84 protein-coding genes and 1 riboswitch (1 of these 85 running past the window's edge) are annotated in these 115,343 nt (G+C 52.0%); of the genes, 63 read left to right on the forward strand and 21 right to left on the reverse strand.

Going from position 1 to position 115,343, the window contains the following annotated elements:
• The 5 genes from WFJ73_RS29070 to WFJ73_RS29090 form a co-directional block, all read left to right on the forward strand.
• A partial coding sequence (locus WFJ73_RS29070; protein ID WP_336776388.1) for an S-layer homology domain-containing protein occupies positions 1-3,199 on the forward strand: 3,199 nt, incomplete at its 5' end.
• A gap of 131 nt (positions 3,200-3,330) precedes the next feature.
• Positions 3,331-4,701 carry a spore germination protein gene (locus WFJ73_RS29075; protein ID WP_336776389.1) on the forward strand — a complete coding sequence of 457 codons (1,371 nt, stop codon included), beginning with the start codon at positions 3,331-3,333 and terminating at the stop codon, positions 4,699-4,701.
• A gap of 38 nt (positions 4,702-4,739) precedes the next feature.
• Complete coding sequence (locus WFJ73_RS29080) at positions 4,740-5,843, forward strand: GerAB/ArcD/ProY family transporter (protein WP_336776390.1); 1,104 nt, start codon at positions 4,740-4,742, stop codon at positions 5,841-5,843.
• Positions 5,840-6,931: a Ger(x)C family spore germination protein gene (locus WFJ73_RS29085; protein WP_336776391.1), complete on the forward strand. Its 1,092-nt coding sequence runs from the start codon at positions 5,840-5,842 to the stop codon at positions 6,929-6,931. The genes WFJ73_RS29080 and WFJ73_RS29085 overlap by 4 nt, the downstream gene beginning before the upstream one ends.
• Positions 6,932-7,326: 395 nt before the next feature.
• The gene (locus WFJ73_RS29090) at positions 7,327-9,402 is read left to right on the forward strand and encodes a peptidase M6 (protein WP_336776392.1); all 2,076 of its coding nucleotides are present in this window, start codon (positions 7,327-7,329) and stop codon (positions 9,400-9,402) included.
• A 56-nt stretch (positions 9,403-9,458) separates the two neighbouring features.
• Here the strand turns inward: WFJ73_RS29090 and WFJ73_RS29095 are convergent, their stop codons facing one another.
• From WFJ73_RS29095 to WFJ73_RS29110, 4 genes are all read right to left on the reverse strand, one after another.
• Positions 9,459-11,111 carry a glycoside hydrolase family 43 protein gene (locus tag WFJ73_RS29095; RefSeq protein WP_336776393.1) on the reverse strand — a complete coding sequence of 551 codons (1,653 nt, stop codon included), beginning with the start codon at positions 11,109-11,111 and terminating at the stop codon, positions 9,459-9,461.
• Positions 11,112-11,129: 18 nt separating this feature from the next.
• On the reverse strand, positions 11,130-11,954 hold the full coding sequence (locus WFJ73_RS29100) for a carbohydrate ABC transporter permease (protein WP_336776394.1): 825 nt from the start codon (positions 11,952-11,954) through the stop codon (positions 11,130-11,132).
• 13 nt (positions 11,955-11,967) lie between these two features.
• Positions 11,968-12,858: a carbohydrate ABC transporter permease gene (locus WFJ73_RS29105; protein ID WP_336776395.1), complete on the reverse strand. Its 891-nt coding sequence runs from the start codon at positions 12,856-12,858 to the stop codon at positions 11,968-11,970.
• A gap of 72 nt (positions 12,859-12,930) precedes the next feature.
• Positions 12,931-14,271: an ABC transporter substrate-binding protein gene (locus tag WFJ73_RS29110; RefSeq protein WP_336776396.1), complete on the reverse strand. Its 1,341-nt coding sequence runs from the start codon at positions 14,269-14,271 to the stop codon at positions 12,931-12,933.
• A gap of 200 nt (positions 14,272-14,471) precedes the next feature.
• Between WFJ73_RS29110 and WFJ73_RS29115 the strand changes: the two genes are divergently transcribed.
• Genes WFJ73_RS29115 through WFJ73_RS29125 form a run of 3 tightly spaced genes read left to right on the forward strand, consistent with a single transcriptional unit; the run spans position 14,472 to position 19,912 of the window.
• Positions 14,472-16,307, forward strand: coding sequence for a cache domain-containing sensor histidine kinase (locus tag WFJ73_RS29115; protein ID WP_336776397.1), 1,836 nt, complete (start codon positions 14,472-14,474; stop codon positions 16,305-16,307).
• A complete protein-coding gene (locus WFJ73_RS29120) occupies positions 16,282-17,880 on the forward strand; it encodes a response regulator (protein WP_336776398.1) in 1,599 nt (532 codons plus the stop codon). The genes WFJ73_RS29115 and WFJ73_RS29120 overlap by 26 nt, the downstream gene beginning before the upstream one ends.
• Positions 17,881-17,905: 25 nt before the next feature.
• Entirely contained in the window at positions 17,906-19,912 is a 2,007-nt protein-coding gene (locus WFJ73_RS29125; RefSeq protein ID WP_336776399.1) for a beta-galactosidase, read from the forward strand.
• 83 nt (positions 19,913-19,995) lie between these two features.
• Here WFJ73_RS29125 and WFJ73_RS29130 read toward each other — a convergent pair whose 3' ends face one another.
• Together WFJ73_RS29130 and WFJ73_RS29135 are read right to left on the reverse strand one after the other, a co-directional pair.
• Complete coding sequence (locus WFJ73_RS29130) at positions 19,996-20,634, reverse strand: cyclodeaminase/cyclohydrolase family protein (protein WP_336776400.1); 639 nt, start codon at positions 20,632-20,634, stop codon at positions 19,996-19,998.
• Positions 20,635-21,489, reverse strand: a complete 855-nt coding sequence (locus WFJ73_RS29135; protein ID WP_336776401.1) for a bifunctional 5,10-methylenetetrahydrofolate dehydrogenase/5,10-methenyltetrahydrofolate cyclohydrolase — start codon at positions 21,487-21,489, stop codon at positions 20,635-20,637.
• Positions 21,490-21,572: 83 nt separating this feature from the next.
• Positions 21,573-21,657: riboswitch (ZMP/ZTP riboswitch) on the reverse strand.
• A gap of 133 nt (positions 21,658-21,790) precedes the next feature.
• On the opposite strand from WFJ73_RS29135, the gene WFJ73_RS29140 reads away from it, so the two are divergent.
• Together WFJ73_RS29140 and WFJ73_RS29145 are read left to right on the forward strand one after the other, a co-directional pair.
• Positions 21,791-22,849, forward strand: a complete 1,059-nt coding sequence (locus WFJ73_RS29140; protein ID WP_336776402.1) for a CapA family protein — start codon at positions 21,791-21,793, stop codon at positions 22,847-22,849.
• A gap of 73 nt (positions 22,850-22,922) precedes the next feature.
• Positions 22,923-23,336 (forward strand): hypothetical protein, encoded by a 414-nt coding sequence (locus WFJ73_RS29145; RefSeq protein ID WP_336776403.1) that lies wholly within the window; start codon positions 22,923-22,925, stop codon positions 23,334-23,336.
• A 59-nt stretch (positions 23,337-23,395) separates the two neighbouring features.
• On the opposite strand, the gene WFJ73_RS29150 is transcribed toward WFJ73_RS29145, so the two are convergent.
• Both WFJ73_RS29150 and WFJ73_RS29155 read right to left on the reverse strand, forming a co-directional pair.
• Positions 23,396-25,174: an ABC transporter ATP-binding protein gene (locus WFJ73_RS29150; RefSeq protein WP_336776404.1), complete on the reverse strand. Its 1,779-nt coding sequence runs from the start codon at positions 25,172-25,174 to the stop codon at positions 23,396-23,398.
• Entirely contained in the window at positions 25,161-26,936 is a 1,776-nt protein-coding gene (locus tag WFJ73_RS29155; RefSeq protein ID WP_336776405.1) for an ABC transporter ATP-binding protein, read from the reverse strand. Before WFJ73_RS29155 ends, WFJ73_RS29150 begins: the two co-directional genes overlap by 14 nt.
• Positions 26,937-27,185: 249 nt before the next feature.
• Between WFJ73_RS29155 and WFJ73_RS29160 the strand changes: the two genes are divergently transcribed.
• The 11 genes from WFJ73_RS29160 (at position 27,186) to WFJ73_RS29210 (ending at position 48,178) form a co-directional block, all read left to right on the forward strand.
• Positions 27,186-27,971: an aminoglycoside adenylyltransferase domain-containing protein gene (locus WFJ73_RS29160; protein ID WP_336776406.1), complete on the forward strand. Its 786-nt coding sequence runs from the start codon at positions 27,186-27,188 to the stop codon at positions 27,969-27,971.
• A gap of 164 nt (positions 27,972-28,135) precedes the next feature.
• Positions 28,136-29,662, forward strand: a complete 1,527-nt coding sequence (locus WFJ73_RS29165) for a family 43 glycosylhydrolase (protein ID WP_336776407.1) — start codon at positions 28,136-28,138, stop codon at positions 29,660-29,662.
• A gap of 215 nt (positions 29,663-29,877) precedes the next feature.
• A complete protein-coding gene (locus WFJ73_RS29170) occupies positions 29,878-31,479 on the forward strand; it encodes a response regulator (RefSeq protein ID WP_336776408.1) in 1,602 nt (533 codons plus the stop codon).
• Positions 31,476-33,284, forward strand: coding sequence for a cache domain-containing sensor histidine kinase (locus WFJ73_RS29175; RefSeq protein ID WP_336776409.1), 1,809 nt, complete (start codon positions 31,476-31,478; stop codon positions 33,282-33,284). Before WFJ73_RS29170 ends, WFJ73_RS29175 begins: the two co-directional genes overlap by 4 nt.
• Positions 33,281-34,849 (forward strand): extracellular solute-binding protein, encoded by a 1,569-nt coding sequence (locus tag WFJ73_RS29180; protein WP_336776410.1) that lies wholly within the window; start codon positions 33,281-33,283, stop codon positions 34,847-34,849. Before WFJ73_RS29175 ends, WFJ73_RS29180 begins: the two co-directional genes overlap by 4 nt.
• A 291-nt stretch (positions 34,850-35,140) precedes the next feature.
• Positions 35,141-36,043, forward strand: a complete 903-nt coding sequence (locus WFJ73_RS29185) for an ABC transporter permease (protein ID WP_336776411.1) — start codon at positions 35,141-35,143, stop codon at positions 36,041-36,043.
• Between the two features lie 44 nt (positions 36,044-36,087).
• Positions 36,088-36,984: a carbohydrate ABC transporter permease gene (locus WFJ73_RS29190; protein WP_336776412.1), complete on the forward strand. Its 897-nt coding sequence runs from the start codon at positions 36,088-36,090 to the stop codon at positions 36,982-36,984.
• A 73-nt stretch (positions 36,985-37,057) separates the two neighbouring features.
• Positions 37,058-38,695, forward strand: coding sequence for a DUF3502 domain-containing protein (locus WFJ73_RS29195; RefSeq protein ID WP_336776413.1), 1,638 nt, complete (start codon positions 37,058-37,060; stop codon positions 38,693-38,695).
• A gap of 459 nt (positions 38,696-39,154) precedes the next feature.
• Complete coding sequence (locus WFJ73_RS29200; protein ID WP_336776414.1) at positions 39,155-42,277, forward strand: hybrid sensor histidine kinase/response regulator; 3,123 nt, start codon at positions 39,155-39,157, stop codon at positions 42,275-42,277.
• Positions 42,271-43,365: a response regulator gene (locus WFJ73_RS29205; protein ID WP_336776415.1), complete on the forward strand. Its 1,095-nt coding sequence runs from the start codon at positions 42,271-42,273 to the stop codon at positions 43,363-43,365. The genes WFJ73_RS29200 and WFJ73_RS29205 overlap by 7 nt, the downstream gene beginning before the upstream one ends.
• A gap of 130 nt (positions 43,366-43,495) precedes the next feature.
• A complete protein-coding gene (locus tag WFJ73_RS29210) occupies positions 43,496-48,178 on the forward strand; it encodes an S-layer homology domain-containing protein (RefSeq protein ID WP_336776416.1) in 4,683 nt (1,560 codons plus the stop codon).
• A 70-nt stretch (positions 48,179-48,248) separates the two neighbouring features.
• Here the strand turns inward: WFJ73_RS29210 and WFJ73_RS29215 are convergent, their stop codons facing one another.
• Positions 48,249-49,250, reverse strand: coding sequence for an aminoglycoside phosphotransferase family protein (locus WFJ73_RS29215; RefSeq protein WP_336776417.1), 1,002 nt, complete (start codon positions 49,248-49,250; stop codon positions 48,249-48,251).
• A gap of 264 nt (positions 49,251-49,514) precedes the next feature.
• Here WFJ73_RS29215 and WFJ73_RS29220 point away from each other — a divergent pair, with 264 nt between their 5' ends.
• The 6 genes from WFJ73_RS29220 (at position 49,515) to WFJ73_RS29245 (ending at position 54,661) form a co-directional block, all read left to right on the forward strand.
• Entirely contained in the window at positions 49,515-50,060 is a 546-nt protein-coding gene (locus WFJ73_RS29220; RefSeq protein ID WP_336776418.1) for a histidine phosphatase family protein, read from the forward strand.
• A gap of 84 nt (positions 50,061-50,144) precedes the next feature.
• Entirely contained in the window at positions 50,145-51,260 is a 1,116-nt protein-coding gene (locus tag WFJ73_RS29225) for an AI-2E family transporter (RefSeq protein WP_336776419.1), read from the forward strand.
• A gap of 138 nt (positions 51,261-51,398) precedes the next feature.
• Positions 51,399-52,436, forward strand: a complete 1,038-nt coding sequence (locus WFJ73_RS29230) for a GerAB/ArcD/ProY family transporter (protein WP_336776420.1) — start codon at positions 51,399-51,401, stop codon at positions 52,434-52,436.
• Positions 52,433-52,618: a hypothetical protein gene (locus tag WFJ73_RS29235; RefSeq protein WP_336776421.1), complete on the forward strand. Its 186-nt coding sequence runs from the start codon at positions 52,433-52,435 to the stop codon at positions 52,616-52,618. The genes WFJ73_RS29230 and WFJ73_RS29235 overlap by 4 nt, the downstream gene beginning before the upstream one ends.
• Before the next feature lie 20 nt (positions 52,619-52,638).
• Positions 52,639-53,430, forward strand: a complete 792-nt coding sequence (locus tag WFJ73_RS29240; protein ID WP_336776422.1) for a Ger(x)C family spore germination C-terminal domain-containing protein — start codon at positions 52,639-52,641, stop codon at positions 53,428-53,430.
• 232 nt (positions 53,431-53,662) lie between these two features.
• Complete coding sequence (locus WFJ73_RS29245) at positions 53,663-54,661, forward strand: LysM peptidoglycan-binding domain-containing protein (RefSeq protein WP_336776423.1); 999 nt, start codon at positions 53,663-53,665, stop codon at positions 54,659-54,661.
• 495 nt (positions 54,662-55,156) lie between these two features.
• On the opposite strand, the gene WFJ73_RS29250 is transcribed toward WFJ73_RS29245, so the two are convergent.
• Positions 55,157-56,374 (reverse strand): MFS transporter, encoded by a 1,218-nt coding sequence (locus WFJ73_RS29250; RefSeq protein ID WP_336776424.1) that lies wholly within the window; start codon positions 56,372-56,374, stop codon positions 55,157-55,159.
• A gap of 115 nt (positions 56,375-56,489) precedes the next feature.
• Between WFJ73_RS29250 and WFJ73_RS29255 the strand changes: the two genes are divergently transcribed.
• The 4 genes from WFJ73_RS29255 to WFJ73_RS29270 all read left to right on the forward strand — a co-directional run bounded on the left by WFJ73_RS29255 (position 56,490) and on the right by WFJ73_RS29270 (position 58,739).
• A complete protein-coding gene (locus WFJ73_RS29255; protein ID WP_336776425.1) occupies positions 56,490-57,290 on the forward strand; it encodes an AraC family transcriptional regulator in 801 nt (266 codons plus the stop codon).
• Positions 57,291-57,412: 122 nt separating this feature from the next.
• Positions 57,413-57,778: a MerR family transcriptional regulator gene (locus WFJ73_RS29260; RefSeq protein ID WP_336776426.1), complete on the forward strand. Its 366-nt coding sequence runs from the start codon at positions 57,413-57,415 to the stop codon at positions 57,776-57,778.
• A gap of 2 nt (positions 57,779-57,780) precedes the next feature.
• Positions 57,781-58,098 carry a thioredoxin family protein gene (locus tag WFJ73_RS29265; protein WP_336776427.1) on the forward strand — a complete coding sequence of 106 codons (318 nt, stop codon included), beginning with the start codon at positions 57,781-57,783 and terminating at the stop codon, positions 58,096-58,098.
• 119 nt (positions 58,099-58,217) lie between these two features.
• Positions 58,218-58,739, forward strand: a complete 522-nt coding sequence (locus WFJ73_RS29270; protein WP_336776428.1) for an ankyrin repeat domain-containing protein — start codon at positions 58,218-58,220, stop codon at positions 58,737-58,739.
• Between the two features lie 291 nt (positions 58,740-59,030).
• On the opposite strand, the gene WFJ73_RS29275 is transcribed toward WFJ73_RS29270, so the two are convergent.
• The 4 genes from WFJ73_RS29275 to WFJ73_RS29290 form a co-directional block, all read right to left on the reverse strand.
• Positions 59,031-60,593: an ABC transporter substrate-binding protein gene (locus WFJ73_RS29275; RefSeq protein ID WP_336776429.1), complete on the reverse strand. Its 1,563-nt coding sequence runs from the start codon at positions 60,591-60,593 to the stop codon at positions 59,031-59,033.
• A 150-nt stretch (positions 60,594-60,743) separates the two neighbouring features.
• Positions 60,744-61,622 (reverse strand): carbohydrate ABC transporter permease, encoded by an 879-nt coding sequence (locus tag WFJ73_RS29280; RefSeq protein WP_336776430.1) that lies wholly within the window; start codon positions 61,620-61,622, stop codon positions 60,744-60,746.
• A gap of 20 nt (positions 61,623-61,642) precedes the next feature.
• Positions 61,643-62,635, reverse strand: coding sequence for an ABC transporter permease (locus WFJ73_RS29285; RefSeq protein WP_336776431.1), 993 nt, complete (start codon positions 62,633-62,635; stop codon positions 61,643-61,645).
• Between the two features lie 178 nt (positions 62,636-62,813).
• Positions 62,814-65,141, reverse strand: coding sequence for a helix-turn-helix domain-containing protein (locus WFJ73_RS29290; protein ID WP_336776432.1), 2,328 nt, complete (start codon positions 65,139-65,141; stop codon positions 62,814-62,816).
• 171 nt (positions 65,142-65,312) lie between these two features.
• Between WFJ73_RS29290 and WFJ73_RS29295 the strand changes: the two genes are divergently transcribed.
• Positions 65,313-67,250: a right-handed parallel beta-helix repeat-containing protein gene (locus tag WFJ73_RS29295; protein WP_336776433.1), complete on the forward strand. Its 1,938-nt coding sequence runs from the start codon at positions 65,313-65,315 to the stop codon at positions 67,248-67,250.
• A gap of 181 nt (positions 67,251-67,431) precedes the next feature.
• On the opposite strand, the gene WFJ73_RS29300 is transcribed toward WFJ73_RS29295, so the two are convergent.
• The 3 genes from WFJ73_RS29300 to WFJ73_RS29310 are packed head-to-tail and all read right to left on the reverse strand — an operon-like array spanning position 67,432 to position 70,270.
• Positions 67,432-67,998, reverse strand: coding sequence for an NAD(P)H-dependent oxidoreductase (locus WFJ73_RS29300; RefSeq protein ID WP_336776434.1), 567 nt, complete (start codon positions 67,996-67,998; stop codon positions 67,432-67,434).
• Between the two features lie 40 nt (positions 67,999-68,038).
• Positions 68,039-69,826 (reverse strand): DHA2 family efflux MFS transporter permease subunit, encoded by a 1,788-nt coding sequence (locus tag WFJ73_RS29305; protein WP_336776435.1) that lies wholly within the window; start codon positions 69,824-69,826, stop codon positions 68,039-68,041.
• Between the two features lie 3 nt (positions 69,827-69,829).
• The gene (locus WFJ73_RS29310) at positions 69,830-70,270 is read right to left on the reverse strand and encodes a MarR family winged helix-turn-helix transcriptional regulator (RefSeq protein WP_336776436.1); all 441 of its coding nucleotides are present in this window, start codon (positions 70,268-70,270) and stop codon (positions 69,830-69,832) included.
• Positions 70,271-70,738: 468 nt separating this feature from the next.
• On the opposite strand from WFJ73_RS29310, the gene WFJ73_RS29315 reads away from it, so the two are divergent.
• Positions 70,739-72,022 (forward strand): histidine--tRNA ligase, encoded by a 1,284-nt coding sequence (locus tag WFJ73_RS29315; protein ID WP_336776437.1) that lies wholly within the window; start codon positions 70,739-70,741, stop codon positions 72,020-72,022.
• Positions 72,023-72,090: 68 nt separating this feature from the next.
• Here WFJ73_RS29315 and WFJ73_RS29320 read toward each other — a convergent pair whose 3' ends face one another.
• Positions 72,091-72,909 carry a methyltransferase domain-containing protein gene (locus WFJ73_RS29320; RefSeq protein WP_336776438.1) on the reverse strand — a complete coding sequence of 273 codons (819 nt, stop codon included), beginning with the start codon at positions 72,907-72,909 and terminating at the stop codon, positions 72,091-72,093.
• A gap of 173 nt (positions 72,910-73,082) precedes the next feature.
• On the opposite strand from WFJ73_RS29320, the gene WFJ73_RS29325 reads away from it, so the two are divergent.
• From WFJ73_RS29325 to bshB2, 3 genes are all read left to right on the forward strand, one after another.
• Positions 73,083-73,640, forward strand: a complete 558-nt coding sequence (locus WFJ73_RS29325) for a GNAT family N-acetyltransferase (RefSeq protein ID WP_336776439.1) — start codon at positions 73,083-73,085, stop codon at positions 73,638-73,640.
• Positions 73,641-73,724: 84 nt separating this feature from the next.
• Positions 73,725-74,069, forward strand: a complete 345-nt coding sequence (locus WFJ73_RS29330; RefSeq protein WP_116394239.1) for a YojF family protein — start codon at positions 73,725-73,727, stop codon at positions 74,067-74,069.
• A gap of 300 nt (positions 74,070-74,369) precedes the next feature.
• The gene (gene bshB2, locus WFJ73_RS29335; protein ID WP_336776440.1) at positions 74,370-75,032 is read left to right on the forward strand and encodes a bacillithiol biosynthesis deacetylase BshB2; all 663 of its coding nucleotides are present in this window, start codon (positions 74,370-74,372) and stop codon (positions 75,030-75,032) included.
• A 61-nt stretch (positions 75,033-75,093) separates the two neighbouring features.
• Here bshB2 and WFJ73_RS29340 read toward each other — a convergent pair whose 3' ends face one another.
• Entirely contained in the window at positions 75,094-75,702 is a 609-nt protein-coding gene (locus WFJ73_RS29340) for a transglutaminase-like domain-containing protein (protein ID WP_336776441.1), read from the reverse strand.
• 132 nt (positions 75,703-75,834) lie between these two features.
• Between WFJ73_RS29340 and WFJ73_RS29345 the strand changes: the two genes are divergently transcribed.
• The 10 genes from WFJ73_RS29345 to WFJ73_RS29390 all read left to right on the forward strand — a co-directional run bounded on the left by WFJ73_RS29345 (position 75,835) and on the right by WFJ73_RS29390 (position 82,900).
• Positions 75,835-76,179 carry a DUF1801 domain-containing protein gene (locus WFJ73_RS29345; protein WP_336776442.1) on the forward strand — a complete coding sequence of 115 codons (345 nt, stop codon included), beginning with the start codon at positions 75,835-75,837 and terminating at the stop codon, positions 76,177-76,179.
• A gap of 174 nt (positions 76,180-76,353) precedes the next feature.
• Positions 76,354-77,457: an amidohydrolase/deacetylase family metallohydrolase gene (locus tag WFJ73_RS29350; RefSeq protein ID WP_336776443.1), complete on the forward strand. Its 1,104-nt coding sequence runs from the start codon at positions 76,354-76,356 to the stop codon at positions 77,455-77,457.
• Complete coding sequence (locus WFJ73_RS29355; RefSeq protein ID WP_336776444.1) at positions 77,435-78,547, forward strand: DgaE family pyridoxal phosphate-dependent ammonia lyase; 1,113 nt, start codon at positions 77,435-77,437, stop codon at positions 78,545-78,547. The genes WFJ73_RS29350 and WFJ73_RS29355 overlap by 23 nt, the downstream gene beginning before the upstream one ends.
• A complete protein-coding gene (gene dagF / locus WFJ73_RS29360) occupies positions 78,540-79,298 on the forward strand; it encodes a 2-dehydro-3-deoxy-phosphogluconate aldolase (protein ID WP_336776445.1) in 759 nt (252 codons plus the stop codon). Before WFJ73_RS29355 ends, dagF begins: the two co-directional genes overlap by 8 nt.
• Positions 79,288-80,307, forward strand: coding sequence for a sugar kinase (locus WFJ73_RS29365; RefSeq protein WP_336776446.1), 1,020 nt, complete (start codon positions 79,288-79,290; stop codon positions 80,305-80,307). The genes dagF and WFJ73_RS29365 overlap by 11 nt, the downstream gene beginning before the upstream one ends.
• Before the next feature lie 11 nt (positions 80,308-80,318).
• The gene (locus WFJ73_RS29370; RefSeq protein WP_336776447.1) at positions 80,319-81,032 is read left to right on the forward strand and encodes a GntR family transcriptional regulator; all 714 of its coding nucleotides are present in this window, start codon (positions 80,319-80,321) and stop codon (positions 81,030-81,032) included.
• 17 nt (positions 81,033-81,049) lie between these two features.
• Complete coding sequence (locus WFJ73_RS29375; RefSeq protein ID WP_336776448.1) at positions 81,050-81,421, forward strand: iron chaperone; 372 nt, start codon at positions 81,050-81,052, stop codon at positions 81,419-81,421.
• A gap of 1 nt (position 81,422) precedes the next feature.
• A complete protein-coding gene (locus tag WFJ73_RS29380) occupies positions 81,423-81,941 on the forward strand; it encodes a GNAT family N-acetyltransferase (RefSeq protein ID WP_336776449.1) in 519 nt (172 codons plus the stop codon).
• A 34-nt stretch (positions 81,942-81,975) separates the two neighbouring features.
• Positions 81,976-82,458 carry a DinB family protein gene (locus tag WFJ73_RS29385; RefSeq protein WP_336776450.1) on the forward strand — a complete coding sequence of 161 codons (483 nt, stop codon included), beginning with the start codon at positions 81,976-81,978 and terminating at the stop codon, positions 82,456-82,458.
• Positions 82,459-82,585: 127 nt separating this feature from the next.
• A complete protein-coding gene (locus WFJ73_RS29390; RefSeq protein ID WP_336776451.1) occupies positions 82,586-82,900 on the forward strand; it encodes a hypothetical protein in 315 nt (104 codons plus the stop codon).
• A 489-nt stretch (positions 82,901-83,389) separates the two neighbouring features.
• Here WFJ73_RS29390 and WFJ73_RS29395 read toward each other — a convergent pair whose 3' ends face one another.
• Entirely contained in the window at positions 83,390-85,012 is a 1,623-nt protein-coding gene (locus WFJ73_RS29395) for a response regulator (protein ID WP_336776452.1), read from the reverse strand.
• A gap of 10 nt (positions 85,013-85,022) precedes the next feature.
• The gene (locus tag WFJ73_RS29400) at positions 85,023-86,735 is read right to left on the reverse strand and encodes a sensor histidine kinase (protein WP_336776453.1); all 1,713 of its coding nucleotides are present in this window, start codon (positions 86,733-86,735) and stop codon (positions 85,023-85,025) included.
• A gap of 219 nt (positions 86,736-86,954) precedes the next feature.
• On the opposite strand from WFJ73_RS29400, the gene WFJ73_RS29405 reads away from it, so the two are divergent.
• The 17 genes from WFJ73_RS29405 to WFJ73_RS29485 all read left to right on the forward strand — a co-directional run.
• Complete coding sequence (locus tag WFJ73_RS29405; protein WP_336776454.1) at positions 86,955-87,839, forward strand: ABC transporter permease; 885 nt, start codon at positions 86,955-86,957, stop codon at positions 87,837-87,839.
• Positions 87,840-87,852: 13 nt separating this feature from the next.
• Complete coding sequence (locus WFJ73_RS29410) at positions 87,853-88,731, forward strand: carbohydrate ABC transporter permease (RefSeq protein WP_336776455.1); 879 nt, start codon at positions 87,853-87,855, stop codon at positions 88,729-88,731.
• A 65-nt stretch (positions 88,732-88,796) separates the two neighbouring features.
• The gene (locus WFJ73_RS29415; protein ID WP_336776456.1) at positions 88,797-93,098 is read left to right on the forward strand and encodes a carbohydrate binding domain-containing protein; all 4,302 of its coding nucleotides are present in this window, start codon (positions 88,797-88,799) and stop codon (positions 93,096-93,098) included.
• Positions 93,099-93,191: 93 nt separating this feature from the next.
• Positions 93,192-93,905 (forward strand): beta-glucanase, encoded by a 714-nt coding sequence (gene bglS / locus WFJ73_RS29420; protein ID WP_442956002.1) that lies wholly within the window; start codon positions 93,192-93,194, stop codon positions 93,903-93,905.
• Positions 93,906-94,112: 207 nt separating this feature from the next.
• Positions 94,113-95,843 (forward strand): extracellular solute-binding protein, encoded by a 1,731-nt coding sequence (locus WFJ73_RS29425; RefSeq protein WP_336776457.1) that lies wholly within the window; start codon positions 94,113-94,115, stop codon positions 95,841-95,843.
• Positions 95,844-95,992: 149 nt separating this feature from the next.
• Positions 95,993-96,277: a hypothetical protein gene (locus WFJ73_RS29430; RefSeq protein ID WP_336776458.1), complete on the forward strand. Its 285-nt coding sequence runs from the start codon at positions 95,993-95,995 to the stop codon at positions 96,275-96,277.
• Positions 96,234-98,039, forward strand: coding sequence for a cache domain-containing sensor histidine kinase (locus tag WFJ73_RS29435; RefSeq protein ID WP_336776459.1), 1,806 nt, complete (start codon positions 96,234-96,236; stop codon positions 98,037-98,039). Before WFJ73_RS29430 ends, WFJ73_RS29435 begins: the two co-directional genes overlap by 44 nt.
• On the forward strand, positions 98,036-99,655 hold the full coding sequence (locus tag WFJ73_RS29440) for a response regulator transcription factor (protein WP_336776460.1): 1,620 nt from the start codon (positions 98,036-98,038) through the stop codon (positions 99,653-99,655). Before WFJ73_RS29435 ends, WFJ73_RS29440 begins: the two co-directional genes overlap by 4 nt.
• Before the next feature lie 225 nt (positions 99,656-99,880).
• Complete coding sequence (locus WFJ73_RS29445) at positions 99,881-101,191, forward strand: ABC transporter substrate-binding protein (RefSeq protein ID WP_336776461.1); 1,311 nt, start codon at positions 99,881-99,883, stop codon at positions 101,189-101,191.
• Positions 101,192-101,290: 99 nt separating this feature from the next.
• On the forward strand, positions 101,291-102,223 hold the full coding sequence (locus WFJ73_RS29450; RefSeq protein ID WP_336776462.1) for a carbohydrate ABC transporter permease: 933 nt from the start codon (positions 101,291-101,293) through the stop codon (positions 102,221-102,223).
• Between the two features lie 14 nt (positions 102,224-102,237).
• A complete protein-coding gene (locus tag WFJ73_RS29455; protein ID WP_336776463.1) occupies positions 102,238-103,098 on the forward strand; it encodes a carbohydrate ABC transporter permease in 861 nt (286 codons plus the stop codon).
• Between the two features lie 11 nt (positions 103,099-103,109).
• Positions 103,110-104,585 (forward strand): sulfatase, encoded by a 1,476-nt coding sequence (locus tag WFJ73_RS29460; protein ID WP_336776464.1) that lies wholly within the window; start codon positions 103,110-103,112, stop codon positions 104,583-104,585.
• Positions 104,586-104,734: 149 nt separating this feature from the next.
• The gene (locus tag WFJ73_RS29465) at positions 104,735-105,736 is read left to right on the forward strand and encodes a formylglycine-generating enzyme family protein (RefSeq protein WP_336776465.1); all 1,002 of its coding nucleotides are present in this window, start codon (positions 104,735-104,737) and stop codon (positions 105,734-105,736) included.
• Positions 105,737-106,292: 556 nt separating this feature from the next.
• Positions 106,293-107,642, forward strand: coding sequence for an extracellular solute-binding protein (locus WFJ73_RS29470; RefSeq protein WP_336776466.1), 1,350 nt, complete (start codon positions 106,293-106,295; stop codon positions 107,640-107,642).
• 98 nt (positions 107,643-107,740) lie between these two features.
• Positions 107,741-109,045 (forward strand): carbohydrate ABC transporter permease, encoded by a 1,305-nt coding sequence (locus WFJ73_RS29475; RefSeq protein WP_336776467.1) that lies wholly within the window; start codon positions 107,741-107,743, stop codon positions 109,043-109,045.
• Position 109,046: 1 nt separating this feature from the next.
• Positions 109,047-109,889 (forward strand): sugar ABC transporter permease, encoded by an 843-nt coding sequence (locus tag WFJ73_RS29480; RefSeq protein WP_336776468.1) that lies wholly within the window; start codon positions 109,047-109,049, stop codon positions 109,887-109,889.
• Between the two features lie 100 nt (positions 109,890-109,989).
• Positions 109,990-115,343: the 5' portion of an S-layer homology domain-containing protein gene (locus WFJ73_RS29485; RefSeq protein WP_336776469.1), read on the forward strand. Its footprint extends 982 nt past the window's final position; the window shows 5,354 of its 6,336 coding nt (coding positions 1-5,354); the start codon lies at positions 109,990-109,992; its stop codon lies off the right edge, out of view.

Here is a 115,343-nt window from a genome sequence, read left to right on the forward strand (position 1 = left end):
AAGCGTGGTGCAAGGCAGCAGCAAGCAGCTCGCGGCAACGGTAGATGTAGTTGGCGGCGCAGCGACAACAGTTACGTGGTCGAGTAGTGACGCCAGCAACAAAGTGGCGGTGGACGGCACAGGTAAAGTGACGGTCGCATCGGATGCCGCGCCGGGAGATTATACAATCACGGCAACGTCAATGGCAGATAGCAGTAAAAAAGGAACCGCAACTATAACGGTCACCACTGCACCGGCGGTTAACAGCGTGAGCGTTAGTCCGAACAGCGCAAGCGTAGAGCAAGGAAGCAGCAAACAGCTCACGGCAACGGTAGATGTAGTTGGCGGCGCAGCGACAACGGTAACGTGGACAAGCAGTGACGCTAGCAGCAAAGTAGCGGTGGACGGTACGGGTAAAGTGACGGTCGAATCGGATGCCGCGCCGGGAGATTATACGATCACGGCAACGTCAACGGTGGATAGCAGCAAAAAAGGAACTGCAACAATTACCGTAACGGCAACGCCAGCAGTCATCGGCGTGAGCGTTAGCCCGAATAGCGCAAGCGTAGAGCAAGGCAGCAGCAAGCAGTTCACGGCAACGGTAGATGTAGTTGGCGGCGCAGCGACAACCGTCACATGGACGAGTAGTGACGCCAGCAAGGTAGCTGTCGACGGTACAGGGAAAGTGACCGTCGCATCGGATGCCGCGCCGGGAGATTATACGATCACGGCAACATCAACGGTGGATAGCAGCAAAAAAGGAACGGCGACGGTTACGGTTACTGCAGCGCCAGCAGTCATCGGCGTGAGCGTTAGCCCGAACAGTGCAAGCGTGGTGCAAGGCAGCAGCAAGCAGTTCACGGCAACGGTAGATGTAGTTGGCGGCGCAGCGACAACCGTCACATGGACGAGTAGTGACGCCAGCAAGGTAGCTGTCGACGGTACAGGGAAAGTGACCGTCGCATCGGATGCCGCGCCGGGAGATTATACGATCACGGCAACGTCAACGGTGGATAGCAGCAAAAAAGGAACTGCAACAATTACTGTCACCGCAGCACCTGTCTACACGATTGCCGATCTACCAAATCAAACCTTAACCGCACTAACTCAGGGGTACGCAACAGGTACCCAAGACGTCAAAACCATCCCCGTCACGAATACGGGCACGGGTCAGTTGACGAGCCTATCGGTAACGATTAGCGGGACGAATGCTAACGACTTTACGATCACGCAACCAGCTTCTTCCTTGAACAGCAGTGAATCAACAAGCTTTACGATTCAGGCAAAAGACGGCTTGGCAGCAGGTACTTATACGGCAACGGTTACCGTATCGGCCGATCACATGACGCCTGTAACATTTACCGTCACGCAATCCGTCAACCTGCCGGATGCTCCTGCCAATCCGCAAGGTCTGGATGCTGTTGGAGGAAATCGTCAAGTTACTCTAAATTGGGATACGGTAGTGGGATCGACGTATTACAACATTTATATGGCGACGGCTTCAGGCCAATATTCGGATGACGAGGTTGCGACCGTTACTTCTTCTACTTACAACGTTGAGAATCTAGTAAACGGAACAACCTATTACTTCGTCGTAAAGGCCGGCAATGCAGGCGGTTTAGGCGCGAAGTCGAATGAGGCAAGTGCGACTCCGGCAATCGCTCCGGCAGAACCTACAAATGTGACAGCGATAGCGGGGGACGGACAAGCTACCGTTATCTTCACGGCACCAACTGACGACGGCGGAAGTCCGATTACGCGATATGAAGTAACGGTAGTTCCAGGAAATGTGGTTGTATCCGGAACATCAAGCACGTTTGTCGTTACTGGTCTAAGCAACGGTACAAGCTACACCTTTACGGTAAAGGCCATTAATGCAGCGGGAGTTAGTATATCCTCTGCGGAGTCCAATTCCGTCGTTCCGAAATCCTCAACACCTACTGTCCCAACGACATCGAATACAGCCAATAATGGTGTAGACGTACTTATTAACGGGAAAGTAGAAAATGCGGGAACGGCCACAACAAGCAAGCGAAACGACCAGAGCGTTATAACGATTTCAGTAGACCGGAAAAAAATGGAGGATAAACTAGCGGCAGAAGGGCAAGGCGCCGTAGTAACGATTCCGGTCAATTCGAAGTCAGATATCGTCATTAGCGAACTCAACGGTCAAATGGTTAAAAGCATGGAAAACAAGCAAGCTGTTGTAGTAATCAAAACGGACCAAGCGACGTATACGATTCCCGCGCAGCAATTTCAAATCGGCGCTATAGCGGATAAATGGGGTAATTCGGTCTCCCTGCAAGACATCAAAATGCAAATCGAAATCGCCGCGCCAACTGTTGATACATTGAAGGTTGTAGAGAACGCGGCAGCGAATGGCACATTTACGCTTGTGGTTCCACCGGTGGACTTTACGATCAGAGCCACATATGGAAATACAAGCATTGAAATATCGAAATTCAACGTCTATGTAGAAAGGACCATCCCTATCCCGGCTGGAGTTGATCCGAGCAAAATTACGACAGGCGTCGTTGTTGAAATGGATGGAACGGTTCGTCACGTACCGACTAAGATCGTTCTCATCGATGGCAAGTATTACGCTCAGATCAACAGCTTAACCAATAGCACATACTCTATTGTCTGGCATCCGCTCGAATTCCTTGATGTTGCGAATCACTGGGCGAAAGCCGCTATTAACGATATGGGATCACGAATGGTTATTGACGGTACGGGGAATGGTCTTTTTAGTCCCGATCGAGATATCACCCGGGCCGAGTTTGCAGCCATCCTTGTACGCGGATTGGGGCTAAAACCGGAGAACAGTTCAGCAGCGTTTTCTGACGTAAAAGCTTCCGATTGGTTCAGCGGCGCAATCAACACGGCATATGCGTATCAACTGATTACAGGATTTGAGGACGGCACCTTCCGGCCGAACGACAAGATTACTCGGGAAGAGGCTATGACGATTCTCTCCCGAGCGATGACTCTTACCGGACTGAAGGCAAAGCTGTCCGCTCAATCCGAAGACGTAACACTTCACCCGTTTGGAGATGCGTCAAATGTATCCGGCTGGGCGCTGAGAAACGTTGCAGACTGCGTACAGGCCGGTCTTGTATCCGGCAGAAGCGCAACCGAGCTTGCACCGAAGGCATACATCACCAGGGCTGAGGTTGCAACCATAATTCAAAGACTTTTGCAAGCATCGGAACTGATTTAAGTTTTTCTTACAAGTGGGCGTCCAAACCGGACGCTCTCTTTTTTATTCATTTTGAAGCGATACATGCTTCGGATTAATTTGGAAAGAATAATCGATGACTCCATAATCAGGAATCTAAGGAGGAATTCCTAATGCCCGATATTCTTGCTTCCGTCTATGGCTTGAACGAAAAAGCTGATTCGGTACCCTTGCTGGAGCTGTTAAAAGAAACCTTTGAGGATTCCGTAGATTTCCGAATGGAGCTAATGGGCACGGTTGAGAATGACGAGTTGTATCTGTGCTATTTCCAATCGCTATGCTCTTCGCAAAAGCTGGATTTTCTGCTCGGAGAGGATAGCGGTGGGAACTTAACAGCCCGGCTTGCGCGTTATAGCGGAATTGGCCTGACCGAGGGAGAATTCCAGCGCTGCGAGGCCGCCATTTGCAATGGTTATGCTATTTTGTGCAAACGGCAATCATCGACAGGCTTGATCCTGCAATTATCGGAGAATCAGCAGAGAGGCATCGGATCTCCTATAACCGAGAATGTCCTTCAAGGTCCGATGAATGCCTTTATCGAAAACCTCGACGTAAATACCGCCTTGATCAGGCAGCAAATTCATTCTTCCAAGCTGAAATTGTGGGAGACTGTAGTGGGAACAGCCAGCTATACCCGCGTCGCGCTGTTCTATTATGCGGATGCCATTGACGCAGATCTGCTAACACAGCTTAAAGAGAAGATTTCCAGCATTAAGACGGATGCTGTTCAGGACAGCGTTCAATTTCTTCGTCTGCTGATATCCCGCAAACGAATGCAATTATTCCCTTTGGCAATTTCCACCGAAAGACCCGATCGGGTCTCCATGGACCTGCTCCAAGGCAAGGCTGTTATTATGGTTGACGGATCTCCGTTCGCGTTAAGCGTGCCCTCCGTTTATACCGATTTTTGGCATTCACCGGAAGATAGTTATGTCAATCCGTTTGTAACCCAATTTCTTCTTATCTTGCGTTTTCTGGCGATGTTCATCAATTTGTTTCTACCGGCTTTGTATGTGGCGCTAACCTCAATAAACGTGGACGTCAACCGTCTCGAGATTAGTCTGGCAGCTGCGGCAAGCCGGGAAGGCGTGCCCTATCCCGTTTTTATAGAAACGCTTCTGATGCTTGTCATGATTGATTTTATTACCGAAGCCGGCTTGCGGCTGCCCAAGACCATAAGCTCGACCGTTACGATGGTCGGGGGCGTCGTGCTTGGACAAGCGATTATCCAGGCGAATATCGTCAGCAATCTGCTCATTATTGTTGTGGCAGCTACGGCTATTACGAATTTTATAGTCATCGACTACCAGATGGGATTGGTTCAGCGGATTTTGAAGTATTTCATTGTAGCGGGAGCATCGATCGCCGGACTTCTGGGTATCGTCTTCTGCTTTGCTTGTCTTGTGTTTTATCTCAGCTGCCTGGAAACGTTTGGAGCCCCCTATCTTACGTCCTTATGGTCCAAAAGGAATAAGATCTCCTAGCCCAAACCACCGTCCATTTGCGCCAAAAGGAGTGTCTCATGAAGCGTCAATCGACTATCTTCGGGTATGAACTGTTTGCCATTCAAATGTTATACTCCGGTGCCTCGGCCGGTTTTATTTACCCTAGCTTTATCGTTCGAAGCACGGAAGGAGCCTATTGGATCCCCATAACGATCTGGGCTGCCTGCGCGATTGCCAGCTCGTGGATATACAGCCGGCTGCTCACTCAATTAAACGGAGAAAAGCTGTTTCGCCGCATACATACTTCCGTAGGCGTAATCTGGACATGCATCATTTGTCTTCCCGTTCTTCTGTTCTTATTTACCGCGCTCGTTATTATGCTGAGGGCTTACACGGAGGTCATTACGATGACCATGCTACCCACCACCCCTATCTCCTTCCTGAACGGTATGCTTCTTGCTCCTGCCGCACTGGCATTGGCAGGGATGATGCCGATCGTACGGGCTGCCAGAGTTTTTTTTCTGCTAACCCTGCTGTTATCGCTTGTCTTGTTAATTGTTGGTCTAAGCGATGTGCATTGGACGCTGGGCTCTCCCTGGATCCGAACAAACGGCGATTTCTTCTTTGATAAACGCTTCTATGCCGGATCGTTTATGTGGATGGGGTTTGTCATCACATCGTTTATTGGACCCTATACACCGCGGTCGGCAAGAAGGGCCTGGGGCAGCTATATCGCAGCAATTGTGTGTACGCTTCCTTTAATCGCCGGATATATCTATTTGCCGATACTGACATTTGGAAGAGACTTAAGCAAACGTCTGACCGTCCCTTTCATCTCCAAGATGGATACTGTATCCCATTATTGGATTTTGTTCGAAAATTTGACGGCTTTCTTTGTCTCCGTAACGATGCTCTACATCTTAGTGATCATGGCCCTGAAGATGCACGCCATAGGAGAAATGTTTAGCACTTTATGGCCCCGTGCCAATAGACCCGTCATATACGCAGGAGCGTTATTGGCCGTATATGCGGCGGCAACGCTTGTAACCTCGTGGAGGGAGATCGAAAGCATTGTTTTAATAACAATCGGCCTCAGGTTCTATGTTATGTTTGTTTTTCCATTGCTCGGGATTCTGGCAGTAGCTTACGGCCGGAGAGTTGGAAAGGAGGAAGAAATATGAGGAGAAGAAGGCATCGATGGCCCCTTGTTATCCTACTCTGTCTGTTTATGCTTATAACCCCCGGGTGCTGGGACTCCAAAGACGTGGATAACCGCCTTATGGTTGGCGTAATAGGGCTGCAGAAATCTTCCGATTCCTCATTGAAGGTATGGTTCCGCTTTCCGCTGCCTAAAGGAACGCAAGAAAACAAGAAAAATGATTTTTTTACGCTAAGCCAGTATGGGGAGACCGTATCGGATGCGATGAATAGAGTGAAATACAAGCTGCCTAAGGCGCTTGATCCTTCCTCTACCCGTGCGGTTTTGCTGGATGAGTCGTTAGCCCACGCGGGACTTGATCCTTATTTGGAGTTTGCGATAAGGGAGCGCTCCGTTCCTCTGGATGCTGTGGTGGCTGTCATTAGAGGCGATATGGAGCGCATATTTACGAACACGAATCCGACGGGAGAGCTCACGGGCATTTACACCAAGCTGTTTTTCGAGCCCTACGCCGGGGGCATCCCAAGAAAAAACAAAATGATGCTATGGGAAGTATACTCTAAATTATACAGTCCCTTTCATGCCAATCTGATCCCTTTATTAACCGAGGGGAAGCAGAACTCCTTTGTTCTCGCAGGCAATGCGATTTTTGTAAAAGACAAGATCGTTGGAGAGTTAAACAAGGATGAATCCCTTTTATATGAAATATTCACACACCGGTTTCACGATTCCGAGGTTGAACTGATGAGCAAATCGGATGTCCGGATTGTGCATAACCGTACCCGCCTAAAGACCGCTCTGAAGAATGGAAAACCGGTTATTCAAATTGATTGCTCGCTTGTTACAACGCTTATTGACAGCTCCCGTTCCCGGAAGCAGAATGCTTCCGAAGTTGTTGCCGAACTAGAAAAGAGTCTAAACGCTCATGCCAAATCGATGTTCGAAAAAACGCAGCGGGCAGGAGCCGATATTTTTGGCTTTGGCAATCGGTTCCGCAGCCGTCTTCAGCCATCGGAATATGAGAAATGGCCGGAAATGTTCAAGCATGCGGAGATCAGTTACACGTTCCGCATCGATTTGAGAAATACGGGATTGGAGTTTCTCGACTGAAGCACCCCCGCGAATGGGAAGCGGCTGACCGGTTCGGCTGGGACATCCACCCCGGGAAGCATGAGATTAGCGGCAGGATATCATCCAGCAGGCTCTATGAAAGATTAATTGAACAGGAAACCGACCGAATATGACAAAAGCTAGGGCGATAGTTATGCGGCACAAGTCTTCCTTGCTCTGACACGTATGGTAACAGCGGCACTTTCGTATATTTTCCTCCTTGTTATGATAGTTGACATAGCCTTTCATGCGGCTAGACCTATCGGTAAGCAGATGCTTACGGCGTAAGAATCATCGCAATCAGCCTATACCGGGCTGCTTGTATGATCATTCTTTAAGTTTATGCTTACGCAGCAAGTTTTGCTTCGCAAAACTTTTGAGGAGGAGTGTATGTGGTGAAACGCAATCTTTTTGGTCTATTATCGTCGTTTATTCTGGTTGGCGGCCTTCTGGCGCCGGCTGCGGCAACGGCAGCGCCAACAAAGCAGCAAAGCTATAACGCAAATCCCAGCGTACTGGACGTAGGCTCGAAGCTTAGGGCCGACACCCTGGAAAGCGTCGAAGCCGAGGGACGGCTCGATCTGACGGGAAGTGCGGCTTCGGAGAATGCAGGCCCGTCGTCAGAGTCGGCCGGGTTGACGGAAGCGGATGTGGGCACTGTCAAACCGTGGCTCACGAATAACGATGTAAACGGCCAATATTATTTGACGAACTTTACTCTTCGGGCCGTCGGGAAGAGCGGCGAGGTATGGGTAGCGAACAACCTCAAATTCCCGGATGGCGATCCTCGGAACGGCTCCGTTCAAATTACGGACGAGCAGGTACAATACCTGCTGAACGAATTCGAAACGCGTATTTATCCGAAAGAAACCGAATACTTTGCGCCGCCGGCGGAACGCAAAGGAGAAGAGGGGTATAACGGCTTGTACAAGGATGACAGCGGGCGCGTTGTTATTCTGATCGACAACATTAAGGATCAAAGCTACTATAACCCTAACTATCCGAGCTATATTGCCGGTTACTTCTCCCCGACGATCAGCGATTTTGCCGACCGCAACGTGATGACGATAGACAGCCTGGATTGGCTTAACAGAACCGGGCCAACCGCAGCAAAGCCGTATCTCTATGAAGGCGTATTTGCCCATGAGTTTCAGCATTTGCTGCACCGGGATACCGATCCGGCTGAAGAAAGCTTCATCAATGAGGGCTTGTCCGATTTCGCCCAGTACATGGTCGGATACGGCCATTCCACGGACCACGTAAACGAATTTTTGTCCAATCTCCGCAACTCTCTTACTTTATGGGGCGATCAGTCCGATCTCCAGATTCTTTCCGATTACGGCAACGCGTATCTGTTCCAGCTGTATCTCTATGATCATTACGGTGAGTCGTTTATTCGAACCTTGTTCCATAACCCTAATACCGGTATTAGCGGTGTGGAAGCTGCGCTGACCGAAGCGGGAATCAATAAGTCGTTCGCCGACTTATATTCCGACTACATGACGGCCGTTGTGCTCGACAGCGGTTATAAGGGGGATTCCTCCACCTACAAGTTTAATTCCATTGATCTGACTCCCGACTTTGCTTCCTCGGTTAAGGCGGACAATGTTACGCCTGCATGGGGAACAGACTTTAAGGTGCTTAAGCCGGATTCGAAAATCGATCATCTGTACTTCCAGGGACTCGACTTCCTGCGCACCAACTGGATACCTGTAGAGGATCCCGAAAGAGGGACGGTTCTATGGGGAAATCAAGGCGACCAAGCGGACAATTTCCTCATCAGGGAACTTGATCTGACCGGTCAGACAACACCCGAGCTCAGCTTCGATACCAGCTATAATATCGAGGAACAATGGGATTTCGGCGTGGTGCAAATATCGGAGGACGGAGGAAAGACCTGGACCTCGCTATCCAACGGGGATACGCGGAGCGATCTGGTCGAAGGAGGCTATCCGAAGACGGCAGCTAATCTGCCGGGCTTCACGGGCAGCTCCGAAGGCTGGAAGACGGAGAGCTTTGATCTGTCCGCTTATGCCGGCAAGAAGGTGCTGCTTGGGCTCCGCTACCTGACGGACTGGGGCTACAACGAAGCAGGCTGGTACCTGTCCAATCTGCGGCTGAACGGGACCGTCATTGATCCGATGTCCGATATCTCCGGCTTCAAGAGCCTAGAGCAGACGATTGGCCAATACGTGAATTATCAGGTTGAGTTCATCGGCCTTATGAAAAATTATGACAAGCAGAAGGACAAGGAACAGGGCAACCAGGTTAAGGTTATCCGGGTGCCGGATCCGATCAACATGTCGGAGTCGAGCCGCATTGAGCTTGCCGACATGCTCCACAGCTCCAAGTACGACCGCATCATTATGATGACGACGTACGCCGCGCCTGAAGGCACCGTGAGCAGCGTGCCTTACGATTACGATGTAGTCTTAAAGTCTAACGGGAAAAAAGGCAAGCCGTCTAAATAAAAAAGAAGAAGACGCCGGGATTCTCCTGTGCGTCTTCTTCTTTATCTCTAATCTCTCTACTCCGCATCTGTTTCTCTATATTCGAAATAATCGAAGTCCGCGTATTTCCGTTTCCGGTAGGAATCCTGGCAGCAGACGCCAACGAAAGCGCCGGTAAAGTGGCCGTACTTCGAGTACTCGTCCGAGCATTTGCTGGCATCTAATACGGGACCGATCTGCGACCATGCCTCGCCGTCCGGGGAGCCGTAGAAGCGAAGCTCCTCGCCTCCGATAACTGCTCTTAAATAAACTCTGTCCCAACCGGCAATCGGCATCCGGGACTCTCGAAGCTCTACCTTAACGCCGTTGTCGGCATACAGAATGCCAAGGCATTTGCTGTTCAGGCTTTCGCTATAGTAGATTCTTAAATAATAGAACATGTTCTGGTCGTAAAATAACGTCAGTCCCGCCGTCTCGTGGAAATTATCGGGTTCAAACTCTACGCAGGTCTCGGCCACCGCATGAACGGATTGCAGGCGGCGGGCAATAAGGCTTTGCTCATGAAGGGAGAACAAGGAATCTCTGCCTTTTAGCCGCATATAACCGGGCCGTGCTTTCAGGCTTACCCACGATTCGTTCAACGGCACACGAAGCGAGTTCAGATGCACATTCCATTCGCTGCGGTCGAAATGTTCTCTGACAGGCTCCTTCTCCCATGGGGCAGGCGTCAGCCCCGGAGGCTGAACCGTAAGCTCAGCCGTCTGCCTTCCGGAGGCAAGGCGGAGCCAGCCGTCCTTCGTCCACTCGCAGCGCTGGATGGCGGTTTCCCGGCCCAGCATGCTTCGTTGATTCGAAGCGAGCGGCCTCGCCGTAAGATGCGCGATGTACGGCACGCCATCCTGCGTCTCCACGAGAGAACCGTGTCCGCTCTTCTGCAGAACGGAATCGGGGTTGTACTGATAAGGCTTCAAGTAATCGTCAACGCCGCGCCGGTTCAGGTTAATCTCCTTCGCCGAAGTAATGATCGGGTTGCAAGGATCGGATTCATAAGGACCAAACAAGGATTTGGAGCGGGCAATCGTGACGCCGTGGCCAAAGCCGGTGCCGCCTTCCGCCGCCATCATGTAATAGTAGCCGTTCCGCTTGTAGATATGCGGCGCCTCGAGACAGCCCATGTCGGTTGCCCCGCGGAAAATGCTGACAGGCTTGCCGAGCAGCTCGCGGCTTTCCGGATCGTATTCCTGGATAACGATAGAGCCGGGATGCTCGTAACCAAGCCGATTATCCCATTCGAGATTCAGCAGCCATTTGCGGCCGTCGTCATCGTGGAACAAGGAAGGATCGAACCCGGAGCTGTTCAGGTACGTCCGCTCCGACCATGGCCCCGTAATGCTGCTTGCCGTGACGACGTAATTGTCCAGATCAAAGAAGTTGCCGGTTGTGCTGCGCATAATGGTATAGATCAGATAGAACAGCTTGGCATCCTCATCGTAGCTGAGGCAAGGCGCCCATACGCCGCCCGATGCCTCGATGCCTTTGAGATCAAGCTGCGATTCGCGGTCCAGCGCGTAACCGATCACATGCCAGTTCACCAGATCCTTGGAATGGTGAATCTGTACGCCGGGATACCATTCGAACGTTGAAGTCGCGATATAATAGTCGTCTCCCACCCGAAGAATGGAAGGATCGGGGTTAAAGCCCTTCAGAATAGGATTCTGAATCATGGTCATGACGCTATTCTCCTCCTATTAGCCTTTAACGGCGCCTGCCGTTACGCCCTTCGTAATCTGCTCGTTAAACACCGCGTAGATGATAATCGCCGGGATTGATGTCAGCACCATAACCGCGAATTGGGAGCCGTAATCCGAAGAGTACTGGCCGGTAAAGTTCATGACCGAGAACGGAAGCGTCTTAAGCGCATCCTTGCTAAGGAAAGTCGAAGCCATAATGAATTCATTCCAGCAGTTCAGGAAGGTCGTAACAATAACCGTAACAAGCGCAGGCTTAAGCAGCGGCGCGATGATCTGGAATACGATACGGTAGATGCTGCAGCCGTCCATGACAGCCGATTCTTCCAGCTCTTTCGGGATGCTTCTCAGGAAGCCGCTGAGCATAAACGTTCCAAGAGGAACGGATACCGCCGTATAAGGAAGAATAAGTCCCAGATAGGAATCCGTTAAGCCAAGCTCTTTGAAGATCGCGAAGTTAGGCAGCAGGGTTGCGTGAATAGGAATCATAATGCCAAGAAGCAGGATCGTGTACAGCAGGGTCCGCAGCTTCCATTGCATGCGGATAAACGCGTAAGACAACGTGAGCGATAAACCGACAGTCAGCAGGATCGTCACGATGGAGATAAACAAGCTGTTAAACAAATATTTTAAAAATTTCCCATCCACCCAGGCATTTACGTAGTTTTGCCACTGCGGCGAGCTAGGCCATTTCAGTATGCTATCGGAATAAAAGTCGGCACTCGAATTAAAGGAGAAGTCGACAAGCCAGATGAGAGGAAATAGTTGTCCTGCGGCGACGATCAGGAAGAAAATCCAGATTGCCGTTTTTTTGCGTGCTATCATGTGTGTCGCCCTCCTAGAAGTCTGTCGCATCGCTGCGAGTAAGACGGTTGCTCAAATAAGTTGCAAGTAGACATACAATGACGAACAGAATCGAAATCGCGTTGGCGTAGCCGTATTGGCTGGCCGAGAAAGCCTTGTTATACAGGTATACGGCAAGGAATTGCGTAGAGTCGCCGGGTCCGCCGTTTGTTGTCAGGAACACAGTCTCCATCTGTTTCAATGCGGTAATGATGGCAAGCGTAAATTGAACGGCAATAACCGGTTTGAGGAGCGGAACGGTAATTTTCAGATGCATCCGGAAGCCGGAAGCGCCGTCGAGCTGCGCAGCTTCGTACAGGTCCTCGGAAATTCCTTTAACGCCCGCGTAGTAGAACAGGAGACCCCAGCCAAAGCCGGCCCAGATCAGAATAAAGAGCATGGAGCCAAGAGCCGTGCTGCTCTCGCCAAGCCAAGCATGCTTCAAGGCATCGAGGCCAATAAGATCCAGCAGCTTGTTCAGCATGCCGAAGGTCGGATCAAGAAGGGAAAGCCACATTTTCGAAATAACGACAACCGAGATTACGCATGGGATAAAAAAGATCGTGCGGAAAATCTTCTCGGCCTTGCCTCCAAGACGGTCGAGGAGGATTGCGAAGAAAATACAAATCGGATGCTGCAGCACGATAAAGCCGATCCCGAGAAGAAGGGCGTTGCGAAGAGCGAGCCAGAACTTCCCGTCATGGAAGAGAAGGTTCGTGTAATTGTCGAAGCCAACCATCTTTACGGGGGTTCCCGGAGCAAGCGTATCGGTGAAGGAATAATAGCCGCTGACCAGAATCGGAGCCAGGAAGGTAAGCGCGAACAGCAGCATACCGGGAGCCACGAATAGAAAAATCGCCGTTTTGTTTCTAAACACTCGATGCATGATAATCTCTCCATCCTTTAGAAAGGGATAAAGACAGGAGCGCCCTGTCCTTATCCGAATCCTTTTATGCGTCTATTGGGTGTCCACCGCTGTCTGGAGCGCTTTAAGCAGTTCCTCTGGTGTCTGTTTGCTGGAGAAGAACTTGCCAAACGCGTTCTGGGAATCATCCTTGAACTTTGGCGTGCCATAGTCGATGGCGGAAGCGCCGGATGTCGAAGCCGCGTTTACCAGAATATCAGTCAGCGTCTTCTGAATTTCGCTCTCGCTGCCCGTCAGTTCATATTTTTGGGCAGGAACGGCTGCGCCGGTATCCCAAGCTGTCTTCGCCCATTGGTTAGCGCTCATCAGGTAATCGAAGAATTTCTTCGCTTCTTCCGGATGCTTCGAGCTGCTTACGAGTGCATAACCGCCGCCGTTCCAAGCGAGCAGATCGTCCACTGTCCCTTTGCCGCCATCGGCAACAGGGAATTTCACGACGCCAAGATTTTGACGGAATTGTTCAGGCAAAGTCTCGTTCGTTGCCATGCCCGCTTCCCACGAGCCCATGTACCACATAGCCGCTTTACCCTGGGAGAACAGGTTCTGGGATGCGCCGTAATCCGCTGTCATGAAGGAATCCTGGAACATCTTCGCATCGCGCACATCGGCGAGGTATTGAGCGGCTTTCAGGAAGTTCTCGTCGTCCGCGAATTTGGTTTTCTTATCGATGGCGTCCAGAATCAGATTCTGGTTGCCGCTGTATCGAAGAACCACGTTCTGGAACATCTCGCCAAAGCTCCACAGGTCTTTGCCGTTGATCGACATTGGCGCGATGCCTTTGTCGCGGAAAGCTTTTGCCGCATCAATCAGCTCGGTCATTGTTGCAGGAACTTTTACGCCGTTGTCTTCAAATAGCTTTTTGTTGTAGTAGATCACTTCATAGTCACTGTTGCGCGGCAGGCCGTACAGCTTATCGCCAAACGTAAACGATTTGTACACGCCCGGCAGGAAGTTGAACTGCTCGCCTTCGTAAGCTTTAGGATCCAACTCTTTTACGTAACCTGCTTGCACCAGCGTATTAAGCTCGGCCCCGCCGTGAACCATGGTAATATCAAGCGGTTCATTGGAAGACATATAAGCCTTCAGCTTGCTCTTGAAAGGCTCCTCCGCAAGCGTCTCCACATCGATCTTGACGTTCGGATTTTCTTTCATGTAGTTATCGATAACCGTTTGTTCCGCAAGCCCTTGTCCGGATTTGCGGTCCGGCAGGTTGGAGAAGAAGCGCAGGGTTACCTTGCTGGCGCCGCCGCCGTTGCCGCTTGTGCTGTCCGCCGTATTCGAGCTGTTGTTGCTGCCGCATGCGGCAAGCGAAGCAACGGATGCAACAGCTAAAGTCAATATGGACGCACGCGCCCAGTTGGAGTATCTCTTCATCGTAAATCCCCCTGATCTGTGATTAGGAATGCCGGCAATCTCTATTGCCTGCACCGATCATAACAAGCGGAATGATGGCTGGTCAGTAGAGAAAAAAAGACGAAGGTAGACGTTTGTCGAAACCTTTGCCAAAGTCATTGTGATTGCCGCATAGGAAGATTAGAATAACAAAAAAGCAAAGAAAAGGCTTGTGATCGTTCATGCTGCGCGCTTATTTCAACTTAAGCCTGAAGTTCAAAATCATTATCCCGTTCGCGCTGCTCATGACAGTTTTTTCCGCTCTGCTTGGGTATTATGCGATTCAAACCTCAAAAACTCAAATCGTAAACAAGGTCAGCTCAACGAATCTCGGAGTTGTCCGGGTTGTGGAAAATAACATGCAGTCGATGCAAAAGGCAATATCGAATTGGGTGACGGTCTTTGCGATGGACCCTTATATTCAGTCGACGCTCCAGATGGAGGTGCGTCCGCAAGAGGGGACGCTGGATCCTACCTTGTACAATGGGTCAACAACAACGCTAATGAATCAGATGCTATTGACGGGCAATTTCGATTATGTCGCCTTGTATGGGAAGGAAGGACCGCCGCTGTTCCAGGTTGCAACCGACGATAGCAGCGGTTCGGGCACGATTCAGGAAATCCAGGCCAATCTGATCTATAAAGAGACGGCTGCTTTACGCGGAGCGCCTCTATGGTTTCCTTTAACCTCGGATAACGTGTTTATTCAGAACAACCGCAAGGACAAGATCGGGATGACCCGGATTGTCCGGAACATCAATAACGGTTATACCATCGGTTTTATTTTTGTAGGCGTAAATCAGGAGACCATCAAAGCGCAGTATCTGGCGAATCTGTACGACAAGGATCACGGCATCGTTATTCTGGATTCGACCGGGGAGCCGCTGCTGGAGGCGGGAAAACCTTTTTTCAAGGATGGACAGTCCGAACTCGATGCTATTCGTACGGCTATTCCCGAATCGGGGTCCAAGGTAATGAAGCTGGATGGAGAGAGCTTGCTTCTAACTTACAGCAAAGGGGAAAACGGCTGGCAGTACCTCTACGCCGTACCGCTCAGCACGCTTACCAAGGAGCTGAATTCGATTAAGCAGTTCGTCATGCTGCTTATCGCGGTGTGGCTCGTCATGAGTATTCCGGTTATGCTGCTGCTTACGATGTTCCTGACCGCCCCGATTAAAAATTTGCTTCTGTCGATGCGCCGTTTCCAGAACGGTCAATTCGACGAGAAGGTGGACGTCAAATACGGAGACGAGATCGGGTATCTGACTCAGGGGTACAACAGTATGGTAGAGAGCATCAAGGCGCTTGTTGATGATGCGTATGTACTTAGGCTCAGGGAGCAAGAAGCCGAGCTTAAAGCGCTGCAGGCACAGATTAATCCTCATTTCCTGTACAACATGCTGGACACGATATTCTGGGAGGCGGAATCCGCCGGCCAGGAGAAAATCAGCGAGATGATCATTAATCTGTCGCGCTTGTTCCGTTTAAGTCTTAACCGCGGCAAAAGCTTCACAAGCGTGGCGAAGGAGCGCGAGCTTCTCGAGCTGTATCTTTCCCTGCAAAAAATGCGTTTCCGCGATGTGCTCGAATACGAAGTCGATATCTCTCCTGAACTTGGCGAGTATGTCATTCTGAAGCTGCTGCTTCAGCCGTTTGTCGAGAACGCCATTGTACACGGCATTGAACGGAAGCGGGGCGGCGGGTTTGTTCGGGTAACGGGCACCCGGGAAGGAGACCGCCTGAAGTTCGTGATCGAGGACAACGGGTCCGGCATGGGAGAAGCAGAGCTGGCGAAGCTGATCGAGCTGCCGAAGGAAAGCGACATCAACGTCGCGCAGGATACAAGCGGTTATGCCGTCCGCAATGTTCATGAACGGCTGAAGCATTATTACAAGGATGATTTCGAATTGACATACGATAGCAAGCCAGGACAAGGCACGCGGGTGCAGCTCATTATACCTGCGGTTCTATCGATGGGGGGAAGCGACGACAATGTATCGACTGCTTATCGTGGATGATGAGGAGAGAGCGCGCACGGGCATAAAAATGCTGATCGATTGGGGGGCTCACCGGATCGAGATCGTTGGTGAGGCGCGGGATGGCGCGGAGGCGCTTGAGATCATGGAGGGCACGAACGTCGATATTCTGCTGACGGATATCCGAATGCCGGTGATGGACGGCTTGGAGCTGATCCAGCAGGTCTCGAAACAGTATCCCGCGGTCAAATGCATCATTATGAGCGGACACGACGAATTCGCCTACGCCCAGAAGGCGATGGCTTCCGGCGTTGCGCATTATCTGCTTAAGCCAAGCCGCAGGCAGGAAATTCTGGATCTGGTTGTCAAGCTGACGGAGGAGATCGCGGAAGAAAGGCTGGAAAGCGAGAAGCTGGAGGGGCTCCGCAGCGGCTTCCGGGAAAGCTTCCCTTTCCTCAAGGAATATGCGCTCAGTCGACTCGCCCTGACCGAGAATCCTCCGTACGATCGGCTGCTTAACAATCTGAAACTTAGCGATATTTCCTTCCCTCTGCCGTTTTTTGGCGCGTTAATCGTGCAAATCGACAACCTGCATCTCGTTCAACAAAGGTACGGCAGCGTAGATATCGAATTGTTCAAATACGCCCTCAAAAATATTGCCGAGGAGACGTTTGCGCCGTTATGCCGCTGCGCCGCCTTCGAACATAACGACGACGTAGTGCTGCTGATGAACGCGGAGGAATGGCTCGACACAAAGCTGCTCCTGCCTTACGCGGAAGCCGTTCAGCATAATGCGGAAGGTTATCTCAAGTTTACCGTTTCGGTGGGGATTGGTAGCTTTGACCGGCAGATCCGGCATTTCCGCCCTTCGTTCCAAGAAGCGGAGAAGGCGTTAAACGCGAAATTTTATGAGGGCAACGCAAAGATCACCGATTATCTGGAAGCCACGGAGGAGGAGGATTTCACGCATGCCTCTTATCCGCTCGAGAGCGAGAAGGCCGTCCTTCAGGCGATTGTAAAAGGGGAGGAAACGCTGATTCGCAGCAGCCTGCAGGACTTCCTCGCTTCCCTGCAGCCGGAGAGCTCTTCGAAGGAGAATGTCAGCAATTCGATCTATGCGCTTTACTTCGCTCTCTACCGGGATTGCATTGAACGCAATGTCAATGTGATGGAGGTGTTCGGCAACGGATTGGATGAAATCCCCCGCATGATGGCCCGTTCCGGCCTGGAGCATATTATGGCAACGCTGACGGATACGGCGCTCAAAATCGCGGATCAGCTGTCCGCGCGCAAAAACGGCAACAAGCTGTTCGAGTCCATACTCGCTTACGTGCACGAGCATTTCCGCCTCGATATCAGCCGGGAATCGGTTGCCCGCGAGGTGTACGTAACGCCTGGTTATATCAGTTATTTATTCAAGCAGCAGCTGCAGACAAGCTTTATCGAATATCTTCATCGCATTCGCATCGAGTATGCTTCCCGTCTGCTTAAGGATCCAAGCCTAAGAATCTCGGATATCGCTCACGAATCCGGGTACCAGGACGAGAAATACTTTTTCCAGGTGTTCAAGAAGCATACCGGCATGACGCCGAACCAATACCGCAACAACTTATAAAACTTTTGACAGGGGAGAGATGACATTGAGCAAGCTGTTATATGGAGTAGCCTATTACGACGAGTATATGCCTTACGAAAGATTAAGCACGGATATTGAGATGATGAAGGAAGCGGGCATTAATCTGGTCCGTATCGCGGAATCGACCTGGAGCACGCATGAGCCGCAAAACGGCGTATTTGATTTCTCCAGCGTGGACCGCGTGCTGGACGCCATGCATGAAGCGGGTATTCATGTGATTGTCGGAACGCCAACCTACGCGGTGCCGACCTGGATGGTGAAGGAGCATCCGGACGTACTGGCGGAGACGCCGGACGGACCGGGCCGCTACGGGGCGCGGCAGATTATGGACATTACGAACCCTTCCTATTTGTTTTATTCCGAGCGTATTATCCGCAAGCTGATCAGCCGGGTATGCGATCATCCCGCCGTTATCGGTTATCAGGTGGATAACGAAACGAAGCATTACCGGACAAGCGGTCCTAACGTGCAGCTTCGCTTCGTGAAATATATGAGGGAGAAGTTCGGTACGGTAGAGCGGCTGAACGAGGAATTCGGCCTCGATTACTGGAGCAACCGGATTAACAGCTGGGAGGACTTCCCGTCGGCTGTCGGTACGATTAACGGCAGCCTTGGAGCGGAGTTCGCAAGATTCCAACGGCAGCTTGTGACCGATTTCCTCGCGTGGCAGGCATCCATTGTGAATGAGTATAAACGTCCGGGTCAATTCGTTACGCATAACTTTGATTTTGAATGGCGGGGTTATTCCTTTGGCGTTCAGCCGGATGTGGACCATTTCGAAGCGGCGAAGGCGCTCGACATTGCGGGGGTTGATATTTATCATCCTTCGCAGGATGATCTCACCGGGAAGGAAATTTCCTTCGGCGGAGACTCGACCCGATCGCTGAAAGGGACGAACTATTTCGTGCTGGAGACGCAAGCCCAAGCGTTCCCGAACTGGACGCCTTATCCGGGCCAGCTGCTGCAGCAGGCATTCAGCCATTTGGCTTCCGGCGCTAATATGGTTGAGTATTGGCATTGGCATTCCATTCATAACTCTTTCGAAACGTATTGGAAAGGCCTGCTCAGCCATGACTTGGGGCCAAATCCGACTTATAACGAAGCGAAGCTTGTTGGACGCCAGTTCGCCCGTTTGTCGGACAAGCTGGTTAACCTGAAGAAGACGAACCGCGCTGCCGTTCTTGTGAGCAACGAAGCGTTGACGTCTCTGGACTGGTTCAAGCTGCCTGGCGGGGAGGTCCGTTATAATGATATCGTTCGCCTCATGTACGACCGGCTGTACGAGATGAATATCGGCTGCGATATTTTGCATCCGGGGTCTATCGAGCTGCTAGGCAATTATGAGCTAATCGTTGTGCCGGCGTTGTATGCCGCATCGGACGAGCTTCTTAATGCTTTGAACCGCTATGTCGCGAACGGCGGGCATGTCGTATATACGTTCAAGAGCGGTTTTGCGAACGAGCATATTAAGGTGCGGACGGGCGCTCAGCCAGGCCTCATCGAAAAAGCATGCGGCATTCGTTATTCGCAATTTGTGGAGCCTAAAAAGGTGTTGCTCAAAGGGAATCCGTTTGGCGTTGGCGAGTCTGACAATAACGTAGAGGTATGGATGGAGCTGCTTACGCCAACTACGGCGGAAGTATTGGCTTGGTACGATCACCCGCATTGGGGACAATACGCGGCGATCACGACCAACCGGCATGGCGAAGGCGTCGCAACCTATATCGGCTGCCTGCCAAGCGAAGCGGTTGCCCGCAAAGTGCTGGAAGGAGCATGCCGCGAAGCAGGGATTTGGGGAGTCGATCAAGAGCTCCAGTTCCCGATTATCGTGAAGACGGGTACTAACGAGTCCGGCAAAACAATCCGCTATTATTTCAATTATTCGGATGAATCGCAATCCCTCGTCTATCCTCATGGAGACGGCGCCGAGCTGCTCGCGGACCGCGAGCTCCGCTCGGGTGACACGATTGAGCTTGAGCGTTGGGGCGTAGCGATTGTAGAGGAAGCTTAAGTAAAAAGGCTGTTCCTATAAGTCATTAAGATGACTAAGGACAGCCTTTTTCTATTCAGCTACATTGGATTTCGTATGGAAAACTAATTAAAGATGCGATTGCGCGTGATTTGCAGGGAGCTGCTTTTCAGATCCTGAATCTCGTTCATTAGCGAAGCTACCTTGTCCGAATAGAGCTGCTTCAGCTCCGCGTCCTTTAACGAGGCCAGGTTGATCTCGATCGTCAGCAGTGCAGACTGGGCCGCAGCTTCGAACAAAATCGCTCCAATCCCCAGATCGGAGATGACGTTTTTGTTAGAAGATTCCGCAATGCGATGGGTAAAGGTTAGACCCTCCCTGCACACCTCAATGAGACGTAGAGGAACATCAATCGCTTGAATCGTAGCTTCGTGAAGCGCGTTTTTGCGTATACGTTTCTCTTCATCCGAGCTCTTAGGGAGCTTTAGCGCATCCATGTATTTATTAAAAGAAGAACTATCCGCCTGAAGCAGCCCTTCGCATTCTGCCGTTGATCGACGCATCTTATCTAAAACTTCAGCAATAGTGGATTGAATATCGGCGAATTTTTCTCCCTGAGTCAAGTTCCCAACCATTGAAGTCATCGAAGCTCCAAGCGCAGCAATCAATGCGGCTACGCTTCCTCCACCCGGCGTAGGATTGGAACTGCCGGCTTGCTGCAGAAAATGACGGATAGAAACATCCCACGTTATTGTTGTAGTCATTTATTTGCCCTCCCCGAGCTGAAGGTCAATAGCCTTTATCAGATTCTCGAACAGGATAGCCGTTGTTAACGTTCCTACCCCGCCAGGTACAGGGGACACCGCCGCTGCGCTTGATTGAACGTCGATTGCAACATCGCCAACCATTTTACCCTCCGGCGTTTCGTTAATTCCGGCATCAATAATGACGAGATTGGGATGAACCATATCTGGCGTAACGACGTTTGGACGGCCGACCGCGACAAAGGCGATTTCGGCATGGCTCAGATGAGAAGCGATATCCGGCGTGCGCGAATGACAGACGGTTACGGTGGCGTTCTCGCGCTGAAGCATATGGAACAGCGGGAGTCCGACGGTCTGGCCGCGTCCCACGAGCGTTATATTCTTGCCTTCAAGCGTATAACCGTAATGCTTCAGAAGCCGGATGCAGGATTGGGGAGTGGCCGGGTAGAGACCGGTGTCACCCGTTACCGTAGCAAGCTTGTTATCGGGCGTAACTCCATCCACGTCTTTCAGCGGGGAGATTGCCTTCTCAATGGTGCTCGCCGACAGATGCCGGGGCAGGGGCAGCTCCAACATAATGCCATGAACGGATGAATCGTTATTCAGCCGGTGAACGAGCTGAAGGATCTCCTCTTCCGCAACCTCTGCCGTGAACGCGTGGAGAGTAAAAGCTACGCCTAGCTTCTCGGCAATTTTTTGCTTGGCCCCGGCATAATAAGCCGATGCGGGATCTCCTTCGACCAGAATGGTCGCCATATGAGGCTGGACCCCGTTCCGCTTCCACTCTTCGACCTTCGTCCGGATTCCTTCGTATACCTGATCTGCTGCTTCCTTCGCTTTCAAGAGCTTTGTCATTCCAATCCCTCCATGCCATTTTGTTCATGAACGAAAAAAAGCACCTGCGGAAGGCTCGCGAAAAAACGCAAGTCTGTCCTCAGATACTTTTCCCAGGCGAACGGAACGTCCAAGCTGCATGCTCCCTCGTGGTTGATTCCACTTTTTTCGCCAGTCGCATGCAACGTTATTTTTCTTACTGTATCAAAAGTTTGAGCGAAAGAAAAGTCTTTCCCTTCTAGTAATCTATTTCTTCCAACCGGCATACACATTAGTAGTCTTGGCTGGAAGATACATAGATTCCATGGAGGGTACGATGCGAATGAGCGTGCTTAAATACGTAATGGCTTTGCTTCTTTTTCTGGGCTTTAATCTGGAGGCGGCGGGCAATGTGACGGCGGTAGCCTCTTCTGCTTCGGCAAAGCCGGCTGCCACAGAGGATAAGCCGATCGAGATCAGCTTTGCAGGGGATATTTTGCTGGACGGGAAGGTTGCGGCGAATATGGAAAAGTATGGCGTGAATTACCCGTTTGAAAAGGTGCGAGGCCTGTTATCCGGCTCCGACATCAGCTTCGCCAATCTCGAGACTCCGATCTCGACACGCGGGCAAAAGGCGATTAAAACGTACACCTTCCGTTCCGCTCCCAAAACGCTGCAAGCGATCGTTAACTCCGGGATCGACGGAGTATCCGTTGCGAATAACCACACGCTCGACTACGGGGTGGACGCGCTGAACGACACGATAGATTATCTGAACGAATACAAGATCGGCCATGCCGGTGCCGGCAGCAATATCGACGAGGCATTCACTGCTTATACCAAGAAGGTCAACGGGAAAAAGGTAGCAATCGTTGGCATCAGCCGGGTGCTCTCCGGCCCAAGCTGGTATGCAGGGGATAACAAGGCAGGCATCGCCTCGGGTTACGATTTTGATACGATGATGCGTTACGTCAAGAACGCGGTTAAATATTCGGACATTGCAGTCATCTATATTCACTGGAATAACGAATACCAGGATTACCCGGAGGACTATGCGAGAACGTATGCGAAGGCTTTTATCGACGCGGGGGTAGATGCCGTAATAGGAAGCCATAGCCATTGCTTGCAGGGCATTGAGACGTATAAGGGCAAACCGATTTTTTATTCCCTCGGCAACTTTGTGTTCACTCCAACGCAGCGCTCGAACAAAGCGTACGACTCCATGATTGCTACTCTGACGTTCGACGGGGACAAGGTGAGCAGTAAAATCACGCCGGTAAAAATCGATAATACAAGACCGATTCTGCGGGAGCAGGCTTATAACGAAACGACGTACTCGAAGCTGAACAAGATTTCATTCAACGTGAAGGTCAACAAGGATGGGACGGTTTCGGCAAAATAACCGGAAGAAAAGGGATTAAAAACCCCCTGGCGAATTATTGTCCGACGGACAAAAATGCCAGGGGGTTATGATTTTGAGAATCGTTAAATCCAAATTCAGATTTTGGATCTTTTTAGCCTTGATCATTATTACGGTGGTTGTCGTTAATGTCGCGTCCAAATATGCCGATGGAACCAATTTAGCCGTCTCAACCGTCAAAACGGAGATCAACGGCAAGCTGAGTTTGAAGATCGGCTCGCTGAAGGGGACTTACAAGGTAGACGATTTCTCCGTCGCGGAAGCGGGTTCGGTAAGCATCCCGTATGAGGCGTCCTCGGAAGAGGGAACGTTTATCCTCAAGGTCAGCCATGATGACGAGACCGTCTGGGAGAAAACCGTAACTTCCAAGGAGACTGGCAGCATTGATTTTGAAGCAGTAAAAGAGCGTTACAAAATCACGGTCGAAACCGAATCGGCGAAAAAGCTTGTTATCAAGCTGTCGCGATAAGCTTAATAGAAAAGGCCCCTGATCCATTCCGATCGGGGGCCTTGCTTTGCGTTGCGTTGTTACATGGCTTCCATCTTCTGAGCCGTGTACAGCTTGTAGTACCGGCCGCGCTGAGCCATCAGCTCGTCATGCGAACCGGCTTCCGCGATGCCTTTGTCGGCTACGTACATAATCCGGTCGCAGTTCTTAACCGTGGATAGACGGTGCGCGATAATAAACGAAGTCCTTCCCTTAAGCAATTCGTTGAGACCCTTCTGGAGCAGGCGCTCGGTCTGGGCATCAATCGACGAAGTAGCTTCATCGAGAATGAGGATGCGCGGATTCGCGAGCAGCGTGCGGGCGAACGAGATGAGCTGGCGCTGGCCCTGGGAAAGCTTCGAACCGCGTTCGTTCACCTCGGTCATATAGCCATGCTCGAACTCGCGGATGAAATCGTCGGCGCATACGGTTTTGGCTGCGGCAATAATCTCTTCTTCCGTCGCGTCCAGCTTGCCGTAGCGGATATTGTCCATAATCGTGCCGGAGAAGATAAAGCTGTCCTGAAGCATAATGCCCATCTGGCTGCGCAGCGACTTAAGCGTCACGTCCGCAATGTCATTCCCGTCGATCAGAATCCGCCCTTCGGTGACATTGTAGAAGCGCGAGATCAGATTGACGACGGTTGTTTTGCCCGCGCCGGTAGGACCTACAAGCGCGATGCTCTCGCCGGCCTTCACGTCAAATTTCAGGTTCTGAAGGACGTTGACGCCCGGATCGTAAGCGAAGGTCACATCGTCGAAGGTTACCCGGCCTTTGATAGCCGGCAGCTCGCGCGCGTTAGGCACATCGCTAACCGTAACCGGTTCGTCCAGCGTCTCGAAGATCCGTTCCAGATAAGCGACAGCGTTGATAAAGCTGTTATACAAGTTGGAAATGTTAAGGATCGGCTGCCAGAAGCGCGCCGCATAGCTGCTCATCGCCAGAATGACGCCAAAGGTGACTTCTGCCGGGCTTAACGCCAGGAGACCTACGAAATAAATGGAAGTCGTTACGAGCGTCGTCAAGTTATCTACCGAAAACGGTACAAGGAAGTTGAAATACATGGCTCTCATCCACACGCTGCGATAGTTGACCGACAAGCGGGTGAAGGTGCCCTCGTTATGTTTTTCCCGGGTAAAGATTTGCGTAACGCGAATGCCGCTGATGCTCTCCTGCAGATAAGCGTTCATATTGGAGCTTTTATTCGAAACCGCCTGCCATGCGCGGCGCTGCTTCGTCTTGATCAGCAGCATGATGCCGATGAAGATCGGCAGACCGCCCAAGATAAGAAGAGACAATCTGGCGTCAACCGCGAACATAAACGCCGCGATAAAGATCAGGTTGAGAATCTCCAGAATCAAGTTGATGATACCGTTGGACAACACATCGGATACCGAGTTGACGTAGTTGACAACGCGGATCAGAATTTTGCCTTGCGGGCGGTCGTCGTAATATTGGAACGGCAGCTCCTGCAAATGCTTGAACAGATCGGAACGGATATCGAAGATAATATCCTGCCCGACGCGGGTCATAATGCGGGAGCGGATCGTCGCTAGAATAACGCTGACCACAATGGTGCCGAGCATTAACAGCGACAGCCAGACAAGCCCGCTTTTATCCTTGGCCGGAATCGTTACGTCAACCACATGCTGCATGATCAGAGGGGCGGAGAGCGCGATACCCGCTGACAGGGCGCTCAGCACGAAAGCGATAATCATCGGTTTCTTCTGGCGCTTGATATAGACGAGAGCACGCTTGAAGTGCTTAATATTAAAGGGCGACTCCAGATTCTCGTCGATGTCGAATTTATTCCTTGCCATGAGCCGTCACCTCTCTCTCGATGCCTTCGTTCTGCAGCATAAATACTCCGTAATAATACCCGCGCTTCGCGAGAAGCTCGGCGTGAGTTCCTTCTTCAATAACACGGCCGTTCTCCAAAATGAGAATCCGGTCGGCTTGCGACGTTGTCGACACGCGCTGCGCGATAATAATTTTGGTGCAGGAAAATTCCAGCTCCTTCAGACTCCGCTGAATATGCTCCTCCGTCTCGTTGTCGACGGCCGAGGTGGTATCGTCCAGAATGAGAATCGGAGGCTGCACGGCCATCGCGCGCGCCAAAGCGATACGCTGCTTTTGACCGCCCGACAGACCCACCCCGCGTTCGCCTACGACCGTGTCATAACCTTCCGGCATTTTGCGGATAAAGTCATGGGCTGCGGCAAGCTTTGCGAACTTCGTGACTTCCTCCTCCGGCATATCCGGATTGCCGTAAGCGATATTGCCGTCAATCGTATCGGAGAAGAGCAGGACGTCCTGCGTCGCTACCCCGATATTGCCGCGAAGCTCATCAAGCTCAAGCTTGCGCACATCCTTGCCGTCCACGAGAACGCGGCCCTTCGTGACATCGTAGAAGCGCGGAATCATATTGATCAGCGTTGTTTTGCCGGAGCCCGTGGCGCCCATGATGGCAACGGTTTCACCCGGTTCAATTTTAAAGCTGATGTTTTCGAGTACCGTAGCGCTGTCGTATTTGAAGCTGACGTTGTCGAATTCGATGCTGCCCTTATAGCGGTGCTTCACAACCGGATTATGCTCATTGACGATTTGAGGCTGGGCATAGTACACATCGATGATTTTGGTAAGGCTCGCAAAAAACCGTTGAATATCATTAATAATAATGCCGATGTTGCGCATCGGGTTGGATAGACCCCAGATGAGCGCAGAGAACGCGGAGAACTCGCCAAAGGTAATCCGGCCGTCCATCACGAGCAGACCGCCCGCAATCATAAGAATGACGTTAAAGGCCTGGGACAAGGTCTCCAGATAAGGGAAATAATCAAGCCATACCAATGCAGCCTTCTTGTTGGCCGTGGAGTAATTGACGTTCTTGTCGGTAAACTTCTGAATCTCGAACTCCTCGCGCGCGAAGGCCTTGACGACCCGGTTGCCCGCGATATTTTCCTGCGTTGTTGTATTCAGCTGCGACAGGCGCTCCCGGAGATCCACATACATCGGGCGTACGCGTCTGGCGAAGATAAAAGCGACGATTAGGATGGGCGGCGACAGAATAAGCAGCCATAGCGTAAGCGAGACGTCAATAAAGAAGAAGTAGACAACCGCTGCCAAGAAGATCGTAAGAGACTCGATAATCGTCTTGATGATCCACGCGAGCGAGTGACGCACCATCTCGAGATCGCCCGTCATCTTGGTCATCAGATCCCCGGTACGGTTGCGGTCATAGTATTGCATGTCTTGCCCTTGAATTTTGTTGTACAGGTAAATCCTTACGCGGAACAGCATGTTCTGCGATGCGCGTTCGTAGAGCAGGGTAGTGAAGTAAGCGAGCCCCGTGCGAAGCAGGGAGAAGCCGATCATGCCAAAGCATAAGCCGATCAGCAGGGATCGTTCATCGGTCAGGTTTTTTACGGCATTGTCGCTTGCGATGAAGGTATCGACAATGCGTTGACCAATGTACGGGTTGATAATCGTGAGCGATGAGCCAATCACGGACAGACATAGGGCGATTATGTACCTTGCCCGATCACCATTCAGATTGTGCCAAAGCCACTTGAATTGAAACATGTGATCACCGATTTCTGTGTTAGTGTAAATGCTTTATTGGTAAAAAACTATGGAGATTATATCACAAATAAACCATTATCCAATGGGTTTTTATAAGTTTAGCTGAATAAAAATAAAAGGCCCAAGGACTGTCTTAATCTTGGAGGAAGTATGTCCGAATATTGGAGTTTGCGATCTTTGCCGTAGACATAGAATTTTATTTTGGATAATAATGGGGTAATGAGTGGAATTCAGGGGGAGGTCGTATATTTGAAGGCGGACAGGGTGGGTATCGATGCCTTTTTGCAAAAAGCGGTAAGCACCTTCGAGTCGATATTATCAGACAATTTAGCAGGCATCTATTTGCATGGTTCATTAGCTATGGGCTGTTTCAACCCGCGGAAAAGCGATATCGATCTTATCCTTGTCGTAAAGAATAAGCTTTCCAAGGAAGAGCTGCAGCTGATGACGAGGCATGTTTTACTTCTGGATCATGACTTGCGCGGCAGCAATGGAATAGAGCTAAGCATAATATTGGAGTCTTATGCAAGGAATTTTGTATACCCGACGCCATTCGAATATCATTACTCGGAGTATCATCGCGAGCGTTATCAATCAGAACCCGGCTACCTGTGCGGAGGATTCGAAGACCCGGATCTAGCCGCGCATCTTACCGTTATTTATTACAGGGGCAAGACTTTGTGGGGCGTTCCGATCCCGGAACTATTGGGGCCCGTTGAGAGCATCTATTACATACAGTCTATTCTTGGCGATATAAGCGAAGCTTCCAAAGAGATTATCGATTTACCGGTCTATTATTCCTTAAATCTATGCAGGGTTTTGTTCTACTTGCGGGAAGGCAAAGTGTCCTCCAAGCAAGAGGGCGGGGAATGGGGACTGCGGGTATTGCCGAGTAAGTATCATACCATGTTAAGGGCCTGCTTGGATGACTACATTGGACAAGGAAACCTGCTGGAGCGGGATGAGAGACAACTCATTGAGTTCGCCGAATATATGCAGGCTGAAATAAAGAAGGCAATGAAAGGAAGCGGATAAGAGCCGCTTCTTTTTTGTTATGCAAACGTAGGTTAATCAAGATAATCGTAACTTCTTCGTCTGTTTTTTCTATTGTAAGCGCTATAAAATGAACAACGACAAACGCGGAGAGGAGGAATAGAAGGAGGATTAAGGACCAATACCGTAAAGAGAGGATGCTGAAAATGAGGATTCAGTTAAAGTGGCTGTCAGCCATGCAAAGCCTAGTTCTGTTCGCTGCGCTGGTGCTGGCCTTTGCTCTGCCGCAGACGGCGCACGCGGCAAGCCAGACAATTAACAATGACGTATTCTGGAAGGACACCTCGGGCAATCCCATCTACTCGCAAGGCGGCAATATTTTAAAGGTTGGCAGCACGTATTACTGGTATGGCGTCAAATATAACGGAGCGGTAACCTACTATAATAATCCGACGTCCAAGAACAGCGACACCAGCTTTGCGGCTGTCACCTGTTATTCGTCTACGGACCTCGTGAACTGGACCTTCCGGGGCAATGTCATTACGGGGGCAACGGACGGTTCCACCTGGGACGCCGATTGGCTGGGTCGTCTTGGCGTCGTGTATAACGCAAATACGCAGAAATATGTCCTGATTACGCAATATTCGGGACCGGCAGGCAGCGGGATTGCGTTTGCAACCAGCAGCACGCCGACGGGGACGTTCGCCTTCGATCATGTGCAGTCCACGATTACGAATGTCGTGAACAATATGTCAGGCGACCAATCTACCTTCATCGACGACAACGGGAAGGCGTATCTCGTGTTCAGCAACGCCAGCGGCAGATCGCATCTGTATGTGTCCGAGCTTCGGGCATCCGATTACTTGAACGTAGAACCGGCAGTTAACGTGTATAACAGCAGCGCAGGCGGCCGCGAAGGCAATGCGATGTTCAAGTATAACGGCGTCTATTATTTATGCTCCTCCGACCTGCACGGCTGGAACGCTTCCCATACTTATTGCGTTACTTCAACCAATATTACCGGTACTTACTCGAGTGAGTTTGTGATGAACGGAACGGATGCCGACTTCTCGCATGTGTCCCAGACCTCGATGTTTATTCCCGTGCAAGGCACTTCTCAGACAACCATTCTCTTTGGCGGCGACCGCTGGAGCGACTTCGCGGGCAACGGCATCGGCTATAACCAGTGGATGCCGATCTCATTCAGCGGAACCACTCCTACGCTGAATTCCCTCAGCCAGTTCAATCTGGATGCGGCAGCGGGAACATGGAGCGTAGGAAGCGGCAATAACTATGTCATGAATCCAAGTTATGAGGCCGACCGGGTATCGCAGATCGACCTGGCGGGCTGGAGTACGTGGTTTAACACGGCCGCGGACCCTAACTCGAATATTGAAGGCGGCGCGCATTCGGGAAGATGGTCGGGCAACCAATACGCAGGAGCGGCCTACAGCGCAAGCCGGTACCAGAATATAACCGGTCTTCCGAATGGAACGTATACCTTGAAAGTATGGGTGAAGAGCAGCGGCGGGCAATCCACGGCGCAAATTTACGTGAAGAACTATGGAGGCTCGGAGCTGGATGCGGCTATCAACACCTCTATTAGCAGCTGGACGCAAATCACGATCCCTAATATCCAGGTAACAAGCGGCAAGGCGCAGATTGGTCTATATTCGGTAGCTAACGCGGGCAATTGGGTCAGAGTAGACGATTGGTCGCTGGTCAAAAATTAATCGTAACCACAGTGGGCAGCAAGTCAGGGAAGCTTTTCCCCGGCTTGCTGCTTTTTGTGTCTCTATTAAAATGTACGGCAAAAGTGAACGGCTTCAATAATCAAAGGTAATCGTAGGTTTTTCCCGTATGCAGGCCGTAGACTACCTTCTATAATGGAAAGACGAAAGTCGTGTCTGCAGCAAGCCATACACATCGCCATTCAGGAGGGATTCTCTTGAAGTTATTAATTATTGACGACGAGACCCGGACAAGAGAATTGTTGAAAGATTATATTCCGTGGGACACGGTAGGAATCGACGAGGTAGAGACGGCGCGCAACGGACTTCAAGCGCTGGAGCTTGCGATGGAACGGAAGCCGGATATTATACTTTGCGATATAAGGATGCCTAAGATGAGCGGAATCGAATTCGCTACCGCGTACAGGAATGCGGATCCCGATTGCCCGATTATTTTCCTCAGCGGCTTCTCCGATAAGGAGTACCTCAAGTCCGCGATTCAGCTTAAGGTGTTTACGTATATCGAGAAGCCCGTAAATTTGAACGAAGTGCGCGACGTGGTGGAGGCGGCCATCCGGCAACGCAAGGAGGAGCGGAAGCGCAAGGAGGAAGAGCGCAAGCTGCAGGAGGGCTTTGACCATAGCTTGCCTTATCTTAGACAGGAAATGGTCCGCAAGCTGGTATCGAATCCGGACTCTCCGCATGTCGTTCCGGCATTGGACAGCCGGGAGACGTTCCTGCTTCCAAGTGAAGGTTCCTATACGGTAGCCGTCTCCAGCCTTTACTGGAGTCCGCTTGATTTGCCGGAGGATCCCGGCGTAACGCAGTTGCGCATACTGGAAGCGATCTCTAGCCGTGCCTGCTTTTATGATATGAAAGCGCTTGCTGGGTTTGATTCGAGCCATCATCTGGTGCTTATTCTGCCCGGCGAGTACGGAAGCTCCTACCGGGAAGGCAGAGAGAAGATAGAGGAGATTTTTGCCGGGCTCCGCGAGATTGCGGGGCCGGCCATCGACCTTCGGATTGGAATCGGGCAGCCGGCAGCCTCCTATCGGGAGATCCCCGAATCCTACCGTCTGGCTTCCCTTGCTTGCGCCTATCAATATTACGGCAACGGATCAAAGCCTGTCTTCTCGGACGTGCTTGCGTCGCATGCTCCCGTTGCAACGAACTGGGAAGAAGTGCGGCTGATGCGAGACCAGCTCCGCAAAGGCCATGTGGAGGAAGCTAAGCAAATCGTCCGGGAATGGACGGCTTATGTCCGGAAGCAGATGGATCTCGATATTATGCGATTAAAAGATACGTATTTCCAATTCCTCATCGCGATTATGGAAACGGCTATCCAGCTTGGGCTGGCGGAGGTATCGAAGGATACCGAACGGAGGTACATGTGGAAGGAAATCGACCGTATACCGTGTCTCGGAGATTTGGAGCAATATGTGATATCGTTCCTGGAGGCAATGGCTGAGCCTAGCGAGGATGAGGCGGGAGCGGGGAGCGGAAAGATGAGGGAGATTCACCGTTATATCCATGCCCATTTCCATGAGAAAGGCTTCACGATCCGCGCCATAGCCGATCATGTACAGTTAAGCGAGACTTATCTATGCGCTTATTTCAAGAAGCATAGCCGTCAGACGATCAAGGAATACATTACGGATACAAGAATGAACAAGGCGAAGGAGCTGCTCTGCGACCAGAATGTAAAAATGATCGAGGTAGCGCTCCTGATCGGCATGACCGATGCGAATTACTTCACCACCTTCTTCAAACGGAACGCGGGCTGTACCCCTTCCGAATTCAGGGAGCGTGCCGTTCGATGAAAAGAAGATTGAAGCGGCCTTTCTTCTTCAGCATCCGTTACAAGCTGTTTGCGACTTACGTGCTGGTGATCATGATCCCTTTCCTGCTCCTCTTGTTTATTCATATCAGCACGACGCAGCAGGAGAATAAGGAAGCGGCGATTTATGCCTCGCGCAAAATGCTGGACGAGACGAAGGCTTATCTCGAATACAAATCAGAAGCGATTACGGAGGTTCTAAATTTTATCGCCTTCAACGAGCTTGTGCAGACGGCGGTCAATGCCGATTCCAAGCCGTATGAGGATATTGACGTGTGGCATATGGCTTCGCTGCAGCTGTCGAGGCTTATCAATCAATTCCGTTATAATGACGACATTGATTCCATTCAGATTTATATGAGACAAGGGCTTGCCGGCGCTACGGAAAATGCCGATTTTCTCGATATGAAGAAAGCGGAGGCGGAGCCCTGGTACACCCGATTTGCTTCGGCCAAAGCCTTTGTCGCCTGGCTTCCTTCGACAGCGGTTGATTCCAATGCCGACAGCCGGGAATTAACGGTATTGCGTAAAATTCCGAATGAGCATGACATTCAGCGGTTCGACGGCATTGTACGCGCGCGCGTAAAGCCCGCCGCCATGGATTCGGTGCTTAACCATGCGATTCTGACGCCTCATGCGGCGGCTTTTCTGTTCAACGACGAAGGCGAGCTGTTAGGCAAGTCCGACCGGTTTATTTATTCGAATGAGCTCGCAATGGAAGTCAGCGCCCTTTATCGTCATTCCGACGAGGTAGACAATTACTACAATAATAATTATCCGATCGACGGAAGCCGGCATCTGCTTGGGGTGCAGGCGATTCCCCATACCGACATGAAGGTTGCGCTTGTCGTGCCGTATACCGATATTTTGCAATCCAGCGTGAAGGCGAGGAACCGGATCATATCGGTTTTCCTGATTGTCGTACCGTTTATGCTGCCTTTCTCTTTCTTTGTCGCTGCATCGGCAACCAAGAGGATAAGAAGGCTTATTATCCATGTCCGGAAGGTAAAGCATGGCCATTTCCAGCTGGCGCCTCTTCCGGCAAGCGATGACGAGATTGGCGAGCTGACGCATAACTTCAACACGATGGTCCAGAATATCTCGGGTTTAATCGAAGAAAAGTCGTCGCTTGGGCGAGAGGTGAAGAACAAGGAGCTGAAAGCTCTGCAGGCGCAGATTAATCCTCACTTCCTGTACAATACGCTGGATCTGATTAATGCGATGGCGATAGAGTCTAACGCGAATGACATCAAGCGGGTTGTGGACGAACTGGCCGTTTTTTATAAGCTAAGCTTGTCGAACGGCAAGGAGTATGTCTCGCTTGAGAGCGAGCTGAAGCATATCGAGGCGTATGTGCGGATTCAGAACATGCGCTTTGGCGACAGCGTCCGTCTGGAATTTGAAGTGCCAAGGGATCTGTACGACTGCCGGTTGCCGAAAATATTGCTTCAGCCGCTTGTCGAGAACGCGATTCTGCACGGCATTATGGAGAAGGACAGCGAAGAAGGCGAAATCCGGATTTCCGCCTGGACGGACAAGGGAGATCTGCTCATCGAAGTATGCGATGACGGCGTAGGGATGAATGCGGAGCAGCTGAGCGCCATTCTGCAGGCTCCTTCGGGAGAAGGCGAGCGTGGCGGCTACGGCGTCCGCAATATCGAGGAACGTCTGCAGCTGTCCTACGGTCTTCAGTATGGACTGAAGTTCGACAGCTCGGAGGGTGAAGGAACGCGCGTCTTGCTGCGGCTGCCTGAACGAAGACTGGATGAACGGGGGAGAGCGCAATGAGACGGGGAATAAGAGGGCGGCTATGGCTGGGTGCGGCTCTGCTGTGCATGTTAACCGTGCTGGGATTAACCGCCTGTTCCGGGAATGCAGATAAGCAGAATGTTGCTGCAGCTGGTTCCGGCCATGAGAAGGAAGTAAAGCTTATCGGTTATCTGATTGGCGAGGCGCCAAAGGGGATGCCGCAAGTGCTTCAGGCGATTAACGACAAGCTGAAGAAAGATATTAACGCAACGATTGAGCTGAATTATATCGGATGGAATGATGTCGCGTCCAAGTATCCGCTTGTTATGGCGAGCGGCCAGGACGTGGATTTTATATTTGCGGCAGATTGGAACTTCTATGTGGCGGAGGCGACTAAGGGAGCCTTCTATCCGCTCAGCCAATCCATGCTGGAGCAATATATGCCGCGGCATATGGCGGCGATGGCGCCGGAAGCGCTTCGCGCAGCCGATGTGAACGGGACGCCTTATATGGTTCCGACGTCCTCTCCCGACCGGAAGGTGAATGTGGCCTTGTTCCGCAAGGACGTGATGGAGAAGGCCGGCATGACGCGGATTACGAAGTTCTCGGAGATCGAGCCGTACCTGGCGGAGATTAAACGCGACTATCCGGGCATGATTCCGCTTAATCTGGACTCCCAATACGATCTTCCAACTCCGTTTGCTTATCTCATGCTGGAGAAGTTCGCCTGGTTTACGGCTCCGTTTGATTCAGGAGATCCCCTGGCTCAAGGCATAACGGCGGATATGGAGGACCCCGCGGCCGTGATGTACAGTATGGCGGAAGAACCGATTCTGGGCTGGCAGAAGGAAGCCGCGTATATCATGAAGGACTGGTATGACAAGGGCTATATTAACAAAAATCCTTACGCCAACAACATCCGTTCCAAGGATAATTTCTGCAACGGCAAATCGGGCATAGCATTTGGCAATTCCATCGACATGATGAATGTCTTTATGTCCTGCAAGGAGCAGGGGATAGACGTCTATCCGTTCCCGATGCTGTATCCGTCAGGGAAGGCTGCGGAATCCAGCTGGTTGAACAACGGGGTAGCGATTGCCGCCTCCTCCAAAAATCCGGAACGGACGCTGGAAGCACTTGATTTGATTATGGAGGATCCTTCGTACGCCTATTTGGCTTATTACGGGATCGAAGGGGTTAACTACACGATTACGCCTGACGGTACGGTTGGCCTGCCGGAAGGCGTAACCTCCGAGTCCAATACGTATCCTCCCGATGCCGCCGGCTTCTGGTTCGTGAACAAAAGCCTGTTTAAGCCCGTTGCCAATTCGACCGAGTCGTATAAAGAGCTGCAGGACCGGATTCAGCCGCTGCTGGAGCCAACGCCTCTGGTAGGGTTCCTGTTTAATTCCGATCAGGTGAAATCGGAGATTGCCAATCTTAAAAGCGTCTCGACGCAATATGCGCAGCCGATCTATATCGGTGCGGTTAGTGATGTGGAGGCGGCCTTCGATACCCTGGTGCAGCATTTGAAGAAAGCAGGGATTAATAAGGTGAAGGCAGAGGTGCAGAAGCAGGCGGCGGAATATATCGCCAGCCGCTAATAGAGACGTTAGAGCCATGCCCGGCTATAAAGCCGGGCGGGCTTTTTTTTTTACCACATAAGAATTTGTAAGTTTCCGAGCAAGTCGGAAGAACAAATTCTTATTGGCGATAAAGCCTACCTCTAAACGCGGTCGCCCTTCTTCGAAAGGCCTCGATAGAGGTTTTCTCATATAACAGAGCGTTGGTTTTCAAAGATGATCGTAGGTTTACCCCGTGTGAGGCCATAGCCGCATTCGATAACATAGAAACAGATAGAGATAGCTGGAGAGAATGTTACGGAGGTTGCTCGCATGAAGGATATTCGAAAGAATTGGCTGTTGTATCTAATGTTTTTACCGGTTGCCGTTTACTTTGTTGTATTCGCTTACATCCCGATGGGCGGCGTCGTGATGGCCTTCGAATCTTATTCCAGGAAAGGCGGCATGTTCCTGAGCGAATGGGTAGGCTTTGACAATTTCCATTATTTCTTCGCTTCGGGCAAGGCATGGCTTGTTACCCGCAATACGATGGTGTACAACGTGATGTTCCTCGGGTGCTACACCTTGTTCTCCATTGTGGCTGCCGTATTCCTGTCGGAGCTCCGGCGCAAATCGTTCAAGAAGCTAAGTCAGACGCTGATGTTCCTTCCGTATTTTATTTCCTGGGTAACGGTGTCGGCCTTTGTCTATAACTTCCTCAATTACGAGTACGGCATCGTAAACAAGCTTCTTCATTACATGGACGTGCAGGCGCTTGATATTTATTCGAACACCAACTATTGGTACTTCCTGCTTCCTTTCTTGTATGTGTGGAAATGGGTAGGCTACGGCAGCATTCTGTATCTGGCCGCTATTGTTGGCATCGATCAGGAAATCTACGAGGCAGCCACGATCGACGGGGCAACCCGGCTTCAACGGATTACGAGAATTACCTTGCCTCTGCTCAAGCCAACGATGATTATTTTGCTGCTGCTGGGACTCGGGCGGATTATGAGAGGCGAGTTCGATATGTTCTATCAGCTGATCGGCAACAACGGTCTGCTGATGGACGCGACGGATATTATCGATACGCTGGCCTTCAGGTCCTTAATGGGATCAGCCGATTTCGGCATGGCCTCTTCGGTCGGGCTGTATCAGTCGGTGCTGACCCTCATTATTATTCTCACCGCCAATTGGCTGGTGCGCCGGTATGACAGAGAACAAGCGCTGTTCTAACCGCAAGCTTCCTATTCCACTTACGCGAGAAAGCAGGTGTTACGATGAGCAGTCCAACTTCCAGCCGGAAGCTGAATTCCGCTCCGATTTTTACAACGATCTCTTATACGGTCGTATCCATCATTGCTCTTCTATGTCTGCTGCCCTTTATCGTTCTTCTGGCAGGCGCATTCTCCTCTGAGAGCTCCGTGCTTGCGGAGGGGTACTGGTTCTGGCCGCGCGAGGTATCCCTTGAAGCGTTTAAGTATATTTTCCGCTATCCAAGCGATGTGCTCTCAGCCTACAAGGTATCGATTATCGTGACGGTGGTGGGTACGGTATTGTCGCTGTTCATCTCAACGATGGCGGCTTATGTGCTGGGGAGAAAAGAGCTGAAGCACCGCAATAAGCTGGCGTTCTTCCTCTTCTTCACCACGCTGTTTAACGGCGGACTTGCTCCTTACTATATTTGGCTCAGCCGCAATCTGCATCTGACGAACACTTACGCGGTGCTGATTCTGGGTCCGATGTTCAACGTCATGTACATTCTTATTCTTCGGAGCTTTATAAAAAGCTCCGTTCCCGAGCCGCTGATTGAATCGGCGAGGATTGACGGAGCGGGCGAGATGAGGATTTTCCTGCAGATGGTTCTGCCGCTCAGCAAGCCTGCGCTCGCTTCGATTGGGGTGTTTACCGCGCTGGCTTACTGGAATGACTGGTGGACGGCGATGATGTTTACGACGAAGGACTCGCTCATTCCGCTGCAATATCTGCTCTATAAAATGCTGTCCTCCATCAATCTGTCCTCCGCTATGGCGCAGCATGTGACAAGCTTGGATGCTCCGAAGGAGACCTTTAAGCTGGCGATGACCGTGATTGCAACGGGACCTATTCTTCTCGTCTTCCCGTTTGCGCAGAAGTATTTCGTCAGCGGCGTAACGATTGGCGCCGTTAAGGGATGATATAGATTCCGCTGAACTTGGAATTTATATAGATGCTTTATTTGCTTGGCCATTATAAGGGGAGGGATTTATTTTGATAAGAAAAACAAAAAGCCCGTTTACGATGCTGGCCCTGATCGCGATGATCGCGCTTTTACTGGCCGCCTGCAGCAGCAACAATAGTAGCAATACGCCGGCATCTTCCAAGGCTTCTGAAGAGCCTTCGGCTTCCGCTTCGCCGGCAGAGGGCAGCAAGGAAACGGCGGCCGCAGATACCGGCAATGATCACTCGGAAGAAGTGAAGCTGGTCGGCTATTTACTGGGCGAAGCGCCAAAGGGCATGCCCGACGTCATGGCAGCCCTTAACGAGAAGCTGAAGAAGGACATCAATGCAACGCTTGAGATCAACTATATCGGGTGGGGAGATATCGCCGCGAAATACCCGCTCATTCTGGCTTCCGGTGAAGACGTCGACTTCGTGTTCACGGCGGACTGGAACTTCTATGTGCCCGAAGCCAATAAAGGCTCCTTCAAGGAATTGACGCAGGATATGTTCCAGAAGTATATGCCGAAATATGCGGCGAAGCAGGATCCGGCTGCCTATAAAGCCGCCCTGGTAAACGGCAAGCAATACATGATCCCGACTACAACGCCGGACCGCAAGGTTGGCGTGATCGTCCTCCGCAAGGACGTTATGGAGAAAGCGGGTCTGACGAATCCGACCAAGATCTCCGAGCTGGGGCCTTATTTTGCCGAGATTAAGAAAGACTACCCGAACATGATTCCGCTGAATCTGGACTCCCAATATGACCTTCCGGCACCGTTTGGCGCTTTGGTTCAAGAGAAGTTCGCTTACGCTGGCGCTCCGCTTGATTCCGGTGACCCGTCCGGTGTGGGCAATTATACCGACCAGGAGGACGCAACCGGTAAAATTCTGAGCATAACCGACGAGCCGGTTCAAGGAGCGTTCAAATATGCGGCCGGCATTATGAAGCAGTGGTACGATGCGGGGTATGTGAACAAGAACCCTTATTCCAACAAGATCCGTTCGAAGGATAACTTCTGCGACGGGAAATCCGGCGTAGCGTTCGGCAACTCCATCGATATTCAAGCTACCCTGTCGTCTTGCCAGGACAAGAACATCGACACCTACATTATGCCGGTACTGTCGCCGACAGGCCATGCGCCATCCAACAGCTGGCTGAACAACGGTGTGGCGATCGCCGCAAGCTCCAAGCATCCTGAACGCGCGATGGAAGCACTTGATCTTATCATGGAGAATCAGGATTATGTATTTAATGCTTACTATGGAATCGAAGGCAAGAACTACGTGCTTACGGCGGACGATAAGCTGGCCTTGCCGGACGGCGTAACCGCTGCCGACAATACGTATCCGCCGGATGCGGCGGGCTTCTGGTTTGTCGATAAGGATTATTTCAAGCCAAGCGCAAGCTGGACGGATTCCTACATCGAGCTGAACAACAAGATCAAGGACTTCCTGCAGCCGATCCCGTATCTGGGCTTCACGTTTAATACGGACAATGTGAAGACCCAGATTGCGAATCTGAAAAACGTATCCACGCAATACTTCATGCCGCTTGCGATCGGGGCTGTGAAGGATGTCGACAAGCAATTCGATTCGCTGAATTCCAAGATGCAAGCAGCGGGCGTCGACAAAGTGAAGACCGAGCTGGAGACGCAGGCTTCTGCGTTCCTTGCAGCCAAGGGCTGATGAGATGCAAGGGCGGTTCCCTAGGGACCGCCCTCTTTGTTTGTTGGGGGTTGCGCGCCTACGTTGGATTGAAGTTCCGACGCTCTCTTTGGCTGCACATCGTACAGCATAAAGGAATATTCGAGCGCAGTAATCACGGATATCCTGCATGGAATGCATGATATCCGGGCTAGATAGTCGTTTATCACTAGTTTCGGCGAAATATACTGTATTCCGTGCAACATATCTCGTCTGCCCCACCATTCAGAGCCCATATACTGCATTTCGTGCAATGTGAGTCAGTAGGCAGCTGAATTCGTAGTCGTAGAGGTCAAGCATTCGCCTTTGAAATACGCGACGTCATTCGGGAGGAATCTGGCACAATTTGTCGAATATTGCATCATATTCGTCAATACCCTTGACCAGCCAGACCCCGTTCTTTTCGGAACGGGATTTCTACACCATGAGAGGAATTGTGGCTTGCTTAAAAGATCTCTAATCGTTTGCCTGCTCGGCTTAGTTGCGTTCTCTCTGATTCCGTTGTCGATTATGATGAATCATCGTGATCAAACCGGCGATCTGCGAGTCCGGAAGGGGGTCTTGGACCTCTCTTCCTGGAATTACAAGCGGGATACGAGAATCAGACTAGACGGCGAATGGGAATTTTTCTGGAACCGGCTGTTGACCCCTGCCGATTTCCGCGAAAACGCAACCGTAAACGCCTCCTACATGAAGGTGCCTTCCCGATGGAACGGCAAAATCGTCGACGGCCGATCCTTGCCTGTATTCGGCTATGCTACCTACCGGATGGTGTTGAAAAACATACCTTCTGGTGGTGTTTTCGCGCTGAAAAAAAACAATATCCGTTTTTCAAGCGTCATCTTCGTGAACGGACGGAAGCTTCTCGAAGACGGGACGCCATCGCGGGAAGCAGCGGGATATCGGCCGGGCAACACGCCGCAGTTCGGGCTTGTTTCGCTTGAAAAGGGGGATGCGGAAATCATCGTCCAAGTCGCCAATTACGATTACCTCAATGCGGGCATTCCGGCCTCCCTCTACTTCGGCGAGCAGGCTGGGATGGTTAAGCATGAGATGAAGAACTCGATGCGCGAATTCAGCACGCTTGCGATCCTCGGCGCGTTGGCGTTGATTTATTTGATTTGTTTCGCGGCGGCGGCTGTGTACCGCAACAAAGATTATTCGCTGCTTATATTTGCGCTCATCTGCGCGTTATACGCCGTTTATCACGGTTTGATTGACGAGCGGTCCCTCTTATTGTTTTTACCTGACGTTACATTCGAAACGATGTACAGGGCGAAGGATATCGTGTCTATTGCCACCCTGATCGTGCTCGCCGCTTTTTTTTATAAGATGCAGGAAAACATAATTTCCTTAAAGGTACTGCATGCGATATGGATTGTGCTGGGCGTGTTCCTTGTCTTTGTCGGCATTGCTCCGATTCGATTGTACACAAACATTCAGGTATATGTCATTGTCACGTATGAAGCCATGCTGATTTGGATGCTTTGGAAAGCCGCGGTCCTCTTTATCAGGAGCAGGCATCACAGCCGGCTCAAAGCTTTGCTGCTGTTTATGGCGATTCTCGCCATTAATCTGTACTCCCTGGACATCATTTTATTTGCCTTGACCTTAAAAGAAAATCTCTGGCTTTCGCAGTTTTATATCGTCGTATTTAACGTCGTTGTCATCTTCCTGATCGTTCTCCGGTTTTTCGAAGCCTATCATACGGTTGATGAAATGAAAAATCGGCTGCTTCAGGCAGACAAGATCAAAGACGATTTCCTCTCGAATACTTCTCACGAACTAAAGACGCCGCTGAACGCCATCGTTGGCATAACCGATACGCTGATCAAAGGAATCGAGGGGCCGGTCACGGATAAACAGGCGCAAAATTTGGCGATCATTCTGGGGAGTGGCAGAAGGCTCGCCCAACTGGTCAACGAATTGCTCGATTATACTAAAATGAAGCATGGCGATATCGTGTTGCAGAAGAGCCATATCGAATTGAAGGCGGTTGTCGATTCGGTTATCCGGATCCATTCGTTTCTGCTCGGCGGCAAGCCTATTGCGCTGGTTAACGGCATACCGGCAGACTTTCCCGTCGTGCAAGCGGACGGCAACCGGCTCATTCAAATCCTGCATAACCTGATGGGCAATGCCATCAAGTTCACCGACCGAGGCGAGGTGACCGTAAGCGCCAGGGTTGTCGGCGATGCGACGGAGATCCGGGTAAGCGATACTGGGATCGGGATCGAGCCGACCATGGGGCAGCGCATCTTTGACGCCTTCGAACAGGCGGATCCTTCCGAAACGCGAAATTATGAAGGAACCGGTCTCGGTTTAAGCATAACCAAGAAGCTGGTCGAGCTTCACGGGGGAGAAATCGGGGTGGAATCCACTCCTGGGCAAGGCTCTGTATTTACGTTCACCCTTCCGCGATCGGAAGGGTATTCGGAAGTCGCCGCCGGTTACTTGGAAGAAGAGGGGGCATCTTATTCGGATGCCGCCTTCCCGAATTTGGAATTTCCTGTCTATATCCAGGGGGAGATCAACGAGCCGATTCTGGTGGCGGACGACGATTCTTCCAATCTGCAGGCGATGATCAACCTGCTTCGGCTCGAAGGCTATTCCGTCGTAGCGGTTAACCGCGGACAAATGGCGCTCGATCAGCTTTCTCTGAAAGCGGATTTTTCCTTGGTGATTCTGGACATTATGATGCCCGACCTTTCCGGTTACGAAGTGCTGCAGAAAATCAGAGAACGGTTCTCCGCCTTCGAACTGCCGGTGTTGATGTTGACGGCGCGAAGCAGGGAGTACGATGTACGGTCTGCGTTGGAAATCGGGGCCAACGACTTTGTCGGGAAGCCGTTCCAAGCGGAAGAATTGACGGCTCGTGTCCGAAGCTTGACCCGATTAAAGGCTTCTGTACGAAACGCCGCGAACGCGGAGATCGCTTTTCTGCGTTCGCAGATCAATCCTCATTTTCTCTATAATGCCTTGAACGCGATTGCCGAATTATGCATAATCGAGCCCCTGAAGGCCGAGGAATTGACGCTGACTCTTTCGCAATATTTAAGAAGCAGCTTCGATTTCAAGCAATTAAGCTCGTTGACAACGCTGCACAGCGAGATGGAGCTCGTGGAAGCGTATGTGCATATCGAACGGGCGCGCTTCGGGAATCGGCTGGAGGTCGAGTATGAAGTGGAGGCGGAGCTGAACATCCGGATTCCTCCGCTGATCCTGCAGCCGCTCGTGGAGAACGCGATCCGGCATGGTTTGCTGTCTACTTACGACCGGGGAAAAGTGTCCATATCCGTGAAAAAGGAAGCGATAGGCGGGGTTCGATTTATCGTGGCAGATAATGGATGCGGGATGAGCGAGCGCAGAAAAGAAGAGGTGCTGCGCATGATCTCGGATTCGAATTCGGACAAAAAAGGAGTCGGAATGTGGAATATCGGCAGAAGGCTTAAGCTTCTGTACGATACGGTTATTTGCGTAGAAAGCGAAGAAGGGATCGGGACGACGGTGTCTTTTGTCATTCCGGCGTATCCGGTGGAAAGGCTGGGGGATAATCCATGTTAACGGCATTGATCGTGGATGATGAGGATTTGTCGGTGAAACGGCTGAAGAGGCTTCTGCTCGAGAGCGGTGAGTTCGGCGTATGCCACACTTTCCTGAATCCGACGGAGGCCTATGAGTTCGCGAAAACAAACCCGATCGATATCGCTTTTCTGGATATTGCCATGCCGAAGATGGACGGAATGACTTTGTCCGCCAAACTTCGGGAGATTGACGATTCGGTCCAGTTGGTGTTTGCGACCGGTTATGGAGACTACGCCGTTCAAGCGTTCGATATAAGCGCCTTGGATTATCTGATGAAGCCGGTCACGGCAGCGCGATTGAACCAGACATTGGGCAAGATCGACAAGACGCGCCATCGCAATCCTTCCTTATACATTCAGCTGCTGAACGGATTGAAAATATACGGCCAGGGCCGGCAGGACACGCCGATCAAGCTGCGAAGCCCGAAAACCGAAGAACTTTTCGCTTTTCTCGTATGCAAGCGAATGGTGAGCCGGGAGGAAATCGTCGAAACGTTATGGGGCGACCTGGAGACGGAGAAGGCATTGAAAAACTTAAATTCGATGATTTATTACATCCGTCAAGCAATCGATGCGGACAAGTTCGGGAACGTCATTCACACGGGGAGAACGGAAATTCGCGTGGAAGATAACGGTGTCTATTGCGACTTGTATGAATTCGAAAGGCTGCTGAAGGAAATCCGAGCGGTTCCGGAACGGGCCGACAAGCTGCTCAAGCAAGCGGAGGCATTGTATACAGGGGAGCTGCTGAGTGGCAAAGCGTTCGAATGGGCCATCCCGATCAGACGCCGGCTCGAGCAACAGTACATCGATCTGCTAGAGGCGGCCGGTAGACGCTGTCTGGCGAACAACCGGCCGCTTGATTCTCTGCATGATTTCGGCGTTATCCTGCAGCTTGATCCCTTGAGAGAAGATATCCATCACGAGGTGATACGTTTACACATCGAATTGGGGAATAAGAATGAGGCGCTCCGCCAATACCGGTTGCTGGAGGAGCTGCTGCAGCAGGAACTGGGCATGAAGCCCGACACACGCATGAAAGAATATGTCAGGAGAATGACGCGTTAGCTCCAAATAAAGGCGAAGGCCGCGGAATCGACAGATTCCGTGGCTTTTCTTGTTTATTCTACGTTTATTGCCATTCTGTATGATGGTACGGAAAGACTCGGTGATTATACATGATAAAGGTGGGGGTTAGATGAAGAATCAGAATGGAGCGAAGAGCGTCATGGATTTCTCAGGCAGGAAGCTTCTGATCATGCTGACCGGCATGCTGCTGGTTTTGTCGCTTTTCTCGCCGATGGCGGGCAATGTGGCTTATGCGGGTTTGGCGGGGCTAACGGGCGATGGGACCGAATCCAATCCATGGCAGATAGGGAACGCGAACGAATTGGCTTCAATCGGGAAAGGGCCTTATACGTTAAGCGGCAACTACAAGTTGAAGAGTAACATCGTGCTGGATGGCCTTTGGGGTCCGATCGGCAATGGGAATAGCTTCACCGGAAACTTAGATGGCAACGGCAAAACCATCAGCGGCCTGGAAATTGATATGCCGACTACGGATAATGTCGGGTTGTTCGCCGCAACGGAAAACGCCCGTATTTATAACTTGACGGTCGAGCTTGGCTCGGGAGGCATTGTGGGCCACGATAACGTCGGCATCCTAGCCGGGGCAGTCCGACAAACGGGCTCGGATAAAGCGGGCTTCATGTTCGTGACCGTTAAGGGAACGGTAACGGGCAATAAGAACGTAGGCGGGTTGGCAGGCAAGGTCACAGGCGAAGACAATTCGCGCTTGCTGTTCGCGTACGACCGAGTCGGACCGGGTACCGTGACGGGCGCAAATGCAGTCGGAGGATTAGTAGGTTATTGGAAGAACGGATTCGTCTATAACTCCCATGCCGAAGCGACGGTCGCCAAGGGAGCCAGAATGGGAGGGCTGCTTGGGTATGCGGCCGATTCGAGAGTATTCCGGAGCTATGCAGTCGGGGACGTCGGGACGGATACGGATCGCAAGGATGAGGTTGGCGGTCTGATCGGCTCGGCGATGTTCAATCAACTCTATGCCTCCTATGCCACGGGTCGAGTAGCCGGCGGCAATTATGTCGGCGGGTTGATCGGCAATTCGGGCTATGATTCGATCACGCAAAGTTACGCGGCAGGCGGGCTGGACGCAACGGGTGTCGACGCGGGCGGGTTGATCGGTGCCAATGAAGAAACGGTCGTCATGGCATCCTACTGGGACAAGGAGACGTCGGGCAAGGATGGCGAAGATCAGCCCGTTCCCCATCTATACGGCAGCGGTCGCAGCACGGCGGAGTTGCAGGACGCGGCAACCTTCACGTCCGATACGCTAGCCGAGAACAACTGGGATTTCGATCATGTATGGTATGCGGAAGACGGCCAATACCCGCGGCTCTACGCGGGTATGGATTTTAATTTCTATGTCCAGCCGAGTTACGTATCCGATCAGTACGAACATGCGCATGATCTGACAATCGGAATGTTCTCCGACTGGTTATGGTACGGTCATCGAATTGGCGTCTATCAAGCTTCCGACGACGCGATGGTAGCCGTAATCGAGGGCGGATCGGAGACGTCGGTGCGGGTCTCGGCCGATACGACGGGTCTGATCGATGGCAATTATAACTTAGGCGGCTATTACTTCAAGGACCAGTACGGCAATCGTACGAGCGTCTTCTATCCTAGCATGACGGTAGACAACACGTCGCCGACTTGGCCGGAGGGCGACGTCATCACCGAAAGCGAGTGGTACGACAGCAGCTCCGTGGCGATATCTTTTAACGCCGCCACTGACGGTTCCGGAAGCGGAATTGACTATTATAATCTGTATGTCAATGGCGTAGGTTATTACAATAATCGCGCTACGACGATCATTATGGCTGCTCCTTCGTCTCCCGCTTATTACGAGGTGGAGGCGGTAGACAAGGCGGGAAATAAAAGCATCCGGCTGACGAAAGGCACGCAAGGAACGCCGTCGACGACATTCCTCGGCGGTTCGAAAAATGTCGTTATCGGTCAACAGATCCCCTCTTTCTATACCGCGTCCGTAACGGGCGCTCCGTCCCACTCGGTAGGGATTTTTAATCCCGTCTCTTATGGGGGAACGATGACATTCTACGTTGACGGCGTGCAGCAGGGTGAAAGTATGGCGTTAACTTCACCCATAGGACCTATGCCAACCGCTATGTTCATTTTGAATACGAACGATTTGTCGGAAGGCGCTCATACTATTAAAGCCGTATATTCCGGTTATGCGGGCGACTTCTACGGAAATGATTTCAATGTGAAAGCAAGCGAAGCGACATACGAGATCACGGTAAGCGGTCTGAACGTTGCGTCGAGCGACCCGAGCGGCGCGGCGAATAACGGCAAGACGAAGCTGACGGTAACGCCGGACGCATCGGCGGGCCACAAGCTGATGTACCGGAACTTTGGAGCCGACGCCGCCGCCATGCCGAACATAGGTGATGTGCTAACAGCGACGGGCTACGCCGATCTGCCTGCCGACGGTCTAATTCCGGCGGCAACCGGCGATAAGATCGGAGTCGTGGAGATTGAAACCGAGACGGGCAAGGTGGTTCACTTCGGACAAGCGATGGCCTTGGCGATAGACGATCAGCCCGGTCCGGTTGAGGCAACGGGGCTGACGGTAACGTCGGTCGATCCAAGCGGCTCGGCGAACGACGGCAAGACGAAGCTGACGGTGACGCCGGACGCATCCGAGGGCAACAAGCTGGTGTACCGCAACTTCGGCAGCGGCAGCGTGACCGTGCCGAACGTAGGCGTTGTGCTGACTGAAACAGAATACACCGATCTGCCAGCCGATGGCCTGATTGCTGCATCGGGCGGCGATAAGATCGGGGTTGCGGAGATAGAAACCGAGACGGGCAAGGTGGTACGCTTCGGTCAAGCGACGGCTGTCGTTACGGACGAGCCTGCGGAACCGGGTGCGGCAACGGGGCTGACGGTAACGTCGGTCGATCCAAGCGGCTCGGCGAGTGACGGCAAGACAAAGCTGACGGTGACGCCGGACGCATCCGAGGGCAACAAGCTGGTGTACCTCAACTTCGGTAGCGGCAGCGTGACCGTGCCGAACGTAGATGATGTGCTGACAGAAACAGATTACACCGATCTGCCTGCCGACGGTCTGATTGCGGCATCGAGCGGCGATAAGATCGGGGTTGCGGAGATTCAAACGGTGACGGGCAAGGTGGTACGCTTCGGTCAAGCGACGGCTGTCGTGACGGACGAGCCTGCGGGACCTGGTGCGGCAACGGGCCTGACGGTAACGGCGAGCGACCCAAGCGGCTCGGCGAATGACGGCAAGACAAAGCTGACGGTGACGCCGGACGTATCGGAAGGTCATAAGCTCGTTTATCGTAACTTCGCCAGCAGTGACGTGATTGTGCCAAACGTAGACGAAGTACTAACCGGTTATACCGATCTGCCAGCCGACGGCCTGATTCCGGCAATGAACGGCGATAAAATCGGAGTTGGAGAGATCGACACGGCGACGGGCACAGTCGTTCACTTCGGCAAGACAATAGCGATCGTGTCAGCGGATACGCCAAATCCGGGACCTTCAACATCCGTATCTAGCGCTGCGGATAACGTGGACGTTCTCGTAAATGGCAAGGTCGAAAATATGGGCAAGTCGAAGATGTCCGAAACCGGTGGCGTGAAGACGTTAACGGTTACCGTCGATCCTGCCAAGCTGCAAGCGAAGTTGGATGCGGAAGGAAGCCATGCGGTTGTGACCATACCGGTCAAATCGGCAGCGGATTTGATCATCGGCGAGTTGAATGGACAGATTGTCAAAAACATGGAGAACGCATCGGCTACGCTTGTTCTTCAAACGGACAAAGCCGCCTACACGCTTCCGGCGCAGCAAATCAACATCGACGCGATTTCCGGAAAATTGGGGAAATCTGTGGCTTTGGAAGACATCAAGATCCAGGTTGAAATTGCCGTTCCGGCTGCGGATAAGGTCAAATTAGTGGAGAATGCGGCAGAGAAAGGCACATTCACTCTTGTCGCTCCGCCGGTTGAATTTACGGTACGCGGGACCTATGGGGATCAGACCGTTCAGGTCACCCAATTCAACGCATACGTAGAGCGTACGATCGCGATTCCGGACGGAGTCGACCCAAGCAAAATAACGACGGGCGTGGTCGTCGATCCGGACGGAACGGTACGCCATGTACCGACGAAGCTCGTTGTCATCAACGGCAAGCATTACGTGAAAATCAACAGCTTAACCAACAGTACGTACTCCGTCGTCTGGCACCCGCTCGAATTTGCCGACATGACGAAGCATTGGGCGAAGGACGCGGTCAACGATATGGGATCGCGGATGGTCATCGAGGGGACGGGCAATGGCCTGTTCAGTCCCGACCGTACGATCACGCGTGCCGAGTTCGTCGCGATTGTTGTTCGCGGCCTTGGGCTGAAGCTGGAGAGCGGAGAGGTTGCTTTCCCGGATGTGAAGGCATCGGATTGGTACTTCGGCGCTGTGAACACCGCGGTCAAGTATGGATTGATAAATGGCTTCGCAGATGGCGCATTCCGCCCGGACGAGCGGATTACGAGGGAACAAGCCATGACGATCCTCGCCAAGGCGATGAAGGTTACCGGCTTGAAAGGCAAGCTTCCAGCGCAATCGACAGACGCGGCGCTTCGTTCGTTCGCAGACGCGGCTGAGGCATCCAGCTGGGCGAAGACCGGTATTTCCGACTGCGTGCAAGCCGGCATCGTATCCGGCAGAGGTGAAGCCACACTGGCGCCGAATGCCTACGTTTCGCGGGCCGAGGTTGCGATGATGGTTCGGAACCTGCTTCAAAAGTCCGATTTGATCTAATCTTCCAGTAGCAAGAGCCTTCGAACCGATAGAGTTCGAAGGCTCTTGTTTAATTATTGGATCGCCGCCCTTACTGATTTGACCATTCATCCAATAAATCCATTGCTTTCAATCGGTCAGCCCATGTTCGTTCCATAATGCTCAGCGTTTCACGGCTTATAGGGCGATTAGGGAACAGAGTGGCTTGCCAAGCTTCCCGGGGCAAACGGTATATCGAAGAAATCAATTTGCGTTCGGTCCGGTTCAAAGGATACAGTTCTTCATACCCGTTTAACAAAGAACGTATAAAATCGGGATTAAATTGACACGTGTTCATGAGGGCTTTTGCCAACTCGACATAGATGGAGCCAACCTTAATGCTGTCCCAATCGATGATGAAAAGCGGGCCTTCATCAGAAATAATGACATTAGGCGAAGTGATATCATTGTGTATCAATGCGGGACGTACCGGTTCCCGATCTAAGAGATCTTTAATCTCAGGACTCCTCAATTCGGTCCAGGCTAGATTGGAGAGTTTGTTGCATTGTTCTCCATAAATATCGTACCATCTGCGGATCCGGTTGTTTTTGCGGACTGTTTTCGCCATTCGTCTGCGAAAGAGACGGTCTAGGAATTCCCAGTATTGGATTTGCGTTCGTGCGGATGCCCCTTTCGTCTGCAGAAAACCATTGGATATCGTATGCAGCGTGACAAGGGCCCGGCCAAGCTCTATGAAATCTTCTTGTTTCTCTAAATTCCTGCCCTTTATCCACGCGGTCACATAAAAAGGCCTTCCTTGATCTAACGTCCATAAGTTTTCAGATTTGCTCTCGAGCCATGCAGGCATGTAGCCGAAGCCGTTATTCATCAAAAGTTGAATATAGCGCGTGGTTGTTCGGATTTGATGAATTGTACTTGTTCGGATGAACTTATTCCGAAAATAGGGTTTTATCGCGTATGTCCCACTTCGCGTATTAACTTTGAGGACGGCGTTTTTTCGGTAAAACGAAGAGACCGAGTTCGAAGTGAGCGGGGACAACCCGAATCGGCGGACAATTTTATGAATTCGGGCTTTTGTATAGGAATTTGCCATCAGGTGACCTCAATTCATTTAAGGTTAGGGGAACCAACGTTATGAATGGTTATTGAATGAGGATGGTTTAGATAGGTTATTCACTGAGGAGGAGTTACGCATGGTTAATCGTCAGGAGGGCCATAAAACTTGCTTAAGGCAACGGTATTGACCTGCAAGTTGGCTGGCTGCGTCTTCATAGGAAGCGGGAGTGCTATAGGATATTAGCGTAATGCCAAGATATGGTATGATTTAATTAAAGAAACAATGTAAGGAGGCAACGTAATGAAACAAGTGTATATCGTGCGTCATTGCAAAGCTGCCGGGCAGGAGCCGGATGCGCCATTAACGGAGGTGGGCGTTCGGCAGGCCGAGGAGCTTGCCGATTTCTTTTCCTGCAGGGCAGTTGATGTCATCCTATCAAGTCCGTTCGAAAGAGCTTGTCGCAGCATTGCCCCGTTGGCTGATAGACTAGCGGTAGACATTGTTATGGATGATCGGTTAACAGAGAGAATCCTGTCCGGTGCCAATCATGCGGATTGGTATGAGATGCTGCGACTAACCTACGAAGATCTGGATGTGCTTTACGAGGGAGGGGAGTCCAGCAACGCGGCAATGAGTCGCGCGGTAAGCGTCGTTACGGAAGCTCTCGGCAGCGGTAAGAACAATATTGTTATCGTCTCGCACGGGAATCTGATTTCTCTCCTGCTTAAGCATTTTGACAACCGGATCGGTTTTAAAGAATGGGAGGCTATGTCTAATCCCGATGTATTTCAGCTTACCTTCTCATCGAAGGATAAGCCTAGCATTCAGCGAATCTGGGAGGAATAATTGCATCTGCTAGGTTTATTTTCGCCCGTTTTGCGTTAATTCTAGTAATAGGGAAAAAATATCGTTAAAAGGAGTTTTGTCCGTATGCCGCAAGGCAAGTGGTTTCGCATAGGTTATGGTATTATCGTTGTCTTATTGATCGCCTATCTCGCGTCTAAAGTAGATTTCGTGTTTAATCCGATCGGCAAGGTGCTCGCCGCGTTATTCGTGCCGCTCTTGATCTCTGGCGTGTTCTATTACTTGTTCCGGCCGTTTGTAAGGCTGCTTTCTATGAAGCTGCCCAAGGTGGTCGCTATTCTGCTCGTTTACATAGGCGCAATCGGCATCTGTTATTTGTTCTTCTGGATGATCTGGCCTCCAATCCGGGACCAGTCCATTAATTTGGTGAACAACTTTCCGCAGATCGTCGCTTCCGTCCAGTCATGGCTCGAGTCTATGCAGCAGCATGAGTGGGTGAAGGAAATCGGGCAGAAGGATGCCCTTTCAACGGAAAATCTGACGAACAAGCTGACCGGATCGCTGGATGAATTGCTTAATTCCGTCATCGGCAGCGTACGCGGCATTTTTAACGTGATTATGAACTTCTTTTTCCTGCTTGGTCTCGTACCGTTTATGATTTATTACTTGCTGAGCGAGGGAGATAAGCTGCCTGGCCATATCCTGCGGATGTTGCCGGAACGTTTTCACAAGGAAGCAAGCGGGGCGCTTAAGGAGATCGATGCATCGATCGGTTCGTTTATTCTGAGTAAGGTGCTTACTTCGCTGCTTATCGGCGTGCTGACCTTTGTCGGTTACCTGCTGATCCATATGCCTTATCCGTTGTTGCTTGGCTTAATTGCCGCCATTACGAATTTCATTCCTTATATCGGACCGTTAATCGCCTTTATTCCGACGGCAGTAGTCGCGCTTACCGTCTCTCCGATGACGGTGCTTCTGGTTGGCGTCGTGCTTATCGTCTCGAACCAAATCGAATCGAATCTGATCGGACCGCGGATCATCGGCAAGCAAATGAACGTCCATCCGTTCACCGTCATGCTTCTCGTCATCGGCGCAAGCTCCATTATCGGCGCGTTTGGAATGATTATCGTAGTTCCCGTCTACGCGATAATCAAGATTATCGCAATCCGGGTTTACGCTTTCCGCAAGCATAACCGCATCCCTCCAATAGATCCGCTCGCGGAGGTTATCGAACGGAAATAGTTAAGAAGCTGTCCACCCGGACAGCTTCTTTTATTTCCCTATCCGGTTCCCGCTTCCTCACTATGAATTATTTTCCATTCCGCTGGGCATGATAAGAAATGCAAATTTGGGCACATCGCGGACGGGAGGGGATTAGTCATGGTGACGCTGAGACAGCTGGCTACGATGGTCATCCTGTTTTTAATCGGCAGCTCCTCTTTATTTCTGCTTGGCGGCACCGCGGAGCGGGACGCGTGGTTATCGGTGGCTGTTGGGGTGCTGGCCGGCTTTGTGGTCATCAGTCTCGTGACGCTGCAGATTCAGAGGCTTGAGCCTGACCGAAACCTGATTGAAATATTCATGCTATATTTCGGCAAAGTGATCGGCTTTGTGTTTGGACTCGTCTATGTCGTTTATTTCTGTTACAAATGCACCCGCAATGTCCGTGAGTTCGCAGACCTGTCCATCATGTTCTTGTTATCGGATACGCCGCTTTCCGTCATCATGCTCATCATTTGCATTATTGGCGGTTATGCCGTCATGGGTGGTCCGGGAGTGTTCTTCCGAATGGCAGAGGTGCTGCTGCCGATCCTTATTCTGATCTATGCCGCAATCTATTTTCTGCTGATTATGACAGGGACCATCGATCTTGCCAGACTGCTTCCGATACTGGAAAAGGGCTTCAAGCCGGTCTGGGATGCCGCTATTCCGGAGATTATCTCCTTTCCTTTTGGCGAGATGGTGTTATTTCTCATGTTCTGGCGTTATATCGACAAAAGCAGCTTTGGCCAGGTGATACGAATAACGTTGAAGAGCTACTTGTTTGCCGGGTTGTTCATTACTGTCATGAATGTGGTTATTATTGGGAGCCTTGGCTCCTTAGCCGGATGGAGCACAGCAACCATGCTAATTGATAAGACTTCCCCAATTGCAATGTTATGCTTCTCTGGTCCGGCATTTTTTTTTGGCTCGTTTTGGTTTAAGAGCTATTCGGAAAGCCCCCGCAAGCTTTTTTTTGCGCACAATCGTGTTGTTGTAATCGGAGAAAAAGCGCTGCAGCGAGGCGTAAATGAGCTGATAGATGCCTATTTCCGTAATTCGAGCAGCCGGGAGACCGTAAGCGTGCTTGCAACTCCGGGCACGGCGCGCCGGATTTTGGAGCAATTCATGCAGCTGCAGGTTCGGGGGCAGGTATGAAGGAGATCATTTTATCCGAAATGAAAAATACCTCCATTTTGCCTAATATTCCGGTCTATCAGCTGGCCATGGAAGTGACCGGGGATGCGAAGAGCGCCGTTGTTCCCGAGATTTCGTATCCGGGACGCAGGATACGTCTTCCCTGGATTCCTTCGGAAGCACCTCCATTCCTTCCAAGCTGAAGCTGGGGCGTCTCGCTGTATTGAAGGATGACAAAATGATCGGCTGGATGAGCCGGAAGGAATCATTAGGCGCATCCTATTTGCGGGATAGCGTGAAGCAGTCCTATGTGGTAGTTCCTTGCGAGGACGATAAAGGGAAGAAAGGCTTTGACACCATTCAAGTTTTGAAGTCCTCTACCAAGGTTATTCCCAAGCTCAAGAACAATAAGCTTTCATTTACGGCAGAAGTAGACGTTACCGGATCGTTATTGGAATCCGATTGCGCGCAGGATTTATACAAGCCCGGAGTTATTCAGTCCCTGGAACAAGGAGGGGGACCGGAAGTGAGTTCCCTGCTGCAAGAAGCGTGGAAGAAGGGGCAGCTGCTGAATGTCGATATATTTGGAGCGGCGGAGAAGACGCATCGCAAATATCCGAAGCTGTGGAAGGTATGGAGCAAGAACTGGGACGAGGTATTTAAGCAGTCCCCGCTTGAGTCGAAGGTCAAATTCCGGATGGCCCGGATGGGATTAAGCAACAAATCGTTTGATTACATCATGGAAAAGAAGGAGGTCATGTATTACGTTGCTATTGTGGCCGTGCTGGCGTACATCGTCCTGTTGATCATTGGGGGAAAGCCGCTTATCCGGAAGAAATGGTATAAGGATTTCGTCGTATACCTAGTTCTTCTGACCTGGAGTGCCGTGATCGCGGTTGGATTTATTCTCGATTGGTCCGGTGCGGAAACAGGGACAACGGTAGCGCTTATCAACATGGGAATGAAACCTATCCGAACAATTATGGTAAGCATAATTGGCTGGGGGATGAATTGAGGGTTAGGTCTTGAATCCTTGTTCGAAATAGGCATATTGGGAAAAAGCAGTTCTGGGAGAACCCGCTTGAGCGGGTTCTTTTTGCGTTTCATTCCTACGTTCGCATCAATTGTTGCCGTAGGCTGCCGAATAAGAAGGAATCCTGCGAAATGACAGCGAATCTGATGAGCCGCAATTATTCCTTCAGAAGGTGTGATCATCGTTGAACAAGCAGTCGAAGTGGGTCCTTTGTATGATTATGGTTATGATGGCATTGGTGAGCTATCCCGGGAATCTGGGGGCAGAGGCGGAGAAGGCTGCCGGCATTACCGTTCCGTACACCGTTAAGCCGGGGGATACGTTATTTGGTATCTCGAAGAAATACTATCTGACAGGCGATTACGAGCAAGTAGCGAAAGTTAACGGTTTGAATCCGGAAGGTTCATTAAAAGCCGGATCAGTGATAAAGCTGAAAAGCCCTCTTGTTCTGGACTACTACGAGGTATTGCCGGGAGATACCTTATTTGCGATTACGAAAAGCTATTTTAACCGCAGCAACTATATGGACACGTTAATGACCTACAACGGGATAACCGATCCCAATACCGAGCTGCAAATCGGGATGACGCTTCGCATTCCGCTGCCGTCGGGAGAAGGGAGGCATTATGTTATAAAAGGCGATACCCTGTACAGCTTATCGGTCAAATATTTCAAATCGCAGGATTATCAGAAGGCGGTTGCCCAGACGAACGGGGTAGGCACGGCCACAAGCATGATTCAAGCGGGGCAAGAGCTGCAAATTCCGAATCCGTATTATATGGCGGCGGCGAAGTCCGGGAGCACGGTTGCCGCTGCGACGACCTCGACCAAGCTTTCCATAGAAATCGATATTACGAAGAATAAGCTGTACGTAAAATCCGGAGGGACAATTAAGAAGACATTCGATATCGCCAGCGGGAAAAAAGCGGGTTTAACGCCAACCGGAACCTTCGAGATTCTAACAAAGATCGAGAACCCTTGGTACTCCGCCAAAGGAATTCCCGGGGGCGATCCGAAGAACCCGCTCGGCAGCCGCTGGCTGGGATTAAGCGTCCCGAATACCCAAGGAACGAAGTATGGCATTCACGGGACCAACGCCCCTTCATCCATCGGCACGAACGCAAGCGCAGGCTGCATCCGCATGTTGAATGAGGATGTAGAGTGGTTATATAATTCGGTGCCTACGGGTACGAAGGTTACGATACATAAATAATTTCTTTTTAGGGTTGGAAAAGAGAGTTAAGGTTCCTAAGGGACCTTAACGCTCGGAACGCAGCGGCGATTTGTCTGGTTAAGGTCCTCTAGGGACCTTAAGGATGCGGAATTAGGACGAGAGTCGGCAAAATAAGGGGAAATCCCGTTTTAAGGTCCTTGAGGGACCTTAAGACGGGGAGTGGCACACTCATTTTTGTGCTTAAGGCCCCTAAGGGGCATTAACGATCGTGTTTTGAATGAGTGAATAGAATAGTGCGAATAAAACCCTGGCAGGGTCTTATTGTGCTCAAGTAGAGTGAATAAGCAGCAAATAAGACCCCGACAGGGTCTTATTTTGTTATGTAATGCATGGATGTGGCGTTTTTAGTGTGCAAAGGTAAGGGGTAAGACCCTGCTGGGGTCTTATCGCATTCGAGCAGAGGTAGCGTCAATAAACGAAATAAGACCCTCGCAGGGTCTTATTCGTAAGAGCTATCAACTTTTCGTAATTCGCCTACGCTTTCCCCATCAGCTTCGAGTCCCTTGGCAGCAGGAATGCGCAAATTCCAAGCAGGGGGAGGAAGGAGCACAGCTCAATCGTAAAAGCGACGTCCTTCACATCGGTCAGCCAGCCGAGCAGAACGGAGCCCAGTCCGCCCATGCCGAATGCGAGCCCGAAGAACAAGCCGGATACGGTGCCGATATGCCTTGGCATCAGCTCCTGCGCGTAGACGATGATAACGGAGAAGCCGGACATCAGAATCAGGCCAATCGCGCAGCACAAGACAAGGGCAACTGCCGGGCTTGCGTAAGGGAGCAGCAGCGAGAATGGCGCTGTTCCGGCGATGGAGATCCATATCATTGTCTTGCGGCCAAACTTGTCGGCAAGCGGTCCGCCAAGCAGCGTGCCCACCATGCCCGCGAATTGCAGCGCGAACAAGCAAATTTGCGCGCGCGAGAACGACAACCCGTAATGATCGATGAAATAGAACGAATAATAACCGGTCATGCCCGCTATATACACAAACTTGGAGAACAGCAGGATAATGAGGAGCGCCATCGTGCCGGCCACGAACATCGTGGAATGGGGCGATTGCTGATTCAGCATTCGGTTAGCCGCTTTTTTAATTGATGCGGCAGCTGCTAATTGACCGGCATACCAGCGGCTGATGATCTGTTGAATCACGATGCCGGCGACGGCAAAAATCGTAAACCACAGGAAGCCTCTTTGGCCATGCGGCATTAACAGAAAAGCAACCAGCAGCGGCGCCAGTGCCTGGCCGGTATTGCCGCCTACCTGGAATACCGATTGCGCCATCCCTTTCCCGCCGGAGGCAGCCATCCGGGCTACCCTGGAGGATTCCGGGTGCAGGACGGACGAGCCCACCCCGATAAGAGCGGAAGAGACAAGCAGCATCCAGAAGCTGTCCGCGTAAGCGAAGCCAACTACGCCGGCCAGCGAGAAGACCATGCCAAGCGGCAGCAGGAACGGCATTGGCCTGCGGTCGGAGACGTATCCGATAAACGGCTGGAGCAGGGATGCGGTAATGTTGAGCATAAAGGCTACCCAGCCGATTTTGGTGAAGCTCAGATGCATCTCGGATTGGAACAGCGGGAAAGCGGAAGGCACGGCGGTCTGCATCGCGTCATTCAGCAGATGGGCGAAGCTGACGCCAAACAGCATCCAGATCGCCGGGTTGCGCTGCGCCTGTAAAGCAGCGGTCGTATTCATGGAACGGTTCCCCCTTTTCATTTGTTTCAGTATAGCGGGGGAAGCGGGAAACGGTCGTTGCGAAAAGTGCTGCAAATAGAGCAACTTTTGCTATAATGGTGGCAGGTGAAGAGACATGGAGATGAAAGTAGAAACCAACTGGATCGAGCTGTGGCAAGGAAGCCATGGCTTCAAGAATGTTCCCCACAAGCATGAGGACTGGATGCAGGTTACGCTTCCGATCAAAGGCACGGTGCATTTTACGCAGGAAGAGCGGAGCTATGGCCTGAAGCAAGGCAACGGGCTGCTCCAGCCGCCGGGGACCGAGCATCATTTTTATGTGGGCGAGCAATCATCCGTAATCATTATAAAAGTCCGCGAACGCGGAGTCGGCGGGATGGATTCCCTTCAACCGCATTTTATGGCTGGAGCGGGGCAGGACATCCGGCAGGAATTTCATACCGGAGACATGTTGGGCCGGTTCCGCCAATGGATGATAGCGCTGATGGAAGGGCAGGCCTTGGCCGATCCGATTGCGGTGCAGGAGGTGGAGCAGGATGTGGTCGCCTATTTGGGCGGCATGCTTAAGCTTGGCCAGAAAGAGCTGCTGCCGCCGGGCATTAACGATCCGCATATTAGGCGGGCTTTGACCTATCTCCATGACTGCTACGATCATACGATTAATATCGAGGAGCTTGCCGGAATCGCGCTTCAAAGCCGGTATCATTTTATCCGTTCCTTCCGCGAAGCAACCGGTACAACGCCGTATCAATATTTACTGAGGTTGCGCATTACGGAGGCTATGAACAGGCTGCGCCGCTCGGACGCTACGATCGGACAGATCAGCGTGGAGCTCGGCTTCTCGAGCACCAGCCAATTTCACCGCGCTTTCCTTAAAATGACCGGCGTTACTCCCCAGGCATACCGCCAGCAATAATAGAAGCTTGACCCTTCCGACCGAGGAAGGGTTTTTGTCTACTTTAGCCGTTTCACCTTGACCCTTACATTAATGTGAGGGTATATAATCGATTCGAATCGACGATTCAGGAGGCGTTAAGGATGAAAATCGGAGAGCTTGCGACGCGTACGGGAGTTAGTCTGCGGTCGCTTCGTTACTATGAGGAGCAGGGATTGCTTACTCCCATCCGGCTGGAGAACGGGTACCGGGAATATTCGCCGCTTGCCGAGGAGCAGGTGCGGACGATTCAGCTGTATCTCCAGCTTGGCTTATCGACGGAGCAAATCGCCGGTTTCCTGCACTGCGTCTTGAAGAATAAAGAGGCGTTCTGCAAGGAGGTGCTGCCGATATACCGCGAGAAGCTGGGGGAGATCGAGACGCAGATTCAGCTCCTGAGCAGCATTAAACGCAATCTGGAGGAACGCATTCAGTCGATTCTGGAAGAGCAGAAGGAAACGGAGGAATGAAGATGAGCGTTAGAAAAATAGACGGAGAGTCTTTCCATCAGGCTGTTCGCTCAAATGGAGCAACTTTAGTCGAATTCGGGGCCGCATGGTGCCCGCCGTGCAAGGTGCTGCTGCCGATCCTCGATGAGCTTCAGCAGGAGGAAGGCGAGCGTGTTTCCATCCTTCAAGTGGACTGCGACGAGTCGCCGGAGATTGCTTCGGAGTACGGCGTGATGTCGATGCCAACCGTCATCGTCTTCCATAACGGCGAGCCGGTCGACAAATATATCGGGCTCCGTCCGAAGGACGTCTACCAGCAAGCAATTGCCCGGTATGCGTAAGGTGAAAGGGACAAAGCCGGTCACGTATGTGGCCGGTTTTTTTAATAAACGGCAGGAATTGGAAGGCCCTTGGGAGAAGATCAAATAGGCTCATTATCTTCCAAATGGAGGTTATACAAATGGAGTTACAGTCTTACATAAATGATTTGTTCCAGGCGGCTCAGAACGGCGATGCCGCTAAAGCGAAGGCGCTTATTGAGGCTCATCCGCAGCTGGCCAATACCGAGAATCAGGACGGCCTTACGCCGCTTGGTTATGCCTCGCATTTTGGCAACGCGGAGGTTGTGCGGGTATTGCTGGAGCTAGGCGCAGACGTGAATGCCGTCTCTCACTCCAGCATTTCGTTTATTCCTTCGAATACGGCTCTGCATGCGGCGATTGCCGGGGAACGGAGCCTAGAAGTCATTAAGCTGCTGCTCGCAAAAGGAGCAGACACAACGATCCTGGACAGCAACGGACATACCTGCCTGCATTCCGCGGCTTTCCATGACGACAACCTGGAGATGATCCGCCTGATAATGGAGCATGGAGCGAATGTAAATGCCTCGGCGGATGGCGGGGATACGCCCTTGTCGCTGGCTGTTCAACAGGGACACGAGAACGTGGCGAGCCTTCTTCGGGAATATGGCGCGTCAGCTTAGCATAATGTGAGAACCAACTGTAAAAATACATGTACTTCGCGGCATTCCAGCTTAAGCGGGCGATTCTACTGCGAGAATACAGTTAAATGGCATGATCGGGTGCTTCACACCCTAATTTCGGGCAACTAACCTGTACTTTTGCAGCAGGATGGCATCGTTAGTCGGGCTCGATAGAAATGTAACTGCACTTTTGCAACTAAAAGAGAATCACAGCACAGCGCAAAACAGGATTCGACAGCCCGCTTGACCCGAAAAGCAGTCCCCCGGCTTCGCCGAGGGACTGCTTTTCGCTTATTTCAAGCCTTTTTGCGTAAGGAAGGCATCCCACTGCTTCTGCACTTCCGCGTCTACCTTCTCTGCGCCGGATGCCTTCAGCTTCGAGATATATTCCGGCAGCACTTTGTTTGGATCAACGGCGCCGGTTTCCAGCGCGGTTTCGTATTCGTTCTTCACCGCGTTGATGTTCGCAACCTCCGCTTTGAAATTCTCCTCGTTCACCGTAAAACCGCTGCTTGCCAGAACGACGGCGTTGTCGTTCAGCTCGATGGTCTTCTGCCATGTATCGGCCGCCATCCCCGGCTTCAGATAAGCGTTAAACTGGTTGCCGAATACCCAGTCGCCGTTCGGCGCGTAACCGGAGCCTTCGATTGGCTCGATGTACTGGTCATCGACTTTTTTGTAATGCTTGCCTTCAATCCCGTTGCAAATGAGGTTATACAAGTATTTATCCGTATTCAGCAGGTTGATGAGCATAAGGGCGCGTTCCGGATTTTTCGAGTTTTTGTTGATGACGTGCATCGCGCTTGCGATACCCGTGAAATAGCTGTCAGAGATCGGAACATAGACGACATCGTTGCCGCCGTTGATCGCTTTTTCGCCAATCTCGCCGCCCGGCTTCGAAGTGAACTCGATCGATACCGCAACGCTGCCTTTTGCCTTCAGATCGTTAATGTTCTGGAGGACGGGAGCATCCTGGTTGATATAGCCTTTCTCATACCATTCATGCAGCTTCTGGAAGTAAGGAAGACGGTCGTTTGCCGTATTCAGGAACGTTGACAGCGTGTAGGACGTATCGTCTTTTTTATAGTAAACAGGGGAACCGTCCGTGCCGGCAACCGCTCTGTCGATATACATGCCTCTGGAGTTTTGCGCTAGACCAAGCGGCACAACGTCAGGTTCGTTTTCCTTCAAGGTTTGGAGGAACGGCTCGATATCGCTGTAGGTATGAATGCTGGAGACGTCTAGGTTGTATTTGTCGATAAAACGTTTCTGGATAATCAAGCTCTTCTGCTTCGCCGCCACTTGATAGATCGGGAAGCCGTAGACCTTGCCGTCTGCGGCAAGCATATCCGGCCAGAATTTATCCGGAATATTCGCGCGTGCCTCGGGAGCATACTTGGCAATCATATCATCCGTAATCTCATGATAAGCGCCGCGGTCGATATAAGGCTGATAGTTACCGAGCCAGCCCTTGGAGCTCCAGGCAATGTCGAAGTTCTCGTTCGCCGCGAGCATGGCGTTCAGCTTAGGCTCGTATTCGTCGAAGGTGAGCGGCTTCAGCTCGACGGTGGCGTTGATCTTTTCCTTCAAGTATTTGTTGATCTCGTCGTTCACGAGCTTTTGGTCCGGACCGGGATCGGCCGCAACCGGATAAAGGAACGTAAGCTTAACAGGGTCCAGAGCCGGCTCCGTTGACTCGGCAGGCGTATCGCTGGCCGCGGTTGACGGTTCCGCTGAAGGTGTTGGAGTTGCATTGTTATTGCCATTATTGTTGCTGGAACAGGCCGCGAGAATGCCACACAATAAGATGACGGACAGCAGCGTTGCGAACAATCTTTTTTTGTTGTTGTTCACCGTAAACCCTCCAATTATCGTTCCTGTTTTATTATTACTACACGTCGTGAAGCAGACCTGCTTAAGCCGCGCAAAAGAGTGCGGATCACCTCCTAAAAAGAATTGACACACGCTTTTTGTGGCAACTCTTGCTTCGAAAGCATGGGCGCATCAACCCTTCAAAGAACCAACCGTTAACCCTTTGACGAAATACTTCTGGAAAAAGGGGAAGATCACCAGCATCGGCCCGCTGGCTACGATAGCCATCGCCATCCGGACGGTCAGCGTCGGGAACTGAGCGAATTTGAGCTTATCGGCTACCTCGGCCATCGGAGAGTTTGCCAGAAACTCCGCTTGCGATAAGATCCGGACGAGCAGCAGCTGAAGCGGTACGTATTTGTCGTTGTCGATGAAGAGCAGGGCGTTAAACCATTCATTCCAATACCCGAAAGCGATGAACAAGCCAAGCGTCGCCAAGGCGGGCGTGGAGAGCGGCAAAATGATGATGAAGAAGATCCGGTACTCCTTTGCCCCGTCTACCTTCGCGGATTCGATGATTTCTCTCGAGATCTTGTCGAGGAAGCCTTTCATAATCATGATGTTGAACGGGCTCATCACGGCGGGAATGATCAGGGCGGCCAACGTGTTTTTTAGATGCAGATATTGCGTCATCAGGATATAGAACGGAATAAGTCCGCCGTTGAACAGCATCGTGAAGAAGACGTAGAACGTGAGCGGCCGCTGATAGCGGAAGTCGCTGCGCGAAATCGGATAAGCCATCAAGGCGGTCATGAAGAGCGACAGCACGGTGCCGATGACGGTGATCGCAATCGTCACTCCGTACCCTCTAAGCAAAGGTTCGGGTTTCTCGAACACAATCCGGTAGGCCTCGAGGCTCCATTCCTTGGGCAGGAATTGATAGCCGAACTCGTGCAGGCTGTTCTCGGAGCTGAACGAAATGGAGATGACGAGAACAAAAGGCATGGCAATAAGCAGACAAACGATAAGGAAATACAGGTTAATGACGATATCGGCGAATTTGATTTTCATGGGCTGGCAGGCCTCCTCGGTCAGAAAAGCGCATTGTCTTTGTCAATGCGGCGGACGATCAGGTTAGCGGTTACGACGGTCACAAGCCCAACGACGGATTGCAGGAATCCGACTGCAGCGGCGGAGTTAATATCTCCCAGCTTCGTTAAGGCGCGGTAGACGTAGGTATCGATAATGTCCGTTGTAGGGAAGTTAGGTCCGACGTTATTCGGAACAAAGTAATGAAGCCCGAAATCTCCTCTGAAAATATTGCCGAGTCCTAAAATAAACAAAATGATAACAAGCGGCTTCAGAAGCGGCAGCGTAATCCGGGTCATCATCTGCACGCGGGAAGCTCCGTCCAGCCGGGCCGCTTCATAATAGTCGGTGCTGATTCCCGTGATACCGGCGAAGTAAACAAGCGTCGAGAAGCCGACTCCTTTCCATAGGGCAACAAGCGGAAGAATAAAGATCCAAGGCGTTGTCTCGAGGTACCAGTTATGACCCTTCTGGCCGAAGAACTCAAGAATCGTGTTCAAGTACCCGTTCTGGAAATCGAGAAAAGCGTTGCCGATATAGCCGACCAGCACCATGGAGATGAAATAAGGAAGGAATAAGGTCGTCTGGTACACCTTGATCAGCTTGCTGGTCAGCTCGTTAAGCAGAAGCGCCATCAGCAGCGAGACCGCCATCGTGAGAAGAATGTACGTAAAGTTGTAGAGCAGCGTATTGCGGATAATGCGAAAGGCATCCTGCGCTTTAAACAGAAATTCGAAGTTGTCGAAGCCGACCCATTTGCTGCCGAATATGCCTTGGTCATACCGGAAGTATTTGAAGGCCAGGATCAGCCCGACCATAGGCAAATAGGCAATGACCAGTTTGAATAAGACGCCCGGGAGGGCAAGCAGGATCAGCTCGCGGTTACGCCGGATATGCCAGAGCTCTTTGGCGAGCCAGCTTTTGCGTTTAACGGGAACGGGGGCTGCTGACTGCTCATGGCTGCTTGGTAGACCGGCAGGCGGGATGTTAGGCAAGTGCATCTCCTCCAATCTTTGATGAGTCCAGCATGCCATGACCCGAATCCGGCGGAATAGAGTTCAATGTTTGAATAACTGTAGAAGCGGGCTGTACTTATTGCGAATTACTGTTTTATACAGCCTGCGGCATGAGAAAACCGCCTGTTTCCCTGGAAGGAGGCAGGCGGTTTAAAGGTTAGGAAATTGATTTTTTGATGCGGAATTCCTTGGGGGTCGTGCCGAACTTGCTTTTGAATAAGCGGAAAAAATAGCTCTGGTTGCCGTAGCCGACCTTCTCCATAATCTCGGTGATGGTGCTGTCCTCCTTGAGTAGCAGCTCCTGTGCCCGGCGCAGACGGACGTCGTTGAGATATTCCGTAATGGTCATTCCACAGCTGTCTTTGAATAGCTTACCGACGTAAGCGGAGCTTAACTTGACGGTGGAAGCGATGGACTGCTGGCTCAAGTTGTAGTCGCTGTATTTTTGCCAGATCAATTCCTTCACGGTCTCGATAATCATCTCGTTGCGCTCCATGCTGGAAGGCTTCGCCTCCTCGCATATCGCGGTGCAGAGGGACAGGAAAGCAAGATGAAGCTCATCCAGCGTGTAGTAATCCTGCGGCAGGAGCGGGATGCGTTCGATATCGACGGACAACTGTGTAATGCGGTTGCTCGTAATTTCGGCTGCCGCGTTTTTGATCATCCAGGCCATATCGGCGATCGCTCTTCTCATATCCTCCAGCTGCAGCGCGGCCAGCAAGGCGAAAGCCCGTTCCAGCTCGCTGCCGGCTTCGGTCAGCTTGCCTTTCTTGATCGCTTCGGACAGCTTTTTCTCCACGTCGTCCGGCAGAGACTTTTGCTTGTTCTCGAGATTTGTACGTATATTCTGCCCCTCTATTATCGCTTTGTAGCCCATCAGAATACTGTACTGACTAAGCTGATAGGACTGATAATAGCTTGCGGACAGCTGGGTCAGCTGGGTAACGGCCTCGCCGATTCCGCAGGTCAAAGATAGGTTGTAATAACGCTCCAGAATCTGCTGGACATCGGCGATAGCGGGTTTGACGGCTACCGGATCAAGCGGCTCCTCCTTGCCGGACAGCAGGATGGTGAAATGATCCTCCTGCATATCGATCATCTCGCAGCGGAAAGTCCGCGACAGTACTTCCTTCGTAATATTCGTAACCGCAAAGCTGTGCAGCTTTTTCATGGCGGATGATGTCCTTCGGTCATACTCGTCGTACCGGTCGAACCGGAGCGTGCAATTCATATACGGGCCGCTTGGCGCTAGCTGCAGCTCGTGCTTCCTGATGAGCTGCCTCATATCCAGCTCCGAAAGGCTTCGGTTATCGGTCAAAAACTTGCGTATATAGTATTTGCGCACGATCTGCTCCGAGCTGATCTCCTGCAGCTGTCCGGAGAGCTGCTCGTAGAGATCGCCCATGGCATCCAATTCATTGCGCTTGCCCGAATCCGGAGCGGTATTCCTCATATGCGGGAGAATCCGTTTCAGCATGGCTTCGATTGGACCGTACAGCTTGTAGCTCAGCCATACGGAGATTGCGACGGAGAGCAGGATAAAAGCGCCGGTCAGCGCGAAATTACGGGTCCGCATATCAGAGACGGCCTTCATGATTTCCTTGTAAGGCTGCATGTACAGAATCGTCCAGTCGCCGATGCCGTGCAGGTACGTGATCATTACCTTTTGCCCGCCGGAATTGCCGATAACAAAGCCGGAATCGTTCGCCGCTCCGCTTTCCCCTTTAGGAGCCTGTATCAGCTTGCCTATGCTTGCTTGATCGAGAGGCAGGGTCTGCCCGGAATGACCGCTGTCGAACAGCTGCCCGCCGGAGGTTCGGATCATAATCTCGCCGCTGCTCCCGCTGCTTATGCCGTTCAGCTTGCTTAAGCTGTCAAATACCCAGTCGGGTTTGATGAACAAAATAATAGCGGATTGGCTTGGGCTAAACGGACCATACGTATCCGTGACGATAAACGCAAAGGCATCAATCTGGTTGGAATGCTGGAAGCTGAACGGGATGAGCCGGGATGCCGGCAAAGTGCCCTCCGAGGAATGGAGCAGCCAATCGAGGATGCTGCTTTTTGTCGTGCCGCCATCCACGAGAAAGTCGCTGGACGAGCCGTACAGCTCCCGGGTTGATGCGTTATAGACGGCCATCGAATGCAGGAACGAGGAGCTTTCCAGCATGTTGTACATTTGCTGATAGCCGCGGATATAGTCCATTTTGGGCAGGTTGTTGCTGAACATCAGCGGAATCAAGGCGTTATCGCGAAAAGCGAAGGTAGACAGGTGCACGATAATTTCGTTCATATAAGAGAGATTGTATTGGGTCTGGGTCAGCACCTTGAGGTTGGCGTCCTCCTGGACATGCTTGACGGATCGCTCGAGCAGGTACGTATTGGCTGCGGACAGTCCGGTAAGGATTAACGCCATCGTCAGCATGATGGAAAACAACACGCGCTTGAAATATTTTTTCGAGGTAAAGTAGCCGTACGCTTTCATGAGTATCCGCCCCTTATCCGCCATGTAGTCTCTCTATGTATAGTTGTAAACGCTGCCAAACCGATGCGCAAGGGTTATTTTGGCCGGAATCACCTAAGAAAGCAGTGAACCGCATATCGTACGCTTTTTAGCATTTTGTGCAGTTTACAGTATAGCGGGAGCTATGGCAGTGTGGGAGAAGGAACCTATACGCTAGATGAACCTCTCCGCTTCGGACCCGGTGATGCGGATGGGGAACGCTGTCCGGTTATATACCGAAATGCGGAGGGGCAGACAGCGGAGTTGATCGGCGGGAAGGTCCTGTCCGAATGGAAGGATGTAGGGAATGGAGTATGGATCACGCAGGTGCCGAAGGGCGTACGGTTTCATACCCTGTATGCCGATGGCAGACGTATTTCGAAGGCAAGAATGCCTGCCTCCGGTTATTACCGCTCGCTCCCGCTCGAAGAAGACGGACGAGCCGGCATCGGCTATAAAGAAAGGGAGTTCCCCGATATTCCGTATAACGATGCGGATGGCTTGCAGATTTATGTATGGCCGGGAGGCGGTGAAGCGAATTGGTTCGCTGAGACCATTCCGGTGGCCGGCATGAAAGAGGGCAGGATTTTGTTTAAACGGCCTAGCTGCTGGGGTATCGGAGAGGGTTCCCGCTATTATTTGCAGGGCTCGCTTGCTTTTCTGCGGGAGCCAGGCCAGTTCCATTTGGATGAAGCGGCGGGCGTGCTGCATTACCGGCCGCGAAGCGGATCGCCGCTGAAGGAGCGGGTGGTTGCTCCGGCTACCGGCCGGATTCTGCATATCCAAGGGGATAGCGATGCGGAGCGGGTGTCCGGGCTTACATTCTCCGGGCTCACGTTTACCTGCACGGACTTTGCGGAGGACTTTCGGATGATGCGGGAAGAACCCGGCATGGATAACGCGGAGCCTGATGAGAACCGGAATGGCATCATATACATGCGGGATGCCCAAGGAATCGAGATTTCGGACTGCGTTATTCAAAATTCCGGAACATGCGGGGTCTATCTCGACCGCAGCGTTGAAAGCGTGCGGCTGCTTCGCAACCGGATCGAGCGGATGGGCCATACCGGCATTTATGCTTCCGGCTATGCGCCGGGAGAAGGGGCTTTTCGGGATAGTTTGGCCGCTTACCGGAATAAAGGACATCTTATAGCTGACAATATCATCACGGATGGCGGCGAGCTTGTTGGGCATGGCAGCGGCATTGTGCTGTATCAGAGCGGAGATAACGAAATTGCCCATAACCGGATAGCCAATATGCCCCGTTACGCGATATCGATGAAAGGTCTTCGCTGCCAGCGGATGCCGGAGGAGCTTTGGGGAGTGCCCGTAACCTGGGATAATCATGCTTCGTTTTTGTTCACCCGCAGCAATGTCATTCGCCATAACGACCTGTCCAATGTCATGACCGACAGCCAGGACGGAGGCATCATTGAATCTTGGGGAATCGGCCGGGGCAATGTGATTCATGGCAACCGCCTTCATCATAGCGGCATCCATTTTTCCTTCGGATTCGGAATTTATCTGGACGATGCTTCAAGCGATGTGGAAGTGACCCATAATCTCATTGATCATTTGTACCAGACGGGAGAAGGCAAGCTGTGGATGGCTATTTTCTCGAAAGGAATCGGTAACCGGATTATCAACAACTTAATCGCAAATAACGAATCGGAATGCGCCTTTGGCACGCAGGAAATGGTTGGCGAGAGCAATAGGGATATTGTTATCCGATCAAATATCGTATCGAACTCCGGTTATATGTATGCCCATGTGAATTGGAGCGATGAGCGGCTGGCCTCGGCTGACTGCAATTTATACTGGCGAAGCGGCGAGCCTCCGCTTGTGACAAGCGAGGAGTTGCCGTTTCCGGCCATTGGCGGGAGCAAGGTCTGGGGCAAGCTGTATGCTTGGGAATCCTGGCGCTCGCTTGCGGATGGGAAGCTTGATGCGCAGACGATTCTGGCACCTGCCGGTTTTGTAGACGAAGCAGCGGGAGATTATCGCTTGCTGCCGACATCTCCGGCCTACCGGCTTGGCTGGCGGGATATCGATTTCTCAAGGTTTGGTCCGACCAGCGGTACGAAACTCTAACTTCTATTATCTCCAATTGCCCATTCAATATGTCGGATGGCGCTGAGCAAGTTAAGAAAACGCCCGGGCGGAAAATCAAGTCGATTCAATAAAAGCGCGACCCCTTAAAGGGCCGCGCTTTTCATAAGTCCAGTTCTAATGCCTCGCAAGCAAGCTCGTTAAGCGCGCTTGCGTTGCTAACTTAAACCGTCGTCCCCGGCGTTTTCTTGCCCGCCGCAAAAGTACCCGCCGCATGAGCCACGCGTGTTCCAAGAGCTTCGCCTAGCGCCAGCCCTTTCGAGAAGAGCGATTGGCTCAGCGGGTCGTGGGTATCCTCAACGGGCGATGTGACGCCTACCCCGTAATAACTGCCGTACAGCGCATTTGCGGGAATATTGGCCGGCAAGCCGACGATGATCATCCCTTGGTGCAGCATCGGCGTAATCAAGTTAAGTAAGGTGGCTTCTATCCCGCCATGGATGGTTGCAGTCGTGCAGAAAACGGCGCCGACTTTATCAACCAGCGTTCCGTTGGCCCATAAATAGCCGAGTTTGTCGATCCACTCTTTCATGCCGGAACTGATCGTGCCGAAGTGCCCGGGACAGCCCCAGATAATGGCATCCATCTGAGCGAGGTCTTTGACGCTCGCCTGTTTGACGTGATTGATGAAGACCTCTGCTCCTTCCACGCTTTCGGCACCTTTGGCAATGGAGCGGGCAAGTTGTTCCGTGTGGCCTGCTTCGCTATCGTAAACAATATAAATTTTCATCGTTTAATCTCCTCTCTTGGCTCTAAAAAAACGCGATTTCTCATTCGCTTTCTTTTTGCGGTTTGTTGAGCTTCTTGAGCGACTCCCGGTATGCCTTATCGTTCATCTCTTCCTGACGGTCTTCCTGGTCCTGTGCGGGATTCCCTTTCAACCGAAGAATCGCCTTCCGGTATTCCTGATCGTTAAAGTGTTCGTTGTTCTTGTCCTTCGGCGGTTCAGGCGTAAGGAATCCGCGTATGGCGTTGCGGAATTCGCCGTCTGCGCTTTGCCGGTTCGTGCGATTTTCGTTGTTAGCCAATTCCGCGGCAGGCGCCGCTTCCTTCTCCGCCTTATCCGGTATCTGCACCGCCTCCGCCGCTTTGTCCGGCACCTGCACCGCATCCTCTGCAGGACTTACCTTACGGATGAAGAAGGCGAGCACGAGCGCGGCAATCGTAAGCCATGTCGCAACGACGAACGATTGGTTGATGCCGTAAATCGTCGATTGTATGGTGATTTCGCCCATTTTAGCTTTGTCGGACGGATTGATGCTGCCGGCGATGATCAGCTCCTTCGCATGCGACGCGGCTTTGTTAGTCATGATGGTGACAAGTATCGCGGTGCCAAGGGCGCCGGAGACGTTCCGGAGCGTTTGGGACATGGCAGAGCCGTGCGCATTCAGGCGGCGCGGCAGCTGGTTGAGACCTGCTGTCTGGATAGGCATCATCAGCATGGACATGCCGAACATCCGCAGCGTATAGAAGAGCATCATGTGATTGTACGACGAATCGATTTTTAAATGACTGAATTCGTACGTCGTAACGGCAGTAATGGCAAGGCCGAGGACGGCCAGCCAACGTGCGCCGATTTTGTCGAACACCATGCCAGTGATCGGCGACATGATACCCATCAGGATGGCGCCCGGGAGAAGCAGCAATCCTGACTCCAGAGGCGTAAAGCCGCGGATATTCTGCAGGAAGATCGGCAATAGAATCATGCCGGAGAACATAGCCATTGTAATAATGGCGTTAATCAACGTGGTAAGCGAGAACATCGGATACTTGAAGACGCGCATCTCAAGCAACGGAGCCTTCATCATTATCGAACGGACGATGAACAGAATGAGCGAAATCGCGCCGACGGCTAGGCAAACGATGACTTCGGTGGAATTCCAGCCTTCCGTCCCCGCTTCGCTGAAACCGTACAACAGGCCGCCGAAGCCAAGCGTGGATAGCACGACGCTCAGAATGTCCAGATTCGGCCGGGATGTCTTGATGACGTCCTTCATCGAGAAGGCGCCGAATACAACGGCGAGAATCGCGAGCGGTAATACGATATAGAACAGTACATGCCAATCGTAGTGCTCGACGACCCAGCCGGAGAGCGTTGGTCCGACGGCCGGTGCGAAAATCATCGCAACGCCCATTAGTCCCATCGCTTTGCCGCGCTCTTCGACGGGGAAGATAGTCAGGGTGACGATCGTCATCAGCGGCATCAGAATGCCGGCGCCGCATGCCTGTACGAGACGGCCGGCTAACAAAGAGCTGAAGTCGCCCGACAGGGCACATACGATCGTACCGATCGCGAATAAGGACGACGCGACCAGAAATAACTTACGGGTCGTAAACCGATTGATCAGATAAGCGCTGATTGGGACGAGCACGCCGTTCACCAGCATGTAGCCGTTGGACAGCCATTGGATCGTGCTTTCGCCGACGTCAAGATCTGCCATCATTTTCGGCAACGCGACGTTAAGCACGGTTTGGCTCAGCAGAGCCACGAACGCAGCGATGAGCAAGGATGCCATTATCGGTCCTTTGCGCAATTTATTGGACACAACAGTTGTCATGGCTTAAGCTTCCTCCTTGGATAGTTTTAATAAACGCAATACTTCTTTCTGGAGCCGGCTTAGTTCGCGGTGATCATGTTCGGTCATCGACAGCAGGGGACGCATCATGTTCATGCGCGTCGCATCCGTCTCGCGCCAGAGCTCCTTGCCTCTCTCCGTCAGCTTCATCGTCATCGCCCTGCGATCCGCTTCCGTTCGTTCGCGCTCCAAGATGCCTGCCTTTACCATCCGGTCCACGATGCCGCTCATCGTGCTGTTGCCCACATTCAGCTTCTCGGCGAGCTCGGACATGCGGATTTCGGGGGTTTCGTGCAGTATGCGAAGCACCAAAAGCTGAAGAGCGGTCAAGTTATGCTTGCTCGCCGCCTTGGACATGATCTGGAAAAAGACTTGATTGATTTCGCGATAAGCTTGAAAAATGCCAACAATTCGCTGTTCTTCCACTGCAACTTTCCTCCATAAATAGTTTGCATGCGAATTATTATGAACTAAAGTAATCTTGTATGTCAATCAGACTTCAGGCCGTTAGTTTCCGCAAAGGTCCTGCTGCTTATCCCGTAACCGAGGGTTTGGTACTTCTTTCCCAATCTTGTGAATACGGCGAAATGAGGGCGGTTCCGGGAAAGAATACCTTCTTACCTTCGCGAAGGATAACCGGCGATTGCATCTTCGAATCAGCCCTGCTATAATCAACGATTATTAATCGAGTTTGAATGAAGGAGTTACGCATATGTGGACATTCGCGCTTAATCAACTTCATTATCATTACAAACAGCGTTAGCACTCCTGATAAAAAATTCAGGGAGGGCTAACGCCATTCGCGTTGGCCTCCCTGCGGCATACGTAACGCGCAGGACCAAGAGGTCCTGCGCGTTTTTTGTTTTTACCCAAAATAAAGGAGAGTGCGGAGTTATGCAAAACGTAAAGGGAACCTACGATTTTTTCGGGAAGGAACAAGCCGTCCGCCAGAAGGTAAGAAGCGTGCTGCAGGAGGTTTTCGAGTTGTACGACTTTGAGAGCATGGAGTCTACCGTACTTCACGAACTGGATTTATTGACCTCCAAATATGCGGGTGGCGACGAGATTTTGAAGGAGATGTACCGGTTCACGGATCAAGGCGGAAGGAAGCTGGGGCTGCGATACGATTTGACCATCCCTTTCGCAAAGGTAATGGCTTTGAATCCCGGAATCAAGCTTCCGTACAGACGGTACGAGATCGGGAAGGTTTTTCGCGATGGTCCGGTCAAGCGCGGCCGACTGCGGGAGTTTCTGCAATGCGATGTGGATATGGTAGGCGTTGAGGGGCCGGAAGCAGAAGCGGAGCTGATGCTGATTGCGGTTGAGGTGTTTAAAAGGCTCGATATCCCGGTCACGCTGCGCTGGAATAACCGAGGGTTTCTAAGCGAAATATTGGATGCAGTTGGCGTACCTGCGGAAGAAAGCATGTCCGTGATGCTTACGCTCGACAAAGTTGAGAAGATAGGCAGCGACGCTGTTCTAGAGGAATTGAGGGAGAAAGGAATTTCCGGACCCGCTGTTGATAAGATAGCAGAGCTAATCGTCATGAGTGAGCCGTCTTTCGATCTTCTGGCGGATCGTTATGACCTAGAAGAATCGCAAGGAGCTGCCGAGGTCCGTGCTCTTCAGGCGCTAATCGATAAGCTGAAGCTTTCGGATATTTGCCGTTTTGATCCTTTTTTATCGCGGGGATTGTCTTTCTATACGGGAACCGTCTATGAGATTTATGATGCCAGCGGCTTATACGCATCCAGTGTCGGAAGCGGCGGAAGGTACGACGCGATTATCGGCAAGCTGATCGGGAGCGAGGATATGACTTACCCGGCTGTAGGCTTGTCTTTTGGCATGGAGTCCATCATGGAAATGATCCGGGAGCGGGCAATCCCTGCACCAACTCCAAAAGTTGTTGTCTTATCGATTGGCGATACAATCGGTGATGCCTTAATGGCTGCTGCCGTCTTGCGCTCGGGTGGTATTCAGACCGGGATGGAGCCGGCGGGCAGAAAGCTGAAAAAGGCGCTAGCCTCGCTTGAAAGCAGAGCGATCCGTTATGCGCTGCTTATTGGCGAGGAAGAGGCCCGAACCGGCAAAGTGCGGTTGAAAGACATGAAGGCCAGGGAAGAGTACGTGGTTCCGCTTGATGAAGCTTTATATTTATTAGAAAAGAACGAAGCGTAATGGGCGCATACCATACTATTAACTGGACAAAATCCCGCCCGGACCGGTGCGGGATTTGTGGTTAACCGTCACACTTTCTGCGCCATAACCGTACTCATCGCATGCTGATGAGGGATGCCGCTGGAGTTGCAGTCGAACACGATCTCGGCGCTGTCTTTAATCAGCCAGTCACGATAATGGGAGAGCAGCTCGCCCGAATGCCATTTGTAGGCATGAGGTTCATCTTCCGGCGGCGGGGCGATAAACGGTTTATGCACGAACACGTTCAGGACATGGATTCCGCCAGGGTTAGTGAACTGCTTGTAATTCGCAAAGATCTCCTGGCGGAACTCCGGCTTGATGTAATGAAGCACGCCGCTGGAATAGATAATGTCGTAAGGCGTGTCGAGGCGGAAATCCAGCACATCCGCTTTAACCGCGTTAACCTGGATGCCCGCGTGTTCGGCCAGCCGCCTTGTTTTCTCAATGCCGGCATCCGAAACGTCAATTCCCGTTACCTCATAACCGTTCCGGGCGAAAAATACCGCGTCTCTGCCTTCCCCGCAGCCAATATCCAGAAGCTTCAGCCGTCTGCTCGGCGGCATAACCTTCAGCACCTCGTATACGCCGCTGTTAGGCTCCGTTCCCCAATAATAATTTTCCGTCTTGTATTCTTCTTCATAAATCGTAATCGGCTTATCCTGCGAGACATAACCAAGCAGCTTGTCGACGCTGACTTCAAGCGTGCGGCATAACTCCGGCAGTAGCGAGAGGTCCGGCATTGTCACAGCGTTCTCCCATTTGGATACCGCCTGAAACGAAATGCCTAGCCTGGTCGCCAGCTCTTCTTGCGTAAATCCTCTTTCCTTCCGGTAAATCGCGATGTTTCGCGCCAGTTTCTCCTTCACGTTTTGCTCACGCTCCTTTTGATACTCTTCATTTTATTGAAGTTGCTTCAGCCGGACAATAACGCGGAGATTGAACTTTCGCCGGACTCAACCTGCGGTTGAGATTTGTAGAAGTTTGGCCAAAGAGAGTATACTGGAGGTATCTTGGGCTATTAGCAGGAGGGCAGTCATCCATGTTTACGCAATCAGAACCAATCGGGATTATTCAGAATCATATAAAAGTATTCCAGGCGACGGAAGGGGATAATACGCCAGCCGTGTTGGGACTGCTGGTGCAGACGGCGGAATGGCTGAAGAGCAGAGGCTCTACGCAGTGGAGCGGATTGCTGCAGGGCGAAGACTCCCATCGTACGCCGGAAGCGATCAAACGCGGCGAAGTGTATATTTTCGTACAGGACGATACGCTTATGGGGATGGTTATGCTCATGCAGCAGGCGAGCCCTTGGGATCGCGAGCTGTGGGGCGAGGAAGGCCATGAGAGCTCGGTCTATCTGCATCGTCTTAATATTAATCGCGCAGCCGCGGGGACTAATCTCGGCGAGGCTATCGTTCATTGGTCAAGCTCGGGCATTCATTTCCCGGGTAAAGACCGGATCAGGCTGGACTGCATCGCCAATAATCCGAAGCTGAACGACTTCTACCGCAGCGCTTGCGGCTATGAATTCAAAGGTACCGCATCCAATCCGATCGGCGATTTTAACCTGTATGAAAAAAAGGTATCGGAGCAGTAATCTTATTCTTGCTATTCCGATAAACTTACTATACAATCTTCTCAATTCATTATTCATTTTATGGTTAAAGGAGAATCCAAGATGATGCAACCGATCCATCCGGCCGAGGTTCAACGACGACTGGAGAGCTTGAAAGATCAAGATGTCTATGTTCATCTTGAGATGACGACAGGAGCATACGCGGCTCATAACGATGCTTCCAAGCATCCGGCCGCTACATTTATATCGAATGCCGTTATTCAATATTCGCATGGTTTGATATCCGGGAACGGTCCTTTCCGTGTCGGACTCAAAATGCAGCAGGGCTGGGTCTATTCGGAAGGCTTGACCCATTATGAAGAGAGCGAAGCCGAACGGCTTATCCTTGCCGGCCATGACCAGCAGGGCAAGCTGGTTGTCGCTTTGCAGCTCAGCCGGGAGCCTTTTTAAGTTACCAGATGCTTACGAAGTAGCTTTCTTGACAAAGCAAGCAACGCTTGCGAAGTAACGTCAAGAAAGCTTAGCCCACGCTTACGAAGCAGCTTTCTTGACAAAGCAAGCAATGCTTAGGAAGTAACGTCAAGAAAGCTTAGCCCACGCTTACGAAGTAGCTTTCTTGACAAAGCAAGCAATGCTTGCGAAGTAAGGTCAAGAAAGCTTAGCCCACGCTTACGAAGTAGCTTTCTTGACAAAGCAAGCAATGCTTGCGAAGTAAGGTCAAGAAAGCTTTTAGAAAGGAGAGTAAAATACATGGAACGTATATTAGTTGTTCTACCGCATCCGGACGATGAAGCATTTACGATGTCGGGCACGCTATCGCAGTTGATCGATCAAGGAGCGCAGGTTACTTACGCCTGCCTGACCCTTGGGGAGATGGCACGTAACATGGGCTTTCCGCCGTTCGCAAGCCGGATAACGCTGCCGCAGATCCGCCGGGGCGAGCTTGAAGAGTCCTGCGCGGCGATTGGAATCCAGGATCTGAGAATGCTTGGCTTCCATGACAAAACGATTGAGTTCGAGGACAAAGTGTTCCTTGATGAACATATTCATGCTCTTATCGAAGAAGTGAAGCCTGACGTTATCTTCACGTTTTATCCGGGCTACAGCGTTCACCCGGACCATGACGCGACCGGGGAAGCCGTTGTCCGGACGGTGGGAAGACTGCCGGAGGAGGATCGTCCGCCTGTTTATTGCGTAGCGTTCTCCAGAAATCACGAGCAGTTTATCGGCAAGCCGGATATCTCGTTTGACGTGCGGGATTATACGAGGAACAAGATGGCTTCCATTCGGGCTCACCGCTCCCAATTCAACAGCTCCGAAATCTTCGGGAACAAGCAGCATACCGACAAAGAGGTTCAGGAACGCTTAGGCACGGAAAGGTTCTGGACCTATAAGTTTGAAAGCTGGAAATAAGCGCATTAAGGTAAAAACCCCTTCACGCATACGGTGAAGGGGTTCTTTTTTATCCCAAGCGTTATAGCTCAGCCGGGAGACCGTGCAGATACATGACTTTGCAATCGTTATGCTGACGCAAAACCTGGATGGTGCTTGGATGAGGCTCGGAATAAATGATCGGATAATCGACCTCGTCATATTCCTTCCGGATTGGAAAGGCCAGCCGTTCTTGGTCTAAAGAGAATTGAGCATCGATCCCCGGCTTGTTACCGCGCGCATCTAATCTGATCCACCGCTCCGCAGCAGGCAGATAGACGGCGTTCAGAGCATGGATGACATAACCGGTATCAGGCGTATCCCCAAGCGTCAGGCGCTGATAGCAATATCCCGCGGGTATCCCCTGACTGCGCAGAATGGCGCATAGCAGGTTCGACTTCGCGTAACAGATGCCTTCTTTATGGGCGAGGACATCGGAAGCGCTGCAAGTGATGCGGGAGCTTTGGATATCCCAGGAATGGGAGATTTGATCCCGGACGTATTCGAAAGCAAGCCGGATAAACGCGGTCTCGTCGGGCGCCTGCTGACGCAGCTCTGCCCCAAGTGACTGCACAGCGGGATGATGATAATCCGCAATATCGGAATCGGCGAGATAGTCGGTCAATGACGTGGAGTTGCAGAGGAACGGCAAGCTGGCAGCCTCCTTTAAACTTTTTATATAATTATGCAATAATATGAATTTATATTCAATCTGCGTATTTCCTATAATTTGGGCAAAATGGTATAGTTGTTGATAGAATCATTGCATAAGGGAGAGGATTGTATGAAGCAGGCAGAGGTTACGTCGTTTATCGAAGCGCTGGTACAGACATGGCAGGTTGAACTCGCTAACGGCCTTCGCGACATGGTTCATGAGACCTTGCCGGGCGTGGAGGAACGGATCCAGTACAAGAGGCCCCATTTTTTGAAAAATGGCAAATACGCCGCGGTTATCTCGACAGCGAAGGATGCCGTAAGCTTTGTTATTTTTAACGCAGGGGAAGTCGATTTCCCTGAAGGGCAATTCGAAGGCCCGCCGGAACGAAAAACAATCAAATTCAAAGCAGGGCAAGCGGCTGATTACGATTTGCTTGCCAATCTGTTGAAGCAGGCATCGGAGTCGTTGTAATCCGGAAGAAGAGAGCTAGCAAGTTAGTGGAAGGGATTTCTCATTAACTTGCGGGCTCTTTTTTTATACTAAGCGTCAGCCAAACATTATAATGTTTGTTGACCGCTTCCTCTAATCAATGTAATCTAACATTATAACGTTATATACATGTCTGTTGCAGAAAAAGGTGGCGGAATGGAATTGATATGGCGGAACGTAAAGCTGTTGGATCGTTTAGAGAGGATCGACATTGTGATGGATGCGGATGGCCGGATTGCGAAGCTGGCGGATGCATGCACGGCAACGGGCGGCAATGTAATGGATTGTACCGGAATGTACGCCTCCAGCGGGTGGATTGATTTGCATGTACATGCGGTTGCCGGGCTTGCGCCGTATGGCGATGAGATCGATGAGATTGGCGTGAGGCAAGGCGTGACCACGATTGTTGACGCGGGAAGCTGCGGCGCGGACCGGATTGATGAGCTTGCAGCAAGCCGGGCGAAGGCAAAGACGAGGGTACTGGCGTTGTTGAACGTATCCCGGCTTGGACTGCAGCGGATCGATGAGCTCTCGGAGCTTCATTGGATTAATCGGGAAGAGGCGTTACAAGCTATAGCTCGTCATCCGTCGTTTATCGTGGGATTAAAGGCGAGGATGAGCGGGAGCGTTGTTGGCAAAAGTGGGCTTGAGCCCTTGCGGCTGGCGAGAGTCTTGGCCGAGGAAAGCGGGCTGCCGCTTATGGTCCATATCGGCTCAAGACCGCCCGGGGTGGAGGAGATCCTTCCTTTGCTTCGGGAGCGTGATGTAGTTACCCATTATTTGAACGGCAAGCCGGATAATCGATTGTTTAATCATAATGGGGAGCCGTTGCCGGTACTTAAAGAAGCGCTGGACAGAGGGGTCCGGCTGGATGTCGGGCATGGGACGGCAAGCTTTTCGTTCGAAGTGGCGGAGATGGCAAAGCGTTCGGGAATATCCTTCGATACGATCAGCACGGATATTTACCGGGGCAATCGGCTGAACGGCCCGGTGCATAGCCTGTCTCAGGTGGTGACGAAGTTTCTGCTGCTCGGTTATTCGTTGGAAGAGATTATCGCGGCGGTGACGGTCCGTCCTGCGGAGTGGCTGGGCAGACCGGAGCTTGGACGCATGAAGGTGGGCGAGCCCGCGAACCTGACTTTATTCGAGGTGGCGGACAGCCCGTCGGAGCTTCTGGATTCCGAAGGCGAGAAAAGAACGGCAGGGCAAACGATTCAGGCGAGGGGAGTATATACGAATGGACAGTACTTTGCATGCTAGATACGGTTTGAAAAGAGTTATTAACGCCAGCGGCCGGATGAGTATTCTAGGCGTCTCCGCGCCAACCGATTCGGTAATGGAGGCGATGAAGCGTGGCGGACAAAGCTATGTGGAAATTGCGGATTTAGTCGACAAAGCTGGCGATTATATTGCGGGGATCATCGGCTCCGAGGCGGCTGTCATCGTAAACTCCGCTTCAAGCGGCATTGCCTTGTCGGTTGCGGGAATCGTGACGAAGGGCAGCAGGCGATTGACGGAAAAGCTTCATCAAGAGCCAATCCAGCAGAACGAAATTATTATTCTCAAAGGCCATAACGTGCAATATGGAGTGCCGGTTGAAACGATGGTTTTCTTGGGCGGCGGCAGGCTGGTCGAGGCTGGCTATGCGAACGAAGGAAAAGCCGAGCATATAGAAGAGGCTATTAATGAACGCACGGCAGCCATCCTGTATGTGAAGTCCCATCATGCCGTGCAGAAGAACATGATCAGTGTCGAGGAAGCCTGGGAAGTGGCGCAGCGCCGGGGCGTGCCGATGATCGTGGACGCGGCGGCGGAAGAGGATTTAAGGAAATACGTCCAATTTTCCGACCTTGCCATTTACAGCGGCTCGAAGGCTATAGAAGGGCCAACCTCCGGCATTGTAGGCGGCAAGCGGACCTATATCGAGTGGGTGAAAATGCAGCTTCACGGCATCGGACGAAGCATGAAGGTCGGCAAGGAAACATCCTTTGGCCTGCTTCAGGCACTGGACGAATACCGCGATAAGCCGGATAACAGCGAGCGGGAGAAGGCAGCATTGAACAAGCTCCTTCCGCTTTCCGAGCTTCCCGGAATAAAGGTAACGATTGTGCAGGATGAAGCGGGACGACCGATATTCCGTGCGCGAATTCAAATCGATCCAGCCCTGTCCGGTACAACGGCGAAGGGCGTCAACGATGGGCTGCGAGAAGGCAACATTGCGATTTATACCCGGGATTACGGCGTAAAACAGGGCTATTTCGATATCGATCCCCGTCCGTTAACGGGCGACGATATGGATGTCATCGAAGCACGTATACGAGAATTGGCAGGAGGCCGCGACCATGTCTAATATGACGAAACGATTGTACAAAGGACGCGCCGCGCTTAATGTGCTTGCGGGCAGCATCGGTAATGCGAAGGATGTATTCGAGGCGGCGGAAGGGTACGTGCTTGTTGGCGTTTTGTCCAAAAACTACCCGACAGCGGAGGCGGCGGTTGAGGCGATGCGGGAGTACGGTCTTGCGATCGACGATGCCGTTTCGATTGGACTTGGATCTGGAGATAACCGGCAGGCGGCCGTTGTTGCGGAGATTGCTAAGCAATACGGAGGTACGCATATTAACCAGGTGTTCCCTTCCGTAGGAGCGACGCGCGCTAATCTCGGAGAGAAAGACAGCTGGATTAACAGCTTGGTGTCCCCAACCGATCAGGTTGGTTACGTCAATCTGTCAACGGGACCGGCCAGCGCGGCGGCGCAGGAGAAGGCTATCGTGCCGGCGAAGGCGGCGATTGCGCTTGTCCGCGATATGGGCGGCAATGCGCTGAAATATTTTCCGATGAACGGGCTGGCCTGCGAAGATGAGCTTCGTGCGGTTGCCAAGGCATGTGCCGAGGAAGGCTTTGCGCTTGAACCGACAGGCGGCATTGATAAAGAGAACTTCGAGGCTATTCTGCGAATAACGCTGGAAGCGGGCGTGCCGCAGGTTATTCCGCATGTGTATTCCTCGATTATGGACAAAGCAACAGGGGCAACTAGAGTGGAGGATGTGCAAGAGCTGCTGATCACGATGAAAAAGCTGGTCGACCGCTATGGCGGCTAAGCGGATCGCGGCTTTTGGCGAAGTGATGATGCGGCTGCAGACGCCGGGCTTCCAGCTGCTCACGCAGGCGGACAGCTTGTCTTATTCGTTCTCGGGAACGGGCGTTAACGTGATGTCGGCACTCTCGCGGTTTGGTTATTCGGCGTCCCTCATCACGCGGCTGCCGGATAATCCGCTGGGGGAAGCGGCAATCGGAAGCTTGCGCAGGCTTGGAGTGGCAACGGAGCTTATAGAGCGCGGCGGACGATATATCGGCATGTATTTTCTCGAAAATGGCTTCGGCTCCCGTCCTAGCCGCGTCACTTACACGAACCGGCAGGAAAGCAGCTTTAACACGGCTCCTTCGGATGCTTACGATTATGATCGGGTTGCCGCCGAACTGGACGTTCTTCATCTGTGCGGTATTGCGCTGGCAATGAATGACGGTGTCCGGCTTCATATGCGTAAGCTGACCGAAGCGGTGAAGCAGCGGGGCGGAAAGGTCGTGTTTGATTGTAACTACCGCCCTTCTTTATGGGGCGATGGCGGCTACGACGCGGCGAAGCCTCATTACGAGCGGATGCTGCAGCTGGCGGATGCGGTCATGATGAATGAGCGCGATGCGATCCATATTTTGGGGATGCAGGCGGAGGCAGCGGAGCGCGAGGGACAGCTCGTCGAGCTGATTCCTGCTGTGGCGGACCGCTATGGCATTTCCGTTATCGCAGGTACGCACCGTACCGTTAATGCCGATAATACGCATTCGCTGCGAGGTTTTCTTTTCAAAGAGCAGACCTTTTCTTTTTCGCAGGAGCGGTCGTTTTTGGTGTATGATCGGATTGGAGCCGGCGATGCTTATACGAGCGGGATCCTTCACGGGGTCTTGCAAGGGTTCGCGCCTGAGAAGACGGTAAGCTTCGCGGCGGCCGCAGCCCTATTGGCGCATACAACGGCCGGAGATACGCCAATGTCGTCCGAACGGGATATTTTACGGGCGATGGCAGAGAAGGCGGCCGATGTGGAAAGGTAGGTAGAAAGGCAATGAAGCTGGTACGAAACAACAGCCCTTTATATATACAAGTGATGAATATTATAAAAGACCGGATTTTGCACGGGGTGTACCCGGTGGATGCGAATATTCCACCCGAGCCGCTGCTGGAGCAGGAGTTCCAGGTCAGCAAAATAACGGTGCGCAATGCGATCAAGGCGCTGGTGCAGGAAGGGTACCTGGAGACGAGCAGCGGCAAAGGCACGAGAGTTATTCGCAATACCTCCTCCTCCAAGCTGTCTAAGCTGAAGCGGTTCACGGAGGTTCTGGTCGAAGAGGGACATCAGATCGGCAAGCAGCTGCTTAGCGCGGGGCTTTCGGATAACGAAGAAGGAACGGAGCCGTATCGTCTGTTCGGGCCGCAGGCTTTGAAGATCGACCGGTTGTATCTGCTGAACGGGAAGCCCTATATTCATTACACGCATTATTTGCCGGCGAAGCTGCACGGCAGCGCGGACGTTCTGCGGATCCAATCGCTATACGACTGGCTGGAGGAGCAGGGCTTTGTGCCCGAGCATTACCGGGATGAGTTTGCCGTATCGCCAGCCCCTGGCGCGGTTCAGGAAGCGCTCGGGATAGCTGTGGGACAAGCTATCGTACTGAAGCGTTCCAGGTTTGCGTATGGCGCCGATGACGATTTGATTGAGTACAGCGTTGGCTTTTATAATACGGATATGCATCCTTATGTCGTTAATTATGATGTGTAAGGATCAGGGAGGCTGATATGGAAACAAACAACGCCGAGTACAAAACAATCGATGAATATATTGCCAACTTTCCTGCCGAGCTGCAGACGATTCTTCAGAAGATTCGGGAAGTGATACGGGAAGCTGCGCCTGAGGCGAAGGAAAAGATTAGCTACCAGATGCCGGCTTTCGAGTTAAACGGGAACCTGGTCTATTATGCAGCGTTCAAAAAGCATATCGGATTTTACCCCACAGCGGCAGGCATCAGCGCATTTCAGGAGGAGTTGTCCGGCTATAAAGGAGCCAAAGGTTCCGTACAATTCCCTTTGAACAAGCCGATTCCGTATGATCTCATCAAGCGGATCACCGAATACCGGGCGGCGGAGAACAGGCAGAAAGGGAAGAAGTAAGATGGCAGACGTTTATTTGGTTCGGCCAGGTCTGGAGTGGAAGGAGCCTTACCTGGATTTTTACCGGGAATGGATCGACAGCGGCGAGGACATCGTTCCTTGGGTGGTAGAGCGGGATCCGTCCGACTTTGAGGCTATGCTGCAGTGGCTGGAGGATCATTCGAACGGGATTGGTCTTCAAGAGGGCTGGGTGGCGGACTCCACCTATTGGCTGGCTGCGGAAAATCGCATAGTTGGCGCGGTTAACATCAGGCATGCCTTATCGCCGTGGCTGATGGACAGGGGAGGGCATATCGGATACGGAATCCGCCCTTCCGCAAGAAGGCAAGGTTATGCGACGAAGCTGCTTGCCCTATCGCTCGGAAAGACGAGAGAGCTTGGCATCCAGCAGGTTTTGGTCTGCTGCGACGAGAGTAACGTTGCATCGGCAAGGACCATTCTGAACAACGGCGGAGTTGAAGATACGAGCTTCACGGAAGAGAACGGGAACGTGATCCGCCGGTTCTGGATAGAGGGTTAGACTTTCTTGATTATGGAAGAAAAGAGGGATCTCGATGAGTAAAGGCTTGCTTCACCAACTCGGCTTTGTTAGGCAAGTAACGTTAAATACGGTTCGCGGTCTGTCGGAAGCTATGCTGGATCGTGTGCCGGACGGCTTCAACAACAATATTAGGTGGAACCTGGGACACATTTACGTGGTTCAGGAACGGTTTGCTTTCCATTTCGCGGGTGAGTCTGTACACCTTCCGGACGGCTTTGAGCGCTGGTTTGCGAAGGGCACCAAGCCGGGCGATTGGCAGGAGGAAGGTCAGCTGCCTAAGCTTGCGGATTTGCTGGAACTTCTTGCCGGACAACCGATTCGGATTGCGGAAAAATTGCATGATAGAATAGACGAGCAAGTGGCCGTTCCGTTCACCACGGGGACGGGACTTACTCTCCATACGATTGGCGAATTTCTCAGCTATACCTTGTACCATGAAGGGATTCACTTCAATTCCATCAGTCTGCTCAAGCGTTTCGCCGCTAACGAATCGTAATTTTTCTTTGTAAGCGTTTTGTTCTAAAATTGTCAAATTTCACACAAACCAGTCGAAAAGTTTTGGGCACATTTTATCAACATGTCACCTTTCATCGCATATGGTGTTGCAAGGTGGTGATGATGGAGTGACATTTACACTTATCGACTGGATCAAGTATACGTTTTGGGGCGTATTCGGATTTATGATTATCGACTTCGTAATTGCCTTTTCCAAGTCGTTCTGGCAGGGAAGCTTCAAGACATCATTTCTGCCGTATCTAAAGGACATCCTATTCTACGTATATCCTCTCTATTTCCTTTTATCGATAGTTAACCTGGACCCGACGGAATGGACGCTGATTACCCTTTTCTTCATAGGCGGCTTATCCCTGATCATCAAGTACGTGCTGGACATTATCGGACGGTTCAAGCCAAAAGCCGAAGACGAAAGCGGGTCATAGCACCCGCGCCAACAACGAAAAAAGACCCCAAAAGGGTCTTTTTTGCGTTAGGTCCACGCCTTAGTTGCTGGAACGGCCGCAGTAGGCAAAAAGCCTGCTATAGCCGCTCAAGCGGCATGGCAGGCCGAAGAGGGTGGCGAGTTCCAAGCCACGAGAAAGAGCAAGTAGCTAACACAAAACCCGAGCAGAAAAAAGACCCCTGCGAGGGTCTATCTTTCTGCTTCATCCCCAAACGATGAAGCGAGGTTTTTGTGGTGTAACGACGCACGGAGCAGGCGGGCACGGAGCAAGTGAATGCTTTTGAGAAGCGGAGCGCTCGCCTTTGTTTCCGGACTCGGACTACTTGTCCGATTGTTCAAAGAATCCGGAAACAACAGCGATCGAAAGAGCATTCACTTGCGCAGTGCCAGCCCTTGCGCAGTGCCAGCCCTTGCGCAGTGCCAGCCCCAGCGCAGTAGCACCACAAGCAAGCCCAACAGTTACCCGCAACTACCTCGTCTCATCGTCCCTATACTCCTGGGGTGTCACGTCAAAAAACTTCTTAAACACCCGGATGAAATACGCGGTGTTGTTATAGCCGACAATCTCGGCGATCTCGAACACCTTGGACGGGGTTGTGCGAAGCAAAAACGCGGCCTTTTCCATCCGCAGCCGGTACACGTATTCCGTCAGCGGTTCGCCGGTTTCCGCTTTATAGATTTTCGAGAGATACACGGGATGCAGATGGACATGGTCCGCAATAGCCGGCAGCGACACATCCTTTGCCAGATTGGCGTCAATAAACGAGCGGACCGTACGCACAATCGTGCTGTGACTATGCTTCAGCTCCTGATCGGCATCCTCGCGGATACCCTGAAGGATCCGAATCGACCATTCCATTAGCTGCGCCGCCGTGGTGTAGGCGGGAGCATGGAAGAACTTGAGCGCCTCAGCCGAGAGAACGGAGGAGAGCAGCTTGCCGTTCTTGTGAATGATATACGAGAAAGCACCGGCCAGCACATAATAAGCCTCAATCAGCTGTTCCGACATATCCTGCTCGCTGGCCTTCTCCAGCATATCCCGAAAAATATGCCTGATCTTCGCTTCGACATCGTCGAACCGGCCGGCATCCAGAAGACTGATGAGGGTAGGCGGCTCGTATAAGGACCAGACCGTATTCACCGGGTTTGAATCCATCGTTTCCTGCGTGGTCACAAACAACCCTTTGCCGTGGCCCATCTTCCTGCGCATGGAGGTAACGGCATGCTCATAGAGCTCCTTCGTCTGCTGCGGGAATTGCCCTTGACCCCCTACGAGTACCGAAATGGCCCCCTTGAGATAATTCTGCACGTTGGTCTGAATCTGCGCGGCATAACGCTCCAGCAAGGACCTGGCTCCGGTGCCCGCAACAGCCGGATTCCTTGGTTTTACAATAATCACGATATAATCATGAGCATCCCGGGCATGCCAGATATGATAATCATTTTGCATCATTTCACTCGTTATATTACAGATCGCGTACTCCATCAGTGCGGAATCCTGGCCCGGCATTTCGGCAAAACGCTCCTCCATCCGGATCAGCATCATGCACACCTGATCTCCCTCCGCAAAAGGAAGCTCGAGAAGCGCCAGCTTGTCCGCCAGCGCGGACGGATTGCTGCCTCTCAGCAGCTCGTTAAGCGTATTAGCCCGCAGCAAAGGAAGATTCTCGTTCAAGGTGTACAAGGTTTTCCGGTAGGAGGCAACCTCTTCCCATTTCTCCTTGATTTGTTTCACAACGCGCTCAACCGAATCGATCAGATCCTCGTCGCTAACCGGCTTGAGCAGATAGTCGAAGGTATTCTGAGCGATCGCTTGTTTGGCATAATCGAAATCGGCATATCCGGTAAGCAAAATAGTCCGGACATGCGGCCACTTGCTATTAATCGCCGTAATGAGCTCTATGCCGGACATCCCCGGCATTTTGATATCGGTAATCACGATATCGATCGCATGGTCTTCCATGATTTGCAGGGCTATCGGCCCTGATAAGGCTTCGTGAACAACGCTAATGCCGCATTCTTCCCAAGGAATCGTCTCAGCAAGGGTCTCTACAACGGACCGTTCATCGTCTACAAGCAAGAGCTGTAACATGCTGCTTCACCTACTCTATTGTTTTGTCACTCCAGGTAATAGTCGTCCTTATTCCCCCCAAGTCTGAGCGGGAATAAGACAAGCCGGCTCCTTCTCCAAACAGATAAATCAATCTTTGATGCACATTCCAAGTTCCGCAGCCCATATTGTCGTCAAGCGGCTTGGTAAGGTTGAGCTGCAGCTTCTGAATTTCCTCGTCTGTCATGCCAATCCCGCTGTCCTCCACGACTAACCGATACAGCCCGTCCTCCGCATAACCGCGGATCCGGATCTCGCCGTTCTCCGACTGAGGCTCCAATCCGTGGACAATGGCATTTTCCACGATCGGCTGCAAGGTTAACCGCGAAATCGTCTTGTTCATCAGCTCATCCGGCACTTCAATCGCAAACCGCATCCGTTCAAGCCGGAGGGACTGGATTTCGAGGTAATTCGTAACCATGCTCAGTTCCTCGCGAATCGTGGCCGCGTCGTTTTCCGATCTCGTAATATAGCGGAAATACTCTCCCAGATTTAATGCCATGGCCACAACGGCTTTCTCGTTTTTCATTCGCGCCATGTTCTTGATATAGAACAGGCAGTTGTACAGAAAATGCGGATTGATCTGGGATTGCAAATGCTTCAGCGTTGCTTCGCGCCTCCGCAGCTTCTCCTCGTAAACGTTCTCGATCAGCTCCTGGATCCGCTGGGCCATAATGTTGAACCTTCCGAGCAACAGGCTAAATTCGTTATGGCCGGAATGTCTCAGCCGGACCGAGAAATCGCCGGAGGACAGCCGCTTGGTGCCCCGGACAAGCTGGAGCAGAGGGACTTGTACACTCCGGTAGATCACAAAGATAACCGCGATACTCATGACGAGCAGGACGGCAATCGACGTATAGAACAAATTCCGGCTGTTCGTAATCGGGCTCAAAATCTGCTGCATCGGAACATAATCGACATAATACCATTTCAGGCTGTCCGACTTGATATAAGAGACGTAATACTCGGTATTGTCCAGCTTCGTGCGGAAGCCTCCCCGGTCCCCGAGCTTGGATGATTTCAGCTTCTCCGAGAGAAGATCCATCTTCGCGGCGTTGGCGGAATGGTTGCGGATCGATCCCTGCTCCAGATTGAATAGGAACGGGTCGCCGCTGTTGTTCACTTTGTTTTCGTCCAGCATGGCCGTCACATGATTGATCGGGAAGCTGATCTTCGTAATGAGCCTCGCGCTGCGCGGATTGGACATCGCCGTCGTTGGTTCGGTGGCATACCAGACAAAGCTGTCGCCCGTATACTCCCAGGATTTGAGGAACGGCCTCGTAAAAGCATCCTCCCGATACGTGATCGTATTGTAATAGTCCGTGGACAAGGCGTCTCCCGTGCGCGGGAAAAACAACGTAATGGTGGAATGCCACTTGCTTGCGGCGTTGTACAGATTCATTTTTTCCAGTATGGCGACGCTCAGCTTTACCCGTTCATAAGGCTGCTCCCGGAAGTCCGGACGCTGGTATTCCTGAATGCTGGAGTCCTGCCCGATCGACACGCCATAGAGGGATAGCTGGTAAATATTCGACTCGACCTGCGCAGCGAAGGAAGACAAGCGATTCGTTGTGCCGCTTTGGATTTCATTCTCGATAACGCGCACGCTTTCCCGGTTGGAGTAGGTGTACAGGGATAAGACTGGGATAAGCAGAAGCAGGACGAGAAGCGAAATTTTCGTAAAAACATTGAACCGCAGCAGCAAGATGATGCCCCCTTCAGATAGTTAAAATATCAATATCGTTGTTGCAATATTAGGATATAGATCGCAAATCCCCGTTGCTATAATCGTTATATTACAAGGTCAGGACGACCTAGAAAAGCACAAATTTGTCTGAACATGGAGGATACCGCGGTGAAAGAAACAGCTTTACAGCTACCTGCACAACAAGAAAAACGCCGTGTTTCAAGGAAAAGCTGGAACATGAAACGCAACTGGCCCCTGCACGTGATGCTCCTGCCGGCGTTAGTTCTCGTCCTAATTTTTCAGTACGTTCCGATGGCCGGAATCGTAATCGCGTTTCAGGATTTCAAGCCTTGGAAAGGGTTAACCGGATCTGAATGGGTCGGCCTCGACAACTTCCGGTTTCTGTTCAAGTATCCGGATATCGGTCAGGTGATTTGGAATACGCTTGTCATCGCTTTTTTCAAAATGGCAGCCGGACTTATCGTTCCGTTCCTTTTCGCCATTCTGCTCAACGAGGTCAGGCTGATGGCCTTCAAACGGGTTACTCAGACGCTTGTCTATCTCCCTCATTTCCTGTCCTGGGTAATTCTTGGGGGCATTCTGCTCGATATTCTCGCTCCGGACGGGGGACTGGTCAACAAAGCCGTAACGGCGCTGGGGTTTGAACCGGTCTTCTTCCTCGGGGACAACAACTGGTTCCGGTTCACGCTTATAATCAGCGATGTCTGGAAGGAATTCGGCTTCGGAACGATCGTCTTTCTGGCGGCACTGGCGGGAATCAATCCAGCGCTTTACGAGGCTGCGGAGGTGGATGGGGCGTCAAGGCTGAAGCAGACCCTTCACATTACGATGCCGGCTCTGATGCCGATTACGATCGTGCTGGGAACCTTATCGATCGGCAATATTTTGAATGCCGGGTTTGACCAAGTCTTTAACCTGTACAACCCTCTCGTGATGGAGAAGGGAGATATTATCGACACCTTCGTTTATAGGCTGGGGATATTAAACGGGAAAATGAGCTTCGCCACAACGGTCGGACTGTTCAAATCCGTCGTAGCGACGATTCTCATCGCGACATCTTACCGACTTGCCTATAAATTTGCGAATTATCGCGTCTTCTAAGGAGGTTCTACTTTTGTACCACAAAACGTTAGGCTACAAAATTTTCAACATCGGCAACTATGTGTTTCTTGGTCTTCTGTCGCTTCTGTGCATCCTGCCGATCATTCATATTCTGGCCGTATCGTTCAGCAGCATGGCGCCGGCTTCTTCGAATCTCGTAGGCTTCTGGCCGATCGGCTTTACGACGGATGCCTACGAGAAAACGTTCGGCAATTCCAATTTTCTGAACTCGCTTGGCGTTTCGGTTATGAGAACCGTATTATCCACGGTAATCGGCATGGCTCTTTGTCTGATGACCGCTTATCCGCTGTCGAAGGAGGATCTTCATTTCCGGGGCCGCACGATGTATATCTGGATTTTTGTCTTTACGATTCTGTTCAGCGGAGGCTTGATTCCAAGCTATATTCTGGTTCAGAAGCTAGGCCTGATGGATTCCATCTGGGCGTTAGTGCTGCCCGGCGCGGTGTCGGTATGGAACGTCATTCTGATGCTGAACTTTTTCCGCGGCCTGCCGAAGGAGCTGGAGGAAGCAGCTTATCTGGACGGGGCGGGCCAGATGAAGACGCTGGTGCTCGTGTTTATTCCATTGTCGATGCCGTCGATCGCGACTTTGTCGCTGTTCACGATGGTCTATCAATGGAACTCCTGGTTCGACGGGATGATCTATATGCGGGATATCAAGGATTATCCGCTGGCATCGCTTCTCCAGACGATTATCGTCCAGCAGGATTTCAGCAAGATCAACGTCGATCCGAAGCAGCTGGAGAACATTTCGCAGCGTACGGTACGGGCCGCGCAGATATTCATCGGTGCGCTTCCGATTCTGCTCGTTTATCCGTTCCTGCAGCGGTTCTTTGTTAAAGGGATGGTTATTGGCGCGGTAAAGGAGTAGGCGATATGCAAGAGAGGGGCCGCTTGATGCGGCCTCAATCCTATAAATTATTGAGGGAGGCAACTATGTTAAAGAAGAGATTATCGCAATTAACGGCCTGCAGTCTGCTGGCAGCCACTCTTAGCCCGCTTGTTGGCGGGACAGCCATCCAAGCCTCGGAAACGGCGGCTGTATCCTCGTTTCAGGATTTGAAAGGACATTGGGCGGAATCCGCCGTCAATCGCATGGCTTCGTTTGGAGTTGTAAGCGGTTACGAAAATGGGGCGTTTAAGCCTGGCTCGCCTATCAGCCGTGCCGAATTTGTTGCCATGCTGGACCGTATATTTGGATTCTCCGGACAGGAAAAAGCCGGATTTCAGGATGTACCGCCGGATGCCTGGTATTCCGACGCGGTAACGAGAGCAAGCGGTTCCGGCATTATTCAAGGCGTGGACGCGAAGCATTTCGCCCCAAACGCCGGCATTACGCGAGAAGATGCGGCGGTCATGATTGACCGGGCGTTCGAGCTCTCGACGGGTTCGGAATCCGATGCGTCATTGAAGCCGTTCAAGGATTTGGCTGAGGTTTCCGGCTATGCAAAGAAAGCGCTTGCTTATTTAACGGGCGAAAAATACATAAAAGGCTATAACGGAAAGCTTCAGCCGAAGTCGCCGATTACGCGCGCCGAATCGGCCGTGCTTTTGTCCGGCATGATCGGGGATTTGGTTGCGAAGCCGGGCAAGTACGACGCTGCGCAAGTGGAAGGCAACCTCATCATTCGCTCCACGGATGTTACCGTCGATCGTACGGCGGTGCACGGAAACCTGCTGCTTGCCGAAGGGATTAAAGATGGCGATGTAACGCTCAAGGGTGTAACCGTTACAGGCAAGACCGTTATTAAAGGCGGCGGAAACCATTCGGTTGTTTTTAACGGCGCCAAGCTGAAGGATGTGCTTATTAACAAGCCAGGCGGTCCGGTCCGCGTTGTTTTCTCAAACGGAACGACGGCGGATCAGGTCCTTATCCAGCATCCAACGGACTTCGAATGGTCGGCGGACAGCCGCGTAGGAAGCCTTCAGGTCCAGTCCGGCGGCGTGACGGTGAATGACAAAGCCGTGCCGGCAGGCACGACAACCACCCTTGGTTCGGGTTCCGCGGGAACGACCAATCCTCCGGCAACGAACCCGCCGACAGCTCCCGGGGAGAAGCCCGTGCCGCCGACGACGATAGCGGATAACGAGTGGAAGCTTGTATGGAATGACGAATTCAACCAATCAACGATTGACGCAAGCAAGTGGACGGTTCAAGATACCGGCGTTGTTTACAATAACGAGCTTGAGTACTACAAGCCGGATAATGCGGTCATTGAACAGGATGGCGGCCGCAGCGTCCTGAGCCTTAAAGCCAAGAAGGAAGAGCATAAAGGCAGCCAGTACACCTCGGCCAAGCTTATCACCAAAGAAAAAGGCGACTGGACCTACGGCAAGGTTGTTGTCCGCGCCAAGCTTCCCGTTCAGCAGGGCATGTGGCCGGCGATTTGGATGATGCCGACCGACGAAGCCCATTACGGGGGCTGGCCGGCTTCCGGCGAGATTGATCTGATGGAGCTGATTGGCGGGGCGAACAAGAACCGCGTCTTTGGTACCCTTCATTACGACAGCGTTCAGCCTGACGGCTCGCATGGCTCCGAACAAGGCAGCTATGTTCTGCCGGAGGGCAAGAGCTTTGCCGACGATTACCACGATTTTCAGCTGGAATGGCTCCCTGGCGTCATTCGTTTCTATGTGGACGGCCAGCTCTACCAAGAAGTGAGCGACTGGAAAACCAAAGGACAGGGGCAGCCGGAATATTATACTTATCCCGCGCCGTTTGACCGTCCGTTCTATCTGATTCTGAACCTGGCGGTAGGCGGTGATTGGCCAGGTTCGCCAAACGGCGATTTTACGGCCGATCAGATGAACGTGGACTTCGTGAGGGTGTATGAATACAAGAATCTGGACAGCTGGAAGGATGTAACGGGCAATCCGCCGGAGCCTTCCCCTCAGCGCGATCCGCAGGCCGACGGCAATCTGTTGTATAACGAAAAGTTTACGCAGTCAAAAGATGCAAATGGCGTACCGCAGGATTGGCAGTTCCTTCTTAACGCAGGCGGCTCAGGCCAAGTTGCCGTTGTTGACGATGCTTTCAAAGGAAAAGCGGCAAAAATCACAATCGATAACGCCGGTACGGAGATTTACTCCGTTCAGTTGACGCAAATACCGGTGTTTTTGCAGAAGGGCAAGAAGTATAAGGTCACGTATGAGGCGAAGGCCGATGCGGCCCGCACGATGATGTCGAAGGTGAATCAGTTCGAGAAGAACTGGAAGAATTACTCCGGCGAGCAATACGGCAATCTGACGACAGAATGGCAGTCTTATGAATATACGTTCGACATGCTGGAGAGTACGGACAACAATGCGAGATTCGAGTTTAATCTTGGGAAAAACGCGGCTGCCGTCTATATCGCAAACGTGAAGCTGGTTGAGATCGGCGATGCGTCCCCCCAGCCGGAGATCCCGGGCGAACGAGCCGCGCTGGCGGACGGGAATCTGATTTACAACGGGACTTTTGACCAAGGAAAAGACCGGCTGGCCTTTTGGACCAAGTCCGTTGCTCCGGATGCGGAAGCTGCGGTCGGCGTCAATAACTTTCTTGCATTCCCGATTTATGAGCGGCAGTTAGTCGTTAATGTTGTAGACGGAGGAGCGGACGCGGAAGCCGTAACGGTCTCCCAGCCGAAGCTGGCGCTTGCAGGGAATAGCGAATACGGCATTACTTTTGAGGCTAAAGCCGATGCGCCGCGGAGTATGAAGGTTGAACTGGCAGGCGATCATTCCGCTTCGTACCCAGGAGGCAATACCATATCGCTTGGCACCACGCTGCAAACCTACTCGCTGGAAGCGGTATTGGGGGACGGCTCGGATACGGCGGAAGCCGAGTTGAAGCTGCTGTTCGGCGGCGAGAGCGGTACGGTCTATGTCGACAACGTCCGGATGGTGAAGCGCGGAGAGCCGATTACGGTAGCAGGCTATACTCATATTCCAGCGGCAAACGCATGGGAGATGCAGGGGCTGCAGCTCGAAAATGCAAGCGAGGGCGGCAAAAACGTCGCGTACATGGATGAAGGAGATACGCTCAAGTATAAACTCGGCGTAACTCGTTCCGGTGAATATCAATTCTCGGCCAGAGTGGCAAGCGGTAAGGAGCAGTCGCAAGTCCGTCTGCGAATCAAGGACGAGAACGGTGCCGTTGTCTCGCAGTCAGACTATGAACTCGGCAATACCGGCGGCTGGCAGACGTATCAAACCATCTATATGAATCCTGCTGCGCTGGCAGCCGGACATGACTATTATGTGGAATTCCAAGGCTACGACTATAACACGCTTTGGGTAGACCTGTCGCCTAACCTTGTTCAGAACGGCGGATTCGATACGGATCTTAACGGCTGGAATCTGATCGCCGGCAGTTCGGCGGCCATGAGCCGCTCGGATGAGGGAAGCCTGGTTGCGGCGCTCCCGGGCACAAGCGCGAACTGGTGGGACGATACGCTTCAGCAAGGCGGATTCAATGTCGAGAAGGGCAAGACTTACAGGCTGGAGTTCGATGCTTCCGCCTCCGGCGAGAAGGCCGTACAGGTTGTTGTCTCGCAGAGCAGCGGCGATTTCGCCAAATATTTGGAGAACACTGCCCAGCTATCTACAGACCGCAAGCATTATGCGTACTCTTTTGCAATGGCCGGCGATTCCGATCCTTCGTCCGTTCTGGTGTTCGGACTCGGTAATCCGGCGGGCGCTCTAGGCGAGCATTCGGTAACGATCGATAACGTGCTGCTGTACGAGGTTAATGCTTCCGCGGAGAGCGGCGGCCAGCCGACGAACGTTAATCTGCTGCAGAACGGCAATTTCGCAAACGGCCTGGCAGGATGGTTCTCTTACTCGACGGCACCGGGCGAGCTTGCGGTCGCGGCTAACAACGGAAGGCTGGAGGCAGCGATTGGCGCGGTCGGCGATAACCCTTGGGACCGTCAGGTGATCCAGGAAGGCTTCTCTATTCAGCAGGGCTACAAGTATACGTTTAGCTTCAAAGCGAAAGCAAGCGCGGCAAGAAAACTGGGTCTTGGCATCGGCTGGGTAGATGTGCCGGCGGGGTATGCCTGGCATGGGTATTACGGCCAGCAGGTGGATTTGACGGAAGAGGAGCAGACCTTTACGTTCACTTTTGACGTGACCGATCAGGGGTATAATACGTCCCGCATCTCCTTCGATATGGGCAATATCGCGGGCGGCAACGCCGGTAACGCGACGATTACGATCTCGGACGTTAGCTTGGTCAATCTGGGGCCGATTTAACGCCATTTTATAGATCGAAGGCTTGGTGCTGGGGGAGGGGATAAGCGAAGGCGGCAGGCAATTCCAAGGCATGATAAAATCCGGAGGTGTTCTATGAAAAAGAAAGCATCCCTTCTCATGGCCGGTACGGCGATTGTATCGATGTTGTTTGTCTCAAGCTCTTACGGGGCTACGGAATTTTGGGAGCCTCTTACGTATTATAATCCCGCTACCTGGCAGAAGGCGGACGGCTACTCGAATGGCGGCATGTTCAACTGTACCTGGCGGGCGAACAACGCAAGCTTTACGAGCGACGGGCATTTGAAGCTGGGCTTGACCAGCTCTGCCTACAACGTGTTTGACTGCGCCGAGTACCGTTCCGTCAACAAATACGGTTACGGTCTGTACGAGGTCAGCATGAAGCCGGCGAAAAATACGGGCATCGTATCTTCCTTCTTCACTTATACCGGTCCGTCTGACGGTACGCCTTGGGATGAGATCGATATCGAGTTCCTCGGTAAAGATACCACCAAGGTTCAGTTTAACTATTACACTAATGGCGTAGGCGGCCATGAGAAAATCGTTGATCTTGGCTTTGATGCGTCGCAAGGCTTCCACACTTACGCGTTTAACTGGCAAGCCGGATCAATCAAATGGTATGTGGATGGCGTACTGAAGCATACGGCAACCTCCAATATCCCAAGCAATCCGGGCAAAATCATGATGAACATCTGGAACGGCAAGGGAGTCGACAGCTGGCTCGGAGCCTACAACGGCGCTAATCCGCTTTATGCCGAGTACGATTGGATGAAATATACGAGCAACTAAAGCTGAGTAGCGGTACAGGGATTTTTCCTGTACCGTTTTACAATTCCCATCTGGTAGAGAGCAGCCCGTTACAGTAAAATTTTAAGGATGCATATTCAATTTCCAACATCCTAAAGAAGTGCAATCGATGTTGCAATCTTAGTATAGAACGGGGTAGTCCAACTCCTTAATATAAGTCCTGTAAGCTAATACATTGCACTGGGGGAAATGCAGTTGAAGGAACAAAAGAGAAAGTTGCTGCCTACCATGGTACTAGCGGGAGTGATCTCCCTTACGGCGATTACGAGCGCATGCGGCAACAATAACAATGCACCGGACAATGCCAATGCGAGCAAAGAGCCAAGCAACACGGCTTCTGCGGAGAATGCGAATGCAGGCTCGGAAGCGAAAGACGTCAAATTCGATCCTCCGATTACGATTACGTATTTGCGCCCATGGGGTCCGGATGTCAAATTCAAATCTGGCGAGGATCAGGACAATAACGTTCACACGAAGTGGGCGCTTGATAAATTCGGCATTCAGCTCAAAAACCAATGGATTGCTCCTTCCACGAACAATGCTTTTGAAACGAAGCTTCGCTTGTCCCTGGCAACAAACGAAAAAATGCCGGATATTATTTCGTACCGCGGCGACTTTACGCTGGTAAGAGAGCTGATTGATTCCGGCCGCTTCGTTGATGCAGGCGAGCTGTTCGACAAATACGCGGGCCAGGTATGGAAGGATGCGATGAACGAGGATCCAACCGTATGGTATCCGTACATGGAAGACGGCAAGCGCATTGGCATTCCGATTCTCGATTACGCTTACAACGGCGATCCTGTTATGTGGATCCGCGAGGATTGGATGCAGAAGCTTGGACTATCGGCTCCAAAAACCTTGGACGATCTCGAAAAGGTGATGGATGCCTTCACGAACCAGGATCCCGACGGCAACGGCAAGAAGGATACTTACGGTCTTGCAATCGGATTCAAGAACTGGATTAATACATGGATGTCGGACGCGGGCTGGATCTTTGGCGCTTACGGCACAATGCCTAACCAATGGAACAAAACCGCGGACGGCAAGCTCGAATACGGCTCCGTAACCGAAGGCTCCAAGAAGGCGCTCGCCACGCTGCAAAGCTGGATGAGCAAAGGCTACCTGCCGACCGAAGCGGGCTTGTACGACGAGACCAAAGCGGCGGAAGACTTCACGGCAGGCAAAGCGGGGATCGTCGTTGGTCCTCACTGGATGCCGGCATGGCCGCTGGAAGACGTGAAGAAGAACAATAAAGACGCGCAGTACAAAGCTTATCCGCTGCCAGCGGGACCAGACGGTCAAGTGGGACGTCACGGTACATCGAACTCGAACGGCGTAGTCCTGATTAATGCCGAAATGGAGCATCCGGAAGCGTTCTTCGCTTACCAGAATTACCTGTTCGAGCAATTCGCTAACCCTCAGGTTGGCGGGGAGTTCGAGAACGGTCTTGCCGAAGGTTATGACTGGGTTATGGTAGACGGCCAGGTGAAAACCGATGCGGCAAGCACGGGCGGTTACGCACCCGAGAAATATACGCTGACGTTTGACGGCGCTCGTATTCCAAGCCTGAACATGCAAGTGCTCTCGAAGCTCGCGAACGGCGAAGAAGCGACAACGCCATTCGAGAAGAAGCTGAAGATGAGCACACCGCAGCCAATGCTGGAAGCGGCTAAAATCGTACAGGAGCAGAAAGATTCGGTTCTGCCTCAAATGTTTACGGGCGCTCCGACCAAGACGATGCAGACAAGCAACGATATTCTGGGCAAGATGGAGAAGGACACCTTCTCGCAAATCATCTACGGCAAAGCTCCGGTTGATTCCTTCGACAAGTTCGTGGAGAAGTGGAAATCCTCCGGCGGCGATAAAATCACCCAGGAAGTAAACGAGTGGTACCAATCCGTCAGCGGCGGAACAAAATAACTAAATAACTAAATAAATATAAGACCGTCTCTCATATGAAGAGGCGGTCTTTATCTTTCTGCCCCCTCTTTTAAAAAGAGCAGGATTCTTTGCGGCGTAACGCCCGTAAGGGCGCAGAAAGCTGGACGGAGCGGGGAGGCACGGAGCAAGTGAATGCTTTTGAGAAGCGGAGCATCCGCCTTTGTTTTCAAAGTTTAACCTTAAACCAAATTATAATCGGAAACTTTGAAAACAACAGCGGTCGAAAGAGCATTCACTTGCGTAGTGCCAGTCACAGCGAAGTAACCGCATCCTCCAGCGTCCAACCAGTTACCCGCAACAACCAACTCTTTTTATGTTATAGTATTGGTTATTTAAATCGACTTACGCAAAACGACGGGGGAGCTTCGCATGGTATGGAACTGGTTTATACGGAAAAGCAGCGTGCAGAATAAGTTTCTGATCGCTTCGCTGGTGCTGATTATTATACCGCTGGGACTGTTCGGGACGATCTCGCTGCAAATCTCCAAGGACTCCATCACCTCCCAGGTAAGCCAGTCGAACCTGAAGATGCTGGGGCAGATTGCGGATAAAACCGACCGGATGCTGGATGACATTATCGCGGTGTCGAACCAGTTCTTCCTCAGTACCGAAGTGAACCACGCGTTTACGCAAGCCTTTGATCCAAGCAGCTACGAATATGCGATGCAGCGGGCTTCCTTCGATCAGATGTTATCCAATTCCATTTATTCGTTTAACCGGATCAGCTTTCAAGTGCTGCTGAGAGGGCTTAACGGCTTTGAATTTCCGGGCAGCGGCATGGAGGAGACGTTGTCTCAGCCGGTCAGTTCGTATTCGGACAAGGAGTGGTACCGCGCCGCCGTCTACGGCCAAGGCCAGATTATTTGGGTAACCGAGCCGATGCCGGAGCTGACGGGAGTAGACCGGGGAGCCGCATTCTATGGCGTACGGATCAGCAAACGATTTGAGAGCGGTTCGCCTACGGGGATCGTGGCGGTCAGCGTCGACGAAAGCTCGCTTAACGACTTATACAGCAGCGCGCTCGATAAAGCGCAGGAGATCGAGATCGTGGACGCAAACGGAAGAATCATCTCCTCCGGCCATAAAGACCAGATTCGCGAGTCGCTGGCCAGCCGGCCGTATTATTATAAAATCCGGGATTACGATTCCGGTTATTTCAGGGCGGAGGAAGGCGGAAAGGAGCAGCTCATCTCGTTCCAGACGATCGGCAAGACGAATTGGAAGCTGATTTCATACACGCCTACGGCGACGGTATTGTCCAGCATCAACCAGCTCCAGACGATCGTTATTCTGGTTTTTGCGGGAGTTGTGCTGCTTGCGTACGCATCCTCTTATTTCATGGCGAGGCGCCTTGCCGTTCCGATCAAAAGATTGTATAACCATTTTGGACGGGTGGAGCTTGGCGATTTGTCGGTCCGTCTTCCCGTTAACTCGGAGGATGAAATCGGGCATTTGACGAGAAAGTTCAACCGCATGCTCGAACGGATTCAAGAGCTGCTGGAAAATATCCGGCTGGAGCAGGAGCGCAAAAGACATGCGGAGCTCCAGGCGCTGCAATCGCAGATCAACCCGCATTTCCTGTACAATACGCTGGCCTCGATCCGGTTTATGCTCGTGAAGCACAAGCCGGAGACGATTGATTCGGTTATCGTGGCGCTAGTGAAGCTGCTCAAGCAATCCATTTCGAAGCAGGACGAGCTTATCCCGATCGGGGAGGAGCTGGAGATGGTCCGGAATTATTTATACATTCAGCAAATTAGGCAAGGGGACCGGATGGAGGTCCGGTACGAGCTCGAAGAGGAGCTTTACGAATACAAGACCATCAAGCTTATTTTGCAGCCGTTGATCGAAAATGCGATATTCCATGGCCTGGAACGCAAGGGAGAAGGACAACGGCAGCTTATCGTGAGAGGGTATATGGAACGAACCGATATTTGTTTTGAGATCGAGGATAACGGGGTTGGGATGGATCTTGGGGACATGGAATCCAAGGCAGCGGGAGAGCAAGACGAAAAATTGGTTCACCGCGGAGGCTACCGGAACGTTCACGAACGGCTTCAGCTGAATTTTGGCGAGAATTACGGAATCAGCGTGCAATCGCAAGCCGGGGCGGGAACGACGGTCCTCGTCCGGATACCCGCTATACACAAATGGGAGGAGGTGCGGACAAAATGAATATTCTCATTGTGGATGATGAACCGATGATCCGGGAATGGTTCCAGATGACGGTGGAGCGGACGGGCGGCGATTACCGGATAGCGGGCGAAGCTTCGAACGGCGAGGATGCTTTAACCTTTTGCCGGACCAATCCGGTTGATCTTGTCGTTACGGATATCAAGATGCCCGGAATGAACGGGATTGACCTGATCAAAGCGCTGAAAGAAGAAATGCCGCATATTCGGTCGGTGGTCTTCAGCTCTTACAGCGAGTTTCAATTCGCGGCGGAAGCGCTGAAGTTTGGGGCAAGCGAATACATTTTGAAGGCGGAAATTACGCTGTCCGGGCTGGAACAGATTTTGCAGAAAATCAAGAAGGATATTGACTTGGATCAACGGGCGGCCAGCGAAATAAACGCTCTTAGATACAGCTTGAACGAAAGTCAGGTTACGCTTCGCAATGCCTATTTCCGCGAACTCTTGGAGGGTGGACGGGAGGCGGCGAATGGATTCGCGGAGAGAATGGAGCGTCTGCATATCGGGTTGTCCGAGAAGCATCTTGCCTTGCTTGTTGTGGGAATCGTACGGGGCTCGGAACCGCTGCGGATCCGGGAGGAAGGGCTGCTGCAAAACGCGGTCATTAACATTCTGGACGAGACGCTGCATCATGAGCTGGGAAACGGCTGCTCCTTCCTCTACAAGCCGAATCTGTATATCATGCTCTGCAATTCGGTTCATACGGGATTGAAGTCGCAGCGCGAATCGCTGCTTGTGCTGGCAAGCCGGGCAAGCGAGCATTTGCAGCGGTTTGTCGGAGCCAATGCCGTGATCGGAATCAGCCATATGTACAGCAGGCTGTCTTATTTGCCGGAGCAGCTGTCCGAAGCGCTTGCGGCTGCGGACCGCCATTTATTTTACGGCGATCCCGGCATTGCCTGGTATGAAGAAAACGGCGGTGCAGGCAGCGCGGCTTACAGCAACATCGGGTCCGGCTGGACGTCAACGCTTCAAGGCTATCTGGATAACGGACTGACGGCTAGAGCCGGCTTGTTCCTCGAGAAGATTATGGACGAGATGGAAACGGGGAGACAGCTGTCAGCCAAGCAAGCAAGGTCGCTGGTGCTGGAGTTGATTTACATTGCGGTTAACCGCGGCCGAACGGTAGGCGTTCCGACGGAGCAGCTGGAGACGCTCTATATTGACGCCCACGTGGAGGTTCAGTGGTATGCAACGTTCCGCGAATTGTCCGGCTGGGCGAGAAGCGTTTTTCATCAGATCATGGATCGGATCAGCGCGCGGCGTCCGCAATATGGCGAAGCGGTGGAACGGGCATGCGAATATATTACGCTGCATTATGCCGAAGATTTGATGCTGCAGGATATCGCGGATCATGTTCATCTTAGCCGGACGTACATCAGTGAATTGTTCAAGAAAGAAACGGGCATGAATTATAACGAGTACCTGATGCAGGTGCGAATGGAAAAAGCGAAGGAGCTTCTGAAACGGCAGACGCTGAAGGTTGCCGATGCTGCGGCGCTTGTCGGTTATTCGAATACGAGCTATTTCATCAAACTATTTAAGAGCTATACGGGCTTGTCCCCGGCCGAATATATGGAGCGGCAGCGAAGCGTCTAAATAAATACCGATCCTACAAACATCGCGATAACGCGGTGTTTTTTTGTGAAATCCGAACAGCGGAGTATGGAATCCGAATATTTTGCTAGTCCCTTAAGGCGGAGGAGCGAGGCTGCTCATTATTTCTGTACTTTTGTGCTGAAAGACCGGAATCTTGCGTCACTGGCGGGCTCCGCCATTCTTTATACTTCACAGTAGATTCAACAAAGGGAGGTCATAGGAGATATGAAAAGAAGAAAAAGCATCATGACGGCGCTTTGCGTGACGGTGCTGGCCAGCGTTGCGCTAACCGCATGCGGCAGCAACTCCACTCAGCAACTGAATCCTAAGGACAACGGTTCTTCAGGCGGCAGCAAGACGCTGACATTCTGGCGGGCAGGCACGGACGCGCCGGAGAAAGCGTATTGGACGCGCGTTATTCAGGAATTCGAAGCCAGCCATCCGGGCGTGAAGGTGAACTACAGCGAGGTTCCGTTTGGCAACGACATGGAGACAAAGCTGAATGCCGCTTATGCCAGCGGTACCGCGCCTGATGTGCTGTCTTACACACTGGCATCGGTTGCCCAGCGGGCGAATCTTGGCCAATATGAACCGCTTGATTCTTATACGGACAAGTGGGAAGGCAAAAGCGACATGATGGAAAGCGTGCTGAACACCGGCACGTATAAAGGCAAGGTTTACGGACTTGGCTTTATTCCGGACCCTCGCGTTCTGTTATGGCGCAAAGACCTGTTCGAAGCGGCGGGACTTGATCCCGAGAAGCCGCCGGCAAGCTGGGAAGAGCTTGCGAAGGATGCGGAGCTTCTGACGAAGAAAGACGGCAATACAACGGTGATGGCGGGTTTGGCCATTCCAACGGCTAACGCTTGGACCTTCTGGCAGTCGTTTGTCCTGCAGAACGGCGGCAAAATCATCGATGCGGATAAAAACGAGCCGCTCTTCGATTCTCCGGAATCGATTGAAGCGACGCAGTATATCGTAGACCTGGTGAAAAAAGGCGTAACGATCCCGAACGATTCGGCGAAATCCAACGAGAACCTGTTCCCTAACGGCAAAGCCGCAATCGCTTATGACAGCCCGGCTGCCTACGTCAACACGCAGAAGGATCATCCGGAGCTTGCCGGCAAAATTGGCGTGTCGGGTCCTATCGAGCGCAAAATAAAAGCAACCTTCGCCGGTATGCGCCTGCTCTTCATGAGCTCGCAAAGCAAGCAGAAGGATCTGGCATTTGAATTCATGCAAACGGTCATGTCCAAGGAAGAGACCTGGAACCGTTACAAGGAGCTTGGCACGCCGGTTGTCCTGAACTCGCTGAAGGATGATTACATCAAGGACAAACCGGAAATGAACCAAGCGGTATTTGACGCGGTATCCTACGGGGAAGGTGCCGCAAAGGTCACTTACTCCAGCAAAATGTACGAGATCATCAGCCAGCATCTTGAAGCAGCCTTCTACAACACGAAATCGGCGGAGCAAGCGATGAAGGATGCTGCCGCAGAGCTGAAAAAAGAGCTTCCAAACTTGATTACCAACTAACTGGCATCCATTTAGCTTGGGATAGGCGCCTGCTTCTGTAAGAAGGGCAGGCGCCTTTTTTAAAGGATTTTCTCATTGAAGGAAGAGAGGTGAGGCGTTATGAATTCCGTGAATTCGGCGGCAGCAGCAAGCAAGGTGACAACTTCGAAGAGCCGGCGGCGCGCCCCAATCGATAAGGCCGGGTATTTGTTTATTGCTCCGGGCTATCTCGTTTATTTCGCGTTTATTTTTATCCCACTGCTGGTAGGGTTGTATTACAGCTTTACGAACTACAACTTTTACTCAACGCCGGCTTTTGTTGGTTTCGACAACTATGTAAGGCTGTTCCATGACAAGCTGTTCGGCACGGCGGTGTACAACACGTTTATTTATTCCTTGTTTTCGATTTTCCCGCAGATGGCATTAGGCCTCTTGCTCGCGGTACTGCTGAACGGAAAGCTGAGAGGCCGCCTGTTCGCCCGCGTCAGCGTTTATATTCCGAACGTCACCTCCATGGTTGCGGTATCGATGATCTGGCTGTGGATTTACGATCCGTCCCTCGGGATATTGAACCGCGTGCTGAAGACGTTTGGCCTTGCCCCGGTGCAATGGCTGTACGATCCGAGCACGGCAATGGCCGCCATCATTATGATGGGAATTTGGAAATCGATCGGATACACGATGATCGTGTATTTGTCCGGTCTGCAGTCCATTCCGGCAAGCCTTTATGAAGCCGCTCATATGGATGGCGCAACAAAGGTCCGGCAGTTTTTTGCCATCACGATTCCGATGCTTAAGCCAACAACGTTCTTTATTCTGGTTATGTCCTGCATCAACTCGTTTATGGTGTTTGAGCAGGTCAACATTTTGACTAACGGCGGACCGCTGAACAAAACGACAACCATTGTGCATCAGATTTACCTGCGAGGCTTCCAGGATTTCCAGATGGGCTACGCATCGGCGATGGCGATGGTCTTGTTCGTGATTACGCTGCTTATTACTTTGCTGAATTTCCGTCTCGGAAATAAAGGGAATGACACCGATGTGGATTAGGAGGCGGAACCGTAATGACTAGAAAATGGTCTACTGTAATTTTTTCAATCGTTATGTTTATCATTGCATTGCTTATGCTGTTCCCGTTCTTGTTAATGGTCGTGACATCATTAAAGACGATGGGCGAGATCCAGTCCCCGACGTTTACGTTTATTCCGAAACATTGGCTATTCGACAATTACTCGGTCGCCATGGGACGAGGCGATTGGCTTCGATATTTCTATAACTCGTTTATCGTAACCGGCGTTACCGTTGTATTCAGCCTAGTGTTTAACTCCATGGCGGGCTTTGCTTTTGCGAGGCTTCGTTTCCCGGGCCGGGACGTGCTCTTCTTCTCCGTGCTGATCGGCATTATGGTACCGCCGCAGGCGACGATGATTCCAACCTTCCTGATGATGAAGATGTTCCCGTTCTTTGGGGGCAATGACTGGCATGGGCAAGGCGGCTTTGGCTTCATTAACAGCTATACGGGGCTGGTGCTGCCGTTTATCGCGGGCTCCTTCGGGATTTTCCTGTGCCGGCAATATTTCTTGAACTTCCCTCGGGCGCTTGACGAGGCGGCGCAGATTGACGGAGCGAATGTCTTCCGCGTATTCTTCCAGATCTATCTGCCGCTCAGCAAGCCGATTCTGGCAACGCTGGCGATCTTCAAAACAACGGCAACGTGGAACGATTACATGTGGCCGCTTATCATGACCAACACGGAGCATATGCGAACCGTGCAGCTTGGCCTTACCATTTTCCGCAGCGAGACGAACGTAGAATGGAATTTGCTCATGGCGGCAACTACCTTAGTCGTATTGCCTCTTGTATTATTATTCTTGGCAGCGCAGAAATACTTCGTGCAGGGGATTGTAACAACAGGTCTGAAATAAGGGGTGCTTTCATGCGAACGATTATGATTATGCTCGATACCTTGAACCGAAGAGCTTTATCCGCTTACGGCGGCGAGGGCGTTCGGACGCCTAATATCGACCGGCTGGCGGAGCAGTCCGTTGTCTTCGACCAGCATTGGTCCGGTTCGCTGCCTTGCATGCCGGCGCGGCGCGATATGCTGACGGGACGGGCTGCTTTTCTGGAAAAGGGCTGGGGCGGCATTGAACCGTTTGACCGTACTTTGCCCGCGTCGCTGCGGGAGTCCGGCGTGTTCAGCCATATCGTGACCGACCATTATCATTATTTTGCCACGGGCGGCGAGAACTATTGCCAGTCCTTCTCCACGTGGGATTTCCACCGGGGGCAGGAGGATGATCCTTGGGTTTCTTCTATTAAAGATTTGCCTGCGCCGGAACGCTATTATGGTCAGGTACGCGCGCAATGCGAGAAGAACCGTACGCGGTTTCTTCGCGAAGAGGATTATCCGGGGCCAAGGACTATTCAGGCGGCATGCGACTGGCTGGAGAAAAACGGACGCGAGGACCGGTATTTCCTGACCGTGGAAGCTTTTGACCCGCATGAGCCGTTTGATACGCCTGATCATTATTTACAGATGTATCAGGACAACTATGAAGGTCCGGCCTATAGCTGGCCGAAATACGGCACCGTTGACGTACCGCCGGAGGCGCTTGCCCATATTCAGAAGCGTTACGCGGCGACTCTTACGATGATTGACCATTGGCTTGGCAAGCTGCTGGATACGATGGAACGGCTGGATATTCTGGACAATACGCTTGTTATTTTTACAACCGACCACGGTTTATTGCTCGGCGAGCATGAACAGACCGGCAAAAACGTTATGTATGTATATAACGAGCTGGCCAATATCCCGCTGATGATTCGTTTGCCTGAAGGCCGGGCCGCGGGTACCCGCATCCAGGCGCTTACGCAAAATATCGATCTTATGCCTACCATCCTGGACTATATGGGTGCTTCGATTCCGGATACGGTGCAAGGCTCTTCGCTTCGCGGATTGCTCGAAGGAACGCAGGAGAAGGTGAGGGAAGCGGCTTTGTATGGCTACCACGGGATGTGTGTCAATGTCACGGATGGCCGTTATACGTATATGCGCGCACCGGTCTCGGAGGATAATTATCCTTGTTATGCGTACACGGCTATGCCAACAACCTTCCGATCCTATCTTGGACGTGTAGCGCCGGAGCGCATTGAAGCGGGCCGGTTCCTGCCTTATACGGCATATCCGGTGTTCAAAATTCCGGAGAGCACGCAAGGAGTAACGTATGCCCGGAATCAATTCGTCATGGAGACGCGGCTGTATGACCTTGCTCGGGATGAGCATCAGGAGCATCCGCTTCAGGATGAAGCGGCTGAGGCACGGATGATGGAGCTGCTTGTTGCGGGCATGAAGCAGGCGGGAGCACCGGAGGAGCAATATGTCCGGCTTGGACTAATCGAAAAAGAATAGAGCAGAGGGCAGTATAAGGCCTTCCGTTAGTTTACGTGCGGAAAGCGTTGTACTGCCTTTTCTTATTATGGTAGTGTTGAAATAAGAGATTTATAGAAAAGCTAGCTAGTTGGATCATAGACACTTCTTATACGGAGAGGAAGTTGAAGATGGCACAGGAATCGGATCTTAACACGGGAAAATCCTGCTGTTCAACCGATCGTTCATCGGTTGTTATTGCCCCAAAGAACCTGAAGCTGAAAGCAGCGGTCAAACCGGCGGACTCCAAGCCGGCTGCCGATCCGGATACGGCGGGAATGCTGTTTATTCCGGGCGGAGCCTTCCTGATGGGGACCAATGATAAGGGAGGCTTTGCGGCAGACGGGGAAGGACCGGTTCATAGCGTTACCGTAAACAGCTTTTATATGGATGAAACGGCGGTAACGAACGAGCAGTTCGGACGTTTTATTGCGGCAACGGGTTACGTCACCGAAGCTCAGAGGTTCGGCTGGTCTTATGTGTTCCATCTGTTCGTTTCGGAGGCGGAAGCGGCGAAGGTGAAGACGGTGCCGCAGACGGCCCCTTGGTGGTATCCGGTTGAGGGCGCGGACTGGAACCATCCGGAAGGACCCGATTCTCATATCGAAGGCCGCGAGGATCATCCGGTTATTCATGTCAGCTGGAACGATGCGATGGCGTATTGCGAGTGGGCAGGCAGGCGTCTGCCGACGGAAGCGGAGTGGGAATACGCGGGCCGCGGCGGACTTGTGCAGAAGCGTTACCCTTGGGGCGATGAGCTGAAGCAAGGCGGCGAGCATAACTGCAACATCTGGCAGGGTAAATTCCCAGTCAAAAATCACGCCAGCGACGGTTACCTGGGAACCGCTCCGGCCAAGAGCTTCAAGCCCAACGGCTATGGCCTCTATAATATGGCGGGCAATGTATGGGAATGGTGCTCGGATTGGTTTAGTCCGGCCTATTACCAGAGCGGCGAGAACGATAACCCGCTTGGCCCGCGTACCGGAGAAGGCCGCGTCATGCGGGGCGGCTCGTATCTCTGCCACAGCTCCTACTGCAACCGCTACCGGGTAGCGGCGCGCAGCAAGAATACGCCCGACAGCTCCACGGGCAATTGCGGCTTCCGCACGGTGCTGTCGGCACCGCAGCAGTAATGGAAAAGCCGTCTACCAAGCTAGCAATTAGCTTGGTAGACGGCTTTTTTAGTACCATCAATCGCGGTGGCACGCCGCACATTTGCAAAGCTAGGCGCGTCAAACCGTCCGCCCCCCCACTCGAAAGCGCCGTTTTCTTTAGGCTTAACGATGCCGCGCATCGTTAAGCTCCCCGAAACAGCTCGCGAGGGCTGTCTTAACGATGTCGCACATCGTTAAGACGCGCCAAATCTGCCGACCCCACCCGAAAGCGCCTTTTTTCCCGAGCTTAACGATGCCGCGCATCGTTAAGCTCCCCGAAACAGCTCGAGAGGGCTGTCCTAACGATGTCGCACATCGTTAAGGGCTGTAATTGCCGCAAGCACGGTTCCCCCTGAATTTTTCATTAAGCTGCTTCCTTCTGTCTCGTCCTACTTACAAGTCACAATCTTATCCTTTCAGGTCACCGGATTGGTAGTGAGACTCCCCCTCGAAATCCTACAATTAACTCATGAACCACGGCATACCGGGGTCAACAAACCTACAAGAGTTGATAAAGGGAAGGGAGCTCTCAACGATGTTAAAGAGCAAAAAGATGCTTATCACGCTTAGCTTGCTGGCTGTATCCATGTCGCTCGCCGCATGCGGCGGCAACAATAACGGCAACGGTACAACGACCAGCAATGCCAATGCCTCGGCCAGCGCAAATACGAACGCTAATTCGGAATCGCCAAGCGCGGACGCTGCGGCAACCGCGGCGGAAGCGAACGGGCCAACGGAAGCGAAGCCAACAGAGTTGACAATCTGGCCGGATACGGCGGAAGACAAACTCGCGGTTATCCAAGCGGCAGCAGATAAATACACTGCCGCAACAGGGATCAAGATCAACATCAAGCCGGTAGCGATGAACGATCAGCCGGATGTGCTTGCGCTCGACGGTCCCGCCGGCAAAGGGCCGGACTTGTTCTACCAGCCGGGAATCGGCAGCCTTGTCGTAAAAGGTCTCGTGCAGGAAGTTAAAGCGTCGGATGAAGTAAAAGGCACCTACACACCGGAAGCACTTGCGGCTCTTAGCCAAGACGGCGTCCTGTACGGCCTCCCGCTAGTAACGGAAACTTACGCTCTCTTCTATAATAAGAAGCTTGTCCCTAATGCGCCGGCAACGATTGCGGACCTCGAGCAAATCATGAAAGACCAGACCAACGCGAAGAAGCAGAACTACGGCTTCCTCTTTGAAGCGGCAAACTTCTACTTTGCATGGGGCTTCCTCGGCGGCGAGGGCGGTTATATTTTCAAAGACAATGCTGGCAAATACGACATCAACGATATCGGTCTGAACAAGGAAGGCACGGTAAAAGGCGCTTCCCTGATCCAAAGCTGGTTCAACAACGGTTACCTGCCTAAAGGCGTTAACGGCGACATCGTTGGCGGCCTGTTCACGCAAGGCAAAGTTGGCGCGGTTATCAACGGACCTTGGGCCATCAACGATTACAAAAAAGCACTCGGCGACGATCTTGCCGTTGCTCCAATCCCTACACTTGAAGGCGGCGCACATCCAACCTCCTTTATCGGAGTAAAAGGCTGGATGCTCTCCAAGTTCTCGAAGAGCCCGGAGTGGGCGGCAGACTTCGCAGCCTTCCTGACGAACGAAGAGAACGCGCTTGAATACTTCAAGAAAACAGGTGAAGTTCCTCCGGTTATCAATGTACTGAACAATCCGGTACTGACGGGTGATCCGCTTGTAGCCGGCTTCTCGCAGCAAATCCAATACGGCCAGCCGTTCCCTACCGTTCCCGAGCTTGACCATGTATGGGATCCAATGGCGAATGCGTTGAAATTTATTACGGAAGGCAAAGACGTGCAAGCTTCCCTGGACGATGCCGTCAAACTCATTAACGACAAGATGAAAATGGCCGGCGCGAAGTAAGGCAATCCTCGCTCGGCAAGCCATGAAACAAGGAAAGGGGCTCTTACAGCCCCTTTCTCTATTAAATCGCATTCGGAAATATGGAAGGTGAACCAAACATGAACATCAACGCCCTGGAGCCGGCGCCCCAAGCCAGGCAAAGTCATCATAATCCCGCTCTCGCGACCGTCTTGTCCATCGTGCCTGGATTAGGCCAGCTCTATAACCGCCGCTGGATTAAAGGAATTGTATTTCTTGTAATTGGCTTAAGCTTGATCATTGCGTTGTCCGTGCCTATCGCAAACAGCATCGCGGGAATGATTACGCTCGGGGACAACCCGGAGACCGACGATTCCCGTAATTTGCTGGTCCAAGGCTTGTTATCCTCTATCATTGGCGTTATCCTGCTGGGCCTGTACGTGCTGAATTTGCTGGATGCCAGGAAGGATGCGCGGAAACGCCGGGAGGGTATGCGCACGCCATCCGTCCGGCAGGCCTTCCAGGACAGCTGGGAGCATGGCTTCCCGTATTTCGTCGTCGTGCCGAACTTCATTATGATGGCGCTGATCGTTATTTTCCCGCTGCTGTTTATGATCTCTCTTGCTTTTACCAACTACAACCTGTACAATTCTCCGCCTGCCCATCTGCTGGATTGGGTTGGTTTTGCGAACTTCAAAGCCCTGTTCACGGAAGCCGTGTGGAGCAAAAGCCTGTTTACCGTTCTATCCTGGACGGTGGTATGGACGCTTGTCGCGACAACGCTGCAAATTATGCTGGCCTTTTTCCTTGCGGTTATGATCAATGACAGCCGCGTTAGGTTCAAACGCCTGATCCGTACGGTAATGATTCTCCCCTGGGCGGTTCCGTCGTTTATGACCGTGCTTGTGTTTGCGGCGATGTTTAACGATACGTTTGGCGCGATTAACCGGGATATTTTCTCCCACTTTGGCGTGTCGATTCCATGGCTGTCGGATCCGGCCTGGGCGCGCGTGGCGATTATCGGCATTCAGGTATGGCTTGGTTTCCCGTACGTATTCACGCTGATTACCGGGGTGCTGCAAGGGATCTCGAAGGACTGGTATGAAGCAGCCGATGTGGACGGAGGAAGCCGCTGGAAAAAATTCCGTTTCATCACGATGCCGCATGTGCTGTTCGCAACGGCTCCGCTGCTCATTATGCAGTATTCGTACAACTTCAATAATTTCAATATTATCTACCTGTTCAACAAGGGCGGCCCTCCGGTGCCGGGCCAGAACTCCGGCGCAACCGACATCCTGATCTCGTGGGTGTACAGCCTGACGTTTAAGGAAAACAACTACAAAATGGCTGCTGCCGTATCTATCATCATGGGGATTGTCGTAGCGGCGTTTGCTCTCTATCAATTCAGCAGAACCCGTTCCTTCAGAGAGGAGGATATGTACTAAAATGAAACGTTCGCTTAAATCCGCTCTGGAAGTGTCCGGCATTTATCTGGTTGTCCTTATCATGTTCGTCCTTATTTTGTACCCGCTGCTCTGGGCGTTCAGCATGTCCCTCAACCCGGGCACCAGCTTGTTCTCGCTCAAGATGATCCCGGACAACTGGTCGCTGGAGCATTATGAATGGCTGTTTAACAATCCGAGCAGCAACTACACCCTGTGGTACAAAAATACGCTGATCATCGCGTTTGCGAACGGTCTAGCCTCGGTCTGTATCGTATCCATCGTTGCGTACGTGTTCTCGCGATTCCGGTTTGTCGGCCGCAAGAACAGCATTTATACGTTCCTGCTGCTGCAGATGTTCCCCGTCTTGATGGGGATGGTGGCGATCTACCTGCTGCTCAATACGGTTAACCTGCTGGATACGTTTTTGGGTCTAATCCTGATCTATGTATTTGGCGGCTTGCCGATGAACCTGTTCCTTGTAAAAGGGTACCTCGATACGATTCCGCGCGACCTCGACGAATCGGCCAAAATCGACGGAGCCGGCTACCTGACGATTTTCTTCCGCATTCTGGTGCCGCTTGCCAGCCCGATTATCGCGGTTGTTGCCTTGTTTACGTTTATGGCGCCGTTTTTCGATTTCCTGACGCCGCAGATCATTATCCGCAGCCCGGAGAAGTTCACGCTGGCGCTAGGCTTGTACAACTTCATTAACGATAAGTTCGCGAACAACTTTACGATGTTTGCCGCAGGCACGATCCTGATTGCGATTCCGATCTCGATTGTCTTCCTGCTGCTGCAAAGGTTCCTTATTTCCGGTCTTGCGGATGGGGCAACCAAAGGTTAGAAGCTTGTAATTCAAGCGAATGCTTACGAGGTATGAATCATCACGATAGCCTGTAGCCAGGCTATTGTGGTGATAATTCATTTTAGGAGGAATGGGATCAATGCCATCATTATTGAAGAAGCTGATGATTGTTTGCATGGCGCTCCTTCTTGCGATCCCCCCGCTGTCCGCTAGTGCGGACGGCGTTTCCGGGGTTAATAATGAAGACGCTTACATTCGAATTCATAATCCTTGGCAAGGGTATTCGCTATATGAGGATGCCGAAGGTAAAGTGCGTTACGGTTTTCCTGCAGTAAACGATCGTTATGCGCAATGGACAATTGAGGAGAAGGATGGACATAAGCGCATCAAGAACCGCGCTACCGGCCATTACATGAACTCCGAGCAAGTGACGGATGCGAATATTACGAATGCGATTGAGAGCTCGGCTGCAAGCGAAGGCTCGCAATCCGATACCTGGGATATCGCGGAAGTAGCGAGCAAGCCTGGCGAGTTCAACATTATCAGCACCCGCAATCCGTCGTGGATTGTCAACTTCCAGATTCAAGACGGCAAGGTGCAGGCGAACAACTGGGCGCAAAAGGATTGGGGAAGCGCGACATGGACGCTTGATCCCGCCGAAGCAACCGAGCCGGTTCGTATCGTTAATCCGTGGAACGGCTCCTATTTATATGAAGAAGACGGAGAAGTGAAATACGGAGAAGTCGCTTTGAATAATACAGCTTCGCAATGGTTCGTCGAAGATAAGGATGGCTACCAACGTCTCCGTAACCGCGCGACCGGACATTATCTTCATTCGCAGGCGATTTCATCGGAGCAAATTACGAATCCGGTTGGTATTTCCGCGATTGGCGAGGGCTGGACATCCGATTTATGGTCCCTCGAAACGGCTGACGAGAATGGCGGCATAACCATCGTCAGCTCCCGCGATAACAGCTGGATCGTTAATATTCAAGGCACCGGTAATGGTCCGGACGGCATCGTCCGCGCGAACAACTGGGCGCAGAAGAGCTGGGGCAGCGCCGTCTGGAAGCTTGAGCCTGCCGCGGATTCTACCCCAAAGCGGATCAAGAACAACTGGAAGGGCACCTATTTGTACGAGGAGAACGGCCAGATCAAATACGGAGAGCCTGCCTACACCGATAAGGCCTCGCAATGGATTCTTATCGACACGGCAAATGGAACGCTGCTGCGTAATCTCGCAACCGGTCATTACGCAACAAGCGTCGATTACGTTGGAGCAACACCGCTTTCCGCGGAGGGCTCGCCAAGCGCGAATTCGGCCTGGGTTGTTGCGGCCGCCAAAAATGACAGCGGCGGTGAAGTCGAAGGCTACATCACGCTTGGAAGCGCAGCAAGCGTAAACAGCTTCATTAACGTGCAGAATCAGGACGGCTTTGCTCAGGGCAATAACTGGGCGCAGGCCACGTGGGGCAGCGCGCAATGGGCGCTGGAGGATCCTGCTCCGCCGAAAGAACCTGTTGTTCCGTATATCCGGATCAAAAACAATTGGCTGCAGCTGTATTTGTTCGAGGGTGCAAACGGCGTTGTTCAGTACGGCAATGTGCAGCTTTCGGACCGGAATGCGCAATGGCTGGTTGAGGAGCATGACGGCGTGAAACGGATCAAGAACCGCGGTACCGGTCACTACTTGAACAATGAAGGAGTAGCAGGCGACCGGGACGCACTGAAATCTACGGCGTTGGCTGATGATTCAACGGCTGGCGATTGGACGATCGAGACGTATCAAGGCTACAAGTTGATTGGCAAGCCTGGCAATGCCAGCGGCAAATACGTCAACGTCGAGAACAAGCTGAAGCATGCGCAGCTTAGCGTGGTGCCGAAGGATTGGGGCAGTCCGAAATGGGAGTTTATTACGGTAGGCGAAACAGCGCCTGCTTATGTGCGCCTTAAGAACAGCTATTTTGGCCAATATCTCTTTGAGGACGAGAATGGCAAGGTCGCTTACGGCCAGCCTGCGGCAGATGATTCGGCTTCCCAGTGGTCCCTCGAATCCGCTCCGCAAGGCGTATATATCGTGAACAAGGCGACCGGCCATATGATCTCCAACGAGAATATTAACCGTACCGACAATGAAGCGAACCCGCATCTAAAGCCTCTGGAAAGCTTGACGCTTGATCAATCATGGGGCAGCGTGCAGTGGGAGATGAAGGATGTCGAAGGTTCTGCGAATACGAAAGTATTCAGTAACGGCTGGAATGCGAACTGGAATAACGAGCCTGCCCGCATCCATATGCAGGATCAGACCGGCTATGGTCAGGCGAGCCCGATTCCTGCCGGCTGGGGCAGCGCGCAGTGGGTGTTGGAGCCTGCAACTCAAGCACCGGCCGAGCTGCCGGAAGGTTTTATCCGCATCAAGAACGAAGCTTCCGGTCAATACCTGTACGAGAATGGCAAAAACGTTGTTTTGTACGGAACGCCGGCTTCCAATAACGCGGCTTCGCATTGGAAGATTACAAGTATGGAAGGCAAGCAGCTGATCTTAAACCGGGCAACCGGCAACGCGATCTCTATTGAACATTTGCAGAGTTACCTCGAGACAACGGCTTCGCCGTCTGCAGACGACACGAAGGTGCAATGGGTGGTGGAAAACGGTCCTGCAGCCGGCCTTTATCTGCTCCGCAGCGCGGCTCAAGGTTATGAAGACAACTATATCCATACCGAAGACCTGCAGGGTTATGCGCAATATGAATTGAGATCGACTGAGAGCCGCGGCGTGCAATGGAGATTCGAGACGGCGCCTGCGGAGGCGGTAACGGTGCCGCCGGTTGACGGTCCGGCCAATGCGGTAACTCCGGTATTAAAGGAGCTTAATGCGGTCCGTATTGTGGACGCAGTCAGCGGCAAAGCATTGATTGAACGCAATGGGGTTGTTGTGGCGGATACGCCTGCTGCCGCCGACGGCAAAGCGGCCGAATGGCTGCCGCAGGATTATAACGGCCATAAGCAATACGTGAACCAGGCAACCGGCCGCAAGCTGGCCGTGAAGGCAAGCGGTCTGGCAACCGCGTTAACCGATGGGGCAAGCTTGTCCACGCAATGGGATGTCTCGTCTCACGGAGGTTATCAAGTGCTCGGCAACGCTTCTGCCATAGGGCAATATTTGACCGTTAATGCCGCTGGCGCGGTATCCGTTCAAGCCATAGAAGTATCCGATGCCGCGGCGCATTGGCAGCTGCAAGCGGTGAAGAGCGATGTCCGTTACGAAGCGGAAGATGCGTTTATGACGGGTGGCGTAAAGGCAAACGGAACTTCCGTTGCCGGCTTTACGCAAGAGGATGCAGCATTGCTTTTTGCCGTAAATGCGGACAGAGCAGCTAACTACTCCGCTAAGCTTCGTTTCCGCAATAGCGACAGCAGTACAGCAACGTTAGCCCTTTACGTCAACGGTCTGAAGCAAGCCGCTGTCGCCGAGTTCCCAAGCACGGGCAGCAGCTGGTCAGACCTTACCCTCGAGCTGCCGCTCCGTGCCGGCATGAATACCGTGTCGCTTCAATACGACAACGGCAGTACAGGCGGTATCGACTTAGATCACCTTCTCGTGCACAATGCGGTGAGCAAGGATTACCGCGGAGCGACCGTTCCGTTCACAACTTATGAGGCAGAGCAAGGAACAACAAACGGTACTCTTATTGAAGAAGACCGTACGTTTAAGACCTTCGCTTCCGAAGCCTCCGGCAGAGAGGCGGTTCGTCTGGATGCAACGGGACAATATATCGAGTTCAAGACAACCGGACAGGCGAATGCGTTGACCATGCGTTATATCATTCCTGACTCCACAGCGGGGGACGGCGAAGAGCATACGCTGACGCTTTACGTTAATGGCGAGAAACAAGGCAAGATCAACCTGTCCAGCAAGTACAGCTGGGTATACGGCAAATATCCGTGGACGAATAATCCGGCCGACGGGGATGCCCACCGCTTCTATGATGAGTCCCGTCTGCTGATTGGAGAAGTGCCGGCAGGCTCAACGATTCGCCTTGTGAAAGAAGCTGACGATAACGCCGATTATTACGTGGTGGATCTGGTTGATCTGGAGCAAGCGCCTGACGCATATTCGAAGCCGGAAGGTTATTTATCGGTGGCGGACTTTGGCGCAACGGCGGACGACAGCTCCGACGACTCGGCCGCATTCGAAGCCGCAATCGCAGCCGCTAAGGAACAAGGCACGGGCGTGTGGATTCCGGCGGGAAGCTTTAATCTTACGCAAGGACCTCTCCATATCGATAATGTAACGATCCGCGGTGCGGGAATTTGGCATACGGAGCTGCATGGCGCAGGCTTTCTGGCGGAAGGAAGCAAGGTTCGCGTCTACGATTTGTATATGGATCTTGGCGTAACCGGACGTCACGACGAGCTGCGCGAAGCGGGCTTTGACGGAACATTTGGCAAAGGCTCCATCATACAGAATGTATGGATCGAGCATGCCAAAGCGGGCATCTGGTCGATGCGCAGCGATGAGGGAGTCTTGACGGACGGCTTGTACGTTGGCGGAGTGCGTATCCGCGATACTTACGCTGACGGCATCAATTTTACAACGGGTACGCGTAATTCGATGATTGAACAGACGTTTATCCGCAACTCCGGCGATGACAGCATTGCTCTTTGGTCGCAGAAGCCGGAAGGCGTTTCCGATGATAACAGCCGGGTGAGCAATAACACCGTAAGGTTCAATACGGTACAGCTGCCATGGCTAGCCGATAACATAGCTATTTTCGGAGGTCGCGATAACAAAGTGCAGGATAATATCCTGTCGGATACAGTTGGCTTTGGCGCGGGGATCGCGGTATCGACTCGTTTTAATCCGGTTGCTTTTGACGGCACGACGCTTATCGAGCACAATACGCTGATACGTACCGGCGGCCGCGAGCCAAGCTGGGGGCAGAACTTCGGCGCAATCTGGCTGTTCACGGGCGATAAGCCGATTGATGCCGATATCAAGATTCGTAATAACACAGCGCTGGGCAGCACTTATCAAGGCTTGTACGTAAACGGTCCTAACGCCATTGCAAACGGTACCCGCAGCATAACGATCGAGAACTATGTTATTGACGGTACCGGCACATGGGGCATCCATGTCAACAATGACGTAAGTGGTTCCATTAATCTGGATAATGTCATTGTTCGCAATACGAAGATTGGTCCTGTCTTTAATGCCAATTCCACAGGCTTTGAGATGCGTACGATTACGCATGAAGACAACTCCGGCCCCGGCAATACGGGCGGGGGCGGTTCAACACCGGTTGAGTCTTCCGTTAACTATGACGCAGATCTGAAAGCCGGACTAACCGCGGGCAAAAAGGAAATCGTTATCGACCTGCCGGCCGGCGGTAACTTGAGCACTGCCGAATTCTCTGCCGCAGCATTGAAGGCCGCAGCATCCGCAACGCAAGAAACATCCATTGTTATCCGTTATGGCAGAATGACCTACAC

This window comes from Paenibacillus sp. MMO-58 (assembly GCF_037146255.1).
Classification (GTDB): Bacteria; Bacillota; Bacilli; order Paenibacillales; family Paenibacillaceae; genus Pristimantibacillus.

Excerpts from the sequence above, each read along its gene's own strand:
- WFJ73_RS29075 (WP_336776389.1), top strand. The coding sequence starts at position 3,331 with ATGCCCGATATTCTTGCTTCCGTCTATGGCTTGAACGAAAAAGCTGAT.
- WFJ73_RS29080 (WP_336776390.1), top strand. The coding sequence starts at position 4,740 with ATGAAGCGTCAATCGACTATCTTCGGGTATGAACTGTTTGCCATTCAA.
- WFJ73_RS29085 (WP_336776391.1), top strand. The coding sequence starts at position 5,840 with ATGAGGAGAAGAAGGCATCGATGGCCCCTTGTTATCCTACTCTGTCTG.
- WFJ73_RS29095 (WP_336776393.1), bottom strand. The coding sequence starts at position 11,111 with ATGACCATGATTCAGAATCCTATTCTGAAGGGCTTTAACCCCGATCCT.
- WFJ73_RS29100 (WP_336776394.1), bottom strand. The coding sequence starts at position 11,954 with ATGATAGCACGCAAAAAAACGGCAATCTGGATTTTCTTCCTGATCGTC.
- WFJ73_RS29105 (WP_336776395.1), bottom strand. The coding sequence starts at position 12,858 with ATGCATCGAGTGTTTAGAAACAAAACGGCGATTTTTCTATTCGTGGCT.
- WFJ73_RS29110 (WP_336776396.1), bottom strand. The coding sequence starts at position 14,271 with ATGAAGAGATACTCCAACTGGGCGCGTGCGTCCATATTGACTTTAGCT.
- WFJ73_RS29115 (WP_336776397.1), top strand. The coding sequence starts at position 14,472 with ATGCTGCGCGCTTATTTCAACTTAAGCCTGAAGTTCAAAATCATTATC.
- WFJ73_RS29120 (WP_336776398.1), top strand. The coding sequence starts at position 16,282 with ATGTATCGACTGCTTATCGTGGATGATGAGGAGAGAGCGCGCACGGGC.
- WFJ73_RS29130 (WP_336776400.1), bottom strand. The coding sequence starts at position 20,634 with ATGACTACAACAATAACGTGGGATGTTTCTATCCGTCATTTTCTGCAG.
- WFJ73_RS29135 (WP_336776401.1), bottom strand. The coding sequence starts at position 21,489 with ATGACAAAGCTCTTGAAAGCGAAGGAAGCAGCAGATCAGGTATACGAA.
- WFJ73_RS29140 (WP_336776402.1), top strand. The coding sequence starts at position 21,791 with ATGAGCGTGCTTAAATACGTAATGGCTTTGCTTCTTTTTCTGGGCTTT.
- WFJ73_RS29150 (WP_336776404.1), bottom strand. The coding sequence starts at position 25,174 with ATGGCAAGGAATAAATTCGACATCGACGAGAATCTGGAGTCGCCCTTT.
- WFJ73_RS29155 (WP_336776405.1), bottom strand. The coding sequence starts at position 26,936 with ATGTTTCAATTCAAGTGGCTTTGGCACAATCTGAATGGTGATCGGGCA.
- WFJ73_RS29165 (WP_336776407.1), top strand. The coding sequence starts at position 28,136 with ATGAGGATTCAGTTAAAGTGGCTGTCAGCCATGCAAAGCCTAGTTCTG.
- WFJ73_RS29175 (WP_336776409.1), top strand. The coding sequence starts at position 31,476 with ATGAAAAGAAGATTGAAGCGGCCTTTCTTCTTCAGCATCCGTTACAAG.
- WFJ73_RS29180 (WP_336776410.1), top strand. The coding sequence starts at position 33,281 with ATGAGACGGGGAATAAGAGGGCGGCTATGGCTGGGTGCGGCTCTGCTG.
- WFJ73_RS29185 (WP_336776411.1), top strand. The coding sequence starts at position 35,141 with ATGAAGGATATTCGAAAGAATTGGCTGTTGTATCTAATGTTTTTACCG.
- WFJ73_RS29190 (WP_336776412.1), top strand. The coding sequence starts at position 36,088 with ATGAGCAGTCCAACTTCCAGCCGGAAGCTGAATTCCGCTCCGATTTTT.
- WFJ73_RS29205 (WP_336776415.1), top strand. The coding sequence starts at position 42,271 with ATGTTAACGGCATTGATCGTGGATGATGAGGATTTGTCGGTGAAACGG.
- WFJ73_RS29210 (WP_336776416.1), top strand. The coding sequence starts at position 43,496 with ATGAAGAATCAGAATGGAGCGAAGAGCGTCATGGATTTCTCAGGCAGG.
- WFJ73_RS29215 (WP_336776417.1), bottom strand. The coding sequence starts at position 49,250 with ATGGCAAATTCCTATACAAAAGCCCGAATTCATAAAATTGTCCGCCGA.
- WFJ73_RS29220 (WP_336776418.1), top strand. The coding sequence starts at position 49,515 with ATGAAACAAGTGTATATCGTGCGTCATTGCAAAGCTGCCGGGCAGGAG.
- WFJ73_RS29225 (WP_336776419.1), top strand. The coding sequence starts at position 50,145 with ATGCCGCAAGGCAAGTGGTTTCGCATAGGTTATGGTATTATCGTTGTC.
- WFJ73_RS29230 (WP_336776420.1), top strand. The coding sequence starts at position 51,399 with ATGGTGACGCTGAGACAGCTGGCTACGATGGTCATCCTGTTTTTAATC.
- WFJ73_RS29235 (WP_336776421.1), top strand. The coding sequence starts at position 52,433 with ATGAAGGAGATCATTTTATCCGAAATGAAAAATACCTCCATTTTGCCT.
- WFJ73_RS29245 (WP_336776423.1), top strand. The coding sequence starts at position 53,663 with ATGATTATGGTTATGATGGCATTGGTGAGCTATCCCGGGAATCTGGGG.
- WFJ73_RS29250 (WP_336776424.1), bottom strand. The coding sequence starts at position 56,374 with ATGAATACGACCGCTGCTTTACAGGCGCAGCGCAACCCGGCGATCTGG.
- WFJ73_RS29255 (WP_336776425.1), top strand. The coding sequence starts at position 56,490 with ATGGAGATGAAAGTAGAAACCAACTGGATCGAGCTGTGGCAAGGAAGC.
- WFJ73_RS29260 (WP_336776426.1), top strand. The coding sequence starts at position 57,413 with ATGAAAATCGGAGAGCTTGCGACGCGTACGGGAGTTAGTCTGCGGTCG.
- WFJ73_RS29265 (WP_336776427.1), top strand. The coding sequence starts at position 57,781 with ATGAGCGTTAGAAAAATAGACGGAGAGTCTTTCCATCAGGCTGTTCGC.
- WFJ73_RS29270 (WP_336776428.1), top strand. The coding sequence starts at position 58,218 with ATGGAGTTACAGTCTTACATAAATGATTTGTTCCAGGCGGCTCAGAAC.
- WFJ73_RS29280 (WP_336776430.1), bottom strand. The coding sequence starts at position 61,622 with ATGAAAATCAAATTCGCCGATATCGTCATTAACCTGTATTTCCTTATC.
- WFJ73_RS29290 (WP_336776432.1), bottom strand. The coding sequence starts at position 65,141 with ATGAAAGCGTACGGCTACTTTACCTCGAAAAAATATTTCAAGCGCGTG.
- WFJ73_RS29300 (WP_336776434.1), bottom strand. The coding sequence starts at position 67,998 with ATGAAAATTTATATTGTTTACGATAGCGAAGCAGGCCACACGGAACAA.
- WFJ73_RS29305 (WP_336776435.1), bottom strand. The coding sequence starts at position 69,826 with ATGACAACTGTTGTGTCCAATAAATTGCGCAAAGGACCGATAATGGCA.
- WFJ73_RS29315 (WP_336776437.1), top strand. The coding sequence starts at position 70,739 with ATGCAAAACGTAAAGGGAACCTACGATTTTTTCGGGAAGGAACAAGCC.
- WFJ73_RS29325 (WP_336776439.1), top strand. The coding sequence starts at position 73,083 with ATGTTTACGCAATCAGAACCAATCGGGATTATTCAGAATCATATAAAA.
- WFJ73_RS29330 (WP_116394239.1), top strand. The coding sequence starts at position 73,725 with ATGCAACCGATCCATCCGGCCGAGGTTCAACGACGACTGGAGAGCTTG.
- bshB2 (WP_336776440.1), top strand. The coding sequence starts at position 74,370 with ATGGAACGTATATTAGTTGTTCTACCGCATCCGGACGATGAAGCATTT.
- WFJ73_RS29345 (WP_336776442.1), top strand. The coding sequence starts at position 75,835 with ATGAAGCAGGCAGAGGTTACGTCGTTTATCGAAGCGCTGGTACAGACA.
- WFJ73_RS29350 (WP_336776443.1), top strand. The coding sequence starts at position 76,354 with ATGGAATTGATATGGCGGAACGTAAAGCTGTTGGATCGTTTAGAGAGG.
- WFJ73_RS29355 (WP_336776444.1), top strand. The coding sequence starts at position 77,435 with ATGGACAGTACTTTGCATGCTAGATACGGTTTGAAAAGAGTTATTAAC.
- dagF (WP_336776445.1), top strand. The coding sequence starts at position 78,540 with ATGTCTAATATGACGAAACGATTGTACAAAGGACGCGCCGCGCTTAAT.
- WFJ73_RS29365 (WP_336776446.1), top strand. The coding sequence starts at position 79,288 with ATGGCGGCTAAGCGGATCGCGGCTTTTGGCGAAGTGATGATGCGGCTG.
- WFJ73_RS29370 (WP_336776447.1), top strand. The coding sequence starts at position 80,319 with ATGAAGCTGGTACGAAACAACAGCCCTTTATATATACAAGTGATGAAT.
- WFJ73_RS29375 (WP_336776448.1), top strand. The coding sequence starts at position 81,050 with ATGGAAACAAACAACGCCGAGTACAAAACAATCGATGAATATATTGCC.
- WFJ73_RS29380 (WP_336776449.1), top strand. The coding sequence starts at position 81,423 with ATGGCAGACGTTTATTTGGTTCGGCCAGGTCTGGAGTGGAAGGAGCCT.
- WFJ73_RS29385 (WP_336776450.1), top strand. The coding sequence starts at position 81,976 with ATGAGTAAAGGCTTGCTTCACCAACTCGGCTTTGTTAGGCAAGTAACG.
- WFJ73_RS29395 (WP_336776452.1), bottom strand. The coding sequence starts at position 85,012 with ATGTTACAGCTCTTGCTTGTAGACGATGAACGGTCCGTTGTAGAGACC.
- WFJ73_RS29405 (WP_336776454.1), top strand. The coding sequence starts at position 86,955 with ATGAAACGCAACTGGCCCCTGCACGTGATGCTCCTGCCGGCGTTAGTT.
- WFJ73_RS29415 (WP_336776456.1), top strand. The coding sequence starts at position 88,797 with ATGTTAAAGAAGAGATTATCGCAATTAACGGCCTGCAGTCTGCTGGCA.
- bglS (WP_442956002.1), top strand. The coding sequence starts at position 93,192 with ATGAAAAAGAAAGCATCCCTTCTCATGGCCGGTACGGCGATTGTATCG.
- WFJ73_RS29425 (WP_336776457.1), top strand. The coding sequence starts at position 94,113 with ATGCAGTTGAAGGAACAAAAGAGAAAGTTGCTGCCTACCATGGTACTA.
- WFJ73_RS29435 (WP_336776459.1), top strand. The coding sequence starts at position 96,234 with ATGGTATGGAACTGGTTTATACGGAAAAGCAGCGTGCAGAATAAGTTT.
- WFJ73_RS29440 (WP_336776460.1), top strand. The coding sequence starts at position 98,036 with ATGAATATTCTCATTGTGGATGATGAACCGATGATCCGGGAATGGTTC.
- WFJ73_RS29445 (WP_336776461.1), top strand. The coding sequence starts at position 99,881 with ATGAAAAGAAGAAAAAGCATCATGACGGCGCTTTGCGTGACGGTGCTG.
- WFJ73_RS29450 (WP_336776462.1), top strand. The coding sequence starts at position 101,291 with ATGAATTCCGTGAATTCGGCGGCAGCAGCAAGCAAGGTGACAACTTCG.
- WFJ73_RS29455 (WP_336776463.1), top strand. The coding sequence starts at position 102,238 with ATGACTAGAAAATGGTCTACTGTAATTTTTTCAATCGTTATGTTTATC.
- WFJ73_RS29460 (WP_336776464.1), top strand. The coding sequence starts at position 103,110 with ATGCGAACGATTATGATTATGCTCGATACCTTGAACCGAAGAGCTTTA.
- WFJ73_RS29465 (WP_336776465.1), top strand. The coding sequence starts at position 104,735 with ATGGCACAGGAATCGGATCTTAACACGGGAAAATCCTGCTGTTCAACC.
- WFJ73_RS29470 (WP_336776466.1), top strand. The coding sequence starts at position 106,293 with ATGTTAAAGAGCAAAAAGATGCTTATCACGCTTAGCTTGCTGGCTGTA.
- WFJ73_RS29475 (WP_336776467.1), top strand. The coding sequence starts at position 107,741 with ATGAACATCAACGCCCTGGAGCCGGCGCCCCAAGCCAGGCAAAGTCAT.
- WFJ73_RS29480 (WP_336776468.1), top strand. The coding sequence starts at position 109,047 with ATGAAACGTTCGCTTAAATCCGCTCTGGAAGTGTCCGGCATTTATCTG.